Genomic DNA, 114,478 nt, shown 5'->3' with positions numbered 1-114,478 from the left:
CAGAAGGTTGATCAAGACCTGCTCCAGCCGGATGCGGTTGCCGAGTGCCTGGAGACCATCGGGCGGCAGATCGAGGCGGATTGCGTCCATCCGTCCTGCAAACCGGCTGCGGAGCAGCATGAGCGCACCCTCGACGACCTCCTTCATCGCGGTCGGCCCGGCGGCGAAATGGCCCTTGCGGGCGAAGCGGCGCAGTTCGTCGGTGATGGCGCCGACGCGCTCGGTAAGCTCGGCTATGCTTTCCATGTTTTCGGCGGCGGTGACGGTCTGGCCGCGGTGGAGAAAGGTGCGGGCATTATCCGCATAGGCGCGGATGGTGGCGACCGGCTGGTTGATCTCATGGGCAACCCCGGCGGCGACCTGGCCGAGGATCGCCAGCCGGTTCGCCTGGACGAGGTCCTGCTGCACGGCCTGGAGCTTCTCGGTGGTCTGCCGGTGGTCGGCGATCTCGGTTTCGAGACGGTCGCGCGCCATGCGCAGGTCGCGCGTCCGCTCCTCGACGCTCGCCTCAAGCGCATTGCGGGCCAGCCGCTCCTCGGCGCTGCGCATGGCTACTACCTGGCGACGGCGCAGGAGCAATGCGGCAAGCGCGAGAAGCGGTACGAGCGCGGCAAGGGTGAGGAGCTGCGCCTCCCGCGCACCCGCTGCGAGCGGCGCCTTCAGCGGCGACAACTGCTCGAGCCGCCAGTTCGTCGACGGCACCATGGTTTCCACGCGCAGGAAGGCTGCGGTGGAGTCGCCCGGCAGCAGGGCGTCGAGCGTGGAGGAGCCATCGGGCCGCGCTTCGATCTTCCGGAAGGGCAGCGGCAGCAGCGGCGCATCGCCGAACTGCAGGCTTTCGCGAATGGGCGCCAGCCGGTCTTCGGCGATCGGCTTCGTCGTCATGAAGCGCCAGGAGGGCAGGCTGGTGATGAGGACGATGCCGCGCCGGTCGGTGACATAGGCCGGCTTGCCCGAGGCCTGCCAATCCGCCTCGACCCCGTCGAATTCGAGCTTGGCGACGATCACCCCCAGCGGACCGCCGGGCCCGTCGACGCGCCGGGAAATATAAAGCCCGGGCCGATTGCTGACCGTGCCCATGGCGAAATGTTCGGCCATGCCGTCGCGGACGGCGAGCCGGAAATAATCGCGGAAGGCATAGTCGTTGCCGACAAAGCTCGTCGGCTCCTGCCAGTTGCTGGCCGCGACGGCGACGCCGCTCCGGTCGATCAGATAAATGACCGCGGCTTCGGCGCTTGTCGCCAGGGCCTCGAGCTTACGGTTGATGCGGTCGAGCGACGGCCTGTCCGGCGAAAGCAATGCGCCACGAATGGCTGCGTCGTCGGCGAGGACAAGCGGCAGGGCGCGCTGCCGTTCCACGACTGCTCGAAGAAGCGAGGCTTTCAGGCTGGCGTCGATCCGGCTCTGACCGGCAAGGCCGGCGAGCGCCTGCGACCGGCCGTAGTCTCGCGCAAGAAGAAGGCCGGCTGCCAGAAGGACCAGCGCGACTGCCGCGAAAACGAGCCAGGACCGTCGGGCCCGGCTGCGAAGCGCATGCGGATCGCTCGCTTCTGCAGGAAGTTTGACCATGCGAACATTGTGCATGTTTTCGCCCAGGACGCCAGCACTTCTGTGCGGAAATCCGCACATATCCACGAACGGCAAGCGAGCACCGCTCCCAAAAATGTCATGGATTCAATCGCATAGGCCTTCCGCGGCAAACTGGCACGCATGTTGCTGACAAGCTCCACAAGGCAGCCACTGCTGTCGATCTTCGGAAAGCGGCCCGGGAGGCCCGGCATGTTGCCGGACTGGGCCTGCCACGTGGAGGATATCATGATCATCGAACATTCCGCGGAGGTCCGCGGCAAGACACCCCTTTACCGCCATCTCTATGTTCAGGTGCTGGCGGCGATCGCCGCGGGCATCCTGCTCGGGCATTTCTATCCTGATATCGGCACGGAGCTCAAACCGCTTGGCGACGCCTTCATCAGGCTCGTGAAGATGATCATCGCGCCGGTGATCTTCCTGACGGTCGCGACCGGGATTGCCGGCATGACCGATCTCGCCAAGGTCGGCCGCGTCGCCGGCAAGGCGATGATCTACTTTCTCGCCTTCTCCACCCTCGCGCTTGTCGTCGGCCTCGTCGTCGCAAACGTGGTGCAGCCGGGCGCGGGCATGCATATCGATCCGGCCTCGCTGGACGCCAAGGCGGTCGCGACCTATGCCGAGAAAGCGCATGAGCAGTCGATCACCGGCTTCCTGATGAACATCATCCCGACGACGCTCGTCGGCGCCTTCGCCGAAGGCGACATCCTGCAGGTCCTGTTCATCTCGGTGCTCTTCGGTATCTCGCTGGCGATCGTCGGCAAGAAAGCCGAGCCCGTGGTCGATTTCCTGCAGGCGCTGACGCTGCCGATCTTCCGGCTCGTTGCGATCCTGATGAAGGCCGCCCCGATCGGCGCCTTCGGCGCCATGGCCTTCACCATCGGCAAGTACGGTATCGCCTCGATCGCCAATCTCGCCATGCTGATCGGCACCTTCTATCTGACGTCGTTTCTCTTCGTCTTCATCGTTCTCGGCGCGGTCGCACGCTATAACGGCTTCTCGATCCTCTCGCTCATCCGCTACATCAAGGAGGAGCTGCTGCTGGTGCTCGGGACGTCCTCTTCGGAGGCGGCTCTTCCGGGCCTCATGAACAAGATGGAGAAGGCCGGCTGCAAGCGCTCGGTCGTCGGTCTCGTCATTCCGACCGGTTATTCCTTCAACCTGGACGGCACCAATATCTACATGACGCTTGCGGCCCTGTTCATCGCCCAGGCGACCGATACGCCGCTCTCATACGGCGACCAGATTCTGCTGCTCCTCGTCGCAATGCTGAGCTCGAAGGGTGCGGCCGGCATTACCGGCGCCGGCTTCATCACGCTTGCCGCAACGCTCTCGGTCGTTCCCTCCGTGCCGGTCGCCGGCATGGCGCTGATCCTCGGCATCGACCGCTTCATGTCGGAATGCCGCGCCCTGACCAATTTCGTCGGCAACGCGGTTGCGACGATCGTGGTGGCGAAGTGGGAGGGCGAGCTCGATCAGGCGCAGCTTTCCGCAGCTCTCGGCGGCGAGGCGTCCGTCGAGGCCATCCCGGCGGTCGTCCAGCCCGCCGAATAAGCTTGCCTCCCAGGGCGAGACCGCACGCTGGTGCGGTTGGCGCGGTCCGGTTCTCCGGGCCGCGCTTTTTTATCGCCGGCCAGGCCTGAGGGGGTGGGCACTCGGCACAAGATCAGATGCCGTGCAGCACCTGCGTCGCCTTCACTGCCGCCGAGGCCCGGTTTTCGACGCCGAGCTTCACATAGATCTGTTCGAGATGCTTGGTGACGGTGCGCGCGCTCAAGCCCAGGATCTCGCCGATGTCGCGGTTGGATTTCCCTTTGGCGATCCACAGCAGCACCTCGGACTCCCGCTGGGTGAGCCGGAAGTGCTGGCGCAGCGTTTCGTCGTCGCTCATGCCGTTCTCGGCGGTCAGCCGGAATAGGTATTCATTGGCGCCGATCGCGCCGAGATAGGAGATCTGCAGGCCCGTCTGGCTGGCGCGCTGCAGGGTGAAAGTCCCTTGCCTTTCGCCGGGGCTGTTTTCCCGCTCCCGCATCCACTCGGCAATGCGCCCGGCGACGAAGGCAAGACCGTCGTCGCTGCCGGTGGCCGCGTTGACGAGGCGGGTCGCCTGCGGGGTCGACCAGCGGACCGTTCCATCGCCGCGCACCGCCAGCAGATGCCGCCCCGCCGCGTCCAGTGCGACGCGGGCGCTCTGGGCGGAGCGCGCATTGGAAAGATGGACGCGGATGCGGGCGCGCAACTCGTCGATATTGATCGGCTTGGTGAGATAATCGACGCCGCCGGCTTCGAGTGCCCGCACCACATGCTCCGTCTCGGTGAGGCCGGTCATGAAGACCACGGGCACCTGGGCGACGGAAGCATTCGCCTTCAGCCGGGTGCAGGTGTCGAAACCGTCCATGCCGGGCATGACAGCATCGAGCAGGATGATGTCCGGCGTGATGCGATCGGCTATGTTGAGCGCCGCGTTGCCGGAGGTCGCGATCAATACGGAAAAGCCGGACTGTTCCAGCGCTTCGGTCAGGAAGCCGAGCGCCTCCGGCGAATCGTCGACGAGGAGTACGATGTCGCGCACGTTCGCTGCCTCAGGCACGGGCATTCGCCTCCCCGGCGAGCAGGCGTTTTAGAAAGGCGTCATAGCCCGCGAGGTCGAATGCCCCGACATAGGCGCGCGCCGCCTCGGCGAAGGCTCGGTTGTCGGGGTTCAGGGCGATCTCCGTCAATTTTGCTTCGATGCCCCTCACGTAGCCGATTTCGCCGAGCTCGATCAATTCTTTCAAATGATGATGACCGGGGCTCGCCACCGCAGTGGTCTTGTCGGTGCCGGACGTTTCCTTCGGGCCGTCGTCGTAGATCCATTCGAGTTTCAGGTGGATCGCGAGCTTGTCGGTGAGCTGGCGCAGGCCGAAGGGCTTGGCAAGCGCATCGTTGTGGCCGATGGCGCCGGCGGCCGAGCCATCGCCGATATTGGCCGAAAGCATGATCGCCGGCGCGCTCTGGCCGGCTTCCCTCAGCCGCATCACCAGATCCCAGCCGCTCATGCCGGGCATGGAGATGTCGATCAGGAACAGGTCCGGTTCCGTATGTTCGGCGAGCGCCAGGCAGGCCGCCCCGCTCGCCGCCGCAAGAACGGTGAAATCGAGCGGCGTCAGCAGCTCGCGCATCAGGTCGCGGTGATCCGCATTGTCGTCGACCACGATGATCGTCCGGCGTGGCCCGTGATAGGACTTGATCTTGCGCACCGGGTCCTTGAGCGCGGCGGGCCGGTCGACCGCAGAGAGCATCAGCCGGACCTTGAAGGCCGTGCCCTTGTCCTTCTCGCTGGTGACGGAGATTTCGCCGCCGAGCGTCTGGGTGAGCAGGCGCGTGATGGTCAGGCCGAGACCGAGGCCCGGCATGCGATATTCCGCCTCGCCGCGCTGGAAGGGCTCGAAGATCCTGGGCAGGTCCTTCTCGCTGATGCCGCGGCCGCTGTCCTCGATGGTGAAACTTGCAACCTGGCTGCGATAGGCGACGTCGAAGCGGATATGTCCCCGTTCCGTGAACTTCAGGGCATTGGAGAGCAGGTTGACGAGGATCTGCCGCAGGCGCTTGTCGTCGGTCCGCACATATTGCGGCAGCGAGGTTGCGCGGTTGTGCTCGAAGGCGATGCCCTTTGCCTGCGCCTGCGGGCGGAACATGTCGACGATCTGATCCAAGAAGTCCTGAATGTTGATCTCGTTGGAATAGACCTGCAGCTTGCCGGCTTCGATCTTGGAGATGTCGAGGAGGCCGTCGATCAGTCCGGAGAGATGGTCGGCGCTGCGCCTGATCGCCTTGATCGCGCCCTGCCGCAGCGGCGGTATCGTCTCGTCGCGCTCGAGGATCTGGGCGTAGCCGAGCACCGCATTGAGCGGCGTGCGCAGTTCGTGGCTGAGCCCCACGACATAGCGGCTCTTCGCACGGTTGGCCGACTCCGCCCTTTCTTTCGCGTCCTGCAGCGCCGCGTCGGTCTTCTTGTGGGCGGCGATCTCCTTCAGGAGAGCCGTGTTCTGCCGGGAGGATTCCTCTTCCGCAACGACCCGGCTGTCATGGGCAAGCACGTAGAACCAGGACACGACGCCGGCAAGGATGGCAAAGACGAAGAAGACGATGGCGATGGTCCGCTCGACGACCTCGGCGGTCTCGGGAGAGGCGGCCGTCGTCTGGTGGGCGATCATCGCCAGGATGACGCCGATGCCGGTGATCGAGATCACCGCCGAAATCGCGTAACGGCCGAGCCTTGTCGCGAGCTTTGCGACGACCGTTTCGGGCAGCACCGCCTTGGCCACGGTCGCGACCTGCGTGTTCAGCCGCGCCTTCGGCTTGCACATGTCGTGGCAGCGGCTGTCGAGCGAACAGCAGAGCGAGCAGATCGGCGCCGCATAGGCCGGGCACCAGGCCATGTCCTCGGGCTCGAACGGATGCTCGCAGATCGAGCAGGTGATCTCGCTTTCGGCGAGCCAGCTCTTGCGCGGCTTGCGGGCGAGATAGAATTTCCCTTCCGTCCACCAGGCGATCAGCGGCGAGACGACGAAAGCCGTGACGAGCGCGATATAGGGGGCGAGCGAGGCGGCGATTTCGCCCGCTGCGCCGAAATGCGCGACGAGGGCGAAGAGCGTCGACACGCCCATGGTGCCGAGGCCGACGGGGTTGATGTCGTAGAGATGGGCGCGCTTGAACTCGATGCCGGGCGGGGCGAGCCCGAGCGGCTTGTTGACGAAGAGATCGGCGGAGATCGTCGAGAGCCAGGCCATGGCGACGATCGAAAAGATGCCGAGCGTCTCCTCCAGCAGACGATAGATGCCGAGCTCCATCAGCAGGAGCGCGATCGCCACGTTGAACACCAGCCAGATGACGCGGCCCGGATGGCTGTGGGTGAGCCGCGAGAAGAAGTTCGACCAGGCGAGCGAGCCCGCATAGGCGTTCATCACGTTGATCTTGAGCTGCGAGACGACGACGAAAGCGGCCATCAGCAGGAGCGCGGCCGTGTCCGACGGGAAGATGTAGCCGAAGGCGTTGTAATACATCTGCGCCGGGTCGGCGGCCCTGGTCGAGGGAACGCCGGTGCTGAGCGCCAGCACGACGAGAAAGGAGCCGGCCAAGAGCTTCGGCGCGCCGACGATCACCCAGCCGGAGCCGGCAAGAAAGACGGCGATGCGGTGCCGGAGCTTGCGCTCGCCGTCGGGCGGCAGGAAGCGCAGGAAGTCCACCTGCTCGCCGATCTGCGCCATCAGCGCGAAGATGACCGCCGAGGCAGCGCCGAATTCGACGAGATGGAACGACGCGAGCGTGCCGGGGGGACCCGATGTGTGATGGATGCCCGCATAAGCGAGCCACAGGCCGACCTTCTCCCAGTCGGCAAACGCGATGAAGGCGAAGGGAAGAACGTTCAGGACGATCCAGAAGGGCTGCGTGACGAGCTGGAACCGGCTGATCAGCTTCACGCCATGGGTGACCAGCGGGATCACCATGACGGCGCTGACGATGTAGCCGATCCAGAGCGGTATGCCGAGCGCGAGCTCCAGCGCCCCGGACATGATCGAGGCTTCGATCGCGAAGAGGATGAAGGTGAAGCTCGCATAGATGAGCGAGGTGATCGTCGAGCCGATATAGCCGAAGCTCGCGCCGCGCGTGAGAAGGTCGATGTCGACGCCGTGACGGATGGCATAGCGGCTGATCGGCAGGCCGACGATAAGGATCATCAGGCTCGCGACGAGGATCGCGACGATGGCGTTGGTCGTGCCGTAGGACATGGTAATCGCGCCGCCGATGGCTTCCAGCGCCAGGAAGGAGATGGCGCCGATCGCCGTCTGCGAAATGCGCGCGGAGGAAAAGCGCCGCGCGCTCTTGGCGGTGAAGCGCAGCGCATAGTCTTCGAGCGTCTGGTTGGCGACCCAGCGGTTATATTCTCGTCGAACGGGAATGATGCGCTGGCGTGCCGCCATGGTCCCTCGTCATCTCGCATTGCCGGCCGAATGCGCCAGCCGCTCCTGTCGTAACACGGACGAGCGGCCCGGGAAATTGCTGCATTGCGGAAAACGTCGACGCTCCGCGAGGGCCGCTTGATCAGTTTTGATCGTTTTGTATCGAATGTTCTCCCTCTTGAAGCGGATTTGCCCTGCGGTCCCTTGAGGCCGACCAAATGAATGGGCAATGGCGCGGCACCTGTCCATTACAGATCTCAGCTCTTGACAGAACGCCACGCTGCTGCAATAAACCATCAAGTTAATTAACCGATAGGTTAAGCATTGATGGATCAGCTCAGCAGCACCCTGTCGGCACTGGCCGACCCGACCCGCCGTGCCATCGTTGCGCGCCTTGCCGCCGGCGAGGCGACGGTGAACGAACTTGCAGCTCCATTCGAGATGAGCCTGCCGGCGGTCTCCAAACATCTGAAGGTATTGGAACGCGCGGGGCTGATATCCCGGGGCCGTAACGCCCAATGGCGGCCCTGCCGGCTGGAGGCGGCACCGTTGAAGGAAATCGCCGACTGGGTCGAACGCTACCGCCATTTCTGGGAGGGCAGTTTCGACCGGCTCGACAGCTATCTTCATGAACTGCAGCGCAACGAGAAATCGGATCAAGACTGAACCGGGTTCGCCCGACCGCAAGGGAGAAGATCATGAATGCCCCGTCTCTGAAGGAAGAGAACGCGCTTACCATCACGCGCGTCTTCGACGCGCCCGCCAACCTCGTCTTCAAGGTCTGGACGACACCCGAACACCTGGCACGCTGGTGGGGCCCGAAGGGCTTCACGGTGCCCGCGATCACCACCGATTTCCGTGAAGGCGGCGCCTGGCGCGGCTGCATCCGCTCGCCGGAGGGCCAGGACTACTGGGCGCACGGCATCTATCGCGAGATCGTGGCCCCAAGCCGGATCGTCCTCAGCTTCGCCTGGGAAGAGGAGGGCGCCATCGACACGCTGATCACGGTCACCCTCGAGGATGTGGCGGGAGGCACGCGTCTCACCTTCCACCAGGCGCCGTTCACGAGCGCCGAGAGCCGCGATTCGCATGCGGAAGGATGGAGCGAGTGCATGGACCGGCTGGTTTCCTATGTCGCTGCCCGGAAGGAGGAAGTGCAATGAAGAAGACCTATCACGGGAGCTGCCATTGCGGCGCGGTGCGTTTTTCCGCAAATCTCGATCTTGCGCCGGAGGGAAAGCGATCCGAAGCGCCGCGGCCGGGCGTGTGGTGGACGACGACCTTCCGCTGCAACTGTTCCTCCTGCCTGAAGACGCGATTCTGGAAGGTGTTCGTCACGCCCGAGGATTTCTCCCTGCTTTCCGGCGAGGAAGCCTTGGCGGAGTACCGCTTCGGCGAGCGCATGATCCGCCACGTGTTCTGCCGGCACTGCGGCGTCCACCCCCTTGGCAGCGCCGATTTCGAGATCATGGGCGGGCCGTTTCATGCGGTGAATATCGCCTGTCTCGACGACGCGACCGACGAGGAGCTGGCGAATGCCCCGATCGTCTATGAGGACGGGCGCCATGATGCATGGGATCGGTCACCCGCGGTGACGTCCTATTTGTGAGGAGCCGTACCGCTCCTTCGCGTCTGCCGCGGTAGCGACTTGGATCCGCGGCAGAAAACTCCGGGCAGAAGCCCAAGCTTCCTTCTTCCCCCCGCCGCCTACGTAGAATGACGTATGTGCAGTGCAGCGCGGCTGCCCGATTATCCCCCGAGCAACGGCCATGGAGAACGGCCACTTGCGTTGCGGCGATCAGAACAAGGGGGTTCAATCAGATGACTATCAGGGCACGCGTCACCGGCGCATTTCTCGCTGCCGTCCTTTCTACGACGGCGTTCAACGGCGCCTTTGCGGCCGGCGAAACGATCAAGGTCGGCATCCTGCATTCGCTTTCCGGCACCATGGCGATCTCCGAAACGACGCTCAAGGACGCCATGCTCATGCTGATCGAGGAGCAGAACAAGAAGGGCGGCCTGCTCGGCAAGAAGCTGGAAGCGGTTGTCGTCGACCCGGCCTCGGACTGGCCGCTCTTTGCCGAAAAGGCGCGCGAACTCGTCTCCGTCGACAAGGTTTCCGCCGTCTTCGGCTGCTGGACGTCGGTGTCGCGCAAATCCGTGCTGCCGGTCTTCGAGGAGCTGAATTCCATCCTCTTCTATCCGGTCCAGTACGAGGGCGAGGAAAGTCAGCGCAACGTCTTCTATACGGGCGCCGCTCCCAATCAGCAGGCCATCCCGGCCGTCGATTATCTGATGGAGAACGAGGAGGTCGAGCGCTGGGTGCTCGCCGGCACCGATTACGTCTATCCGCGCACGACCAACAAGATCCTCGAGGCCTACCTGATCTCCAAGGGTGTCGCGCCCGAGGACATCATGATCAATTACACGCCTTTCGGCCATTCCGACTGGCAGACGATCGTCTCGGACATCCAGAAGTTCGGCTCGGCCGGCAAGAAGACCGCGGTCGTCTCGACCATCAACGGCGACGCCAACGTGCCGTTCTACAAGGAACTTGCCAACCAGGGCATCAAGGCCGAGGACATCCCGGTCGTCGCCTTCTCGGTGGGCGAGGAGGAACTTGCCGGCCTCGATACCGGGCCGCTCGTCGGGCATCTCGCTGCCTGGAACTATTTCCAGTCGGTCGACAACCCGGCCAATGCGGAGTTCATCGAGACCTGGCAGGCCTATACCAAGAACGACAAGCGGGTCACCAACGACCCGATGGAAGCCCATTACATCGGCTTCAACATGTGGCTGAAGGCAGTCGAGAAGGCCGGCACCACCGATACCGATGCCGTGCTCGACGCCATGATCGGGGTCTCGGTACCGAACCTTTCGGGCGGCTATTCGACGATGATGCCGAACCACCACATCACCAAGCCCGTGCTGATCGGCGAGATCCAGTCCGACGGCCAGTTCGAAACGGTATGGGAAACGCCCGGCCTCGTCGTCGGCGACGAATGGTCGGACTACCTGCCGGACTCGAAGGACCTGATCTCCGATTGGCGCGCGCCCATGTCCTGCGGCAACTTCAATGTGGCCACGGGCAAGTGCGGCGGCAAGGGTTCCTGATTTCATGACGAAAGACTTGCTCAGGGAGCGGCCCGGGTCGGGCCACTCCCCCAAACGCCGCTTTTCATGACGAACCGCTAGCTCGAAATCCCCTCCGTCCGAATGCTTCCCGTCGGACGGAGGCCTGCAAGGCGAGAGACAAATGTACCGCATCATCCCAACCGTGCTGGCTGCCCTGTTCCTTTTCGTTGCGATGGCTCCGGGGCTTCGCGCGGAAGAGGGACTGCGCGATCTGGTGAACGCGCTCGGCGAGGCGAAGCTGTCCGAGATGGACGAGCATATCGCGGCACTGGCGAAGACCGGAAAGTCCGAAGTCGTCGCCATCCTCGAGGCGCTCGGCGAAGGCGAGCTCTATGCGCGCAAGGCGGACGGCCAGGTCTTCCTGACGAAGGAGAACGGTTCGAACCTGGCCCTTACGGATCCGATCTCCGGCGACAGCGCCGGCGAAGCGCCGAAGGCGGCACTTTCGAAGATCAGGGTGAACAACAGCGTGCGGCGCGCCGTGCGCACCGCCCTCGGCAGCCTGACGCTCCTCAGCCCCGATCGCAATCAGCGCCTCAGGGCCGCGCAGTCGGTGCTGCAATCGCCCGATGCCGACGCGCTCGGCGCTATCGAGAATGCGCTGGCTGCCGAGAAGGATGGAGCCGTTCGTGCGGTTCTCGAACAGGCGCGCGCCACGATGCTGCTTCTCTCCGACCGGCCGGTCGAGGAGAAGAAGGAGGCGGTGCGGCTGCTGGAGGAAAACGGCGGCCGCGAGGCGCTGCCGATCCTTTCTGCCGCGCTCGGCTCTGCCGACGAAAGCCTGAAGCCGGACATCGAGGCGGCGCTCGCCAGCATCGAACAGGCGCAAGCCTTCTGGAATGCGGGCCAGAACATATGGTACGGCCTGTCGCTCGGCTCGGTGCTGCTCTTGGCGGCGATCGGTCTCGCCATCACCTTCGGCGTCATGGGCATCATCAACATGGCGCATGGCGAGATGGTGATGCTCGGGGCCTATACGACCTTCCTCGTTCAAGATGTCGTGCGCACCTCCTTTCCTCATCTTTTCGAGTGGTCCTTGGCGATCGCGCTGCCGCTCGCCTTTCTTGTTACAGGCGCCGTGGGCCTCGCACTGGAACGCGGCGTCATCCGCTTTCTCTACGGGCGCCCGCTCGAAACGCTGCTTGCCACCTGGGGCATATCGCTCATCCTCCAGCAGACGGTGCGGACGATCTTCGGCCCCACCAACCGTGAGGTCGGCAATCCGTCCTGGATGTCCGGCGCCTTCGAGCTCGGCGGACTGGCGATCACCTGGAACCGTCTCTGGATCATCGTCTTTGCGCTTGCCGTGTTTGCGGCACTTCTCTTTCTGCTCAAGAAGACGCCGATGGGCCTGCAGATGCGCGCGGTAACGCAGAACCGGCGCATGGCCTCTTCCATGGGCATCCGCACGCCCTGGGTCGATGCGCTGACCTTCGCGCTCGGCTCCGGCATCGCCGGCATTGCGGGTGTGGCGCTTTCGCAGATCGACAACGTCTCGCCGAACCTCGGGCAGGGCTACATAATCGACAGCTTCATGGTCGTGGTCTTCGGCGGCGTCGGCAATCTCTGGGGCACGCTTGTCGGCGCCTTCTCGCTCGGCATCCTCAACAAGTTCCTGGAGCCCTATGCCGGCGCCGTGCTCGGCAAGATCCTCGTGCTCGTGCTGATCATCCTCTTCATCCAGAAGCGGCCGCGCGGGCTCTTCGCACTCAAGGGCCGGGCGGTGGAAGCATGATCACCTCGTTTCTCGTCAAATCGCTGGATCGGACGATCGTCGTCGCTGTCGCGATCCTGCTGGCGCTGGCCGTTATCGTTCCCGCGCTCAACCTCCTGACCGCGCCGGAACACCCGCTGCATGTGCCGACCTATCTGGTCTCGCTCTTCGGCAAGTACCTGACCTATGCGCTCTTGGCTCTGGCGCTCGATCTTGTCTGGGGTTTCTGCGGCATCCTCTCGCTGGGGCATGCGGCCTTCTTCGCGCTCGGCGGCTACGCCATGGGCATGTATCTGATGCGCCAGATCGGCGCACGCGGCTCCTACGGCAATCCGCTGCTGCCGGACTTCATGGTCTTTCTCAACTGGAAGGAGCTGCCCTGGTTCTGGTACGGCTTCGACATGTTCTGGTTCGCAGCGCTGATGGTGGTGCTGGTGCCGGGCCTGCTTGCCTTCGTCTTCGGCTGGTTCGCCTTCCGCTCGCGGGTCAACGGGGTCTATCTATCGATCATCACCCAGGCGATGACCTATGCGCTGCTGCTCGCCTTCTTCCGCAACGACATGGGCTTCGGCGGCAATAACGGGCTCACCGATTTCAAGGACATCCTCGGCTTCAACATCCAGGCCGATGGAACGCGTGCGGCACTCTTTGCAGCCTCCGCGCTGGCGCTTGCCGTTTCGCTCGTCGTCACCTCGGGCATCGTCCGCTCGAAATTCGGCAAGGTGCTGGTGGCGCTGCGCGACGCGGAAAGCCGCACACGCTTTCTCGGCTATCGCGTCGAGCACATGAAGCTCTTCGCCTTCACGGTCTCGGCAATGATGGCGGGCGTCGCCGGCGCGCTCTACGTGCCGCAGGTCGGCATCATCAATCCGGGCGAGTTCGCCCCCGCCAATTCGATCGAGGTGGTCATATGGACGGCCGTCGGCGGGCGCGGCACGCTGATCGGGCCGATCGTCGGCGCGATCCTCGTCAACGGCGGAAAAAGCATCTTCACCGCCGCCTTCCCCGAATTCTGGCTCTTTGCGCTCGGCGGGCTCTTCGTCCTCGTCACGCTTTTCCTGCCGAAGGGCGTGGTCGGCACGGCGCAGAACTATCTCGCAAGCCGGCGCGCATCACACGCGGCGGCCCGGAAGGAAAGCGAGAGCGAAAAAGCGGCGAGCCTTGCGGACGCCGAAACGGTGGCCGCGGAGTGATCGCCATGACCGGAAAGAAACCCAGGAACCTGCTCTATCTCGATGGGGTCTCCGTCTCCTTCGATGGCTTCAAGGCGCTGAACTCGCTCTCCTTCGTCGTAGAGCCGGGGGAACTGCGCGCGATCATCGGCCCCAATGGCGCCGGCAAGACGACGATGATGGACATCATCACCGGCAAGACGCGGCCGGACGAGGGCGAGGTCTTCTTCAAGGGCGACATCGACCTCACCAAGAAAGACGAAGCGGCAATCGCCGAGCTCGGCATCGGCCGCAAGTTCCAGAAGCCGACCGTCTTCGAGAACCATACGGTCTGGGACAATCTGGAGCTGGCGCTGAACCGCAGCCGCGGCGTCTTCGCGACCCTGTTCTATCGGCTGACGAGAGAGGACAAGAGCCGCATCGAGGAGATCCTTTCGACGGTGCGGCTCACGGCGCGCCGCGACGATCTCGCCGCCAATCTCTCGCATGGCCAGAAGCAATGGCTGGAGATCGGCATGCTGCTCGCCCAGGAGCCGGAACTCCTGCTCGTGGACGAGCCGGTGGCCGGCATGACCGATGCGGAGACGGCGGAAACGGCGATCCTCCTGAAGGAAATCGCCAGGACGCGCTCGGTGGTCGTCGTCGAGCACGACATGGGCTTCATCCGCGATCTCGGCGTCAAGGTCACCTGCCTTGCGGAAGGCTCGGTGCTGGCGGAAGGGTCGATCGATTTCGTCAGCAACGATCCGAAGGTGATCGAGAACTATCTCGGCCGATGAGCGGGAGGAATTGAACCGATGCTGAACGTCGAAAACGTCAGCCTGCATTACGGCGCCGCCCAGGCGCTCCGCGACGTCTCGTTCAAGGCGGAAATGGGCAAGATCACCTGCGTTCTCGGCCGCAACGGCGTCGGCAAGTCGAGCCTGCTCAGGGCCGTCACCGGCCAGCATCCGGTCACGAGCGGCACGATCTCTTTCAACGGCGCGCCGCTCGACGGCATGGCGCCCTTCCGGCGCGCCAAGCAGGGCGTCGGCTACGTGCCCCAGGGCCGCGAGATCTTTCCCCTGCTGACGGTGAAGGAAAATCTCGAAACCGGCTTCGCTCCGCTGAGGCGGGCTCAACGCTCGATCCCCGACGATATCTTCAGTCTGTTTCCGGTACTTCAGACGATGCTCGGCCGGAGGGGCGGCGACCTTTCGGGCGGCCAGCAGCAGCAGCTCGCGATCGCTCGCGCTCTCGTGACGCGCCCGAAAATACTGGTGCTGGACGAGCCGACCGAGGGCATCCAGCCGTCGATCATCAAGGACATCGGCCGCGCGATCAAATATTTGCGGGATTCGACCGGTATGGCGATCCTGCTCGTGGAGCAATATCTCGATTTCTGCCGCGAGCTTGCCGACCATGTCTATATCATGGACCGTGGAGCTTTCGTGCACGAGGGCCCGCCGGAGACGCTCGACACCCCGCAAGCGCGCCGGCATCTAACCGTTTGAAGCCCCATGGCGAGCCTGCGCGCGGTTTTCCACAGACCCGGAAACAGCGGGTAAAGTCAATGACTTGGGCCGGAAGCCCGATCTCAGGGGCGCCTCCGGGCGACAGAAAAATCCACTTCTTTTGTGGATTGCATTTGCCCGCTCAAGCGCTTTGACCCATACTGCACATGCATGTTCGATGATTGCTCCTGCATGATTCTTCGACCGGAACCGGTCGAAGGGTTAGCCCATGCAGCAGTCCAAAGTGTCACGGCGCGTTCCATGTCTCTGGACGAAGCATGGTGCCGTGGCGAGTTTCGCAATCACATCTCACTGACAGAATTGGCCATTTCGCGTTTCCGGCCTATCCAATCGGAGGAGACCCTAATGACGAATTTCCTGCCCGCCCTTCATGAAGGGCACGCCCCCATCACGCTCCAGACACTCTTCAAGGATGCCCTCGAAGCCTATGACGACTGGGAGGAGGGCATGCCCGAACCCATCGTTTCCTTCGAGGACAAGGTGCTTCCGGTCAGTGCCGTTTTCGAATGGATGAGACCCTGCACGGACCTCATGCCGGCCAATATGATCGGCATAGTCACCGACCGGTTGACGAAGCCCTGGAGCGGCGCCGGACCGCTGGACGCGATGACCTTCTCGACCGCCGCCCGGGTCATGTCCATTCTGGTGCGGCGGCGCTTGAGACGCTTCGGGCGCGGCTCCATCGAGGCCTTTGCCGAGCGCTTCAGCCATCCGATGCATTCCGTTCCCTCGCCGTCGCCGGATTCGGCGGGATCTCGACCAGCCGGCCTATGAAGACATCGCTCACGACCGTGGCGATGCCCATATGGGCATCGCCACGGTCGAGCTGTGTCGCTCTAAGGCTTCTGATTCTCCACGAAGGCTGCATGCCACTTGGCGAGCATCGACACGGCTTCCTGGACGACGGCCGGATGGGTGCCCGGGAGGAACTCGATCCTCGGCGCCTTCCCATCACGCTTCAGCCGAGCGAAGACCCGCCCTGCCGCGTCCTTCAGTTCCTCCGGCCTTTCCGGTTCCGGCTTGTCGCTTTGCGACAGGCGATTGAAGACGAGCTGAAAGCGTCGGTCTGAATCGACGGCGCGGAAGCGTGGCGAAGCGATCTCGTCTTGGGCTCGGGCGCGCGCCTCTTGCCTTTCAAGCAGCGTCCCGATCGCCATCCAGCGCTCGCGTCCGGCCTTCGGCGCCGGGCCGATGGCGCGGGCGACTTCGTGCGGCACACCGTCCGCCACCTGCAGGAGGCGCGAAAGTTCGCTCTTCTGCACCGCAAGCGCATCGCCGATCACCTTGCGGTCGAAGCCGCGCGCTACGAGCGCAGCGGCGAAAAGCGCACGCTCGATGAAGGAAAGGTTGCGCCGCTCGGCGTTTTCCTTGCCTTGCGCAAGCACGAGCTCGTCATCTGTCAGCGTTCGGACGATCGCCTTTACCTGGAGCTCGAGCCGGCGCACCGCCTTCAGGCGCCGGTGGCCGTAGGCGGTCTGGTAATGGCCCTGCTTTTCCGGGTGCGGGCGAACGAGGATCGGCGATTGCTGGCCGTTCTCGCGAATGCTCTCGACGAGCGCGAGGAAATCCGCATCGTCTATCTCGCCGTCGGTCAGCCGATCCTCGACGAAGGAGCTTTCGACCAGCGCCGGATCGAGCGAAACGACGCGTTCGCCCTGGGTCAACGCTTCCCTGAGCACCCGCGCTTCCTCGGCCTCGCGCGTGATGCTGCCGAGAGAGAGCCCCATGGCCTTCACTGCGCCGGAAGCCGCACGGGGCGCATCGAGCGGAGCGGCCGGCCTGGCGTTGACAGGTGTCAACTCGCCCGACGCCGTTTCGGCGGGGGTTTGCGGATCGGCGGCAGGCGCACCCGCGGAAAACAGTGCCCGCAATTCGTTTTTCCGGTTATTGCCAGCCATGACTCAGCGCCCCCATGCCGCGTGAATGAGAGCCTCGATCTCGCCGTTGACGGCATTCAGCGACTCGATCGCCCGGTCATAGGTCGCGCGGGTGAAATTCTCCCGGCCCACCTCGTAGAGCGTCTGCTTGGTGAGACCCGCATCCGAGATCGCGGTCGACTTTACCATGGCGGAGGTCAGCACCCGGTCGCCGAAGAGCGAGCGCATGAAGCCGACGATCTGCGCCTGCGGTCCGTCATTCGGCTCGAAGCGGGTGACGAGATAGCGCAGGAAATCAAAATTGAGCTCGCCGCCGGCGTCGCGCACGACGCTGAGCAGGTCCGAGGTCATGTAGAGGAACTGGTTCATCGATGCGACGTCGAGCATTTGCGGATGCACGGTGACGATGACCGACGTCGAAGCGCAGAGCGCCGAAAGCGTCAGGTAGCCGAGCTGCGGCGGGCAGTCGATGACGACGACGTCGTAGTCGTCGGCGACGCTTGCGAGCGCCGCCTGCACCCGGGCGAAGAAGAGCGGCCCGGCATCGGCACCGCTTTGCCGCGCACTGAGCGCCTGCGGCGTCGTGTGTTCGAACTCCTGCAGTTCGAGGTTGCCCGGCACCAGGTCGAGCCCGTCGAAATAGGTCTTGCGGATGATGTCCTTCAGCGGGCGCGCCTCGGCGTCGTAACGGATTGCGCCATAGAGCGTGTCGTTGCCGGTGAGGTCCAGTTCCGGCTGGTAGCCGAACAGCGCCGAAAGCGACGCCTGCGGGTCGAGGTCGACCGCAAGCACCCGGTGCCCGGTCAGAGCGAGATATTGTGCGAGATGGACCGATGAGGTCGTCTTGCCGGAGCCGCCCTTGAAGTTGGTGACCGAGATCACCTGCAGATGCTCGCTTCTCGCGGCATCGCGCCATTTGAGATAACCGCGCGCCTTGGCGCCATTGCCTTTGGCGATCGCCTGTTCGGCCAGATGCCGGCGCAGCGCGTTGATATCGGAGAGCGAATAGGAGCGTCGTCCGCCGGCGCCGGTGTCGGGCTGCGGCCCCTCGCCAGCCAGCGACAGCTGGCGCAAGTATCCGTCGGAAACGCCGATGAGCTTGGCGGCCTCGCCGGAGGTGAAGCTCCGGAGCGTCTTCATCGCCGTCGGCGCAAAGAGCCGGTCTCGCATCGCTTTCAGCTGTTCGGAAAGCGCCCGCGCGTCGGCGGCGATCGCCTCGTCTGCCGGTCTGCGCGATGCCCCGCCGGTCGCGCCTGTCGTCGTCGTCGCTGCCGTCATCATATCCATGGTCGAATCTCCTCGTGCCGCATGGCGCGCTGCCGCCGTGCAGATGCGCCTGCCGCATGTCCTGACAGAGCAATCGTTTAGCTACGCCGAAATGCGAAATATGCGGTCTATTCCGTTAGAGGAATGATTCATCCTCTGATTCGCGTCAACCCATTTCTCGGCCGGCGCGGGCGGCCCGACCATCCAGGCTGAAGGCACCCGCGCCGAAGGCGGCGATCTGAAGGAAGCCGCCGGTGATCGCCAGATTCTTCATGAAGTGGATCATCTGGTTCTGGTCGGCGAAGTCGGTGTGAAAGCCGATCGCCGAGGCCAGGGTGAAGGCTGCAAGGATCAGCGCCACCCACCGTGCCCGGTAGCCGAGGACGAGGAGGATGCCTGCGCCGATCTCCACGGCAAGAGCAACCGCATAGGCGACCGGAGGCAGGGGCAGCCCCGCCGACGCGATGTAGCCGATCGTGCCGGATGGATCGCCCAGTTTTCCGAAACCGGAAAGAATAAACATGGCGGCGAGAAGCAGGCGGCCGATGAGGGCCAAGGAGCTTTGAAGTGCGGGATTGTCGCTCATGTGACGTGCCTTTCTTCACTATGGCCTGATCGCGAACGCATACCCGCTCCGAGCCTTCGGAACGGCGGCAAGCGCTCGCTGCTCCATGATTGTAAATGCACAGCCCGTGGATCGGAAATTTTCCACAACTGAAACAGAAATTGAACGGAACGGAATTGAATCCCCAAAGCGCGGGAAAGCCTTGCGCCGCGAGCACCGGACGGTACTTGGGTGGGTTTTCGAGGCGGCCCGGCGCCCTTCCGGCGAGGCTCCCGGAAGTAAGTTGTTAACCTTCATTTCCTATTCCCTAGGGCAGCCCCTTCGATGATGAATTTCGAGTTTTCAGGCCATGCGCATTCCCCGGACAAATTTCTCGCCTGCAGCTTTGTACGACGCAAATCACGCGGATGATTACGAGGACCCGCATCCGGCTGCGCAAGGTGCCGCGCATGTTCCGGCGGCGCCTGAGGCGGCCGCTCACGACCATCTGTTCGAGGCACCGGAAGCGCCGCGGCGCGCGCCCGGCCATCGCGACGAGGAGACAGGCTATGCAGGCCGCGCCGCGCGCCTCTACGGTCACGGCTCCGCCTATGCTCCGGCCGAGGTAACCGTCTCTACGCGCGATCCGCTTCCCACGCTTGCCGAGATCACCGGCCTATCCGGCGAGCCGGGCTGGGAGAGCCACTTCTTCCTGTCGCCGAATGTGCGCTTCACGCGTACGCCCGAGCGCGAACTCATGAAGCGTCACCCGCCGGCGCCCGAAGAAAACCGGGCTGAGGCCGACGAAGCCGCGGCGGAAGCGTCCGATCCCGAAACGGTGATGGACGTGGTACCGGCCGGGCCCGCTCCGTCCGTGGTCGAAACGGAACTGCCGTCCTACAGTCCGTCCGAGCTCCTCCGTGTGCTGACGCAGCAACTGCCCTCCTGGAGCGCTGCACGCTCGCAGGCGCCGGAAGCGAGCGTCACCAAGCCGGCAATCACCGAAAGCGTGGCCGTGGCGGAGGAAGAGCCCGCCACTCCTGAAACGCCATCTGCCCTGCCGGTAACGGACGAAGTGCCTGTGGTTCCGCATGCACTGCCCGTCGCGAATCTTGCGCCCGAGAGTGCCGCAGTGGAGGAGGACGTGCCCCATCAAACAGACGCGCGCCTGGCCTATCTTTCCGATTTTGCGTTTTTCGAGTTCATGCCGCTCGAAGTCGCGGCTGTTCCGCCGACTGTCACGGAACCTGTGAAGGACGCCGCGCGCATTCCCGCGCCGATCGCAGCCGTGCCGAAGGTCTCGCCACCGAAGATCGTCGCTGCAATGCCTGTCGAGATCCGGCCGCAGCCGCCCACGGCGATAAGCTCGCTGTTCCGGGTGGTGGAATGCCGGCGGCCCGAGCCCGCCACTGCCGAACCGGTTACGGCCGCGCCGCAGGATATCGCCGCTGAGCCGGCCGCCGCGGAGGCTGCCGCCCTTCCGGCCCCCCAGTTCGTCGAAACACCAGCCCCGGCGCTCGCCGAGCCCGCCATCGTGCCCGCAAGCGAACCGGCTCCCGAAGCGCCGGTGACCAGGGCGGCGATCACCATGCCGGCCGTGATACAGCGTTCGTCGCCGTCTCTGCCGCCGATCGGCGCCCTCGAGCCGCTGCAGGGTGGCGACGCCTACGAATTTCCGTCGAAGGAGCTCCTGCAGGAACCGCCGCAAGGCCAGGGTTTCTTCATGACGCAGGAGCAGCTCGAGCAGAATGCCGGATTGCTCGAAAGCGTGCTCGAGGATTTCGGTGTCAAGGGCGAGATCATCCATGTCCGCCCCGGCCCTGTCGTCACGCTTTACGAATTCGAGCCCGCGCCGGGCGTCAAATCCTCCCGCGTCATCGGCTTGGCCGACGATATCGCCCGCTCGATGTCGGCGCTCTCTGCCCGAGTCGCTGTCGTGCCCGGCCGCAACGTCATCGGCATCGAGCTGCCGAACGCGACGCGCGAAACCGTCTATTTCCGCGAGCTGATCGAATCCGGCGATTTCCAGAAGACCGGCTGCAAGCTGGCGCTCTGCCTCGGCAAGACGATCGGCGGCGAGCCGGTGATCGCCGAACTCGCAAAGATGCCGCATCTGCTCGTCGCCGGCACAACCGGCTCAGGCAAGTCGGTGGCGATCAACACCATGATCCTGTCGTTGCTCTACCGGCTGAAGCCGGAAGAATGCCGGCTCATCATGGTCGATCCGAAGATGCTCGAACTCTCCGTCTATGACGGCATCCCGCATCTGCTGACGCCCGTCGTCACCGATCCGAAGAAAGCGGTGATGGCCCTCAAATGGGCGGTGCGCGAGATGGAGGACCGCTATCGCAAGATGTCGCGGCTCGGTGTGCGCAACATCGACGGCTACAACCAGCGTGCGGCGGCCGCGCGCGAGAAGGGCGCGCCGATCCTCGCGACGGTGCAGACCGGCTTCGAGAAGGGCACCGGCGAGCCGCTCTTCGAGCAGCAGGAAATGGACCTTTCGCCGATGCCCTATATCGTCGTCATCGTCGACGAGATGGCCGACCTGATGATGGTCGCCGGCAAGGAGATCGAAGGGGCGATCCAGCGGCTTGCGCAGATGGCGCGTGCGGCAGGCATCCACCTGATCATGGCGACCCAGCGTCCCTCGGTCGACGTCATCACCGGCACGATCAAGGCGAACTTCCCGACCCGCATCTCCTTCCAGGTGACCTCCAAGATCGACAGCCGCACCATCCTCGGCGAGCAGGGGGCCGAACAGCTCCTCGGCCAGGGCGACATGCTGCACATGGCCGGCGGCGGCCGCATCGCCCGCGTCCACGGTCCGTTTGTTTCCGATCAGGAAGTCGAACATGTGGTCGCGCATCTGAAGACGCAGGGGCGTCCGGAATATCTCGAGACGGTGACCGCGGACGAAGAGGAGGAAGAGGTCGAGGAGGATCAGGGCGCCGTGTTCGACAAGAGCGCGATCGCCGCCGAAGACGGCAACGAGCTCTACGATCAGGCGGTGAAAGTGGTGCTGCGGGACAAGAAGTGCTCGACCTCCTACATCCAGCGCCGCCTCGGCATCGGCTACAACCGCGCCGCCTCGCTGGTCGAACGGATGGAGAAGGACGGTCTCGTCGGTCCGGCGAACCATGTCGGCAAGCGCGAGATCATCTACGGCAACCGCGACAATCCGCCGAAGCCGGAAAGCGACGATCTGGACTGAGTTATCATCGCTTCTGCTCCCTCCGGCCTGCGGGCGAGAGGGAGCTGCGGATCACGGCCGCACGGTGATGTGGCCCTTCATGTTCGGGTGGTAGCGGCAGATATAATCGAAGCTGCCCGCTTCCTGAAGCACCAGCCGGCCGGATTTGTTCGCCGGCAGAAGCACGTCCGCGCCGCCTTCGACGGTCGCCGTGTGGACGAGCGCATCCCTGTTGATCCACTCGACCTCGTCGCCCACCTTCGCCTCGATCTCCGCGGGCAGGTAGACGAGGCGATCGATCGCCACCTGGATGGTTTCCGCCTGCGAAGGAGCGGCGGCGGCCGCCGCTCCCACCGACAATAAGACAATTGCCGCTCGCGTTATGAACATCGCCGCGCTCACTTCAATTCGGCCGCGACGTGCTCGGCATGCTGCTGATGTCCCTGGAACAGCTTCAGTCCGGTCTCGAGCAGCGATTTGAGTTCGGCATTCTGAGCCGACGGGATCAGCAGCGTTTCCAGCGCGCCGTTGACCTCCTTGTGGTAGGCGACCTCGTGTTCGATATAGGCCTTGTCGAATTCCCCGCCCTTGAGCTTCGCCAGCTCCTGGCGTTTCGCCTCGGCCGCTTGCGAGAGGGATTTGCTCGTGTCGTTGTCTTCGGGCGTGACGTTGAGCTTCTTGACGAGATCGAGGGCTTGCTTGTTCACCGACTCGTGGTCGCGCAGCATGCTTTCGGCGAATTCGACGACGGTCTTGTTCTTCGACGTCGCGATTGCCTGTTTGGCGGCTTCGACGTCGAGCACGCCGGCAGTGTAGGCGATGTGGGCGATTTGCGGGTCGGTCGGCTTGTCGTTGCCGAGTGCCCCGCCGGTGCCGAAGAGGAGGGCGATTGCGGCCGCTGCGGTCGTCAGTTTGATAGTCATGGGATGTTCCTTTCCTCGAAGATCAAAGCCTGGTTTGGACGACATGCTTTGGATGCTTCGCGGCTCGAGACGTTCCCGCTATTTTCCGTCCGGTTCCGGGGGCCGAGGCGAGATGCGGGCAGAACGGCCTCGGTCAGAAGCTCGCAGCGCTTTCCCGCGAAAGGAAAGGCATCGAGCAGAACCGGGCCGATCTGCCGCTCCAACTGCTCTTTCAGGATGCGGCGCGCCCGGTGCAGCCTTGTGCGTGCCGTTTCCGGTTTGAGGCCAAGCAGGGCGGCCGCCTCTTCGTTGTCGAGCCCTTCGATGACGCGCAGCACGAATACGGTGCGGTAGGTGTCCGGGAGATCGTCCGTCAGCCTTTCGACGAGATCGAGGATTTGTCGCTGTGCCATCGTCTTTTCCGGATCGCTGATGCCTGAATTGAGGGGAAAGGCGATGATCTCCGCCTCTTGCGACTGCCGCATGTCCTTGGCCAGTCTCATCTGTCGCCGTCTTTTCCGCAGGCGGCCGAGCGCCTCGTTGATGACGATGCGGGCGAGCCAGGTCGTGATCGCCGCATCGCCGCGAAAATCCTCAAAGCGTGTGAAGGCCCGGACATATGCCTCCTGCAGCACGTCTTCCGCATCGCTGTCGTTGCGCAGGATGCTCCGGGCGATCCGGTAGAGCTTGCGGTTGTGCGCCTGCATGATCGCGCGGAAACGGGCGAGGTCCTGCGCAAGTGGCGGCGCATTCAGGCAAAGGTCGGTTTCAGCGGTAGGCATGGTCGGGCTCCTTCTCGGATATTGGATGCCCTATCTCCGGAAATGTTCCCAGCTATGTGCCGGCCAAGTTTCGGATCTTACCGCGGTGTTGTCTTGTAAGGATAACGGAATTCGGGATCGCCGCCGGCTCAATGCCTCGGCTGAAAGAGAAAACCCGGCGCGGGAGGAGGTGCGCCGGGCTTTCGATCCTGACCGGCAACTGGGAGGAGGAGGGTTGCCGATCCCGCGATGGAACTGGGAGGAGGAGTGTTCCATCGACAGTTACATAATAATGCTGCAGTGCAGCATCTTCAAGACCGAAAATGAAATTTTTTCCGGCTGATAAAGAAGTGCCCGAGGTCGGGCATCGGCAGCGTCACGAAGACGCTTGCCTTAGCCGCCATATGCGCCAGATTCGAAAGGGAAAGGAGGGCAACGCCATGACGAAGGACCGCAGGGCCGCTCTGGTCAGGATTACCGGACGGGTACAGGGCGTGTGCTTTCGCGACTGGACACGCGAGGAGGCCGAAAGGCTCGGCCTCGACGGCTGGGTTCGCAACGAGAGCGACGGCTCGGTGACCGCCCTCATCGCCGGCCCGGACGGGGCCGTCAGCAGAATGCTTGACCATTTCTGGAAAGGACCGCCCGGCGCTTCCGTCGCCGATGTCGCGAGCGAGGAGGCTTCTTCCGTCGAAGCGCCGGCGGGATTTCGCATTACACGCGGATGATCTTGGGCACTGCAGAACCCCTCCCCAACCTCTCCCCACAGCCCCACAAGGGGGAGGGGCTCGGTGCCCGCGGCAATGGCCTGCCAGTTTCGACGTTTCTCCTCGGGAGACCTCGACGCAGAACGGTGCCGCACGTAAGCCCCTCTTGTGGGGAGGGGTTGGGGAGGGAAGGCATCGCCGCCTTACACCCGCTCCAGCGCCACCGCGATGCCCTGGCCGACGCCGATGCACATGGTGGAGAGCGAGGTGCGGCCACCCGTTTCGGCAAGCTCCAGCGCTGCCGTTCCGGTGATGCGCGCACCCGACATGCCGAGCGGATGGCCGAGCGCGATGGCGCCGCCGTTGCGGTTGACGCGGGGATCGTCGTCGGCGATTCCCAGCGCGCGCAGGACCGCAAGCCCCTGGCTGGCAAAAGCCTCGTTGAGCTCTATGACGTCGAACCGATCTTGCGTCGCGCCGAGCCGCGTCATGAGCCTCTGCGAGGCGGGCACCGGTCCCATGCCCATGATGCGCGGCGGCACGCCGGCGGAAGCGCCCCCGAGGATGCGGGCCATGGGTCGCAGCCCATGCTTTCTGGCAGCCTCCTCGGAGGCGATGATGAGCGCCGCAGCGCCGTCGTTGACGCCCGAAGCGTTGCCGGCGGTGACGGTGCCGCCCTCCCGGAAGGGTGTCTTGAGCCCGGCGAGCGCCTCGATCGTCGTGGCGCGCGGATGCTCGTCGCGGTCGATGACGACCGGGCCACCCTTCCTTTGGGGGATGGTGACGGCGACGATCTCGCTCGCAAGGCGGCCGTTCGCCTGGGCGGCCGCGGCCTTTGCCTGGCTGCGCAGGGCGAAGGCGTCCTGGTCCTCGCGCGAAACCTTATAGTCTTCGGCGACGTTCTCGCCGGTCTCCGGCATCGAGTCGACCCCATATTGTGCCTTCATCAGCGGATTGACGAAGCGCCAGCCGATCGTCGTGTCGTGAATTTCGGCGTTGCGCGAAAAGGCGCTCTCGGCCTTCGGCAGCACGAAAGGCGCCCGCGACATGGACTCGACGCCGCCGGCTATCATCAGCTCGGCCTCGCCGCATTTGATCGCCCGCGCGGCCGCAATCACCGCGTCCATGCCGGATCCGCAGAGCCGGTTGATCGTCGTGCCGGGAACGGCGACGGGCAGCCCCGCAAGCAGCAGCGACATGCGTGCGACGTTGCGGTTGTCCTCGCCCGCCTGGTTGGCGCAGCCGAAGATCACGTCATCGACCGCTTCCCAGTCGACCGACCTGTTGCGGTCCATCAGCGCCTTCAGCGGTATGGCGCCGAGGTCGTCGGCGCGCACCGAAGCGAGCGAGCCGCCGAAGCGGCCGATCGGGGTACGGATATAATCGCAGATATAGGCTTCGCGCATCACGCTGCCTCCTTTCCCGCGGCCTCATGGGCTTTTTTGGTGCGGGCGTTGATGTCGCGCAGAACGACCAGCTCGGTCTCGGTCGGTGCCGGTGTTTCGATGACGGTCTCCGCGAATTTGATCGGCCAGCCGCAATTTCCGGCGATCTGATCCCGAGCGACGCCGGGGTGCATGGAAACGACGGTCAGTTCCTTCGTCTCCGGATCCGGCTCCAGAATGCAGAGATCCGTGATGACCCGGGTCGGGCCGCTGGTCGTCAGTCCGAGCCGCTCCCGATGATTGCCGCCTTCGCCGTGTCCCATGGAGGTGACGAAGGGCAGCCTCTCCACGAAGCCGCGCTTCGTCAGCGCCATGGTGATGAAGATGCGGCCGCAATTGGAGGCGATTTCCGGCGCACCGCCGCCTCCCGGCAGGCGCACCTTGGGATGGTCATAGGGGCCTACGACGGTCGTATTGAGATTGGCGAAACGATCGATCTGCGCGCCGCCGAGGAAGCCCGTGGTTATCCGGCCTCCCTGGAGCCAGTAGCGGAACATTTCCGGCACCGAGACGGTGAAGAGCGCGGTATCGCAGAGCTCTCCGTCGCCGATCGAGAGCGGCAGCACGTCGGGCTTGGTGCCGACGGTGCCGCTCTCATAGATCAGCGTGATATCCGGCGCATGCGTCAGCCGCGCCACATTGCAGGCGGCTGACGGCGCGCCGATGCCGACGAAGCAGACGTCGTCGTTGGAAAGCGCGCGCGCCGCGGCGATCGTCATCATCTCGGTGGGGGTGAAATCAGTCATTCTTTCTTCCCCTCAAGCAACCTTGGCCGCGGTCTTCGCGGCGTGGCGGGCGAAGTCCTCGGGCTTTGCGGCAAGGACGTTCTCCCTGATCCATGCGGTGAAGGTCTCCCGGTCGCGGGCAATCTCGTCCCAACGGATGTAGAAGGCGTTGGAGCGGGGATAGTAGCCATGCGCATAGGACGGGAAGGCGCCGCCCGGCACATGCGCGACGGCAGTCACCGCCCAGCCCGGCAGCACCACCGAATTGGGCGAGGGCGGTGAGAGTTCGTCGACGATCTCCTCGACCGTCACGATCGAGCGCCTGGCGGCGAGCACCGCTTCCTTCTGCACTCCGACGATCCCCTCGATCAGGACGTTGCCGTTGCGGTCGGCACGCTGGGCATGGATGATCGTTACGTCCGGGCGGATTGCAGGCACCGCGGCGAGCACCTCGCCGGTGAAGGGGCAGGTCACGCTTCTGATATTGAGGTTCACCTTAGGCAGGTCGGCGCCGATATAGCCGCGGAAGGCCGCAAAAGGCAGGTTCGCGGCACCCGCCTCATAGGCATTGGCCATGGCCGCATGCGAATGCTCCTCGATCTCGAGCTGTCGCGGCCATTGGTTCTCGACCGCATCGCGAAAGCGGTGCAGCGAGCCGACGCCCGGATTGCCGCCCCAGGAGAACTTCATGCCCCGTGCCGCACCGACTCCGATCAGCTGGTCGTAGAGGATGTCGGGCGTCATGCGCACGAGGAACAGGTCCTTCCGGCCCTGGCGAATCACCTCGTGCCCCGCGGCGTAGGGGATCAGGTGCGTGAAGCCCTCCATCGCAACAGTATCGCCGTCTCTGACATTCTCCTCTACCGCCTCGGCGAGAGACATTATCCGCGCCATCGTTTTCCTCCGGTGATGTTCGAGCCGAATAAGCGCCTGTTCTTCGCAAGCGTCAATTTACTTCGTGCGGTATTTGACATTTGTTCGTATATCGCACAGAAAAGGAGGCCAGAGACCGGCAGGAGGCACAATGCGTGAAACGGATTTCGTCAGCGGCTTTGCACGCGGTTTGAAGGTGATCGAAGCCTTCGGCGAGGTGCAGCCGCGGCTTTCGATTGCCGATGCCGCGAAGATCACCGGGCTCGACCGGGCGACCGTCAGGCGATCTCTGCTGACGCTTTCGCAGCTTGGTTACGCCGGTTACGACGGCAAGTTCTTCACGCTCACACCGAAGATCCTGAGGCTCGGCCATGCCTATCTTTCGGCGACGCCGCTGCCGACCATCGTCCAGCCTTACCTGGACCAGCTCGCAGAAAAGGCCGGGCAGAGTGCCTCCGCCTCGGTGCTCGACGGCACCGAGATCGTCTATGTGGCACGCGCGTCGCAGCGCCGGGTGATGTCGATCAACCTGACGCCCGGCTCGCGTCTTCCCGCCTACTGCGCCTCGATGGGGCGGGTGTTGCTTGCCTCATTGCCCGAGGCCGAGGCACGCGACATTCTCGGACGTTCCGAATTGAAGGCGAACACACCGCTGACGCGAACCGATCCGGAAGAGCTTTTGGCGGAATTGCGGCGGGTTCGCGACGAGGGCTATGCGATCATCGACCAGGAACTGGAGCTCGGCCTCTGCTCGATCGCGGTACCGGTCGCCAATGATCGCGGGCAGGTGCTGGCGGCCCTAAATATCGGCGCATCTGCCGCCCACGTGCCGGCCCGCGAGATGGCCGAGCGCTTTCTGCCGCTGCTCAGGGAAACACAAGCCGCGTTGCGGCTTGTGTTTCGCTAGATCACGATGATTCTGGCTCGAGTCGGCCTAGAATCATGAACGTGATGGATTCAATAGGTTAGAACGGTATGCGGGCGGAAAACCGCACACACTTTTCCTCATCCCGCTCTAGCCATCGCCCCTCAATATCCCCGCGCAGCACCTGCGCCGATGCGGCTGTCGACGGCGCCGTTGTAGCGGGCGCCGCCGCCAGCCTCGATCTCGGCGACGTTCTCGCCGCCGACGAGGATGCCCGCTGCCTGGCCCCAGATCATCCAGTTCTCGTCGACCTGAACGTCATGGCCCATGGCGGAAAGCAGTTTGCGCGTATCGGGCGAAAGAGCATAGGGCTCCATGAAGACCTTGTCCGGAAGCCACTGATGGTGGACTCGCGGCGCGTCGACGGCCTCCTGAATGTTCATGCCGTGGTCGATCACGTTGATGATCGCTTCCAGCGTGATGGTGATGATGCGGGCGCCGCCGGGGCTGCCGATCACCATGAACGGCTTGCCGTCCCTGGAGATGATCGTCGGGCTCATCGATGAAAGCGGCGTCTTGCCGGCTTCGATCGCATTCGCCTCGCCCTGCACGAGTCCATAGAGATTGGGGGTGCCCGGCTTGGCGGTGAAATCGTCCATCTCGTTGTTGAGGAGAATACCCGTGCCGGGCGCGACGACGCCCGCGCCGAAGGAGCCGTTCAGCGTGTAGGTCACCGCGACCGCATTCCCCTCGTCGTCGATGATGGAATAATGGGTCGTCTCCTTGCTTTCGGTAAAGCCCGCCGGCATCAGCTCCTGGGAAACGCCGGCCTTGAAGGGGTCGATCTTGGCGCGGATTTCTTTCGCGTAGCTCTTGTCGACGAGCTTTGCGACCGGGTTCTCGACGAAGGCCGGATCGCCGAGCGCGGTGTTGCGATCCACATAGGCGTGGCGCATCGCCTCGATCATCGCATGCACCGTCTCGGCAGAGCCATAACCGAGATAGGAGAGCGGATAGCCTTCGAGGATGTTGAGGATCTCGCAGATGATCAATCCGCCTGACGATGGCGGCGGCGAGGAGACGATGTCATAGCCGCGGTAGTTGCACTTGACCGGCTCGAGCTCGCGGACCTGATAGCGTTCGAAATCCTCCTTGGCGAGAATGCCGCCCTTATCCGCGCTCGCCTTGACGATCGCGTCGGCGATCGCACCCTTGTAGAAGGCGTCCGTGCCTTTTTCGGCGATGCTCGAAAGCGAAGCGGCAAGATCGGTCTGGACCAGCCGGTCACCGGCTGCAAAAGGCTTGCCGTCCGGCTTCAGGAAGATCGCGGCGGCAGCCGGATCCCTGGCGAGCCGCTCGGTCTCGCCGTCGAAAGACTCGATATCGCCGTGTTGGAGCACGAAGCCTTCTCGCGCGAGCTCGATCGCCGGATCGATCAGTTCCTTCAGCGGCTTGGTGCCGTAACGGCTGAGCGCGAACTCGAAACCCATGACCGGTCCGGGCACGCCGACGGCGAGATAGCCTTCGGTGCTCAATCCCTCGACGAGATCGCCCTTGTCGTCGAGATACATGGTCTTGGTGGCGGCGAGAGGCGCGCGCTCGCGAAAATCGAGGAAGGTCGTCTTGCCGTCCTTGAAGCGGATGGTCATGAAGCCGCCGCCGCCGATGTTGCCGGCGGTAGGGTAGACGACGGCGAGGGCATAGCCGACCGCAACCGCCGCATCGATCGCATTGCCGCCCTTCTTGAGGACCTCGACGCCGATGTCGGATGCAAGATGCTGGGCGGTCACGACCATGCCGTGCTCTGCCTTGACCGGCTCCGGCGAGGCCGCCAGGCCCTGCCGCGGTGCGAACGTACTCAGCGCGACGATCAGGGTAATGGATAGGGATTTCAGGCAGGGACTGCGCATGCTTTCCTCCCGGACAGGAATGTTGGCTTCAAGTTCGGCGCGGGGCGTTACCGTCCCCTCAACCGGGGACTGTAGCATCAAAAATTACGAGTTACAGTCGAAGACGGAGCGTTAGAGCATTTCCGCTTTTCTCCGAATCGCGGAAACTCTCTTCTTTCCGAAATTCCGGGCGGAAAACCGCACACACTTTTCCTCATCCCGCTCCAGCGTCAATCGCCGGAATAGCGCTCCTCCAGCCACGGGTCGCCCCGCATGTGGTAGCCGTTCCGCTCCCAGAAGCCTGCCGAATCGGCCGCGCGGAAATCGATGCGCTGCAGCCATTTGGCGCTTTTCCAGAAATAGAGATGCGGGACCACCAGGCGCATCGGCCCACCATGGGCCCGCGTGATCGGCGCGCCTTCCCAGGCAGTCGCGAGGATCGCGTCCTCGGCGGCAAAATCGGCGAGCGGCAGGTTGGTGGTGTAGCCGTCAAAGCTCGTCAGCATGACATAGGCGGCCTCGGGCTTCGGCATGACGCGATCGAGGAGGTCGCGCGTGGATACACCGTGCCAATTGTTGTCGTAGCGCGACCAGGTCGTCACGCAGTGGATGTCCGACAGGCTGTCGCTCTGAGGCAGCGCCTGGAAGGCGTTCCAGTCGAGCGAGAGCGGGTTCTCGACGAGGCCGGTGACGTCGAGCCGCCACGTCTCGTGGGTCAGGTGCGGCTGCTGCCCGAGATCGAGAACCGGCCAGTCCCTGACGAGATGCTGACCGGGCGGCAGGCGGTCCGTCTCAGGACGGGCAATGCGGCCGGTGAGAAACTTGCCGTCGGCCGCCCAGCGGCGCTTCGTGGAAGTCAGCTTGGTTTCCGGCGCCTGTGTTTCGTCGGCCACGACTGCTCTCTCCTGCATGTTTTCTTTGATCGTATCGCGATTGACGGAAAAAAGCATGCAGCAGATCAAAGCGCTACAGCCGAGCCGCCGGCGATGTACGATATCTGTAAGAATTCGCGTGCCGATTCCGGCGGGACAGCTGCAATTTCCTGGGGGAAGTGGGAGGACAATCATGCGCACTCAGGTCGTCATCATCGGCTCCGGGCCTTCGGGGCTCCTGCTCGGGCAATTGCTGACCGAAGCGGGGATCGCCAATGTTATCCTCGATCGCGCGACCAAAGCTCACATTCTCGGCCGTGTGCGCGCCGGCGTTCTGGAGGAAGGCACGGTGCGGCTGATGGAGGAGGCGGGCTGCGGCGCCCGCATGCATGCCGAGGGCCTGCCGCATGACGGCTTCTCGCTCGCCTTCGACGGGCGCGACCATCGCATCGACCTCTTTGGCCTGACCGGCGGAAGGCGGGTGATGATCTACGGGCAGACGGAACTCACCCGCGACCTGATGGACCATCGCGAACGGGTCGGGGCGCTCTCGATTTACGAAGCGGCGAACGTGATGCCGCGGGATTTCGACGGGCGGACGCCGCATGTCGCCTATGAGAAGGACGGGATCGCGCAGCGCATCGACTGCGACTTCATTGCCGGCTGCGACGGCTTTCACGGTGTCAGCCGACGTTCCCTGCCGGAAAAGGCCATCCGCAATTTCGAGAAGATCTACCCCTTCGGCTGGCTCGGCATCCTTGCCGACGTGCCGCCGGTCGACCACGAACTGGTCTATGCCAACCACCCGCGCGGCTTCGCGCTCTGCTCGATGCGCTCGCACACGCGCAGCCGCTATTACATCCAGTGTCCGCTCGAGGAGAAGATCGAGGACTGGGACGATCAGCGCTTCTGGGACGAATTGCGCCGCCGCCTGCCCGCCCATCACGCCGAGCGCGTGGTCACGGGGCCCTCCTTCGAGAAGTCCATCGCGCCGCTCCGCTCCTTCGTCGCCGAGCCGATGCGGTTCAATCGGCTGTTCCTGGCGGGTGACGCCGCCCATATCGTTCCGCCGACCGGCGCCAAGGGCCTGAACCTCGCGGCGAGCGACGTGCACTATCTGTTCGAGGGATTGCTCGAACACTATCAGGACCGCTCGAATGCCGGCATCGACGCCTATTCGGCCCGCGCGCTCGCCCGTGTCTGGAAGGCGGTGCGCTTCTCCTGGTGGATGACGACAATGCTGCACCGCTTTCCGGAGACCAGCGACTTCGACCAGAGAATCCAGGAGGCGGAACTCGACTATCTCACCCATTCGCGCGCGGCGGCGACCGCGCTCGCGGAGAATTACGTGGGGTTGCCGTTTTGAGGCCGCGCGCAAACCTTCCTGGACGCTACTTGCGCGGGGATACCGGCTCTGCTCGACTGTCGCCGGTGAGGCAGCTGCCAGGGAGGGTGCGATGGGGCTTACGCTACGCCAGATCGAAGTGATCCGGGCGGTGATGATCGCCGGCACCATCGCCGGCGCGGCGCGTCTGATGAATGTCGCCCAGCCGGGCGTCAGCCGGACTATGAAGCATATCGAAAGCGCGCTGGGGATAAAGCTCTTCGTCAAGAAGGCCGGCCGTTACGTGCCGACCGACGAAGCGCGCGACATCTTCGCCCAGCTCCAGGAAGTTCATCGCAAGGTCGACGACCTGCAATTCTCCATCGGCCAACTGGAGCGCGGACGAGGTGTGGAACTCGCGCTCGGCTCGGTGCCGAGCATTGCGAATGCGATGATGCCGCAAGCCATCGCCGGGCTCATGCGGCGTTATCCGGACATCCGCATCAATTTCGATATTCTGAGGATAGAGGAGGCGATCGATTACCTGTTGCTCGGCAAGGGAGAGCTGGTCGCGATGAGCTATCATCTCACCCATCCTTCGATCACTTTCGAGCCCCTGTCCAAAGGGCACCTCGTCTGCATCGCCGCCAGGGAGCATCCGATTGCCGGGCGGTCCAGGATTTCCGCCCGCGAGATCGCCGAGCATCCGCTCATCGGTATCGACCCGCGCGATCCCTACGGGGCGATAATGGCGGGCATATTCGAGAGGGAGAAGCTCGAATATCGTACCCCGATCAGGGCGCGTTTCGGCACGACGGTTTGTGCGCTGGTCAAGCGGAATCTGGGCATCGCGGTCATCGACGCCTTCACCGTGGGCGGTATGGCCGACCAGGGACTGGCCGTCATTCCGATCAGCGAGGACACGGAGTTCCAGACCTATGTCGCCTATCGCGCCGACGCCGCGCTGTCCAGCTATGCCGAGCGGTTGGTGACGACGCTGCGCCGCGTCATGGACGACTCGACCGGCCGTTCGCGTGGCGGCCGAGATGCATAACAAAACGGTATGGAGGACGGAAAAAACGGTATTTGCGGTATAGGTAAGAAGTGACCATCATCGAGCCTTCGACGCTACGCCTTTTCCGGAAGCAAGCCGGCCCTGACACCCGGCAAAGGACGAGGCCAGCGAGAGGAGATCGGCATGAAGACCTCGATCGCGACCGTTTCGATCAGCGGCACTCTTTCGGAGAAGCTCGCCGCCGTCGCTGCGTCAGGCTTCGATGGCGTGGAGATATTCGAGAACGATTTCCTGACCTTCGACGGTTCGCCGGCGGAGGTCGGCCGCATGGTCCGCGATCACGGGCTGGAGGTGACGCTTTTTCAGCCGTTCCGCGATTTCGAAGGTCTGCCGGAACCGCACCGGTCGCGTGCTTTCGACCGGGCGGAGCGCAAGTTCGACGTGATGCAGGAGCTTGGAACGGAACTGATGCTCGTCTGTTCCAGCGTTTCCCCGCTCGCATTGGGCGGCATCGACCGCGCTGCCGACGATCTGCGGGAGCTGGGCGAGAGGGCGGCCAGGCGCGGCTTGCGCGTCGGCTACGAGGCGCTTGCCTGGGGCCGACATGTCAACGATCATCGGGATGCTTGGGAAATCGTGCGGCGGGCGGACCACCCGAATATCGGGCTGATCCTCGACAGTTTCCACACCCTGTCGCGCAATATCGACCTGCGGTCGATCCACTCCATTCCGGGGGACCGCATCTTCATCGTTCAGCTCGCGGACGCGCCGCGGATCGAGATGGATCTGCTTTATCTCAGCCGCCATTTCCGCAACATGCCCGGCGAAGGCGATCTTCCCGTCGTCGATTTCATGCAGGCTGTCGCCGCGACCGGCTATGACGGCGCCCTGTCGCTCGAAATCTTCAACGACCAGTTCCGGGGCGGATCACCCAGGGCGATCGCCGAGGACGGGCATCGTTCGCTGGTCTATCTGATGGATCGGGTCAGGCGGCGCGAGCCGGTGGCGAAGGGCGCGCTGGCGATGCCCGACCGGGTGGAGGTGCTGGGCGTCGAATTCGTGGAATTCACCGCCGATCGGGCGGAGGCGGAGACGCTCGGCTCGCTTCTGGGAACCATGGGTTTTCACGCCGTCGCCTCTCATCGCGAGAAATCGGTGACGCTATGGCGCCAGGGTCGCGATCATGGAGGCGTAAACATTGTCATCAACACCGAGCAGCAGGGCTTCGCTCATTCGAGCTACCTGGTGCACGGGGCATCGGCCTATGCGGTCGGCCTGAAAGTACCCGATGCCTCCGCCGCCATCGAACGCTCTCGCGCGCTCGGCGCCGAAATATTTCTGCCCGAGGCGAACGAAGGCGAGGGGGCGATGGCCGCAATCCGCGGCATTGGCGGCGGGTTGATCTATTTCCTGGACGAGGCCGACGACGTCTGGTCGCGCGAGTTCGTCTGGTCGGGGGCGACGCCCCAAGGCGCATCGCCGCTCCTCGCCATCGACCATGTGGCGCAATCCATGCAGGCGGAGGAGCTCCCGAGCTGGCTGCTCTTCTACACGTCTATCCTCGATGCCGACAAATTGGCAGAGGTCGATATCGTCGATCCCGCCGGTCTGATCCGCAGCCAGGTCGTTGAGAATGCGAGCGGGACGCTTCGGCTGACGTTGAACGGAGCGGACAACCACCGCACGCTGGCAGGCCACTTCATCGCAGAGAGCTTTGGCTCGGGTGTCCAGCATGTGGCCTTCCGCACCGACGATATCTTTGCAGCCGCCGACCATATGCTCCGCAGCGGCTTTCGCCCATTGGCAATCTCGCGCAACTATTACGACGACATCGAGGTGCGGTTCGGGCTCGAACCTGACTTCGTCGACCGGCTCAGGGATGAGAGCATCCTCTATGACCGCGATGAGGATGGCGAGTATTTCCAGATCTACGGCCCGACCTATGGAGAAGGCTTCTTCTTCGAAATTGTCGAGCGGCGCGCCGGTTATCGCGGCTACGGCGCAGCCAACGCGCCCTTCCGCATCGCCGCCCAGAAACGCTCGCTTAGGCCCGCCGGGATGCCGGCCCTTTAGGTTCTTCCCGCGAGTCGTCTCCCCTTGTGGGGGAGATGCCCGGCAGGCCAGAGGGGGTTCGATAACCCCAGTGCTAGGCCGTCCTCTTTGCTTCCGCAGCCATCGCCGTCCCCGCCGCTTCACGCAGCGTCTGCATCAGGATCGAGAGCGGCAGCGACGGGATCGCGTCGGTGCGCATGGTAAGCCCGACGGGTCCCCTCGTCTCGCTCGTGTCGACCGGCAGCGCCGCCAATACGCCATCCGCGATATCCGTGGCGACGACGCCCGCCGATATGATCCAGATGGCGTCGCTGGAGCGTACGAAGGCCCGGCCGAAGGAGTCGGAAACGGTCTCGATCTGGTTCGGCAGGCCGGCAATGCCGTTGGCGATCAGGAAATGCTCGACGAAGGGGCGGATGATCGAGGCGCGGGTAGGCATCAGCACCGGATAGTCGCTCAGATGCGCGAATAAAGACTGCCTGCCGGAGATGAGCGGATGCCCGGCCCGCACCGCGAAGACCACCTGTTCCGAGTAGAGATGCTCGAACGAAAATCCGGTCATCTTGTCCGGAGCGGCGAGCCTGCCGACGACGAGGTCGAGATCGCCGATGCGCAATTGTTCGAGAAGCACTGCGTTTTCACCGGTGACGATCTTGATGCGTGCGCCGGTCTTCTCTTTCAGGAAGAGCGCGATGGCGCGCGGCATGATGCGGGTCGAAACGGTCGGAAGCGCACCGACGCGGATCGGCGGGCCTTCGCCGGACCGCTCCTGCGAGACGGAATCGAGGCCTTGGCGCAGCGCCGTCAGCGCGGCGCCAGCATGGCGCAGAAAGACCTCGCCGTAGCGCGTGATCTTGATGCCACGCCCCTCGCGCTCGAAAACCGCGACGCCCAGAACCTCTTCGAGTTCCCGGATCGTCTTGGTGACCGCCGGTTGCGTGACATGCAGGAGTTCGGCCGCCTTCACCACGCTCTTCTGGCGCGCGACCTCGACAAATGTCTGCAGATGGCGAAACTTAACGCGAGCGTCGATCACGGATCGTATAACCCCCTGGTTAAGGGAAAGCCACGAAATATCATTTTACCTAACCGGATGAAACATCCAATTCTGACGACGGAGGAGAACTGCCGTGCAATTCACCCGCATCAACGACGTCACGATTCACTATCGCGTGGTTGGCGCGGTCACGGAAAAGCCCGCGCTCGTCTTCATCAACTCGCTCGGCACGGATTTCCGTATCTGGCGCGATGTCGTCCTCCGGCTGGCCGGCGATTTTGCCATCGTGCTCTATGACAAGCGTGGCCATGGGCTGTCCGATATCGGCCAGGTTCCCTATTCCATCGAGGACCATGCGACCGATCTCGCCGGACTCCTCGATCGCCTCGCCGTGAAACAGGCGATTGTTTGCGGACTTTCGGTGGGCGGTCTCATCGCGCAATCGCTCTACGGCCGCCGCCCCGACCTCGTGCGCGCGCTCGTGCTTTCCGGCACCGCCCACAAGATCGGCACCGTCGAGTTCTGGGACGCCCGCATCACGGCGATCGAGGCGCACGGCATCGAGGCGGTCGCCGATGGCGTGCTCGAACGCTGGTTCACCCCGGCCTTTCGGCGGCCCGAAAACCTCGCCTTCACCGGCTACCGCAACATGCTGGTCCGCCAGCCGGTGCCGGGCTACGTCGGCACCTGCGCCGCCATCCGCGACGCCGATTTCACGGAAGCCGCAGGCAGGATCGCGGTTCCGGTGCTCTGCGTCGTCGGCGACCAGGACGGTTCGACGCCGCCCGATCTGGTCCGCTCGACGGCCGATCTCATACCGGGCGCGCGCTTCGAAGTGATCCGCGGGGCGGGACATATACCCTGCGTCGAGCAGCCGGAAGCCTTGTCGTCGGTGCTGAGACGCTTCTTCCGATCCGTGTTGTCTGGAGGCAAACCATGAGCGACCTTGCGCCTTCCGGGCGCTACCGACAGGGAATGGCGACGCGCCGCGCCGTTCTAGGCGACAATCACGTCGACCGGGCGGCGTCGGCATCGACCGATTTCGACCGTCCTTTCCAGGAGCTGATCACCGAGGCGGCATGGGGGCATGTCTGGTCGCGTCCCGGCTGGACGAAGCGGGAGCGGTCGATCGTCACCATCGCCCTGCTTGCCGCTCTCGGACAGGACGAGGAGGTGGCCATGCATGTCCGCGCCACGGCCAATACCGGGGCGACGCGCGAGGATATTTGCGAGGCACTGCTGCATGTCGCCATCTATGCAGGCGTTCCGGCGGCCAATCACGCGATCAAGATCGTCAAGCAGGTGTTCGCGGAAATGGATGCCGGCACGGTTGCTCGATAGGCGAGGGAGAAGGACGATGCCCGACAATCAAAATGGCAGACGGAACGGCAAGCCCGAAACCGGCGCCTTTTTTGCCCGCGACCGCGCCTGGCACCCGCCGGCCTTCGCGCCCGGCTACAAGACCTCCGTGCTGCGTTCGCCGCAGAAGGCGCTGCTGTCGCTCGACGGCACGATATCGGAGATCACCGGACCGGTCTTCGGCCATTCGATGTTGGGCGAGCTCGACAACGACCTGATCCATAACTTCGCCAGTCCCGGTGAAAGTGCGATCGGCGAACGCATCATCGTCCATGGCCGCGTCCTCGACGAACGCGGCCATCCGGTTCATGGTGTGCTCGTCGAGTTCTGGCAGGCGAATGCCGGCGGACGCTACCGTCACAAGAAGGAAAGCTATCTCGCGCCGCTGGACCCGAATTTCGGCGGTTGCGGCAGAACGATCACCGACGAGGAAGGCCGTTACTGGTTCCGTACGGTCAGGCCCGGCGCCTATCCATGGCCGAACGGGGTCAACGACTGGCGGCCCGCCCATATCCATTTCTCGGTCTTCGGCCACGGTTTCGCCCAGCGCCTGATCACGCAGATGTATTTCGAAGGCGATCCGATGATCTGGAAATGTCCGATCGTCGGCACGGTCCCTGACCGCCGGGCGATCGAGCAGCTGATCGCGGCTCTCGACTGGGGCAACACCGTGCCGATGGATGCGCGCGCCTACAGGTTCGACATCGTGCTGCGTGGCCGCCGCTCGACCTTCTTCGAAAACCGGCCGGAAGGGAATTGAGGACGCACCGATGGTTCAGGATCTCAGCACCCTCAAGGAAACCGCGTCGCAGACGGCCGGACCCTATGTCCATATCGGCTTGACGCCGAATTTCTGCGGCATCGGCGGCGTATATGAGGGCGACCTCGGCGCTTCGATGGTCAACGACAAGACGCTCGGTCAGCGCATCACCGTGACCGGTCGCGTCATCGACGGCGCCGGAATGCCCCTCAGGGACGCACTTCTCGAAATCTGGCAGGCGGACGCAGCCGGGCTCTACAATTCCCCGTCGGAGCTGCGCGGTACGGCGGACCCGAACTTTACCGGCTGGGGACGCTCGCCGACGAGCGACGAGGGCGGCGTCTTCACTTTCGAGACGGTGAAGCCGGGCCGCGTTCCATTCCGCGACGGCCGGCTGATGGCCCCGCATATCAGCATCTGGATCGTCGCGCGCGGCATCAATATCGGCCTCCACACGCGCATGTATTTCCCAGACGAGGCGGCGGCGAACGCCGAAGATCCGCTGCTTGCCCGCATCGAGCACCGCCACCGGGCCGAGACGCTTGTCGCGGCGGGTCAGGCGCCTAATTATGTCTTCGACATTCATCTCCAGGGCGAGAAGGAAACGGTCTTCCTGGATATTTGATCGTTCGGCAGCCCGCCCCCGCGTTGCCGCATGCGTGTGAGGCTCCCTTCGAACCGAAGGGAGCGAGAGCTGGAGATGCGGCATGACCTATTCGGCCTTCGATCACCCCTATCTTTCCGGCCTTCTCGGAGACGAGGCGGTGGCGGCGGAATTCTCCGTCGTCGCCGATGTTCGCGCCATGTTGGCCTTCGAGGCGGCGCTTGCGCGTGCCGAGGCGCGCCACGGCGTCATCCCCGAAGCGGCCGCCAATCGCATTGCCGAGGCATGCCGTGGCTTCTCTCCGGACGTCGGCGCCATGCGCCGGGCAACTGCCATCGACGGTGTCGTCGTTCCCGAGCTCGTGCGACAATTGCGCCGGGCGGTCGGCGAAGAGGCGGCGGAACATGTCCATTTCGGAGCCACCAGCCAGGACGTGGTCGATACCAGCCTCATGCTGAGGCTGAAGGCGATCGCGGAACTTTTCTCCGGCCGGGTCGGCGACGTCGTGACGGCGCTCGAAGCTTGCGGGCGGCACTGGGGCGAGCGTGCGCTGACCGCCCATACGCGGATGCAGCCGGCGATCCCGATTACGGTGGCCGACCGACTGCGGAGCTGGATCGAGCCGCTGCTCGACCATCAGGACAGGCTGGATGCCACGGGCACGGACATTTTCGCGGTGCAGTTCGGAGGAGCCGCCGGCACGCTCGAAAAGCTCAAGGGCAAGGCCGACATCGTCCGCGCGACGCTGGCGGAGGAACTCGCGCTGGTCGACTGCCCGCAATGGCACAGCCAGCGCCTGCCGATCGCCGATTTCGCCCACCTCCTGTCGCTCGTCACCGGCAGCCTCGGCAAGTTCGGTCAGGACGTGGCGCTGATGGCGCAGGCGGGAGACGAGATCGTGCTTGCCGGCGGCGGCGGCTCCTCGGCCATGCCGCACAAGCAGAATCCGGTCGCCGCGGAGGTGCTGGTGACACTCGCCCGCTTCAACGCGACGCAGGTTTCCGCCATCCACCAGTCGCTGGTGCACGAGCAGGAGCGCTCGGGCTCCGCCTGGACGCTCGAATGGCTGATCCTGCCGCAGATGGTCGGCGCGACGGCGGCCGCATTGAGGCTCGCCGCCGAGCTCGCCGGCAATGTCCGGCGGCTGGGGCGGGTGTGAGGTTGATCCGTGCTCACGCCTCGACCAGCAAGGCGACGGGGAAGTCCCGTAGAACGTCCGCCACGGCAAGAAGAGGCCGAGGCTCGGTGACGCCGCCGGTCAGGAGATTGCACATGGGCTTGAATTGGCAGCCCTCGGGCCAGGCGAGGAAGGTGTTTCGCCACAGTTCCGGACGGATGGACAGGCGACCGTCTGGCGTCTGGCCGAAGACAAGCCGCGGGACGACTGTGAGCGCAAAGCCATCCCTGCTGCGACGCATGAAAGCGGCTGCGTGGCGGGCACCCGGACCTTCGACGCGCACTGCGCGGTATTCGCCTCCCGCAAGACAATCCGCGCCGCGCCCCCGGCGATAGTTCAGGCCTATTGAGATCAGCCTCTGCTTGCAGTCCTCGAAATCGCCGATCGTCGGCGCTTGGGGTAGCTGGGAAAGCGAGCCGCGCGGTGAAAAGCCGCGGCGGTTGTCGGGATCGACGAGGGAAAGGTCGATGCGTTCGCTGCCCTGATAGATATCGGGAATGCCGGGCGCGGTGAGCTTCACCAGCGCTTGCGAGAGGCTGTTGATCAGCCCGGCATGGATGAACGGTCCGGCCGTTTTCTCGAAATCGCCGAGGAAAGACCGGTTATGCCGATCCAGGAGATCGCCGAGAAAGGCCTTGATCGCTGCTTCATAGCGCTCGTTCGGATCGTCCCAGCTCGTCCTGAGCTTTGCCTCCCGCAGCGCCTTCACGGCGAAATCGACCATCCGCTCGTGCAGGGAAATCAGGTCGTCTTCGTCACCAAGGGGCGCGATCGGCCAGACGCCGAGCAGGCTCTGATAGAGGAATTGCTCGACCGGAGCGTCCGGTTTCTCGCCGGCCGGGAGTCGGCCCATGCTTTCCGCATTCATCCCGTGCCAGCGGTCCACCGCTGCAGCCCAGACGTCCGGTGCCTCGCTGACGACGTGGAGCCGGGCGCGCGCATCCTCCCCCCGCTTGGTGTCGTGCGTGGAGGTAGCCGAAAGGCCGTGCGGCATCTGGCTTGCGCGATCCTGCATCATCGCATGAAAGCGGCCGACGCCGCCGGGCGTCCAGAAGGGGGAGGCACCCACCTCGTTCGCCGCGAGATAATCGCCTCTCCGATAGAAGAAGGTGTCCTCGACCGCCTTGGCCATGACTGCGCCGCTCAACTGCTGAAACCGCGTGCGGAATTCGGACCGCAGCTTGCCGTCCGCCGAGTCGACCGGCGCCCTGAGTGCGGAAACGATCGCTGCGATCTCGGCGCCGGCGCCGGGCGCGCGCGCCGCTGCCTTCGCTGCTATCCCGTCGAGGATGCGGCTGTCGCGCGCTCCGGCCCCCTGGTCGCCGACATAGGTCCGATAGACGGGCAGTGCCGCCATCAGCTGGCGAATGGCCACACCGGTCCGCACGTTCTGATCCGGAGCCCCATCGCCTGTGAAGCGAGCGGCCAGTCCGGTCAGCCGCCGGACTTCCGTATTGAAATTGCGGCCGAGGACCTGAAGCTTGCATCCCGTGACCGCCTCTTCGGCCGCGGATCGCCTTTCCTCGCCTGAAAGCCACGAAGACGGAGTGTCGTCGGAAAGAAGATCCGCGAGGGCCGATATGAACTCGTAGCCCGTGGCCCCCTCGACTGCCCAGGCCTCCGGCAGCGTTTCGTTCTCCCCGAGTATTTTCTCGACGATGATATAGGTGCCGTCGCCGGCCTCCCGGCGGAGCCGATCGAGATAGCCCTTCGGATCGGCCAGGCCGTCGATGTGGTCGATCCTGAGCCCATCGATCAGGCCTTCCCGGACGAGGGCGAGCGCGAGCCGGTGGGTCTCCGTGAACACCGCTTCATCTTCGACGCGCATGCCGATGAGGCCGGCGACCTCGAAAAACCGTCGGTAGCTGAGCTTGTCCCGGGCCGTCTGCCAGCTCATCAGCCGCCAGGATTGCATTCGATGCAGCCGGTCGAACTGCAGTGTGTCCGCGGAAAACCGCGCGAGACATTGGTCGAGCTCGGCCGCGATCGACGGCGTCGCGACGACAGAGGCGATTTCCGCGTGGAACTGTGCGGCGGTTTTCCGTTCGGCCGTGCCGGCGACAGCCGCGATCCTTTCGAGCGCGGCATTGCCGTTGCCCGGGATCGCCGCATAGCTGGTGGGATTGAGCGGATAGAGAGCCTCGTAATATCGAAGCGCCAGGCAGCGGTGCTCGTGGTCGTATGCAAGGCGCAGATTGCCGGCTGCGACCTCTTCCTCAAACGACTTTCCGAGGAAGGGGAGCGTGAGCGGCTCCCGCCAGTCGATGTCGAAATAGTCGGCAAATCCGCTAAGGCGGCCCCATTCGATCACGCTGTGCCACCAGTCATTCTCGAGATGCGCGGCCATGTGGTTCGGGACGATGTCCAGAACGAGACCGAGTTCTTCGGCTTTCAGCGCATGAGCGAGCCGCACAAATCCATCGTAGCCGCCCAGGGCCGGGTCGATCTCGTTGTAGTCGACGATGTCGTAGCCGTGGGCCGACCCGCGGACCGCGGTGAAAAGGGGCGAGGCGTAGAGGTGAGAGATGCCGAGCCCGACGAAGTGCGGGATCAACTCCACGGCTTTTGCGAAGTCCATCCCGTTGCGGAACTGGAGACGGTAGGTTGCGTCGGGCAGATGCATGGCGGTCTTGCACTTGTCTGGCGGTAACACCGCGGCCGGTGCTTTGTTCCCCGAGGGACGCCCCCAAAGCAAAGTCTTCTTGTTCGCGTATCGGGAATAGAATGGCGTTCCTTTAGTCTACTAAGATTATAGATTTTGATGAATACCACCGAAGCATGGATCTCACGGGGAGCTAAAGCGATGCCGCAGACACGAGTGGTGGGTATTTCAGGCAATATCACGCGTCCGTCCAGGACACGCGCCTTCGTGGACCATATCGTCCACCGGCTGGCGGTCGATGCCGGCGCGTCGGCGCAGACCTTCGATATCGAGGATTTCGGGGCGTCCCTGCTCCCTGCGAGAAGGCTCGACGAACTCGCGCCGGAGGCGCGTTATGTCGTCGGCCAGATACTTGCAGCCGACATCCTGGTGGTCGCGTCGCCGACCTTCAAGGGAAGCTATACCGGCCTCTTCAAGCACGTCTTCGACCTGCTCGATCCCTCCTCGCTCCGCGGCAAGCCCGTCATCCTCGCCGCGACCGGGGGCGGGGAACGCCACTCGCTGATGGTGGAGCATCAGTTGCGGCCACTGTTCGGCTTCTTCGAGGCATTGGCGATGCCGACTGCGATCTACGCCTCCGACAAGGACTTTGCCGACGGCGCTCTCGCCTCGGAGGCGATCCATGCCCGCGTCGGCAGGGCGGTCGGCGAGGCAACGCAGGCGCTCGCGCGCGCCGCCAGGGCAAGCTTGGCGGCCTAGCCGCAAATTCAATCACACCAACCCGGTTTGCGTCGGCTATCGAAGCGAAGTGACGCCGGCCCGTGAAGCAAATCCAACGGAGGCAGCAATGACCAGACAGATCAAGCTTGGAGCCTTTCTCCCCGGCGGCGGCCAGCATATTGCCGCGTGGAGGCATCCGGACGCTCCGGCAGACGGTGCCACGAATTTCGAATTCCACAGAAGGCTCGCCGAGACCGCGGAGCGCGGTCTGTTCGACGCCTATTTTCTCGCCGACAACCTCTCCGTCGGGCTCGGCGGCCGCGAAGGCGGCAATGCGAAGATCGCCGGTTTCGAGCCTGTCACCCTCTTTGCAGCACTCGCGCCGCTGACGACCCATCTGGGCTTCATCGCCACGGCGTCGACGACCTATGAGGAGCCCTACACGCTCGCCCGCAAGTTCGCCTCGCTCGACCTTCTTTCCAACGGGCGGGCAGGCTGGAACGTGGTCACCTCCGCCGGCGACGAGACGGCACGCAACTTCAACAGAGAAACCCAGCCGAGCCACGCCGACCGATACGAGCGCGCGCACGAGCACGTCGAGACCGTCAAGGCTCTGTGGGACAGCTGGGAAGATGACGCCTTCATCCGTGACAAGGCGACCGGCCGCTTCTTCGACGCCGGCCGGGTTCACGACATCGACCACAAGGGCAAGCATTTCAGCGTCAAAGGACCGCTGAACGCGCCGCGTCCCGTACAGGGGCACCCGGTCGTGGTGCAGGCGGGGCAATCCGAGGACGGACGCAGGCTAGCGGCGGTCAGCGCCGAGGTGATCTTCACCGCCCATCAGAACCTCGCTTCGGCGCAGGAATTCTACCGTGACATCAAGGCACGGGTGAAGCGCGCCGGGCGCAACCCCGAACATGTTCTGATCATGCCGGGGGTGGCCCCCTTCGTCGGCCGGACCGAAGAGGAGGCGCGCTCCAAATATGAAGAGCTGAATGCGCTGATCGTGCCGGAGGACGGCGTGGCGCTGTTGAATGGCTTGACCGGCGGCACGCTCGACCTGACGGGATATCCGCTCGATGGGCCCTTACCCGTCAGCAATGAGACAGAGGGGATGAAAAGCCGGCAGGCGCTGATCCGGAAGATCGCGGATGAGCATGGCTTCACCATCCGCCAGCTCTATCAGTGGATCGCGACCGCACGCGGTCACTACACCGTCGTCGGCAGCGCCGAGCAGGTCGCCGATCAGCTCGAGGAGTGGTTCCTGAGCGAAGCCGCCGACGGGTTCAACATCCTGCCGCCATGGCTTCCGGGCGCTCTCGACGATTTCGTCGATCTGGTCATCCCAATACTGCAGAGACGCGGCCTGTTCCGCACCGCCTATGAGGGGCGGACGCTGCGGGAAAATCTCGGTCTTCCCCGTCCGGCGAACCCGTGGACTTTGGCGCGCGCCACCGTTCAGGCGGCCGAGTAAGAGGGGAGACACGAAAATGAGCTTGCAGGAACTCGACAGGTCGATCATCCACGAAGGCGGCAGCGTCAGCGCAAAAACGGACGAGTATCTCCGCCGGTCAGGCGCCGCCGCCGGCAGCTGGCTGTCGCGCTACGGACTGCTGATCGCCTTTCTTGCGCTCTGGCAGGCGGCCAGCACCGCCGGCTGGATCAACCCGGCCGTGTTTCCGTCCGTCGCTGCCATCCTTTCCGCCCTGTGGACGGGAATTTCCGGTGGAGCATTGCTCGACGATATCGCGATCAGTCTTCAGCGCTCCGGCACCGCCTTCGTAGGCGCGGTAGTTCTGGCTATACCGCTCGGCCTCTTGATGGGGCAGGTGCGTGCGATCGAGAACGCACTCGATCCCGTCCTCCAGCTTTTCCGCCAGACGTCCGCGCTCGCTCTCTATCCGGTTTTCATCCTGCTTCTCGGACTCGGCGAGGCCTCGAAAGTCTTCGTCATCTTCTGGGCGACGCTCTTTCCGCTGCTCCTGAGCACCATCAGCGGGGTCAAGGAAGTGGATTCGAAGCTGATCGAGATGGCGCGGGTCTATGGCGCGTCGCGTCTCACTGTGTTCCGTCGCGTGGTTCTCCCGGGCGCCGTTCCTTCGATTTTCGTCGGCCTGCGCTTGAGTGCAACGACTGCCCTGCTGCTGCTCATCGCATCCGAGATGATCGGGGCCAACAAGGGCATCGGCTTCCAGGTCATGAACGCCCAGTACAATTTCCAGATTCCCCTGATGTTCGCGGCGATCTTCATTCTGGCCGGGCTCGGGCTCGTCTCCAACTACGCGCTGGTCTTTGCGCAGCGCCGCCTCTGCCGCTGGAGCGACGCCTCGAACTAGAGCAATTCCAGGAAAAGTGTGCAGCGGCTTTCCATCCGGAGTTGCGGCAAAACGGCCTCGACATTCGAAACTTCCAGATCACGGAAAAGGTGACACATGACGATTTCCATTCGCGCCCTCGCATTCGGCAGCCTGTTCTCGATCGGTCTTTCCAGCCTTGCGGCAGCAGAAGCTCCGGAACCGGTGACGCTCCGGTTCCTTGCGAGCCAGGGCAGCCTATCGCCGCACGAACTCGCCTATGAGCTCGGCTATTTCGACGACCTCGGCATCAAGCTCGAGAATGTCGGTTATGCGGGAGGCGGGCCCGCATCGCTGTTTGCGCTTGCCTCCGGCAGCGTCGACATCGGCTCGGCGGCGACCGCAGCCGTCATCAACTCGATCGCCGGCGGAAACGATTTCGTCGCGGCCTTTCCGACCAACGGAATCAACGAGCAGGTCAAGAGCATCTTCTACGTGCTCGACGACAGCCCGATCAGGACCATCGAGGATATCGCAGGTAAGACGATCGCGGTGAATACGCTCGGGGCGCATCTCGACTATGCGGTACGCGAGGCGCTGCACGGCAAGGGCTTGCCCGAAAACGCAGCGAACCTCGTCGTCGTACCCGGGCCGCAGCTCGAACAGACGCTCCGGTCGAACCAGGTCGACATCGCCGCCGTGGGATACTGGCAGGCGACCTTCAATGGCCAGATCGTCGATCACGGCGGGGTGCGCGCGGTCTTCGACGATACGGATGTGCTCGGTGAAATTGCAGGCGGTTTTGCGGTTCTCAGGCGGGATTTCGTGGAGAAGAATCCGGTCGCCGCCAGAAACTTCGTAGAACAGTCCGCGCGCGCCGCCGACTGGTCACGCGAGCATCCGGAAGAAGCGCGGGCCGTGCTGGACCGTATTCTGACCGAGCGCGGCGAAAACGGCGATCTCGCCAGGCATTGGACGGGATTCGGTCTGCGGAAGGGCGCGCAAGCGACCGAGCGGGATCTGGATTTCTGGATCGGCGTTCTCGAGCGCGAGGGCAGCCTGCCGCAGGGCAAATACAAGGCTTCCGATCTTCTGTTCCGGCCGGATGCGACGTCCGCCGCGGCGAATTGAGGTGGTGAAAATGGCTGAAGTCAGAAGCCTGCGCAGAGGGGAGGTGGCGCTGCGCGATCTCTCGAAATCCTTCCAGATCAACGGACGGCCGCTCAGCGTCCTAAGGAACCTCAATCTGGACATCCGGTCCGGGGAATGCCTTGCAATCGTGGGCGCAAGCGGATCGGGCAAGACGACATTGCTGCGGGTTCTTGCGGGTCTCGAGACGGCCGATGCGGGCCGGGTATTGATCGACGGCCGGCCGGTTTCCGGTGTGGGCAGGGAGCGGGCGGTCATCTTCCAGGAGCCGCGGCTGCTTCCATGGCTGACGGTCCTCGGCAATGTGGCGTTCGGCCTGAAGGTCCGAGGCGAGGATTCCGGACGCGCCGAGCAGCGTGCACGTCACTACATCTCGCTTGTCGGCCTTGCCGATTTCCAGGATGCCTATCCGAAACAGCTATCGGGTGGAATGGCGCAGCGCGTCGGGCTTGCGCGAGCGCTGACGGTAAAGCCCGAGATCCTGCTGCTCGACGAGCCGCTGGGCGCCCTCGATGCGATGACGAAACTGACGATGCAGCAGGAGCTCGAGCGCATCTGGCGGGAGGAGAACGTGACGATGGTTCTGGTCACGCACGATCTCGAGGAGGCCATCTATCTGGCGGATCGTGTCCTGATACTGCCGAAGCAAAAGGACGGAGCGCCGAGAGCGATCGACATCGACTTGCCCCGGCCGCGCGATCGCAGCGGCGCACGCTTCGTGCGCTACAGGCAGGAGCTGCTTCGGGAATTCGGACTGCACTAAGGCCCGCGCGCTTCCTCCATAATCCCCGCACAAAACAATAACCGGGGGATTATGGATTTCCGCCCATATTTCATTTTTGCATCACCGTTTGACATGGCAGACTGCCCGCTGTCGATCGCGATTGATGTAAAAGGAAGCGATGCCGGCCGGGAGTAGCGGACGTCGCGGGGGAGGAAATATGAGAAGGATCATTCTGGCCGCGCTCGCGGCTCTGGCAACGAGCGTCGCGGCGCAGGCGGATACGATCAAGGTCGGAGTCGTCGGGCCGTTTTCCGGTCCCTTTGCGCTGCAGGGCAAGAACTTCAAGGCGGGCATCGACGCCTATATGGCGGTGAACGGCGCCAAGGTCGGCGACGACGACATCGAGATCATCTACCGCGACGTGCCGCAGGCGGACCCGGCTCAGTCCAAGGCGCTGGCGCAGGAGCTGGTGGTAAAGGAAGGCGTGCAATATCTCGCCGGCTTCTATTTCACGCCCGACGCGATGGCCGTCACGCCGCTGCTCGAGCAGGCGAACGTGCCGCTGGTGATCATGAATGCCGCCACGTCGGCGATCGTCACCAAGAGCCCGCTCGTGGTGCGCACCTCCTTCACGCTTTGGCAGACATCCACGCCGATCGCCAAGGTGGCGAAGGATGCCGGCGTCTCGAAGATCATCTCGGTGGTCAGCGATTACGGCCCGGGTGTCGATGCGGAGAACGCATTCAAGGCCGGCTTCGAGGCGGTGGGCGGCGAGATCGTCGAGGCGATCCGCATGCCGCTCTCGACCAACGATTTCTCGCCGATCATGCAGCGCATCAAGGATTCCGGTGCCGAAGGCGTCTTCGCCTTCCTGCCGTCCGGCCCGACGACGCTCGGCTTCGTCAAGTCGTTCAACGAAAACGGCCTGAAGGATGGCGGCATCAAGTTCTTCGCGCCGGGCGACCTCACCCAGGAATCCGACCTGCCGGCGCTGGGCGACGCCGCGCTCGGCCTGCAGACGTCCTTTCACTATGCCGTTTCGCATGACTCACCGGAAAACAAGGCTTTCGTCGAGGCGGCCGGCAAGGCGATCGGCAATCCGGCCGAGCTCTCCTTCCCGGCGGTCGGGGCCTATGACGGCATGCATGTCATCTACAAGATGATCGAGGCGACAGGCGGCGAGCAGGATGCCCAGAAGGCGGTCGACGCCGTGAAGGGGCTCTCCTGGACAAGCCCCCGCGGGCCGGTCTCGATCGACCCCGAATCGCGCCATATCACCCAGAACATTTATCTGCGCGAAGTCGCCAAGGCCGATGACGGCACCTATTACAACAAGGAGATCCAGACCTTCGAGAAACAGGGCGATCCGGGTCTAGCCGCGGTGAAATGATCGGCGGCCCGCTGTATGCGACCGCTGCATCGTTGGTTTGGCGGAAGCCTTCCGGAATGAGGATCGAGGGTGAAGCCTTGCCACAGCGTTAGGATGCGCTCATGCAAACCATCTTCAGCATAGCCGTCGATGCGCTCGCCTATGGCATGGTGCTGTTCGTGATCTCGATCGGCCTTTCGGTCACGCTCGGCCTCATGCGCGTCGTCAATCTTGCCCACGGCGCCTTTGCGATGATCGGCGGCTATATCGCATCCTATGCGGCGCGTGATCTCGGGCTCGGCTACGGCGCCGCGGTGCTGATCGCGGTCTTCGGCACGATCGTCATCGCCATCCCGATCGAGCGCCTGCTCTACCGCCGCATCTACGGTCAGCCGGAGCTGACTCAGGTGCTGATGACGATCGGCATCACCTTCTGCATCATCGGCATTGCCAACTACGTCTTCGGGCCGACTCTCAAGACGATCCCGCTGCCGCCGAGCCTTGAGGGCTCCGCCGATCTCGGCTTCCGTTCGATCGCCGTGCACCGGATATTCGCGATCGTCTGCGGCCTCGCCGTTGCCGGAGCCCTCTGGTTTGCCATCGAGAAGACGGCCTTCGGGGTGAAACTCAGGGCCGCCGTCGACAATGCGGCGATGGCGGCAGCACTCGGAGTGCGCACGGAGGTCGTCTATGCCGTGAGTTTCGCCGTCGCCGTGGGCCTTGCCGCGTTCGGCGGCGTCGTCGGCGCGGAACTGCTGCCGGTCGAGCCCTATTATGCGCTCAGATACATGGTCACCTTCCTGGTGGTCGTTTCCGTCGGCGGTGCGGGGTCGATCCCGGGTGCGCTTGCCGCCTGCCTGCTGCTTGGCGGCATCGATACGACGGGGCGCTATCTCATGCCGGAATTCGGGGAATTCTTCTTCTATCTCGCCGTCATCGCCATCGTCTGCGTATTTCCGCGCGGCCTTGCCGGGAGGATGAAGTAGGTGACCATGGCAACGATGAACGAAGCAGCCACGGCACTTTCTGCGGGCAGGCGGGGGCTCGGCCGCGATCTTGCGGGCCTCGCGGTGATCCTCGTGCTGGCCGGGATCGGCTATCTCCTCTTTCCGAACAATCTGGCGCTGCTCACCCGCATCACAGCGATCGCGCTGCTGGTACTCTCGCTCGATCTCGTCACCGGCTATTGCGGCGTCGCGACGCTCGGCCATGCCGCGCTGTTCGGCAGCGGCGCCTATGCCGCCGGTATCGCGGCCGTGCATTTCGGCATCACCGATCCGCTCCTCATGCTCGCCGCCGGCATTCTCGGCGGTGCGCTGGCGGGGCTCGCCTGCGGGGTGGTGATCCTTCGGGCGCACGGTCTCCCGCAACTGGTGCTCTCGATCGCCCTCATCCATCTGTTCCATGAATTCGCCAACAAGGCCTCGCCCTGGACGGGGGGAAGCGACGGACTGGCCGGCATCTCCCCCGATCCGCTCATCGGCCTTTTCGCCTTCGACCTCTGGGGCCGCACGGCCTATGTCTTCGGCGTCGTGCTGCTCGCAATCGTCTTCGTGCTCCTGCGCCTCGTCGTGCGCTCGCCCTTCGGCATGCTCTGCCGCGGCATCAGGGAGGACCCCATCCGCATCCGGGCGATGGGCGCGTCGCCGACGATCGCCCTCCTCAAGATGTATGTGATTTCCGGCGCGGTCGCCGGCGTCGGCGGGGCGCTCAACGCCGTCTCTACGCAGGTCGTCGGTCTCGACAGCCTCTCCTTCACGCTCTCGGCCGAAAGCCTGGTCATGCTCGTCCTCGGCGGTACCGGCTCGCTCTTCGGGGCGCTTACCGGCACGATCGTCTTCATGTTCTTCGAAGACCTCGTCTCGGCCGCCAACCCGTTCCATTGGCTGACCATGGTCGGAGCCCTGTTGATCGCGGTCGTGCTCTTTGCGCCGAAAGGGCTTTACGGCACGGTCGCAGAAATCCTCGCGCGGCGACGTGGGGCGGGCCGATGAGCGCCATATTCGAAGTCAGAAATCTCAAGCGTTCCTTCGGCGGTCTCGCCGTCACCAACGATGTCAGCCTTTCCATGGCACCGGGCGACCGCGTCGCGTTGATCGGCCCGAACGGTGCCGGCAAGACGACCTTCGTCAATCTCGTCACCGGCAATCTGAAGCCGGACGCCGGAGAGGTACGGATCGGCGGCGAAACCGTCACCAACATCGACGCGATCGGCCGCGTCCGCCGCGGACTCGTGCGTTCGTTCCAGGTGACGCGCCTTTTCCAGGACATGACGCCCGCCGAGCACGTGGCGCTCGCGGTCCTGCAGCGCGACGGCCGGGCGGGGCGCATGTTCGGCAACTTCCTGGCGATGCCCGGGGTGATGGCGGAGGCCGGTAGCCTGCTCGGCAAGCTTGGTCTGCGCGATCTCGCGCACCGGCCGGTGCGCGAGATCGCCTACGGCCAGCAGCGGCTGCTGGAGATCGCGGTGGCCCTGGCGCTCAAACCGAGGGTGCTGCTGCTCGACGAGCCGGCAGCCGGCGTGCCGCAGAGCGACACGGGCCGCATCGAGCAGGCGCTCGCCGATCTTCCCGATGACCTCGCCGTGCTGATGATCGAGCACGACATGGATCTCGTCTTCCGCTTCGCCAAGCGCGTGATCGTGCTTGCTGCCGGCACGGTCATCTTCGACGGCTCTCCAGCCGTCGTCACCAAAGATCCGCGTGTGCGCGAAGCCTATCTCGGGAGCTATGCCGATGCCGGCAGCGCCGCTTGAGGTCGACAATCTCTCCGCCGGCTATGGGCCGACGCGGGTGCTGGAAGGGATTTCCTTTTCGGTGCCTGCCGGCGCGCGGCTTGCGGTTCTCGGGCGTAACGGCATGGGCAAGACGACGCTGCTCGCTACGCTCGCCGGCCAGACGCGGCGCTATGACGGGCGCATCCGCATCGGCGATGCCGACGTGACCGCGCTGCCGAGCGCATCACGCGCGCTGAAAGGCCTCGGTTTCGTGCCGCAGGCGCGCTGCGTCTTCCCGTCGCTGACGGTCGAGGAAAATCTCTTCGTCGGCCTCAAGGGCCGGCCGAAGACGGCGCTGAGCGAGGCCTATGAGATGTTTCCGCGCCTCTACGAGCGGCGCCGAAACCTCGGCTCGCAGCTTTCCGGCGGCGAGCAGCAGATGTTGTCTACCGCCCGCTCGATCCTCGGCCGGCCCTCGGTCCTGCTTCTCGACGAGCCGCTCGAAGGTCTGGCGCCGGTCATCTGCGAAGAGCTGATGAAGGCTTTCGCCGAGCTCGCGAAGACCGGCGACATGACCATCCTGCTCGTTGAACAGCGCATCCAGAGCGCACTCGATTTCGCCGACCGCGTGATCATCCTCGAGCGCGGCAGGCTCGCCTGGAGCGGAACGCCGGAGGCGCTGGCGAAGGAGCACGCCACGGTCGAGCGGCTGCTGGGGGTTGGCGGGCTGCATTGAGCGCCGAGCCCGTGATTTGCCCCTCATCCGCCTGCCGGCACCTTCTCCCCGTCTGACGGGGAGAAGGAACAAGCGGCTAGCTCCTGCCCCGATCTAAGGAAGAGGCGTTACGGCATATTCCCTTCTCCCCGCTTGCGGGCAGAAGGTGCCGGCAGGCGGATGAGGGGCGATTTGCTTATTCATCCCGACAGCCGTTCCCGCTCACGCTCGTAATAGCGCGCGAGCGGCGGCAGCGCCGCCTTGAGTTCATCGAACAAGCCGTCATCGGCAGCGATCTCGCCGCTGTATTTCCGGGCGAGGTAGGCGCGGTGGCGTTCGAGCGCCGGTTCCGAAGCGCCGTCGGCCAGGGTGAAGACGGGGGAGACCGCGCTACGTCCCTTGACGGTGATGCGGTCGAGCTCGGCAACCGCAAATTTCCGGGCGGCAAGTGTTGCCGTACGCTCGCCGAGGAGCAGCGGCACGCCGTAGTCCTTGGAAGCACCTTCGAGGCGGGAGGCGAGATTGACCGCATCGCCCAGCGCCGAATAATCGAAGCGGCGGGCCGAGCCCATATTGCCGACGACGCATTCGCCCGTGTTGATGCCGATGCCGATCCTCAGCGTCTTCGGCGGACGTCCCGCCGCTTTCGCCTCGGCTTCCAGCTCCGCGTTGAGATCGCCGAGGGCGGTGAGCATGTCGCGCGCCGCCTGAACGGCATGGACGGCATGGTCCGGATCGTCGAGCGGCGCGTTCCAGAAGGCCATCAGGCAGTCGCCGATATATTTGTCGATCGTGCCGCGTCGGTTGAGCACCGCCTCCGAAAGAGGGGTCAGGAGCCGGTTGATGAGCGTCGTCAGTCCCTCCGGATCGTCCTTCATGTCCTCCGATATGGTGGTAAAGCCGCGAACGTCGCAGAAGAGTACCGTGAGCGTCCGTCTTTCGCCGCCGAGCTTCAATTGCGAGGGGTCTCTCGCCAGCCGCTCGACGAGAGCGGGCGAGAGATATTGCGAGAAGGCACGGGTGATCGCGCGGCGGCGGCGCCTTTCTTCCGCATAGTCGAGGCCGGCCTGCCCGATTGCCACGCCGAGAAAAGCAAGTGCCGGTGCGAGCGGCGAGACGAACACATGGCCGAGGCGCATCAGGCCGTAGCTTGCAAGAAAGATCAGAATAAGGGCGAGGGCGCCGTAACCGAGCGTCTTCCAGCTTGTCGACCCGAGGACGGCAAGGGCTGCCGCAAGGCTGGCGAGGACGATCGCGGCGATGGCGACCGCCGCTCCCGTCCGCTTGACGAACAGCCGGTGCACGAGATTGTCGTAGATGGTCGCGTGGATCTCGGCGCCGGCGACGAGACCGCGGGAAAAGACTGTGTCGGAGGTGGCGAAGGCATCGATGCCGCCGCCCGCGATGGTAGGGGCGTTCTGCAGGCTCAGGCCCACGATGACGACCCGGTCGCGGAACGTTTCTTCCGGCAGGAAACTTTCCGGGTCGAGCGCCTGATAATAGGAAACGGTCGGGTAGGTGCGCGCCGGGCCGAAGGTCTGCATCAGGGCTCGTCTCGGCGGATAGTGAGGCTCCGCACCGGCAACGGTTGCGAGCGTCATGGCCAAGCCGTCCGGATAGGAGGGAATCTGCCTGAGCGTGCCGTCGCCGCTGAGGTCGACCGAGGCGATGCCCACCTTGGCGCCCCGCTCCAGAAAGGCGGGATGAGGCTCGGTCCGGACGAACTGCTCTGCCTGCGGTGTCCGGATCAGCGTCTCGTCGCCGGCAAGCACCACATCGGGCCCGAGGACTTCGGCAAGCGCCTGATCGTTCTCCGGGGCGGCGGCCGGTTCGGCGAAGATCACGTCGAGTGCGATCGCCCTGGCGCCGGCGGCTCTCAGCGCCTGGATCAGCCGGGCGTGCAGGGCGCGCGGCCAGGGCCACTGGCTGCCGATCTCGGCCATAGACGGTTCGTCGATCGCGACGATAACGGGGCCGTCTTCCGGAAGGCTTGGCCGGCCGAGGATCGAGAGATAGTCGTAGGCGCGCAGGTCGACCAGCGACCAGGAACCGGTTAGCGAGACAAGCGAGACGAGGGCGGCCATCAAGGCCGCCAGGACGGCAAGCTTTGCCCGCCGGGAGGAAAGGCGAAGCTGGCGAGAGGCCTTCATCAGAACCGCACTTTGACGGTGCCCTTGACCGTGGGACCCCAGCCGGGCAGCCCGTCACGCAGCTCGAATTCCTCGTCGAGCAGATTGAAGCCGGCGAGTTCTACCTCGAACCGCTTGTCGAAGGGCTCCCATTGCAGGGCGGCGTCGAGCGTCCAGAAGTCGTCGTGGGTTATCGGACCTTCGGCCCGCTCGCCTATATAGTTCGCGGCAACGGTCGTTTTGATATTGGCTGTGTTGACGAAGGTGAGTGCCACCTGGCCTGAATATTCGGGCAGAAAGGGCAAATCGCCGCCGGCGCCTGCCGAGAGGTCCTCGCTTTCGATCCGGGCCACCGTCGCCGACAGGCCGAATCCATGACCGAGCGCCATGTTAGCGGTCACTGCCACGCGGTCGAGACGGCCCTTGTCGAAGTGGAAATCCGTCAGTGGGAGGAAGGGGCTGGTAATTGGGGTGGCAATCGAACCGTCGCGGATTTCTTGGTGCTGGTAGTCGACAGCGGTGAAGAGCCAGTCGCTCCATTCGGCATCCCAGCGCAAGGCCAGCGTGTCGGCATAGCCTTCCGTGCCGACCAGGAACTGGTTGGGCTGCAGCCCGACGATGCCGACCGGCGCCAGTGTAGCCGCGCCGAAATTGTAGCCTTCGCGCTGAATGGCGGCGCGCAACCAATGGCCCTCTGACGGTGCCCAGGCGACCCCGAGCTTCGGTTCGAGCCGGATGTCGTTGTCGTTAACGTCCTCTATGTAACGGGCGAACAGCGCGCCTTCTATCTTGAGGTCGGGGGTGATTTCGTACAGGCCGTCGATATACGCCTTAGCCACGGCGTGCGTGTCAGAATCATATTCATAGTCGTCCACCGATCCTGAGGGGGGCGGTAGGACCAAACTGAAATGCGTACGGGTGTCTGCTCGAATCTTTCCGCCCTCGACGCCATAGCGCCAAGTCAGGTCGCCATCTCCATACAGATGGTTCAGGGCCGCGATGTAAGTCCGCTCCCTTGCGTCCAAATCGAGATTGGTTTCAGTGCCCGCCGCATCCAGGATGCGCAGGCTGTCCCCAGTGCGAAGTTCTTTGAAGAAGAGCGCGGCGTTTCCGACGTTGCGGTATCCGAATGTATGGCTCCATGCGAGCCCGGAAATGATGCCGGAAGACTCGTCCCCTATCTCTAGGTCAGGCGGAACAGGCAGAAATTGCTGGGTCTCCTCGACATCGGAATAGTTCGCAAAGGCTACAATGCGGTCATCGGGCGTCGGACTGGCCGTAACGTAGCCGTTGCCTCCGATTATCCGCAGGTCACGTTCGAGGCGCGCGCCTCCGGATTCAACCGCATCCCGCGGCTCCTCCCACTGAAATGTCCCGTAGACGCTGATCGGGAACGGCGAGACGGTAAATCCGCGAACCGCAGCTTCCCCGACCCATCCGGTATGATCCTCATTGGCGATGAACCCGCCGCCGAGTTCCGTCTCGAAGAAAGGCGAACGCAGCAGGTTGACCGTTCGCTCGCGGCTGGCGAGCATGTGCGGCTCGATCAGAAGCCCTTGGATGAGAGCGGAAAAGCTTGCGGTATTGACGGTGTTCGTGACGGCGTTGGCGGCGAAATCGTAGGCGTTGAAGAAGGGATTGACGCTGCCGCGGACCGCCTGGTCGACATAGCTGGCACCGGTGAAGGGATCGAAGACGGCGTCGCCGTAATATTGGCCCCAGGCATCCAACCCCTGCAGGCGGAAGGCGTCGTTGAGCGTCGAGCCTTGCTCCTGGTTGGCGCCGAGTGCCGCCGTGTCGCCGCCCTTGGCGCGGGTGCGGCGCAGGGCTTCCTGAGCGTTGCGAATGGCCGCGTCGGCGTCATAGGCATCGATTGCGATCGCGGTTCTGACCGTCGCCACCACGGGATCGTTCGGGTCGAGCCGGTCGGCATTGTCGAGCGCCTGAGCTGCCGGAATGCGGTCGCCCTTCTCGTAATGCGCGGCCGCGAGCAGGAGCTGTGCGTTCGAGTAGGCCGGATTGGCCGTCGAGCCGGCGAGCAGGTCTTCGACCGCCTTGTCGGCCTCGCCGTTCTGCATGTGATAGCGGCCGCGTGCCACCAGCGCCACGTCGAAGGAGGGATCGACGGAAAGCGCGGTGTCGATCTCGCGCTTCGCCTCGGCCATCCGCATCTCGTCCATGTATTGTATTGCGAGGTTTGCGTGGGAGACGGGATCGAGCGGATCGAGCGCAATCGCCTGCTTGAAGGCAGCCTCGGCGGCACGGTTGTCGCCGCGCGCGCCCTGGACCAGTCCGAGGGAATTCCAGATGGAGGAGGAGCCCGGAGCGGTTTTCAGCGCCCTTTCGAGATCAGCAAGGGCGCCCTCGATATCGTTGTCGATGTGATAGCGGTAGTGGGCGCGCGCCTCGAGCGCAGTCGGGTCGTCCGGATCGATCGATAGCGCCCGCTCGACGCCATCGCGAAGCTCGTCGCGGTCATCCAGCAGGAGGGCGAGCTGCGCGCGTGCCGCGGGCAGGGTCGGGTCGTCGGGATATTGCTGCTCGGCCTTCTTGATCACCGCGATCGCCGCGGGGATGTCTTCCCGGAAGCCGGCAGTCCAGGCCCGGGCCATGCCCGCATAGCGGCCGCTTGCGTTGCGCGGCGGCTCCTCCACGCGGGCAGGATCGGCGAGCCCGCGCGCAAAATAGCCGCCATAGGCCGCGATCGTGCGGCGGCTCGGGTCGAGGCCGCGTTCGGCCCTGGCGAACAGACGCGCCGCCTCTTCGTAGCGGTTCGAAGAACCGGCGATCAATGCCTTGACGAGGTCGGCACGTGCCGCCTGGGAGCGGGTCAGGCCCCGGCTCGCGGCTTCCGCGAGCGCGGCCTGAGCCTTGTCGCGACCATTCAGGGAAAGATAAATCTCGGCAAGCGTCAGCCATTCCTCGGCCGGGCGGGATGCTGCCGGCGAGGCCTCGATGCGTGCACGCTCGCGGCGCATCTCGGGAACGCTGAAGGGCGTGGCCGGCATCCAGACGAAGGCATTGCGGAGCGACAGATGAAAGAGCATCTGCTCGCGGTCCTTCGGCGTAACGATCACGATCTTCGCCGGCGCGCTGCCGATCGCGGCAACGGCGCCTTCGCCCTGCTTCACCGTCACGCTGCCATAGGCATTGCTGAGTTCGACGACCCCTTCGAGGACGACGAGCGAGGTCTTTCCGTCGGTGCCTACCGTCAGCGTCCAATCGGTGCCGCGGATGGCGGCGGCTGCAGCCGGCGTATCGATGACCAGGCCCTCGCCGCCACGCTCGGCGCGGGCCCAGATCGTACCCGATTCCAGTCCGAGATTCGTGTCGCCCGCCCCGATCTGCTTGACGCGCAGCGCGGTATTGCGCCCCAGCCTTATCTGCGTGTGATCTCTGAAAAGGACGGCCAGCGCGCCCGTTGCGTTGGTGCGCAGCACGTCGCCGGGAAGCAGGTCCTGGGCGAGGTCGACGACCCGCCAGTTGGAAACGTCGACGAAGCGCACCTCCTCGCCGGATTTGCGGGCAATGACGGAGCCGGCCGCGGGTGACGGGCGCGGAACCGGCTCGGCAAGCGCCCACAAGGGCGCAAAAAGCGTCACCGCGGCAAGCAATGCCCCCGTTCTTCTTCCCCGCATTCCCGAAATACCCCTCGCTATAGTGAATCCAGTGGATTTATAGGGAGGAAAAGTCAAGAGCCCAGTTTTGGGCGTATCTCTTTACTGGTGGAGTGTAATAAAGAGGAGACGAAATAGAGGGGAGTAGCGGATGGAATCAGGGGGAAATCTGTACAGGCTCGATCCTCCAAGTGAAGGAGCCGGGCCGGAGGCGGCGCTGGGGGCCTATTACGACCACATCAGGAAGATCAACGACGTCTTTGCCGATCAGATAAAGACGTCCGATCAGAAGGCGGCCTATATCTTCACTTTCATGTTCGCCTTTCTGGTCACCTCGCAAGAAGGGCGGAGCGTCTTTGCCTGGCAGCGCTATACGGAGGGAAGCACCGTCACGATGGTATTCTCGGCTATGCTGGCGCTTGCATCGATCTTCTCGATCGTTTCGGCGATCCTCGTGGTCCTGCCCAGGAAGAGCGCAACCTCGACGACGCTGTTCTGGGGCGCCTGGTCCCGTCATCGGGAAGGTTTCATGCGGGCAGCGGGGGCCGGCGATCAGGACTTTCTCTTCCGTCAATATGCCGAGAACGCGGACGCGCTCGCGGCGATCGCCTGCGGAAAATACCGCTGCGTCAGCTTCGCCTTCCACGGGCTGCTCGTAACGGTGCTTTCCTATATCTGTCTGCTGGCGGTGAAGTGACCGGCGCGGAGCGGTGATACCCCCCTCTGGCCTGCCGGCCATCTCCCCCACAAGGGGGGTGAGGACGCGCGGCTGTCACTCGCGCTGCAAAGCGCGCCGCTGCAAGCGGGATTCTTAATAGGGGGCAGAGGTTCGCCGCATCTGTTCTCCCCCCTTGTGGGGGAGATGGCCGGCAGGCCAGAGGGGGTATTTTGCCTCGCGTCGACGCCCTAAACCGCGTCGCGCACCCGCTCCCAGGCCCTCGTCAGATGAAGCCCCAGCACTTCCGATAGCCTGGCTTTGTCGCGCGCTTCCAGAGCGGCGATCATTTCCTGATGTTCGGCGACCGCTGCGGCCCATTTCTCCGGGCCTTCATGGCCGATGAAGCGGATGCGCTTCAGCCGCGTCTGCAGCATGGCATGCATGTCGGCCAGGGCAGCATTGCCCGAAAGCCGGGCGATGGCGGAGTGGATGTCCTGGTTGAGCTTGTAATATTGCATCCGGTCGCCCGCCTCGTAGCGGCGCACCATTTCGTCGTGGAGCGCCCGCACTTCGGCGATCTCCGCATCCGTCGCGGCCTCGCAGGCAAGCCTGCCTGCGAGCTCCTCCAGGGTCTGCAGCACGGTGAGCATGTCCCGGACGTCCTTGGCGCTGAAGCGCTTGACGACGGCGCCGCGGCTCGGGACGAGCTCCACCAGGCCTTCGCTCGCAAGATACTTGATCGCCTCGCGCAGCGGCGTGCGCGATACGCCGAGCTGCTCGCCCAGTTGCCCTTCGTGCAGACGGGTTCCTGGCGGAAGGTCGCCCTCGATGATCATGTCGCGCAGATGGCTGACCAGCGTGTCGTGCAGTGCGGTGCGCCGGATGGGTCCCGGGCCGCCTATGGGCCGCTGCTCCAGTGATTTGATTTCGTTCATTTTTCTCGTCTGAGCTTCGGACCGCCGCGCGGCCCTTCCCCTTGAGTATGCGCGATTGAATCAGCGCCGTTCATTCAAGCATGGAGACTGCCCCTGACGTCGTCAACAGAAAATGCTGCATACAGAATACAAAAGACTTGATGCAGAATTTTGAATGACGTATGAGACATCGAAGCATGAAGCGGAGGACATCTCGAATGACGACATCAGGAGCGGACGGAACGAAGGAGCGGCGCCCTGTGATTGCGCTGGCCATGGGCGACCCCGCGGGAATCAGCCCGGAACTGACGGCGCGGCTGCTGGCCCTTTCCGACATCCGCGACGCGGCGCACATCATCGCCATCGGCGATCGCCGCATCCTCGACGAGGGCGCCCGGGTGGCCGGTGTCACGCTGGATCTGGAAGCCGCTTCGCTCGATGCGCTCGACAACGCCGGCACCGCCCGCCACGTCTTCGTGGATCTCGCCCATCTCGATCCGGCCGATGTGGTGCGCGGCGAGGCGACGCTGGCCGGCGGCACCTTCGCCACACGCAATTTCCGCACCGCGCTCGAACTCGCCCATGCGGGCAAGGCCGATGCCGTCTGCTTCACGCCCTTCAACAAGAAGGCGATGCGCTTTGCCTATCCCGGTTATGACGACGAGATCCGCTTCGTCGCCGACGTGCTTTCCTTCACCGGAAAGGTTCGTGAATTCAATGTTCTCGAAAAGGTGTGGAACGCGCGGGTGACGTCGCATATCCCGCTCAAGGACGTGGCATCCCACCTGTCGGTGGAGGCGATCCTTGCCGAACTCAAACTGACGCAGGCCTGCCTCAAGGATGCCGGCTACGAGGAGGCGAAGATCGCGGTTGCGGGACTCAATCCGCATGCCGGCGACGGCGGCAGCTTCGGCATGGAAGAGATCGACATCATCGAGCCGGCGGTCGAGAAGGCCAGGGCGCTCGGCTTTAATGTCGAGGGGCCGTTCCCGGCCGATACGGTCTTCCTCCGGGCGCTGAAGGAAGGCTTCAACGCGGTGATGACCATGTATCACGATCAGGGTCAGATCGCCATGAAGATCATCGGCTTCGACAAGGGTGTGACGATGATGGGCGGACTGCCGTTCCCGCTCTGCACGCCCGCCCACGGCACCGCCTACGACATCGCCGGCAAGGGTATCGCCGATATAGGCGCAACACGCGAGGCGATCCTGCTTGCAGCCCGCATGGCGAAGAAAAAGAGGGCGCTTTCGGCTGCTGCCTGAATTCGCACGCTTTCGATGAATACCGGCGTGAGGGGAGGTCTCGCGCCGCAATCCAACTCAACGGGAGGACCACGCATGAAAAAATCCGTCTCCATCGCAGTAATCGCGGCCGCCGCTTTCGGCCTTGCCGCGCCGGCATCGGCCTTCGAGCCGAACCGCCCGGTCGAATTCGTCGTCACCGCCGGCCCCGGCGGCGGTACCGATATCTTCGCGCGCACCATCCAGGCGATCATCGGCAAGTACGAGCTGATGAAGGCACCGGTCGTCGTCACCAACAAGGGCAGCGCCGGCGGCGCGGAAGGCTTCGTCTACACGGCTGGCTACAAGGGCGATCCCTACAAGCTCGCCTTCGGCACCAACAATGCCTACCTGCTGCCGGTCCGCGCCAAGGTGCCCTATACGTCCGAGGACCTGACGCCGGTCGCCTCGCTCGCGTCCGACGAGTTCGTGCTTTGGGTCAATGGCAAGGCGGACTACGCGACGGCTGCCGATTTCGTCGCCAAGGCGAAGGAAGGCGGCCTGAAGATCGGCGGCAGCCAGTCCAAGGATGCCGACCAGATCCTGACCTCGATGATCAACGACGCAACCGGCGCCAAGATCAACTACATCCCCTTCAAGAGCGGCGGCGAGGCGGCCGTTCAGCTTGCCGGCGAGCACCTCGACGCCAATGTCAACAATCCGAGCGAGAACCTCGGTCAATGGCAGGCCGGCATGATCAAGCCACTCTGCGTCTTCAAGAGCGCGAAGTTCACGAGCGACGCTAAGGTCGCCGGCGACAAGGCCTGGAGCGATATCCCCACCTGCAAGGAAGCCGGCATTCCGATCGAAAACTACTCGATGCCGCGTACCGTCTGGCTCCCTGCCGGCGTCGAGCCTGAGGTCGTCCAGTTCTATGCGGATGTCCTGCGCAAGGTCTCCGAGACGCCGGAATGGGCGAAATATCTCGCCGACAGCTCGCAGTCTCCTGGCTATATGACCGGCGACGAACTCAAGGCCGTCATCGAAAAGGATGGCGCGACGGTCGGCGAAGTGCTGAAGCGCGAAGGCTGGCTCGCCAACTAAGTACCGGTCGATGGGCGCTTGGGACCCCGGGAAGAGGATGCGGGCAGAACCGCATCCATCCTCGGCCTCTCGAACGCCCATTCTCTGCTCGGAAAGGTCACGATCATGAGTGAGAAAAGTGCGAATGGGGTCAGCCGCTTTGCGGTGGAACTCGGCGTCGCCGCGCTGACCGGTGCCTTCGGCATCGCTGTCTGCTACGGCTCCCTCGACATCGGTGCGGGCTGGACAGATATGGGTCCGGATGCAGGCTATTTCCCCTTCTATATCGGCCTGCTCATCGTTCTCGGCAGCCTCGCCAATATCGGGCACGCATTTTTCAAGCATCGCGGTACGGGCGAGGTCTTCCTCGACGGCGCCCGCGCCAGAGTGGTCGCCTCTTTCCTGCTACCGGTTGCGGCCTTCGCCGCCGTTTCCGCCTGGCTGGGGCTCTATGTCGGAACGGCGCTCTACATCGCCGCGACGATGCTCTTCCAGGGGCGCTACAAATGGTGGATCGCGATCCCCGCAGGACTCGGGGTCTCGATCTTCTTTTTCATCGTTTTCGAAATCGGCTTCCAGGTTCCGCTGCTGAAGGGACCGGTCGAGGCCTGGTTCGGAATCTACTGACCCGCAAGGGTGCAGTGCTTGCGGGAGGAATGACATGGAAAATATCGGTCTTCTGATCGATGGCTTCGGCCACATCCTCAGCTGGAACCACATCCTGCTGATGATCGTCGGCGTGACGCTCGGCATCCTCGTCGGCGTGCTGCCGGGCCTCGGTGCGCCGAACGGTGTGTCGCTGCTCCTGCCGCTGACCTTCTCCATGGACCCGATCTCGGCGATCATCCTCCTGTCCTGCATGTATTGGGGCGCGCTTTTCGGCGGCTCGACCACGTCGATCCTCTTCAACATTCCGGGCGAGCCCTCCTCGGTCGCCACGACATTCGACGGCTATCCCATGGCGAGAGCCGGCCATGCGAGCCGGGCGCTCACGCTCGCCTTCGTTTCGGCCGGCCTCGGCGCGCTTGCCGGCGTCGTCATGATCACGCTGCTTTCGGGCTGGGTGGCGAACTTTGCACTCAAATTCTCCTCGCCCGAATATTTCGCCGTCTACTTCCTCGCCTTTGCGAGCTTCATCTCGATGGGCGCGCAGTCGCCCTTCAAGACGCTCGTCTCGATGATGCTCGGCTTTGCGCTCGCCTCGATCGGCATGGATACGATATCCGGCAATCTGAGGCTCACCTTCGACATTCCCGAACTGATCAAGGGCGTGAGCTTCCTGATTGCCGTCATGGGACTCTTCGGCATCGGCGAACTCCTGCTGACGACGGAAGAGGGGCTGCGCTTCGAAGGCATCAAGGCTCGGGTGCGTCTCTCCGAGATCGGCAGGACGCTGATCGAGATCCCGCGCTACTGGCTGACGATCGCCCGCTCGACGATCATCGGCATCTGGATGGGGATCACGCCGGCCGGCCCGACCGCCGCCTCCTTCATGAGCTATGGCGTCGCCCGGCGCTCGGCGCGCGACAAGTCGATGTTCGGCAAGGGCGATCCGCGCGGCATCGTCGCGCCGGAGACGGCCGACCATTCCGCCGGCACATCGGCCCTGCTGCCGATGCTGGCGCTCGGCGTCCCGGGTTCCGCCACCGCCGCGGTGATGATGGGCGGGTTGATGATCTGGGGCCTGACGCCCGGCCCGATGCTCTTCACCGATCGCCCGGACTTCGTCTGGGGTCTGATCGCCTCCATGTATCTCGGCAATGTCGTCGCCGTCTTCCTCGTGATCGCGACGGTGCCGCTTTACGCCTCGATCCTGCGCGTGCCGTTCTCGATCATCGGACCGATCATCGTCGCGGTGATCTTCTCGGGGGCCTACCAGGTCGCGAACTCCGTCTCGGACATCTTCATGGTGATCGGCTTCGGTCTCCTCGGCTATGTGTTCAAGAAGCTCGACTACCCGCTGGCGCCGCTGGTTCTCGCCATGGTGCTCGGCGACAAGGCGGAAGACGCCTTCCGCCAGTCGATGCTGATGTCGGGCGGCAGCCTCGACATCTTCTGGTCGAACGGCCTTGTCTCCGCCCTGATGGCCGTCGCCCTTGCGCTGCTTCTGTCGCCGCTCTTCTTCTGGCTGATCGGCACATTGCGCAAGCGCAAGAACGAGGTTGCCGCTTCGAGCGGCGACGGCAACGCGGCGGCCTGACCGGCTGCCTCGTCCGGTACCCCTAGTTCCAATTCAATCCCGAGGAGTCCGCCATGGCGCCGCGCAAATGGAACCGTGACAACTGGCCGATTGCGGCCGCGATGATCCAGTACCCCAACCTTCTGCCGGACGGCCGATCGGTGCAGGACCAGCCGGTCGAGGAGTGGGCGGCGACGCTCGCCGACGTGGTCGATGCCGGCTTCACGGAACTGGACCCGACTGACAGCTGGATACGGCTGGCGGATCTTTCGGCGGAAAGGCTCGATGAATTCGTGGGTCTGACCCGGTCTCTCGGCCTCACGATACCGGCGATCTCCACCTCGCGGCGCAGCCTCATAGACCCGGAACATGGCGAGGAATACCTCGCCTATGGACACCGGGTCATCGAGGCGGCCGCCGCCGTAGGCGCCGGTTCCGTGTCCTTCGGCTTCTTCGGCCCGCTGACGGAGGCGCAGAAGAAAGTGCTCTGGTTCTGGACGGTCGACGGCGTGAAGAACCCCGACGACGCGGGAACCTGGCAGTTGGCGGTTTCGCGTGTTCGCGAACTCGGCCGCCATGCCGAAGAACTCGGCATCGAAGTTTCGCTGGAGATGTACGAGGACACCTATCTGGGCACGGCTGACAGTTCCGTGCGCTTCGTTAAGGAGGTCGGCCTCGCCAATGTCGGCATCAATGCCGATCTCGGCAATCTCATCCGCCTGCACCGGCCCGTGGAACATTGGCAGGAAATGATGGCGAAGGTTGCGCCTTTTGCCAAATACTGGCACGTCAAGAACTACAACCGCACGGAAGATCCGGCATCGGGCGTCATCGTCACCCATCCGGCCCCGCTCGAATTCGGCCTGATCAACTATCGGGCGGCAATTCGCATGGCGCTGGCGCATGGCTTCGACAGTCCCTTCCTCTGCGAGCATTACGGCGGTGACGGCCTTTCCGTCAGCGCCGCCAATCGCGACTATCTGAGGCGTATCCTGCCTCGACAAGAAGGACATTGAAGGGGACATTGAAGCGATGACCACGATCTTTGACGCTCCGGAAGATTTCGCCACGACCGCACTCGCCGGTTTCGCAGCGATCTATCAGCGCAACGTCCGCCTGGTGAAGGGCGGCGTCGTGCGCTCGACCAAGGTGCCGAAGGGCAAGGTCGCCGTCGTGGTCGGCGGCGGCTCGGGACATTACCCGGCCTTTGCCGGTTATGTCGGGCCGGGGCTCGCCGACGCGGCGGTCGCCGGCGATGTCTTTGCCTCGCCCTCGACTGCCGCGGTAGCCCGCGTCTGCCGCCATGCCGACCAGGGCGGCGGAGTGCTTCTCGGCTTCGGCAATTACGCCGGCGACGTCCTGAATTTCGGGGTTGCTGCCGAACGGCTTCGCTCCGAAGGCATCGACGTGCGCATCCTGCCGGTGACCGACGACGTGGCGAGTGCGCCCGCGGAAACGTCTGCCAAGCGCCGCGGGATTGCCGGCGACCTCGTCGTCTTCAAGATTGCCGGCGCGGCAGCCGAAGCCGGCAAGTCGCTCGACGAGGTCGAACGGCTCGCGCGTCATGCCAATGATCGGACGGTATCCTTCGGCGTCGCCTTCGGCGGCTGCACGCTTCCGGGTGCTGCCGGCCCGCTCTTCACCGTGCCGAAGGGCCAGATGGCGCTCGGGCTCGGCATTCACGGCGAACCGGGCGTCAGCGAGGAGACGATCGCGACGGCGAGCGATCTCGCAAAGCTCCTTACCGGCAAGCTTCTTGCCGAGCGCCCCGAGGGCTCCAGGAAGGTGGCCGCCGTGCTGAACGGCCTCGGCTCGACCAAATATGAAGAACTCTTCGTGCTCTGGACGGCGGTCGCCAGACAGCTCAATGACGCGGGTCTTGAAATCGTCGACCCCGAATGCGGCGAATTCGTCACCAGCCTCGACATGCAGGGCTGCTCGCTCACCCTTCTCTGGCTGGACGAAGAGCTGGAGGCGCTCTGGCGCGCGCCCACGGATGCGCCGGTGCTGCGCAAGGGCGTGATCATTGCCGCCGAACCGGCGACCGACGAGATCGTAGACGCCGACGGACCGCAGTCTTTCGGCCCTGCATCGGACGCCTCGAAGGAAAGCGGCAAATGCATCGCCCGGCTGATCGGCAATATTGCCGAGGCGCTCAAGGAGGCGGAAGAGGAGCTCGGCCGCATCGACGCCTTTGCCGGCGACGGCGATCACGGCCAGGGCATGCGCCGCGGTTCTGCCGCCGCATTCGACGCAGCACAGACCGCGGTCGTGGCGGGGGCAGGGGCTGCGAGCGTACTTGCTGCCGCGGGCGACGCCTGGGCGGACCGCGCCGGCGGCACCTCGGGCGCCATCTGGGGCCTGGCTCTGCGCTCCTGGAGCAATGCCCTCAGCGATGAGGATAAGGTGAGCGACGCGGCGATCGTGAAGGGCTCCCGCCTCGCACTCGACGGCGTCACGCGCCTCGGCCGCGCGCGCGTGGGCGACAAGACGCTGGTCGACGCGCTGGTGCCTTTCGTGGAGACGCTGGAAAGGGAATCCGCCGCCGGCAGGCCGCTTGTCGAAGCCTGGGATGCGGCGGCCAAGGCCGCACAAGAGGCCGCCGATGCGACCTCCGCGCTGACCCCGAAACTCGGCCGGGCGCGGCCGCTGGCCGAAAAGAGCATCGGCCACCCGGATGCGGGTGCGGTCTCGCTGGCGCTGGTGGCACGGGTCGCGGGTGCGTTTTTGAGGGAAGCTGCGGCGGGTTGATACGCTTGCGGCGGCGGATTTGCCCCTCACCCTAGCCCTCTCCCCGCCTGCGGGGAGAGGGGACTTAAGGGTCTGCGGCTTGTCCCTTCTCCCCGTCGAAACGGGGAGAAGGTCGCGGCAGCGGGATGAGGGGTATCATATGCGCGGCGCCTAACTATACCGCACAAGAAACTCCTCCGCCGTCAGTTCCCGGAAATCGTCCAGCGCGTGGCGCAGCTTGGCGTGATCCCAATCCCACCAGGCGAGCCGGTCCATGGCTTCGCCGATCCTGGCCGTGAAGCGGTCGCGGATGAGTTTCGCAGGGACCCCGCCGACGATCGTGTAGGGCGCGACGTCCTTGGAGACGACGGCGCCGGCGCCGATCACGGCTCCGTTGCCGACGCTCACGCCGGGCAGGACCGTAGCGCCGTGGCCGATCCAGACGTCGTGGCCGATCGTCACCCGGTTCTGCCGCCGCCAGGCGAAGAGATCGTGGTCGGGCTCCGCATCGTCCCAGTACATAGGTGCGCGATAGGTGAAATGATGCAGCGTCGCCCGCCAAGTCGGGTGGTTGGTGGCATTGATGCGCACGGCCGCGGCGATGTTGACGAATTTGCCGACCGTCGCGCACCAGATCGAACCGTCCTGCATGATGTAGGAATAGTCGCCGAACTCGACCTCGTCGAGGCGCGAGCGTTCCTGGACTTCGGTGTAGCGGCCGAGGGTCGAGTTCACGACGCTCGCAGTCGGATGGATGGTGGGTTCGGGGCCGAGTTTCTGGCTCATGCGGCGTATTTCCTCGGCGAGAATTCCGAGACGTCGATGATGCGATCGGCGACCGCCTCGCGCACCTCCTCGTCATGGAAAATGCCGATCAGCGCCGTGCCGGCCGCCTTCTTCCCGGCGATCATTTCCACCACCACGGCGCGGTTCTTCGCGTCGAGCGACGCCGTCGGTTCGTCGAGGAGCAGGATCTTGTGGTCGGTGATGAAACCGCGGGCGATGTTGACCCGCTGCTGCTCGCCGCCGGAGAAGGTGGCCGGCGGCAGAGCCCAGAGTTCCCTCGGCAGGTTGAGCCTCGAAAGCAGCTCGGCCGCGCGCTCCCGCGCTTCCGTCGCCGCCACACCGCGTGCCTGCAAGGGCTCGGCGACGATGTCGAGGGCGGAGACGCGCGGCACGACACGCAGAAACTGGCTGACATAGCCGAGCGTCGTGCGGCGCACCTCGAGCACGGTGCGCGGCTCGGCCGTCGCGAGGTTCACCAGGCGGCCGTCATGTTCCACCAGGATCTGGCCTTCGTCGACGCCGTAATTTCCGTAGAGCATCTTGAGGATCGAGCTCTTGCCGACGCCGGAGGGGCCGCCGAGCACGACGCATTCGCCGGCCTTCACCGAGAAGGAGACATTCGCGACCACCGGCAGGCGCACGCCGTCGCGAAGGTGCATGGTGAAGCTTTTCGCGACTTCCGAGACAACGAGGGGAGTTGGCATGGTCTTTACTTTCCGTTGCGCATTGTCAATGCGTCACACCTGAAGAATCGAGGAAACGAGGAGCTGCGTGTAGGGCTCGCGCGGATCGTCGAGCACCCGGTCGGTCAGACCCTGCTCGATGACGGCGCCGTCCTTCATCACCATCATCCGATGCGAAAGGAGGCGTGCCACGGCGAGGTCGTGGGTGACGATGACCGCCGCAAGGCCGAGGTCGTGGACGAGCCCGCGAACGAGATCGAGCAGGCGTGCCTGCACCGAGACGTCGAGGCCGCCGGCCGGCTCGTCCATGAAGACGAGGCGGGGCGAGGTGACCAGATTGCGGGCGATCTGCAGGCGCTGGCGCATGCCGCCGGAGAAGGCGCGCGGCTGATCGTCGATCCGGTCCTCTTCGATTTCCACGCGCCTCAGCCAGTCGCCTGCCGCCGCGCGTATATTGCCGTAGTGCCGGTCCCCGACCGCCATCAAACGCTCGCCGACATTGGCGCCGGCCGAAACCGTCATCCTCAGCCCGTCCGCCGGGTTCTGGTGAACGAAGCCCCAATCGGTGCGCATCAGAAAGCGCCGCTCCGCCTCGCTCATGCGCGCGAGGTCCCGGTATTGGCCGTCGCGCATGTGATATTCGACGATGCCGGATGTCGGCATCAGCCGGGTCGAGAGGCAGGAGAGCAGCGTGGTCTTGCCCGATCCGGATTCCCCGACGATGGCGAGCACCTCGCCCGGATAGAGCTCGAAGGAGACGTTGCGGCAGCCGATGCGGCTTCCATAGAATTTCGAAACGTCACTGACTTTCAGAAGCGGCACGGCGCTCATTCTGCAGCCTCCTGGCTTTCTTTCGCGGCGGAGGCGAGCATGGCGCCGGCATGGCCGTGCGCCCGGCGATCCTCGCAATGATCGGTGTCGGAGCAGACGAACATGCGCCCGCCCTTGTCGTCGAGCACCACCTCGTCGAGATAGACGTTCTCGGCGCCGCAAAGGGCGCAGGGCTTGTCGAATTTCTGGACCTCGAAGGGGTGATCCTCGAAATCGAGGCTGACGACCTCGGTATAGGGCGGCACCGCATAGATGCGCTTCTCCCGGCCGGCGCCGAAGAGCTGGAGGGCCTCCGACATATGCATCTTCGGATTGTCGAATTTCGGCGTCGGCGAGGGGTCCATCACGTAACGGCCCTCGACCTTTACCGGATAGGCGTAGGTCGTGGCGATATGGCCGTTGCGGGCGATGTCCTCGTAGAGCTTCACATGCATGAGCCCGTATTCTTCCAGCGCATGCATCTTGCGCGTCTCGGTTTCGCGCGGCTCGAGGAAGCGCAGGGGTTCCGGAATGGGCACCTGGTAGACGAGCGTCTGCCCCTCTCGCAGTTGCTCCTCGGGAATGCGGTGGCGCGTCTGGATGATCGTCGCCTCCGTCGTCCTCGTGGTGACGGCGACGTCGGCGACCTTCTGGAAGAAGGCGCGGATCGAAACGGCGTTCGTCGTGTCGTCGGCGCCCTGGTCGATCACCTTGAGCACGTCGTCGGGCCCGAGGATGGAGGCGGTCACCTGCACGCCGCCGGTACCCCAGCCATAGGGCATGGGCATTTCGCGTGAGGCGAAGGGCACCTGATAGCCGGGAATGGCGATCGCCTTCAGGATCGCGCGGCGAATCATCCGCTTCGTCTGCTCGTCCAGATAGGCGAAGTTGTAAGTTGCGAGGTCGTTCATTCGGCGGCCTCCTTCATGCCGTCCTTGCCGCCGGCCTGGGCGGCGTCGTGTTCCCGGCGCATGCGCCTGACCAGGTCGAGCTCGGCCTGGAAGTCGACGTAATGCGGCAGCTTCAGGTGCTCGACGAAGCCGGTCGCCTGGACGTTGTCGGCGTGCGAGATGACGAACTCCTGATCCTGGGCGGGAGCGCCGATGTCCTCGTCGAATTCGTCGGTCCGGAGCGCCCGGTCGACCAGCGACATCGACATCGCCTTGCGCTCGCTCTGGCCGAAGACGAGCCCGTAGCCGCGGGTGAATTGCGGCGGCTGCCTGGACGAGCCCTTGAACTGGTTGACCATCTGGCATTCGGTAACGCGGATGACCCCGAGCGAAACGGCAAAGCCCAGCTCCGGCAGCTCCAGTTCGACCTCGACCTCGCCGATCCTGACCTCGCCGACGAAGGGATGCGTGCGGCCATAGCCGCGCTGCGTGGAGTAGGCGAGCGCCAGCAGGAATCCTTCGTCGCCACGGGCAAGCGCCTGCAGGCGGAGATCGCGCGCCATCGGAAATTCCATCGGCTCGCGCGTGAGGTCGCCCGCCACGTGGCCTTCCGGCATCTGGCCGTCGCCCTCGATCAGGCCTTCGCCGTCGAGAATGTCGGAGACGCGCATGACATGTTCGCCCGGCTCCTTGAGCGCCGGCTCATCGACCGGTTCCTCGCCGATCAGCGACGGGTCGAGAAGGCGGTGCGTATAGTCGAAGGTGGGGCCGAGAAGCTGGCCGCCGGGCAGATCCTTGTAGGTCGCCGAGACGCGCCGCTCGACCTTCATTTTCGCGGTGTCGACCGGTTCGCAATAGCCGAAGCGCGGCAGGGTGGTGCGGTAGGCGCGCAGGATGAAGATCGCCTCGATCATGTCTCCGCGCGCCTGGCGCACGGCAAGCGCCGCAAGCGCACGGTCGTAAAGCGAGGCCTCGGCCATCACGCGGTCGACCGCGAGCCCGAGCTGCTCGACGACCTGATCTATGGTGATCGCGGGCAGCGCCCGGTCGCCGCGCCGGCGGTCGGCCAGCAGCCGGTGAGCATTGGCAATGGCGGCTTCTCCGCCCTTGACGGCTACATACATGCGCTTACTCCCGCTCGAGTTTGGTGGTGCGCGGCAGGCAGAGCACTGCCTCGCGCGCCGTCAGGACGAGATCGATGCCGCGCGGAAAGATCGCCCGGTTGGCGGCCCAGAGGTCGAGGAACACGTCGGGCAGACCCTTCGGTGCGATGACGATCCCGTTCTTGATTCCCGGTCCCCGACCGATGAGCGGCTGCCCGCCTTCGAGCGCTTCCACCTCGACGACGAGCGTGGTGGAACGGTCGGGATATTCCTGGGTGCCGAGGGCGAACTGGTCGAAGCCCGGCACGGCCGCGCCCTTCTCGAAGAAGGCAAAGCGGGCCTCGTCCTTCGTCTCGGTGACGCCGGCGCCGGTGTGAAACGCGATCCACTTCGGCGCTGAGGATTTGGAGAGCGCCGGCGATAGCCAGACCGGCGTGTCATGGTCGCAGAGCGTGAGCGCGACAGCTCCGCTTGCCTGTCCGAGTGGCGCCGGCGGGGCTGCAGCAGTGGACAGCCGGCCGATGGTGCCCGGGCGGGCGAAACAGTCCATAAGGCTGCGGAACACGGACTGCGCCTCGAAGACGGGATCGGCGAAGGCGCTGCTATAGATTTGCGATTGGGCGGTCATCAATCCTCTCCGCGGACCATGGTGAAGAAGTCGACGCGGGTCGCGGCCGTTTCCTCGGCCTTGCGACGGTCTTCCGCATCGAGGCGAGCGGCCACCTGCTCGTGCAGCGCCTCGACGCTTGCGCGATGCGCTGCGCTCTGAAAAAGCGCGTCGAAGATCGCGGCAAAGCGGGCGCGTGCCTTGTCGGTGCCGAGCAGCTGCCCATGGCCGACCTCGCCGGTCGAAAGCCGCACGGTGGCGCGTGAAACGGTGGCCTCGCCGAGATTGAAAGGATCGCCGCCGCCGCCGATCTTGCCGCGCACCATGACGAGCCCGGTTTCCGGACCGCGCACCGGCGCGACCTTCGGCTTGTCGTCGATCGCGTCCCAGGCCATGGAAAGTTCGCCGAGCGTCGCGCGCGCCAGAAGCCGCATGCCTTCCCGGCGCTGAGCGACGCCTGCATCGTCACTTGTCTTCGCTGCGTCCATCATCTCACTCCAAAATGTCTATTGATCTAGACAACTATACATCTTATACCTTTCCATAACCTTCGCAAATGACAGGCTTGTGACATTTGCTAAGAAACCGGCGGCGAAGAAGCGGGGCGAAGAAGATGGTGGCGAAGGTCGTCGAACGGCAGATGGGCGTGGCGCTATGGCGGCAGATTGCCGACAGGATACGGCTCGCGATCAGCAATGGCGACTATGACGCCACCGGCATGGTGCCGCCGGAGACGGCCCTTGCGGCGGAATTCGGCGTCAATCGCCACACCGTCCGCAGCGCGCTGGCCGCACTCGCGGAAGAAGGTCTGGTGCGCGCGGTGCAGGGGCGCGGCACGATGATCGAGCGCAAGGATCGCGTGAGCTATCCGATCTCGCGGCGCACTCGCTTCTCGCAGGGTCTCGGCCGCCAGGTGAGAGAAATCGGAACCGAGCTCCTGGGGCACGCCCAAGTGCCGGCAAGCGGCGAAATCGCCACTGCGCTTGGCGTTCCCCCAGGCACCCCTCTCATCGAGCTCAGCACCGTCAGCAGCGGCGACGGGCGGCCGCTTTCGACGGCGGTCAGCTACTACCCCGCCGAGCGCTTTGCGAGGATGGCGGAGGAATATGCGCAGCTCGGCTCGGTCACCAAGGCCTTTGCCGCGCATGGGCTCGACGACTACGTCCGGGTCTCGACGGAGATCGTCGCGCGCCACGCGGAGGCAGAGGAACTCTCGCTTCTGAAACTATCGCCGGGGGCGATCGTCATGGAGACGCAATCGGTCAACGCCGATCTAGAAGGCCGCCCGGTCGAATATTCGCGAACGCGCTTTGCAGCCGACCGGATGAAGCTCCGGATCGAGACTTGAACTCGGCCGGTTTACACGTTTCGCCGCTTGCCTTCGATCAGGTCCAGCACGGCGCGCGCCGCGTCGAGCACCTGGGTGCCGGGTCCGAAGACGGCGGCGACGCCGTTCTCCATCAGATAATCATAGTCCTGCCGGGGGATGACACCGCCGCAGACGACGATGATGTCCTCGCCGCCGCGCTTCTTCAGTGCCTCGGCAAGTTGCGGCATCAGCGTCCTGTGCCCGGCGGCAAGCGATGAAACGCCGATAACGGTGACCTCTTCGGCGAGCGCCAGATCGGCAGCTTCCTCCGGCGTCTGGAACAAGGGGCCCGCGACGACATCGAAGCCGATATCGCCGAAGGCGGATGCGATCACCTTGGCGCCGCGGTCGTGCCCGTCCTGGCCGAGCTTGGCTACCATGATCTTCGGCTTGTGGCCGAGGCGCTTCGTCGCTTCGCCGAGCCGCCCGGCGAGAACGCCGAGTTCCGGATCTCCTTCATAGGCCTTGCCGTAGATATCGGTGACGACTTCCGGAATGGCGGTGTAATCGCCGAAAGCCTCGCGCATGGCGTCGGTGATTTCACCGACAGTGGCGCGCGCCCGGGCAGCCTCGACCGCGGCGGCGAGCAGATTGCCCTTGCCGCTGCGCGCCACATCGGCCAGCGCGTCCAGCGCTTGCTTCATCTTCTGCGAGTCCCGGCGCCGCCTGGTCTCCTCGATGCGCTTGACCTGTGCCGTCCGAACCGCGGCGTTGTCGATCTGGAGAATGTCGATCGGTTGCTCGTTCTCGAGCCGGTATTTGTTGACCCCTACGATGACCTCCTCGGCGCGGTCGACGGCCGCCTGGCGCCGGGTCGCGGCCTCCTCGATCAGCCGCTTCGGCAGGCCGGCATTGACTGCCTTCGTCATGCCGCCCAGCGCCTCCACTTCCTCGATCAGGGCCCAGGCCTTTTCGGCAAGCTCGTTCGTCAGGCTTTCGACGTAATAGGAGCCGGCAAGCGGATCGACGACCTTCGTCACGCCGGTCTCGTGCTGCAGGATCAATTGCGTGTTGCGGGCGATGCGGGCGGAGAAATCCGTCGGAAGCGCCATCGCCTCGTCGAAGGAATTGGTGTGCAGCGATTGCGTGCCGCCGAGGACGGCCGACATCGCCTCGAAGGCGGTGCGGACGATGTTGTTGTAGGGGTCCTGTTCCTGGAGCGAGACGCCCGACGTCTGGCAATGGGTCCGCAGCATCAGCGAGGACGCCTTCTCGGGCTTGAACTCCTGCATGATCCGCGTCCAGAGGAGCCGCGCGGCGCGCAGCTTCGCCGCCTCCATGAAGAAGTTCATGCCGATCGCGAAGAAGAAGGAGAGCCGGCCGGCGAAATCGTCGACGTTGAGCCCCTTGGCGAGTGCTGCGCGCACATATTCGCGCCCGTCGGCGAGGGTGAAGGCGAGTTCCTGCACGAGCGTCGCGCCGGCCTCCTGCATGTGGTAGCCGGAGATCGAGATCGAATTGAACTTCGGCATCTCCTTCGCCGTATATTCGATGATGTCGGCGACGATCCGCATCGAGGGTTCCGGCGGATAGATGTAGGTGTTGCGGACCATGAACTCCTTGAGGATGTCGTTCTGAATGGTCCCGGAGAGTTTGTCGCGGCTGACGCCCTGTTCCTCGCCGGCAACGATGAAGGAGGCGAGGATCGGGATCACCGCACCGTTCATGGTCATCGAGACGGAAATCCTGTCGAGCGGGATGCCGTCGAAGAGGATCTTCATGTCCTCCACCGAGTCGATCGCGACCCCGGCCTTGCCGACATCCCCTTGGACGCGCGGGTGGTCGCTGTCATAGCCGCGGTGCGTGGCGAGATCGAAGGCTACCGAAACGCCCTGCTGGCCGGCGGCGAGGTTCCTGCGATAGAAGGCGTTGGACGCCTCGGCCGTCGAGAAGCCGGCATATTGCCTGACAGTCCAGGGCCGCCCGGCATACATGGTCGCGCGCGGGCCGCGCACGAACGGTTCGAAGCCGGGGAGCGAGTTCAGATGGCCGATGCCGGACATGTCGTCGCTCGTATAGAGCGGCTTGACGTCGATGCCCTCGGGCGTGTGCCAGACGAGGCTTTCGGGGGAGCCCCTGAGTTCCTTCTCGGCGAGGGCTTCCCAGTCCTTGATGGTCTTTGCGGTCATTGGTTCCACTCCAAGCTTCCGTGCGATGGTGGGCCGCTCATCCGGCTGCCGGTTCCGGGCGCCAGCCCCTAATCCCCCTGCCGGGACCTTCTCCCCGCAAGCGGGGAGAAGGGGTCTGCCGCGCTGACGAAGTCCCCTCTCCCCGCATGCGGGGAGAGGGTTAGTCCTCGGGTTAAACCCGAGGAGAGGGGCAAATCGGAAAGGCGACGCGCCCAGTTCCTCCCATCACTCGAACTCCATGATCAACTCGTCCACCGCCAGGCTCGCGCCGGCTTCGATCGCCACGCGCTTCACGATCGCACGCTTTTCCGCCCGCAGAATATTCTCCATCTTCATCGCCTCGACGACGGCGATCGCCTGTCCGGCCTCGACCGTTTCGCCGGCCTTGACCGTGATCGATGTCACCACCCCGGGCATCGGGCAGAGCAGCATCTTCGAGGTGTCCGGCGGCAGCTTCTTCGGCATCAGCCGGGCGAGTTCGGCAATGCGCGGGCTTCTGACCCCTGCAACGACGTCGATCCCGCGCCAGCGTAGCCTTATGCCCGGGCCGGCGAGCTCGACCTTCACACGCATGGGCTGATTGTCGATGTTGAAAGCGGCGCGGGTGCGGCCGGGCGCCCAGTCGGTTGCGACGGAAACGGATGTCCCGTCGGCAAAGCGGACATAGGTGCCGTCGGCGGAAACCTCGCATGTGACCTGAATTTCGTGACCATCGAGACTCGTCACCCATTCATGGCCGACGACCCGGCGGTGGTTGCCGATGGTGCCCGAAATGCGGCTGGCGCGCTCCTGGAGCGTCTGGTTGACCGTCGCCGCGACGGCGGCGAGCTTGCGTGCGGATGCATCGTCCAGCGCCACCCCGTGGAAACCGCCGGCAAATTCCTCGGCGATATAGGCGGTGGTCAGCCGCCCCTCATGGAAACGCTCCTGCTGCATCACGGCTGCGAGGAAGGGCAGGTTGTGACCGATGCCCTCGACCTCGAATGCGTCGAGCGCGTCCGCCATCGCCCGGACCGCCGTCAGCCGGTCCGGTCCCCAGGTGCAGAGCTTGGCGATCATCGGATCGTAATACATCGAGATCTCGCTGCCTTCGAAGACGCCTGTGTCGTTGCGGATGACGGTGCCGTCCGCCTGCGCGCCTTCCTCGGGCGGGCGATAGCGCGTCAGCCGGCCGATCGACGGGAGGAAATTGCGGTAGGGGTCTTCCGCATAGAGCCTGCTTTCGATCGCCCAGCCGTCGAGCTTCACGTCTTTCTGGGTGAAAGCCAATTTCGCGCCGGCCGCGACGCGGATCATCTGCTCGACCAGATCGAGGCCGGTGACGAGTTCCGTCACGGGATGCTCGACCTGAAGCCGGGTGTTCATCTCGAGAAAGTAGAAGTTGCGGCCGGCGTCCACGATGAATTCGACGGTGCCGGCCGAGTGATAGCCGACGGCCTTTGCCAGGGCGACCGCCTGCTCGCCCATGGCGCGGCGCGTCTTCTCGTCGAGAAAGGGCGAGGGCGCCTCCTCGATGACCTTCTGGTTCCGCCGCTGGATCGAGCATTCGCGCTCGCCGAGATAGAGGATATTGCCATGCTTGTCGCCGAGCACCTGAATCTCGATGTGGCGGGGCTCGGTCACGAATTTCTCGATGAAGATGCGATCGTCGCCGAAGGAGCTCTTCGCCTCGTTCCTGGACGACTGGAAACCCTCGCGTGCCTCCCGCTCGTTCCAGGCGATCCGCATGCCCTTGCCGCCGCCGCCGGCGGAAGCCTTGATCATCACCGGAAAGCCGATCTCAGCGGCGATGCGCGCGGCCTCGTCCGCATCCTCGATCAGCCCCATATGGCCGGGAACGGTGAAAACGCCCGCTTCGGCGGCGAGCTTCTTGGAGGTGATCTTGTCCCCCATCGCCTCGATCGCCCGGACCGGCGGGCCGATGAAGGTCACGCCATCCTTCTCGAGAGCCTCGGCGAAAGCGGCGTTTTCGGAGAGGAAGCCGTAGCCGGGGTGAACGGCATCCGCCCCGGTCCTGCGGATCGCCGCGAGGATATTCTCGATGACGATGTAGGATTGGCTGGATGGGGATGGGCCGATATGGACGGCCTCGTCCGCCATGCGCACATGCATGGCGTCGCGGTCGGCATCCGAATAGACGGCGACGGTCGGAATGCCGAGCGCCTTCGCGGTGCGGATGACGCGGCAGGCGATTTCACCACGATTGGCGATGAGGATCTTTTTGAACATGTGTCCCATCGGGTTCTCCCGTCAAAGCGGGATGGTGTCGTGCTTGCGCCAGCGGGTCTCGACCTGCTTGTTGCGCAAGGAGGCGAAGGCGCGGGCGATGCGGCGGCGGGAGGAGTGCGGCATGATCACCTCGTCTATGAAGCCTCGCTCGGCGGCGACGAAGGGATTGGCGAAGCGCTCTTCGTATTCTTTCGTCCGGGCCGCGATCTTCTCGGGATCGCCGAGTTCGGAACGGTAGAGAATCTCGGTCGCGCCCTTGGCGCCCATCACGGCGATCTCGGCCGTCGGCCAGGCGTAGTTCACGTCGGCTCCGATGTGTTTGGACGCCATGACGTCATAGGCGCCGCCATAGGCCTTGCGCGTGATCAGCGTCACCATGGGGACCGTCGCCTGGCTATAGGCGAAGAGCAGCTTGGCGCCGTGCTTGATGACGCCGCCATATTCCTGGGCGGTGCCGGGCAGGAAGCCGGGCACGTCGACCAGCGTCAGGATCGGGATAGAAAAGGCGTCGCAGAAGCGGACGAAACGCGCGGCCTTGCGCGAGGAGTCGATGTCGAGGCAGCCGGCGAGAACCATCGGCTGGTTGGCGACGACGCCGACCGTCTGGCCCTCGATGCGGATGAAGCCGGTGATGATGTTGCGGGCGAAGCTTGCCTGCAGTTCGAAGAAATCGGCCTCGTCGGCAATGGCGAGGATCAATTCCTTCATGTCGTATGGCTTGGCGGCACTGTCCGGGATCAGGCTGTCGAGGCGCATCTCCAGGCGTCCCGGATCGTCATGGAAGGGCCGGACCGGCGGCTTCTCGCGGTTGTTGAGCGGCAGGAAATCGAAGAGCAGGCGCACATGCTCGAGGGCCTCGATGTCGTTTTCGTAGGCGCCGTCGGCGACGGACGATTTCGTCGTGTGCGTGCGGGCGCCGCCGAGCTCTTCCGCGGTGACGATCTCATTGGTGACCGTCTTCACGACGTCCGGGCCGGTCACGAACATGTAGGAACTGTCGCGCACCATGAAGATAAAGTCGGTCATCGCCGGCGAATAGACGGCGCCGCCGGCGCAGGGGCCCATGATCACCGAGATCTGCGGAATGACGCCCGAAACCTCGGCATTGCGGCGGAAGACCTCGGCATAGCCGGCGAGCGAGGCGACACCCTCCTGGATGCGGGCGCCGCCGGAATCGTTGAGGCCGATCACCGGCGCACCGTTGCGCGCGGCCATGTCCATGATCTTGCAGATCTTCTGGGCATGCGTCTCGGAGAGCGAGCCGCCGAGGACCGTGAAGTCCTGGCTGAAGACGTAGACCTGGCGGCCGTTGATCGTGCCCCAGCCGGTGACGACGCCGTCGCCGGGGATCTTCTGGCCAGCCATGCCGAAATCGACGCTGCGATGCGTCACATACATGTCGTATTCTTCGAAGGAGCCCTCGTCCAGAAGCACGTCGATGCGCTCGCGCGCCGTCAGCTTGCCCTTGCCGTGCTGCGCAGCGATGCGGCGTTCGCCGCCCCCCGCCCGCGCCTCGGCCCGTCGGGCTTCCACCTGTTCAAGTACCGCGCGCATCGCTCTCCTCCCGTTTTTTGCTGATTGTGCAGAGGCTTGCCGACCTTCGCAATAGCGCCGAAGGCCGGATGGAAAAACGGCCGATCATGTGCAAAGGTGAAACATACAATATTGCGAAGCGCAAATTGCAAAATTGCGAAACGGGCTGCGAGCATGGCGATCGGCAAGCTTTATATCGGCCGCAAGGTCAGGGATCTGAGGGATGGCAACCGACTGACCCAGGGGCAGTTCGCCGAGCGCATCGGCATCTCCACGAGCTATCTCAACCAGATCGAGAACAATCAGCGTCCCGTATCGGCGGCGGTACTGCTGGCACTCGCGGAGAAGTTCCAGATCGACATCGCCGAGCTTTCTTCCGGCGAAAGCGACCGGCTTCTCTCGGCGTTGTCGGAGGCGCTGAGCGATCCCTTGTTCGAGACCTATTCGCCGAGCCTGCAGGAGCTGAAGCTCGTCGCCCAGAATGCGCCGGGGCTCGCCCATGCGCTGATCTCCTGCCACCAGGCCTATCGGCGCAACAGCGAGCAGCTCGCCAGCATCGACGACACGATCGGCCGCGGCGCTTCCTTCGTCGAGACGACGCCCTATGAAGAGGTGCGCGACTTCTTCCACTTCGTCGACAACTACATCCACGAGATCGACATGCTTGCCGAGACGCTCGCGGGTGAGCTCGGTCTCGGCGATGGCGACAACCACGCGGCCCTCGCCGCCTATCTGGAAGCGTGCCACGGGATACGTGTCGTGCGCGGGGCAGCGGGCGACGAGGCGATCCGCCGTTTCGATCCGCGCGCCCGCCTACTCACGCTCAATCCTTACGCGCCGGCGGCGACGCGCGACTTCCAGCTCGCATTGCAGATCGCCCAGATGCACGCCCGCGAGGAGATCGACCGTGTCGCGGGAAGCGCCGGCTTCCGCACCGAGGAAGCCTATGAGATCTGTCGAATCGGCCTGCAGAACTATTTCGCCGGCGCGCTGATCCTGCCCTACCAGCCGTTCCTGAAAGCCGCGCGCGATCTGCGCCACGACGTGGAGCTTCTTGCTGCCCGTTTCGCTGCCTCGCTGGAGCAGGTCTGTCATCGGCTTTCGACGTTGCAGCGGCCCGGTCAGAAAGGCATTCCGATCTTCTTCGCGCGGATCGACCGGGCCGGCAACATCACCAAGCGCCACAGCGCCGCCAAGCTGCAATTCGCCCGTTTCGGCGCGGCCTGCCCGCTCTGGAACGTGCACCAGGCCTTCGAGACGCCCGGCCGGATCATCCGCCAGCTTGCCGAGACGCCGGATGGCGTGCGCTATCTCTGCCTTGCGACCCAGATCACCAAAGGCGGCGGCGGCTACCGTGCCGCCCATCCCCGTTATGCCTTGGCGCTCGGCTGTGAGATCTCCTACGCCGATGCCTTCGTCTATGCGGACGACATGGACCTCGGCAACCGCGCCGCCTACGATCCGATCGGAATTTCCTGCCGCATCTGCGAGCGCACCAGATGCGCGAGCCGTGCGGTGCCCCCGCTCAAGCGCAAGCTGATCGTCGATCATGACATGCGCGGCGCTCTGCCGTATCGTCTGAGTGAGAGCTGAACTCCCGCTCTGTTCGTTTTTGAACAGATACTGTGAGAATTTACGCCTGTGCCTGTACGGCATTTATTGTAACTAGGCCATACACCATCACTATGCGGGTCAGGGAGGACATGCATATGGATTTTCGCCTGTCGGAGGAGCAGGAGGCCATCCGCACGATGGCGCTCGATTTTGCGCGGGACGAGATCGCGCCCCACGCCGTCGACTGGGACCAGCAGAAGCACTTTCCCGTGGAGACTTTGCGCGCGGCGGCTGCGCTCGGAATGGCCGGCATCTATGTCCGCGACGACGTCGGCGGAACGGGACTTACCCGCATCGACGCGGCGATGATCATCGAGGCGCTCGCGACCGGCTGCCCCGCGATCGCCTCCTTCGTTTCGATCCACAATATGTGCGCCGGCATGATCGACCGCTACGGCACGGACGAGCAGCGCCGGCTTCTGCTTCCACCGCTTCTCACGATGGACGTACTGGCGAGCTATTGCCTGACGGAGCCCGGCTCCGGCTCGGACGCGGCCGCGCTCAAGACAAGGGCGGTGCGCGAGGGTGACGCCTATCTGCTTACCGGCCAGAAACAGTTCATTTCCGGTGCCGGCGAGTCCGGTCTTTATATCGTCATGGCGCGCACGGGCGAGGAGGGGCCGAAGGGGATCTCCGCCTTTGTCGTCGAAAAGGACGCTCCGGGGCTCACCTTCGGCGCCAATGAGAAGAAGATGGGCTGGCATGCCCAGCCCACGCGGGCGGTGATGCTCGACAATGTTCGCATTCCCGTCGAGAACCGCCTGGGGGCCGAGGGCGAGGGCTTCAGGATCGCCATGGCCGGCCTCGATGGCGGAAGGCTCAACATCGCCGCCGCCTCGCTCGGCGGCGCGCAATCCGCTTTCGACAAAGCGCTCGCCTACGTCCAGGAGCGCCGGGCCTTCGGGAAGGCGATCGGCGAATTCCAGGCGCTGCAGTTCCGCCTCGCCGACATGGCGACGGATCTGGAAATCGCCCGGACCTTCCTCTGGCGGGCGGCCTGCGCCCTCGATGCGGCGGACCCGGAGGCGACGAAGCTCTGCGCCATGGCCAAACGTTTTGTCACAGATCGCTGCTTTGCTGTCGCCAATGACGCACTGCAATTGCATGGCGGCTACGGCTATCTCGCCGACTACGGCGTCGAGAAGATTGTCCGGGACCTCAGGGTGCACCAGATACTCGAAGGTACCAACGAGATCATGCGGCTGATCGTGTCGCGTGCGATCATGGGACGGAAATAGGAAGGATTTTCGATGGAGATGCAGACCACGCTTCCGGAGGTCATTGTCGAGCGCCAGGGCGCGATCGGCAGGCTGCGGCTCAACCGTCCGCGCGCACTGAACAGCCTCAATCGCACGATGATCCGCGCGATCGCTGCGGCGCTGACCGAATTCGAGCGCGACCCGGAGATTGCCGCAGTGCTTGTCACGGGCGAGGGCGAACGGGGCCTCTGCGCCGGCGGCGACATCCGGATGATCTACGAAAGCGGCCGCGAACGGCCTGGCGAAGGTGCGCAGTTCTGGCGCGAGGAGTTCATCGTCAACAGCCGAATTTCAGCCTATTCCAAGCCCTATATCGCGATCATGGACGGGATCGTGATGGGCGGCGGCGTCGGGGTTTCCTCCCATGGCAGCCATCGGATCGTGACCGAGAGGACACGCTTTGCCATGCCGGAAACGGGGATCGGCTATTTCACCGATGTCGGCGCGACCTGGCTCCTGCCGCGCGCGCCCGGCGAGTTCGGTACCTATCTCGGGCTGACGGGCCGCGACATCGGTGCGGCGGCGGTCATCCATGCGCGGCTCGCCGACAGTTTCGTTCCCTCCGAGAGGATCGGCGAGCTCCTCGGCGCGCTCTCCTCGCTCTCCGCCTCGGCCACGGCCGATGACGTTTCGGCGGCGATCCGCGCCGTTTCGAGCGAGCCCCCGGCATCGGCCCTGCTGGACCACCTGTCCGTCATCGACCGTTGCTTCGCCTTCAATGCCGTGGAGGAGATCTTCGCGGCGCTGGAGAAGGACGAGTCGGATTTCGCGCGCGAGACGCTCGAACTCCTGAAGACCCGATCGGCGATCAGCCTCAAGCTGACGCTGTCGCTCTTAAGGGTAGGGCGCTCCAGCGCAACGCTCAACGAATGCCTCGAGCGGGAATATGCCGCGACCCTCGGCATGCTTTCCAATCCGGATTTCTACGAGGGCGTCAGGGCCGCGGTGATCGACAAGGACCGGAATCCGAAATGGTCGGTCGGGCTTTCGGAAGCTACCCCCGATCTGCTCGCCCGTTTCGGGAGGAATGACGGCGCGGCGCTCTTCGCCGGGAAGGCATAAGGCCCGCGCGGGCGGTTCGTGACAGGTTTCAGTTGAGGAGGAGAGGCAAGATGACGAAGATCGCCTTTATCGGGCTTGGCAACATGGGCGGACCGATGGCCGCCAATCTGGTGAAGGCAGGCCACGCGGTGACCGGCTTCGACCTGTCGGAAGCCTCGCGCAATGCCGCCGCCAAGACGGGCGTCTCGGTCGCCGGCTCGATCGCCCAGGCCGTGCGTGAGATGGAATGCGTCATCACCATGCTGCCGGCGAGCGCGCATGTCCTTTACGTATGGGACGAACTGCTCGGCTTCGTCGATCCCGGCACGCTTCTTATCGACAGTTCTACGATCGATGTCGAAAGCGCGCGCAAGGTGCACGGCTTTGCCGAAAAGGCCGGCTGCCCTTCGCTCGACGCGCCGGTTTCCGGCGGCACGGCGGGCGCGGCGGCCGCTACGCTGACCTTCATGGTCGGAGGAAGCGAGGGCGCCTTCTCGCGCGGAAAGCACCTGCTCGAAGCCATGGGCAAGAAGATCGTCCATTGCGGCGACGCCGGCGCCGGCCAGGCGGCGAAGATCTGCAACAACATGATCCTCGGCGTTTCCATGGCGGCGGTCTGCGAGGCCTTCGTGCTCGCCGAACGGCTCGGCCTCTCGCATCAGGCGCTCTTCGACGTGGCCTCTACCTCGTCGGGCCAGTGCTGGTCGCTGACGACCTATTGCCCGGTGCCCGGCCCGGTTCCGGCCTCGCCTGCCAATGGCGGCTACAAACCGGGTTTCGCCGCGAGCCTCATGCTGAAAGACCTGAAACTCTCGCAGCAGGCCGCCAGCGCCAGCGGCGCGGCGACGCCGATGGGTGCACAGGCGACGCAGCTTTACAGCCTCTTCGAGAAGCTCGGCCACGGGGCAGAGGACTTCTCGGCGCTGATCCACCTGCTCAGGGGGAACGAGGAGGCGAAAGAGGGGTAGGGCTCCCCCGGTTGCCGGCACGCACCGTCCTCACATCTGCACGGTCATCCCGCCGTCGACGGTGAGCGTGATTCCGTTGACGAAGCTCGCGGCCGGCGAGGCTAGGAAGACGGCGGCGGGGGCGATCTCTTCCGGCCGCCCCCAGCGCTTCAGCGGAATGCGGATGTCGACGAAGGCCTTGAGCGCCGGATCGGCTGCGAGATGCGCATTGGTCTCGGTTGCAAACCAGCCGGGCGCGATCGCGTTGACGGTGAGATTGTCGGCGCCGAGTTCGACGGCGAGCGAGCGCGTCAGTGCGGCGAGCCCGCCCTTCGCCGCCGTATAGGCGGGATCGCCGGCCCGCGCCGCAAAGGCGGCGATAGAGGTCACGAAGATCAGCCGCCCGGCCGCGGAACGCCTGAGATAGGGAAGGGCGGTCTTTGCCACGGTGTAGGCCGCGGTCAGGTCGATGTTCAACAGAGCCGCAAATTCGTGCGGTTCCATCGCTTCCGTCCCGCGGCGGTCGCGTTCGCCGACCGCGTGGATGAGAATGTCGAGGCCGCCCGTCTTTTCGACCGCAGCGGCGATAATCGCCGGGGCGTCGCGGGTTATGTCGCCGGCCGCAATCCCGATCTCGATGGCGTCGCCGTGGAGCCGCTTGCGCGCCTCTTCAAGGCCTTGGCCGGTGCGGCCGTTGATCACCGTCCAGGCGCCGGCCCCGGCAAGCGCCTTCGCCATCTCCAGTCCGAGGCCGCGTCCGCCGCCGGTAACCAGTGCCGTTTTGCCGCTGAGATCGAACATGGCCATCCTTCGCTTGCCCTTACCGCCGAAAACTTCGAAGCGTTGCCGCCGACCCGTTCCGGAGGAGTCCATCCAGCGCCTTGATCAGGGCGGCGCGAAATGGGGCGCTCGCCGGAAGGTCCGTGCCGAAGACGTCCGTCATCGTCAGGAAGGCATCGATGATGCGATCCGGCTCGTCAATTCCCTGCGCAAGCGCGGCGATCCGGGCAGCATGCGGATCGCGCACGTCGATGGGACGGCCCGCCTCGTCCAGGCCGCGCGCATAGCGCATCCAGGCGGCAACCCCGAGCGCCAGCCGGTCATAGCCGGCCCCTGCCCGCAAGCGGTCGCGGATCGAGCCGAGGAGGCGCTGCGGCAGCTTCTGCGAGCCGTCCATGGCGATCTGCCAGGTGCGGTGGCGAAGCGCCGGATTGCAAAAGCGCTGAAGGAGTTCGGCCCGATAGGCCGGAAGGTCGAAGCCGGGCAGTTGCGGAAGGGTGGGGCTCACCTCGTGGCGCATCAACCCTTCGACCAACGCTTCCATGCCTGGAAGGGCCATGGCGTCCGCCACGGTCTCGGCACCGGCGAGATAGCCGAGATAGGCGAGCGTGGAATGGCTCCCGTTCAGAAGCCGGAGCTTCATGAACTCGAAGGCGGAGACGTCTTGGACGAAGAGCGCTCCCGCCTTTTCCCAGGCCGGGCGGCCGAGCGGGAAATCCTCCTCGATCACCCATTGCCGGAAGGGTTCGGTCATGATCGGCCAGGCATCTTCGAGCCCCATTGCTGAGGCGACCGCTCTCCGGTCGCTGTCGGTGGTGGCCGGAACGATGCGATCCACCATGGTCGAAGGCGACGCGACGTTGCGGACGACGGCGGCGAGGGCGGGATCGCGCGCTTCCGCGAACTGCGTGACGATACGCTTCAGGACATGGCCATTCCCCGGAAGATTATCGCAGGAGAGCAGCGTGAAGGGCGCGATACCGGCGCTGACGCGGCGCGAAATCGCCTCGACGATGAAGCCGATCGCAGATCGCGGCCGCGCGGGGTTTGCGAGATCGTGGACGATGTCCGGGTGGCCTTCGTCGAGCGTGCCGGTTGCCGGGTTATGGCAATAGCCCTTCTCGGTGATCGTCAGCGACACGATCCGTGTGCCGGGATCCGCCATGCGGCGAAGGACGGCTTCCGGGTCCTCCGGCGCGCAAAGGAGCTCGACGACACTGCCGACCACGCTGAGATCGGAGCCTTCGCCGTCCTGGACGGCGAGGGTGTAGAGCCCGTCCTGCGGTTGAAGCGCGTCGCGGGTCTCCGGGCTGCGCAGCGAGACGCCGCAGATGCCCCAGGACGGATCCTCGGAGAGCAGCGCATCGGTGTAGACGGCCTGGTGCGCGCGATGAAAGGCACCGATGCCGAGGTGGACGATGCCGACGGTGACTGTCCCGAGGTCGTAATGGGGCCTTTTGACGGTGCGCGGCAGGCTGCCGATCGTCTTTTTCGAAAGCTGCATCAGAAGGCCCATCCTTTTCCGGGACCTGCTTGTCCTGTGCCTGCTTGTCCTTTGCCTGCGACCGGCATCGCGTTCGCGGGCTGCAATGTTGCGCCTCGCGCCGTGAATCGCGTGGCAATCACCGTCACGTATTTGGGGTGTCTGGCATCCACGCGGCTTCCTCCCTGCGTCATTTTGGCTGTAAAACTGGTATATCAGCCGCCGGAGGCGCGTCAACCGAGGTCACTTTGCTGCCTATCCGGGCATAGGCTCGATCATCGGCACGGTAAGGCTGCAGAACGGCGTGCCGCCGCTGCGGCGGTCACTCAAATGCCACAAAACTGGGGAGGCTCACGCAGGATCGAGCACGATCGTCGCCGCCCGCCCCGGCGCAACTGCGCCGTTGTCTTCACCGCAGCCCGAGAGGCTGTGCTTTCGGGACGGGCATCACCCTCAAGGACCTGCATGAGAAGGTTCGCCGCGACCAAAGCCGAAACGCGAGGTTCACTGCGATGCATTCCATCCGAGACCATCTTCCTGTCTCCATCATCATAGCGAATTACAATTATGCGCGGTTCCTGAACCGCGCGATCGACAGTGCCCTCGACCAGGACTACGCGACGGTCGAAGTCATCGTCGTAGACGATGCGTCGACCGACGGGTCGGCGGAGGTGATCGCGTCCTACGGCGGACGGATCAAGGCCTGCCTGCGGGAGGAAAATGGCGGTCACGCAGCCGCTTTCAACACCGGCTTTGCGGCAAGTCGTGGGGCGATCGTTCTCTTCCTCGACGCCGACGACTATCTTTACCCGGCCGCCGTTTCCGAATTGCTTGCCCAATGGAGCGACGACACGGCCCAGATGCAGTTCCGGCTGCACCTCGTAGACGAGGACCTGCGCGTCAAGGACATCTTCCCGCCTCTGGAGGTCCCGTTCGACTCCGGTGACGTAACGCCGCAACTGGCGCGCCGCGCACGATACCAGACGACGGTCACCAGCGGACTGGCCTTTGCACGCTCGGCTCTCGATGTCATCATGCCGGTTCCGGAAACCGAGTTCCGGCAGGGTGCCGACGGCTACCTTGTCACGCTCGCCCCGCTCTACGGAAAGGTGACGTCGCTCGAAGCCTGCCTCGGCGCCTACCGGATGCACGGCAGCAATCATTCGGTCTTCGCCGAAAAACTCGGGCAGAGGGCGCGCTGGAGGGTTGAGCACGATTTTCACCGGCTGCATGCCCTCAACGAACAGGCGGCCGATGTCGGTCTATCGGTTTCGCCCAAAGCGAACCTGCGCGATCCGGTGCATCTGGAGGAGCGTCTTGCATCGCTCTGCGTGGACGGCGGGCGCCATCCGGTGGCTGCGGATTCGAGGCTCGGCCTCGCCGCTCACGGTGCCGTCGCCAGCATGCAGATGAACGTCTCGCTGCGCCGTCGTGCCATGCTGGCAGCCTGGTTCGTCTCCGTCGGGCTGCTACCACGGCGCATGGCGCAGGCGGTCCTTTCATGGAAGCTCGTCGCTTCCTCGCGGCCGGCTTTCCTCACCCGGATTTCGAGAACCATCCGCCATGCGATGGGATAGTTGCACTTGCACGCAGACGCGATCAAGGTTCACAAAGGAAAAGTAGACAGGCTGTCTGTTCGGCTGCGAAACCTGACCCATATTTCCGCAGGTGACGGCGCCATGGCCCGCGTCCGATCGGACGCGCGAAGGCCGTTACCGGGAGAAAGAGCATGCGCATCGAACCCGTCTTCCTGTTCGATCTGGACGGCACACTCGTCGACAGCGTCTACCAGCACGTGCTTGCCTGGAAGGAAGCCCTCGACGCAGAAGGGATCGACCTTTCGGTCTGGCGCATCCATCGCAAGATCGGCATGAGCGGCGGCCTCTTCACCGACCAGCTCCTGCGCGAAACGAATATGGAAATCAGCGGTGACAGGGTTGCGCGATTGCGTCAGCGCCACGCCGAGGCCTACAGGCGGCAGGCGGACAGTATAAGACCGTTGCCCGGCGCGCGCGAGCTTCTAACGTGGCTCACCGATGCGAAGATCTCCTATGCGATCGCCACGAGCGGGCGGATGGAGACCGCCGCCGTCAATCTCGCCGCTCTCGGCGTCGATCCGGCCGTCGTGCCGGTCGTGACACGAGACGTCGTCAAATATGCCAAGCCCGATCCGGATCTCTTTCTCGCCGCCGCCGAACAGCTCGGCGCTCCGATCGAGACGGCAGTGGTGGTTGGCGACAGTATCTGGGACATGCTGGCGGCGGTGCGCTGCCGTGCCTTGGCCATCGGCTTGCTGAGCGGAGGCTACGGACATGAGGAACTGCGGCAAGCCGGTGCCTACCGCATTTTCGACGACCCGGCCGACATGCTGCACCACATCGACGAGGTCGGCGGGCGACGGTGAGCGGGAATAACCGCCCCGCTCAGTGCTTTGTTTCGTCGCTCAGGGCTTCTTCGTGATACCAGCAGCCATCGACGGCGGCGCACACGTCCGACGGTGCGAGATTCAGTTCGCGCTGGGCTTCGGAACGCCGCTCCTCGGCCTTCCGCGACACAGCGGCCGGAAACTTCAGGATCGTCGCAGACTTGCCGTAAAGACTTGTGGCCATGCTCTGGTCTCCCGTGAGTTCTGGGAGAAACATAGTGCAACCAGGCGGGATTTGCACATGATTTACGCGAATTGCCGAAATTTCGTTCAATTCCGTGCCGGAATTGCGAGCATTCTCCGACGCATTTACTGATGCAACGGCCGCGAGTGCGATTTTTTAGGCAGCGGCGCCTGCTCAATAATTTTTGGGCAGGAATTTTCAGGCCGCGGACGCCGAAAAGGATGCGCAGGAGAGGCGCCTCCAGCCACCTTTCCGGAAGCGAGGAGACCGCGGTATCGATTTGAATTGCTGCATGTTTTTCTACCCAGGCCGGCCCCGAACCGCGGAGAAATGCCGGGCTTTGCGCAGCAATGCCGACGATTCTTTCCGGCTGCGTCCGCGGGGCGCGTCCCCGCCGATTCGCGTCGCCGCGGTGCCTTAAGCCGAAAAAAGAGTCTCTCCAGCCGCCCAACTGGCACGCTTGATGCTTCAGGGTAATCGATCCCTGGCGGTTGGGCGTGTGTAGCGCTGTACCCGGCAGGATTTGCTCAAACCATGCAGCACCACGTTAGAGAGATTCGCTAATGACCAAGTATAAGCTCGAGTACATCTGGCTCGATGGCTACACGCCCGTCCCAAATCTCCGCGGGAAGACGCAGATCAAGGAATTCGACGCGTTTCCGACGCTCGAGCAGCTTCCGCTCTGGGGCTTCGACGGCAGCTCGACGCAGCAGGCCGAAGGGCGCAGCTCCGATTGCGTCCTGAAGCCGGTTGCCGTCTATCCCGATCCGGTCCGCACGAATGGCGCATTGGTCATGTGCGAGGTCATGATGCCGGACGGCAAGACGCCGCATCCGTCGAATACCCGTGCAACGGTTCTCGACGATGAAAGCGCCTGGTTCGGCTTCGAGCAGGAATATTTCTTCTACAAGAACGGCCGCCCGCTGGGCTTCCCGGAGCAGGGCTATCCGGCGCCGCAGGGCCCGTACTACACCGGCGTGGGCTACAAGAATGTCGGCGACATCGCGCGCCAGATCGTCGAAGAGCATCTCGACATCTGCCTGGCCGCGGGCATCAACCACGAAGGCATCAACGCCGAAGTGGCCAAGGGCCAATGGGAATTCCAGGTCTTCGGCAAGGGCTCCAAGAAGGCTGCCGATGAAGTCTGGCTGGCGCGCTACCTTCTGCTGCGCCTAACAGAGAAATACGGCATCGACGTCGAGTTCCACTGCAAGCCGCTCGGCGACACGGACTGGAACGGCTCCGGCATGCACGCCAACTTCTCGACTGCCTATCTGCGCGAAGTCGGCGGCAAGGACTATTTCGAAGCGCTGATGGCAGCCTTCGAGAAGAACCTGCACGACCACATCAACGTCTATGGCCCGGACAACCATTTGCGCCTGACCGGCAAGCACGAGACGGCGCCGTGGGACAAGTTCAGCTACGGCGTGGCCGACCGCGGCGCCTCCATTCGCGTTCCGCACAGCTTCGTCAACAACGGCTATCGCGGCTATCTCGAAGATCGCCGCCCGAACTCCCAGGGCGACCCCTACCAGATCGCTTCGGTCATCCTGAAGACGATCTCGAGCGTGCCGACGGCGGTTGCCAAGGTCGCTTGATTTCTTGCCGGACGTCCGCGTGACCTTAAAGCGCGCGGGACCGTAAAATCTTCGTGGCGCCGGCCAGTTTGCCGGCGCCATTTTTATTTGCGAATTCCCATTCCTTCTCGGGAGAGCTATGGGGACTTCAAGCCGGTCAGGACCTGATCGGCGCCCTGCACGACGACGGAAGCCAGGATCGTGTTGGGCTGTTCGATGCCTATACCGGCACTTCGGGCTCGAACGGAGGCAATACTCTCGGGAGACTGCAGTTCGAGGTGGGCTCGATCGACCTCCATGCGAGTTCGATCGGCGCCTATTGGACCCATATCGGCGAGGACGGCTGGTATGTGGACAGTATAGGAATGTACTCATGGCTCGATGGGGGCTTGAGCTCCTACCGGGGCATCGGGGCCGACACATCCGGGAACTCTGTCCCCTTTTCCGTCGAGGCGGGTTACCCGTTCAGGTTCGACAATGGATGGGTGCTCGGACCGGGGCCTATGTGATCGACGGACATGAGATGACCATCCGCCCCGCTCCCCTGGAGCGGGAGTGGATGAACGGGACAAACCAGCGCTTTGCCTATCGCTGCCTGCCCTTGAATATCGCGAATGCGCATGGGTGGGAAATTCTGAATGCGGCCGGTTTTCCGCGGTGTGGGACGGAGGCGAACGGGAGAATGCCGTTCGCAACCGACCGGATCCGGGCACGCATGCGCCGGCCGTCAGCCACTTCGGAAGCGGTACGCTGACCTTTCATATGCCCTGCCTGTTCAAGACGGACAGCGGAACCGACCTATTCGTGACGGGACCGTTGAACAGGCCGAAGGACGGCATCGCAGCGCTGACGGTAGAGACGGATTGGTCGCCCTACACATTCGCCATGAACTGGCGGTTCACCCGGGCAGGGCACTAGGCGCCCGTTTCGAAGCGGGCGAGCCGATCTGTCACATCTTTCCTGTTTCGCGCGGCGGGCTCGAGGCCGTCACGCCGGAAATGCGCAAACTGTCGGAAGATCCGGAGCTCGAAGGCGAGTATAAAGCGTGGTCGGACAGCCGGAACAGCTTCAATAAGGGGCTGAACGATCCGAACTCCGATGCGGTACGGGAGAAGTGGCAGAAGTTGTATTTCCGCGGAGTGTGCCGGTCCGGGCGTAACGGGCCGGAGGATCATCGCAGCCGGTTGAAGCTGAAGCCGTTCGGCTGACGGTCGCAGTGGGAAGACAGTTCCCAAGCGGAGGGGGCGTCGCCTTATGGCGACGCGATCCTGTTCCGGCTTGGGGCTTGGACGCCCGGTAGGTCAGCCCCGGCGGTTATCCGGGAAGGCTGCCGGATCGATGCCGAGGGTGCGGAGATCCTGTGCTTTGGGACGGCGATGCCCTTCAACGGCGGCGGCAGCAGCGGTTGCGGCGCCGAGCACGGCGAAGGCGCGGCCGATGAAGCCCATGCGGTTCTTGCTGGTCATCTCTTGCTCGCTTTCGTTTTCTATTCGATGAGCAAAAGATGGGCCCGGCAGGGTTGTTTTGCAATGCACAAAACCTCAGCCCAGCCATGCAGCGAAAGCAGGCCCGAACGGCGGTAACCGACCTGCCAAATCGTGAGAAGCCGCTCAGTCTTCGCTGGCGGCGAGTTGTGCGAGCACTTCGCCGCGGCCGCGGGCCCTCAGGATCAGCGGCACGACCAGCGCGAGCGCGGCGATCACCAGGAGCACGGCCGCGATCGGCGACGTGAAGAGCACGGTGATGTCGCCCTGGCTGATCGAGAGTGCCCTGCGGAGCTGCTGCTCGGCGAGCGGCCCGAGGATCAACCCGACGACCACCGGCGCGATCGGATAGCCGAAGACGCGCATGACGTAGCCCAGAAGGCCGAAGGCCAGCAGCATGCCGAGCTCGAAGACCGACGGATTGGCGCCGATGGTGCCGAGCGTCGCGAAGAGCAGGATGCCCGCGTAGAGCCAAGGCTTCGGGATCGTCAATAGCTTCACCCAGAGCCCAATCAGGGGCAGGTTGAGGACGAGCAGCATGAAATTGGCGATGAGGAGGCTGGCGATCAGACCCCAGACCAGCTGGGGATTGGTGGCGAAAAGCAGCGGTCCCGGCTGCAGCCCGTATTGCTGGAAACCGGCGAGCATGATCGCAGCCGTCGCCGTGGTCGGCAGGCCGAGCGTCAGGAGCGGCACCAACGTGCCCGCAGCGGATGCGTTGTTGGCGGCTTCCGGGCCAGCCACGCCTTCGATGGCGCCGTTGCCGAATTCCTCCGGATGTTTGGTCAGTCGCTTCTCCGCTGCATAGGAGAGGAAAGTGCCGATCTCGGCGCCCCCGGCCGGCATGGCGCCGATGGGAAAGCCGATGAAGGTGCCGCGCAGCCACGGCTTCCAGGAGCGCGCCCAATCCGTGGCGCTCATCCAGACCGAGCCCCTGACCGCTTCCACCTTGTCCGGGCCGCGGTCGCCTTGCGCGGCGATGAACAGCGTCTCGCCGATCGCGAACATGGCCACGGCGAGAGTCGTCACCTCGATGCCGTCGAGGAGGTCGGGCACGCCGAAGGAGAGGCGCGCCTGGCCGGTCAGCTGGTCGATGCCGATACAGGCAAGGGTCAGGCCGATGAAGAGCGAGGTGAGCCCCCGAAGCGTCGAGTCGCCGAAAGCGGAGGAGACGGTGACGAAGGCGAGCACCATCAGCGCGAAATATTCGCGCGGGCCGAAGACGAGCGCCAGCTTGACGATGTAGGGCGCAATAAAGGCCAATCCGAGCGTGGCGATGAGGCCGGCGACGAAGGAGCCGATGGCTGCCGTGGCAAGCGCCGGACCGCCGCGGCCGGCGCGCGCCATCTTGTTGCCCTCGAGCGCGGTGACGATCGAGGCGCTTTCGCCGGGGGTGTTGAGCAGGATCGACGTGGTCGAACCCCCATACATGCCGCCATAATAGATGCCGGCGAACATGATGAGCGACCCGGCCGGATCGAGCTGATAGGTGACCGGCAGGAGCAGTGCGACGGTCAATGCGGGGCCGATGCCGGGCAGCACGCCCACGGCGGTGCCGAGCGTTACGCCGATGAGTGCGTAGAGAAGGTTCATCGGCTGGGCAGCGACCAGCAGCCCCTGCAACAGGAAATCGAAAGTACCCATGTCGTCGGCCTCTTTAGATCACGGCGCTAGGATCGACCTAAAATCATGAACGTGATCGATCTGATAGGTTAAGAGCGGGACGCGGGCGGCAGACCGCACGCACTTTTTCTCATTCCGCTCTAGAAGAACAGGCGTTCAAGCGGCCCTGCGGGCAGCGACAATTGCAGGAGCTTGGCGAAGATAGCCCAGACGATGAAACTGAACACGATGCCGATCGGCACGGTCAGCCATAATTTGCGTTTGCCGAAGCCGCGGGCCGTGAGGGCGAAGAGAATACCGGTCGCGATCGAGAAGCCGAGCGTGTTCAAGAGCAGCATCTGCGCCGCAAGCCCGGCGACGATCCAGACAACCGGACCCGCCCGCTGGTGCTCACGTTCGGGAAAGTCGCCCCGCCAGGCTTCGACCGCCGTCCAGACCGCAAGCGCGATGAGACAGCAGGCGATCGCATAGGGCACTGTCATTGGCCCGACTTGCGAGTAGCCGGCAAGGCCGCTCAGGCGCGACACGTCCCAGAAGATCACACCGGCGATTGCTGCCAGAACGGCGGCGATGACCAGCGCCGCCCGGTCGGGGCGGCGCGTGTCGGCGGAAGGGTTGTTGCCCTTGTTCATTTGACCAGTCCGATGTCCTTCAGGACGGTTTCCGTGGCGGAAATGTCGTTGGCGAGCTGCTCGTCGAAGGCGGCGCCGGCGAGATAGGTGTCCTGCCAGCCTTTGGTCTTCAGCACTTCCTGCCAGCCTGCGGATTTGGCAAGCTTCTCGATGTCGGCGGAGACTGCGGCCTTCTGTTCTTCCGTGAGTCCAGGGGCAGCGGCGACCATGCGCCAGTTTTCGACGACAACGTCGACGCCGGATTCCTTCAGCGTCGGCGCGTCGATACCCTCGAGGCGCTCGGCGCTGGAGACGGCGAGCAGGCGGAGCGTTCCGGCCTTCACCTGAGACTCGAATTCACCGTAACCGGAAATGCCGGCGGTTACCTGGTTGCCGAGGATCGCGGCAAGCGCCTCGCCGCCGCCGGAATAGGCGATGTAGTTGATCTTGGTCGGATCGACACCGGCGGCCTTGGCGATCAGGCCGACCGCGATGTGGTCGGTGCCGCCGGCCGAGCCGCCTGCCCAGGAAACCGCGCCCGGATCCTTCTTCAGCGCCTCGACGAGGTCTTTCATCGTCTGGATCTCGGAGGCGGCGGGAACGACGATCGCCTCGTATTCGCCCGTAAGCCGCGCGATCGGCGTCACGTCCTTGAGGGTAACCGGCGAGTTGTTGGTGAGTATGGCGCCGACCATCACGTAACCGCCGACGAGGAGCGCGTTCGGGTTGCCCTTCTGCTGGCTGGCGAACTGGGCAAGGCCGATCGTGCCGCCGGCGCCCGGAACGTTCTGGACCTGCACGTTGCCGGAAATGCCCTCCTGCTGCATGACGGTCTGCAGGGAGCGGGCGGTCTGGTCCCAGCCGCCGCCGGGATTGGCCGGCGCGATGATCGTGTAGTCGGCGGCATAGGCCGGCAGAGCAATTGCGCCGGCGAGAATGGATGCGAGGAAGAAGTGTTTCAAGGTCGGTCCTCCGTGAGGCGCGCTTCGTCACGCGCACGTTGATTATCGTTCGCGAAGGGGAGAAGCGGCTGGTCGACATCGACGGCGACCTTAGACCGGACTGGTGAATCCTCCCGATACGCTGCCGGCGGTCCGCCTCCACGGTTCGCCGGCGACCTTAAGCAACATAGAAAGCTGACATTAACCTGACATCAAGTCCGCTTCGCGTAAATGACTTGTTTGCCTGCCTATTGTTCACTGCAGGCGCAGCATCTCGTTCCAGCGGGCAATCAGCCTCGCCCGCTTGACCTGGTCAAGATAGACCATCAGTCCGGGACTGACCGGTACGGGTTTCAACTGACCTCCGAGCATTTCCCTCATGGTGTTCGCGGTGTTCTCGCCGGCGACTTCGGGACTGACCGCCGGGATCTGCAACTCGCGTGCCATGATCGTCTGGCCCTCCTTCGACATGAAGAATTCGAGATAGCGGCGGCCGAGTTCCGGGGCGGCTGCCGCCTGCGGCACCAGCCCGATGCGCGACATGACCACCGTATAGTCCTTCGGGAGTATGATGCCGACATCCGGATGCCGCGATGCCCAGTCGGCCGCATAGGAACCGAGGATGTTGTACCCGAGCACGAAGCGCCCGTCCGAAATCCTCTCCAGGATTGCCTGACTGGTCGAATAAAGCTTCACTCCGGCCGCCCCCATCGTGCGGATCACCGTCCAGATGTCGCCGAATTGCTCCTGGTCGCGCGACATGAAGAGGAAGCCGACGCCGGAGCGTTCGATATCGTAGGTGCCGATGCGGCCGAAGACGGCGTTTCCCTTCCGTTTGAGATAGTCGACGAATTCGGCCCGCGTGGCCGGCGGCCGCTCGTTCCTGAAGCTCGGCTTGTGGTAGACGAAGACGGCCGGCTCGAAGGTGAGCGCGTAAGCCGTGTTGCGCCAGTTCGCCCAGGCCGGCCAGAGTCCGCTCATCGGCAGGTCGCTGCGTTGCGCATAACCGTCATTGCTGAGCTTGACCTGCAGGTCCATGGCGGAGGAAAAGGCGAAATCGGCGGTCTTCTCGCCGGCATCGGTCTCCTTGACGATCCTGTCGTAGATCTCGCCGGTCAGCATGTCCTCGTAGCGGACCGCGACATCCGGATTGGCCTTCTGGAAGCCGTCGATCATCGGTCTCGCCAAGGGTTCGTCGAGCGAGGAATAGACGGTCACGACCGGTGCGGCGCCGTCACCGGAGAGCGCCGGGAAGAACGTGGGCGCGGCCTCGGCGAGCGCGCCCGACAGGAACAAAAAACCGAAAGAAATCAAGAACCGCATGAATTCACAATGCCTGAGAGCGCTGCCGTTCACAAGCAAGCTCGCGACCGATAGAGTGATCCCGGGGAGAGGCGATATTGCGTATCTTGCTGGTTGAGGACAATCGGGCCCTGGCGGAGGGTCTTTCGACGCTTCTGCGGGGCAGCGGCTATGCCGTCGACGTCGTGAGCGACGGGGCGTCTGCGCATGCGGTTGCCGCGGCCGAAAGCTTCGATCTGGTGATCCTCGATTTGAACCTGCCGGAGATGGATGGACTGGACGTGCTGCGTGCCATGCGGGCACGCCAAAACCGCGCGGCGGTTCTCATCCTGACGGCGCGCGGCACGCCCGAGGAGAGGGTCAAGGGACTCGACCTCGGCGCCGACGATTATTTGATCAAGCCTTTCGATATCGGCGAGTTCGAGGCGCGGGTGCGGGTGCTGTTGCGCCGGCAGGCGGGGTTGCGAGCCTCCGTCGTCAGCTATGGCAATGTCTCGCTCGACCTCACCTCGCGGAGTTTCTCCTCGGCAGGCATGCCGATCGAAATTCCGGCGCGCGAACTCGGTCTTCTCGAGCTTTTGTTCATGCGCGCCGGAAAGGTCGTCGCCAAGGACGCGATCGTGCAATCGCTGACGGGCCTGGACGACGATCTGAGTCCCAATGCGATCGAGCAATATGTGAGCCGGCTGCGCAAGCGGCTGGCGCCCTTCGGGTTGACCGTCCGCACCGCCCGCGGCATCGGGTATTATCTCGACAAGACGGCCGGTCCCGAATGAAGGCCGTCCCCGGAATGAGAAAGGTCGTCTATTCGCTGCGGCGCAGGCTGCTCGGCTGGCTCCTGATCTCGACAGCGGTGATCGGCGTCGTCGCACTGGCGGATACCTACCGGGAAGCCATCAAGACGGCGAATGCCGTCTCGGACCGCGTGCTTGCCGGATCGGCGTTGGCGATCGCCGAGCGCGTGGTCGTGGCCGAAGACGGCTCGTTGCAGGTCGATATCCCCTATGTCGCGCTCGAGATGCTGACATCCGCGGCGCAGGACCGGGTGTTTTATCGGGTGGACGGCCCGCCCGGCGAGTTCATCACCGGTTATCAGACCCTGCCTTCGCTCTCCGAAAGCACCGGTCAATCGACGAGCTTCGCAGATGCCGTCTTTCGCGGCGAACCTATCCGCGTCGCAGCACTCAGACGCTCCGCCTCGACCGGGGTCAATTCCGTTCCCTTCGTCGTCACCGTCGCCGAGACGACGATCGCCCGGCGCCAGCTCGCGCAGACCATCATCATCCGCTCGGCCCTGCGCCTTGGGCTGATGATCGCCGGCGCGGCGATGATCGTCTGGGTCGCCGTCACCTTTTCCTTGAGGCCGCTCTATCGGCTTGGCGATGCGATCGCGGAGCGCAGTCCGGACGATCTGCATCCGATCCGCGAGCAGGTGCCGAACGAAGTCCAGGGGCTCGTCGATACCGTGAACTCTTTCATGGTCCGCCTGCAATCGGCCCTCGATGCGCTGCGGCACTTCACCGGCAATGCCAGCCATCAGCTCAGGACTCCGCTCGCGATCATCCGCACGCAGGTTGCGCTTGCGCAGCGGGCGACGACGATTGAAGAAACCCGGGCGGCGGCGATGAAGGCGGACGAAGCCGTCGCCAATGCCGAGCGCATTCTCGCTCAACTGCTGCTGATGGCGAAGATCGATGCCGCGGGCAGAGACGAGGCACGGGGATTGGAGCGGGTCGAGCTCGGCGGGCTTGCCCGCGCCGTGACGGCGGACCACGTGCCGGCGGCGGGCGAAGCCGGCATCGACCTCGGCTTTGCCGGCGAGGGCGAGCACTGGATCCGCGCCGAGCCTCTGCTTGTCGGCGAACTCCTGAAGAACCTCATCGGCAATGCGTTGCTTTATGCCGGCCGCGGGGCGGAGGTGACCGTGCGCGTCGAGAGCCGAGACCACTCGGTCCTGCTGGAAGTGGAGGATAACGGCCCGGGCATTCCGCCGGAGCTGCGCGAGGCGGCGCTCAAGCGTTTCCGGCGCGGCGGCGAGGAAGCCCCCGGTACCGGACTCGGCCTGCCGATCGTCGAGGAAATCGCCGCGCTTTACGGCGGGACCATGCGGCTGGAGGAGGGTGACGGCGGTCGCGGGTTAAAGGTGGTGGCGTCGTTTCCGGCGGGGTGAGCGGTGGCGCGGCATATCGGGTCGGCGGCGGGAGTGCCCACGGTCACTCCCTCTGCCCTGCCGGGCATCTCCCCGCAAGGGGGGAGATCGGCCAGAAGCAAAGCGGTGCCTCGAGTTAAGCCAGCACGCGCCGAAACGAAGGCACATCGAGGGAGCGGGAGTTCGCCCCTTGTCAATCTCCCCCCTTGCGGGGCCCTTGCGGGGGAGATGCCCGGCAGGGCAGAGGGGGTAGCCCGTTGTATAAAGGCCATTAAACGGCCCGCCCGAGGAAAGCCTCAGGCAGGCCGTATCTTCACTAGCTCCGGCGTCCGATCAGAACGGCGAGTCGGGGAAATAGAAGTCCTTGGCGTTTTCCTTGGTCACCAGCGTCGCATCGATCGTGTAGGTGCCGCGAACCGGGACCTGGCCGTAGAAGTTGGCAACGGTCATTTCAAGTGCGGTGCCGACCATTGCCGGCGGATAGAGCACGTCGACCGGGATCATCTTGTCGCCGTCCATGACCTTCTTGATCATGTCCTTCGAACCGGCTCCGGCGACCACATACTGGATGTCGGTGCGCTTGGCCTGGTCGATCGCCTGCAGCACGCCGACGGCCATGTCGTCATCCTGGCACCAAACGACGTCGATCTGCGGATACTTGGTCAGGTAGTCTTGCATAACCTTAAAGGCGTCATCGCGATTCCAGTTGCCGTATTGGCGGTCCAGGATTTCGACCTTGGAGCCGGCGATGCCCTTGTCGAAGCCGTCCTGACGCTGCTGGTCGATCGGGATCGGCAGGCCGCGAATGACGACCACCTTGGCTTCCGGAGTTGTGGCCTTGATGTATTCGCCGGCGACCTGGCCGAGTGCCGGGTTGTTACCGGCGACATAGAGGTCACGCACGCTGTTGTCGTTGGTCGAGGGCGCGCGGTCCACCAAGGCGACGAAGGTGCCCTTGCCCTTGACTTCCTTGATGGCGTTGACCAGCGGATCGGGGTCGGTCGGCAGGATCACGAGGGCGTCGATCCCCTGCGTTTCGAGGTCCTGCACGGCGTTGGCCTGGCTCGCCGGGTCCGGCGAGGTCTTGACGATGACGTTGAGGCCCGGATGCTGTTCCATGAGCAGCTTGGCAACGCGCTCGGCATGGAACACGACACCGGCGGTCCAGCCATGGTCGGCCGCCGGGATCGACACGCCGATCGTGACGTTCTTGTCTTGTGCATGGGCTGCACTCGTCAGTGCCATCATCGCGACGGCGGCAAAGCCCATTAATCCCTTTCGCATGCGTCTTCCTCCCAATAATTCTAGGTCGTGGTTGATGTGGCCGGATCGCCCTAGATCCGGCCTGGTCACGATTTGCGTACCAGCGAGCGCTGGACAAGCATCGCGATGATGATGATCGCACCTTGCATCGCGCCGATCAGGTATTCGCTGATGAAGTTCGACAAGAGCATGATGTTTCCGACCAATTCGAGAATGAAGGCACCGCAGATCGTGCCCCAGACGCGGCCCGCGCCGCCCTTGAGCGCCGTTCCGCCGACGACTACGGCGGTGATGGCCTGCAGTTCCCAGAGGATGCCGGTCGTGGCCGAGGTGGAGCCGAGGCGCGGCACGTAGAGCAGCACGGCGACGGCGACGCAGAGTCCCTGGATGACGAAGGCGATGGTGCGCACGCGGTTGACGGCGATGCCGGAATAACGGGCCACGTCGCTGTTGGAGCCGACCGCGACCACGTGCCGGCCGTAACGCGTGCGATAAAGGATGAAGGCGGCGACGGCGGTGACCGCGAGGATGATCGCGATCGGCACCGGCATGCCGAGAATGCTGCCGAAATAGGCCGGGCGATAGAGCTCCTGTAATTCCGGCTCGCGCAGGGTGATGGCGCCGCCTTGCGACAGCCAGGTGGTAAGGCCGCGATAGATGCCCATCGTGCCGAGCGTCGCGATGAAGGGCTCGATTCTGCCGACCGTGGTGATCAGCCCGTTGGCGAGCCCGCAGACGCTACCGGCGACGACCGCAAAAAGGACCGCGGCCGTGAGCATCAGTGCCGGATCGGCGATCACGCCGGAATTCATGAACAGGATCATCAGGCTTGCGACGAAGGCGACCATCGAGCCGACGGAAAGGTCGAGGTCGCCTGCGGAAATGACGAAGGTGGCGCCCACCGCGATGATGGCGATGAAGGCGCTGCGGGTGGCGACGTTGGCGAGGTTGTTGAGACTGATGAAGTTGGGGTTGACCATGGCACCGACGATCAACAGCAGTGCAAGCGCGGCAAACGGCGCCACCGCCCTGAGATCGACGTCCCGCCAGGTCCGGCGGTGTGTTGTGCTTTGGATGCTTTCCTCGTTCACGCTCATGTCCAGATCAACCTCCCGCCCCGGAGCCCGGGGGAATTCCTTTTCCTGTGCCTGCCTTCGCCGCGCGTCCAAGCCGGTCAGGCCGCAGCCATTTTCTTCAGCCCGGCTGCGTAGCGCATGATCTCCTGCTCGGAGATCTCGTCTCCTTCGAGCATGCCGACGATGCGTCCGTCGCGCATCACCGCGACCCTGGTGCAAAGCCCGATGACCTCAGGCATTTCGGAAGAGACGACGATGATCGAGCGGCCGTCGCGCGCGAGCGCCGAGATGAAATGATAGATCTGCTGCTTGGTGCCGACGTCGATGCCGCGTGTTGGCTCGTCGATGATGATGATGTCCGGTTCCGTTTCCATCACCTTGGCGAGCAGCAGCTTCTGCTGGTTGCCGCCGGACATGCGCCTGGCGACGACGTTGCCGTCGCGCACGCGGATGTCGAAGCGGCGGCGGGCTTTTTTGAGCGCAGCCGCCTCGCTCGCCGGGCTGAGATAGCCGATGCGGGCATGCCGGCCGAGCGACTGCAAGGTTAGGTTCGCCGTCATGCCGGAATTGAGCAGCAGGCCCTTCGCCTTGCGGTCCTTGGTCATGTAGGCAAGACCGCGCCGGTTGGCCGCGTGCACGTCGCCGGAGGGCACGGTCTCTCCACGGATCGTCACCTCGCCCGACAGGCGGGGCCTGAGGCCGGCGACCGCCTCCATGAGTTCGGTGCGGCCGGAGCCGATCATACCCGAAAAGCCGAGGATTTCGCCTTTGCGCACCTCGAAGCGGGCTTCCTGGACATAGTCGGTCGAGACGGCGTCGACACGCAGCACGACCTCTTCGTCGACGTTCGGCTCTTTCTTGGCGGGAAAGAGGCTCGACAATTCGCGGCCGACCATGAGCTGCGCGATCGACTCGCCGTCGAGCATCGAAGTCGCGGCAGTCTTCACCCACTGCCCGTCGCGCAGCACCGTCACGCGGTCGGTCAGTTCGATGACTTCGTCGAGCTTGTGCGACACGAAGACGAAGCTCGTGCCCCGGTCGCGCAGCTTGCGGACCTGCCGGAAAAGGAAGTTGGTCTCCTCGCGGGATAGAACGGCCGTGGGCTCGTCCATGAAGACGATCCGCGCGTCGCGGCTGATGGCCTTGGCGATCTCAACCATCTGCTTTTCGGCAATGGAAAGACTGCCGATCAGCGCGTTCGCGTCCACATGACAGCCAAGCAGATCGAGAACCCGGCGCGTCTCCGCGCGCATATACTTGCGGTCGAGCACGCCGAAACGCGTCACCTCGCGACCGAGAAACAGGCTTTCGGTAACAGTCAGGTGTTCGGCAAGATTGAATTCCTGGTGGATGATGACGATGCCCAGCGCTTCGGCCGCACCGTTAGCAGGAAGCGTTACCGGCTGGCCGTCGAGCAGGACCTCGCCCGAGGACGGCTGCTCGAAACCTGAGAGAATCTTGACGAGCGTCGACTTGCCGGCGCCGTTCTCGCCCATCAGGGCGTGGATTTCGCCGGCGCGAAGCTCGAAATTGACACTGAAGAGCACCTGCACGCCGCTGAACGACTTGCTGATCCGCCGTGCCTCCAGCACGACGCGCGCGGCGTCGACCGTCTCCGGATTCATCGATTTCCCCCTTGCGGCTCCCGACCGCGAATGGACGTCATGTAAACCTTTACACTCGCAATGTAAAGGTTTACATGACGACATGCACAGGAATTTGCCCCGTCGCCTTTGACGTTGCCCGCGGTGTGTGTAGTGTCCCGCCTTGTACAGCGCCGCGCGTTCTTATCGGACACGCAAAGGCCGCAGCAGATTGAATTGGCTGCTTGTTTTATCCTTGAATCGGGATCTAGGGAAACATGCAGTAGGGAGACGCAAGGCAGAGCGCAGTGTCGGATTCCACGCCCGCAACCATCGAAGACGTCGCTAGGATCGCTGAAGTTTCGATCGCGACGGTATCGCGGGCAATCCACAACCCGGAGAAGGTTGCGAAATCCACGCGGCTGAAGGTCAACCAGGCGATCGCGATCACCGGTTACACCACCAATGCCATGGCACGCAGCCTGCGCCTCGGCCGCTCGAACATGATCCTGGTCGTCGCTCCGGATATCGGCGATCCGAACTTTTCGAGTATTCTGGTCGGCCTCGAAAACGAGGCACGGTCGCACGGCTACGGCGTGCTGATCGGCCATACCCAGAACGACGCCCAGCGCGCGGTCGAATATCTGAAGTTTCTCAACTCCAACCAGGCGGCGGGTCTGATCCTCTTTACCGGCATCCTGCCCTTCGGCCACGACACGATAGCGGCGCGGCTGCCGCCGAGCGTCGGCATCTTCGAGCCCGTCTTCAACGGCGGCATACCCTATGTGGGTGTCGACGATGTGGAGGGCGCCCGCAAGGTGGTCGATCTCCTCATCGCCGAAGGCCATCGCAAGATCGCTTTCATCGGCGATTCGCGAACCCGCCTTGCCTATAAGCGGCGCCGCGCCGGCTATGATGCGGGCCTCGATGCGGCGGGGGTGCCGGCGGAACTTCGGCTGGTCCAGGACGGCGATGGCACGCTCGAGAGCGGCAGGGCTGCCGTCGAGCGGCTCTTCGTTCGCGACACGCTGCCGACGGCATTCATGTGCGTCAACGATCAGACGGCACTCGGGGTGATGATCGGGCTGAAGGCGCGCGGCTATGACATACCGCGCGATTTCTCGGTGACAGGTTTCGACGACGTGCCTCAGGCGACATTCATGACGCCGGCCCTGACCACGATCCGTCAGCCGCGCACGCTGATCGGCAAACACGCCATGGCGCTTCTGCTGGAGCTTCTCTCCGACCGGCGCCCCGCCGAAACGGAAATCTTCCTGAGGCCCGATCTGGTGGTGCGCAATTCCGTTTCGGCGCCGTCTCCTCGGTGGGCTTAGAGGCCTGCACTGTTCACTGAAACAATGAACCGTTCCCGAAGGTCTATCTTACCTTCTGGAAGTGCAGGCTCAGGATCTCCGCACAATCTCAGCTGCGCGACGTCATCCAGACGCCCACCAGCGTCACCGTCAGGCCTATGAAGGTGGCCGCAGTTAATGGCTCGGAAAACAGCGCCCAAGCCCACAGCATGGTGACAGGCGGACTGAGGTAGATCGCAGCGCTGACCTGAGCCACCGGGAAGAGGCGCAGGCTCGTGTAATAGATCGAATAGGCGGCAAAGGTTGCGATCAGCACCAGCCACACCATTCCCACGGCGAAAGCGGCCGTGAGGGGTGGAGCGAGATCGCCTTGCATCATGGCGCACAGCCCGAACAGCACCGAACCGGTCAGGGTGTGGATGCAAAGGCTCTGGTGCACGGGCATGTGCTGGGTTCGCCGCCGCTTGTGTAGAACCGAGGCAAGGGCAAAAACCAGCATCGAACCGACTGTCAACCCATATGCCCACAAGGGGGCCGCACCGAAACTGAGGCTGTCGAACGAGACGATCAGCACGCCGAAAACCGCAATCGCCGTCCCAAACCATTGTCGCGCGCTCAGGCGTTCACCCAAAACGGGTTGCGACAGGGCGGCAATCGCCAACGGTAAGAGGTCGGAGATGAGGGCGACCAGCCCCGTCGGCACCCGCTGCTCGATGGCAAGTGCAAAGCCACCAAGGTACAAAAATACGGACATCACACCGAACAGCATCTGCTCCGCAATCCCGCGCATCCGCAACCGCGGACCGATGGTCAGTGCGAAAGGCAGCAGGATCACTCCCGATAGAAGAGTGCGCCAGAACAGAACCAGCATGACACCTGCCCCTTCGCTGGCATAGCGAATGCCGACGAAACCGGAGCTCCAGCCGACGACCAGGAGCGTTGCCATCATCGGCCAAAGGAGACGGTGATGTCTTGGAGCGGACAGCGAGATGGGCTGGTGGGTCATCGCGTTCTCAGGTCATGTGGTTTGCCGCTCAGCCATAGGCAACGGAGGTTCCGTTTGCACATGACAAATTTCGATCACTGCATGACAGTTCGACCGAAACGCTAATGCATTCTTGCCAAATGACAGCTTAAGCCGCATCGTCTTCGCAATTTTCATGACTGGGACCGCAATGAAAGAGTTCAACGGCCGACGTTTGGAAATCGATGCGCTGCGCGCCTTGTGGGCGATCCGGCGTCACGGCGGGATAACCCGCGCGGCCGAGGCCCTGGGCCTGTCGCAGTCTGCCGTCAGCCACAAGATCAAACGGCTCGAGACGAGCCTCGATTGTGACCTGCTCGGCCGGAGCCCGGGCGGAGCGATGTTTACCGCAGCCGGAGATGATTTGCTGGATTATGCCGGGAAAATCCTCGGCTTGCATGACGAAGCGCTTCTGAGCTTATCGAAAGCGTCACTTGAAGGACGCATCGCGCTCGGCTTGACCGAAGACACGGCGTGCAGCGACCTCGCGCGGATATTGGGGAGATTTCGCCGCCTGCATCCGAATGTCGCCGTCCGCACCAAAGTCCGCATGAGTCTAGTCCTGCGAGCGATGCTGGAGCGGGGGGAGCTAGACGCCGCGATCCTGCAGGTTTTCGCTCATGAAGTCCGGCCGACCGACGTCGTTCTGTTCCGGGAGGAGCTCCATTGGGTCAAGCACCCGCAGCTGTCACTGGCGCAGCAGGGCCCGATTCCCTTCCTGTCCTTCGACGACGAATGTAGATGGGCGCTCGACATCGGACAGGACGGCGGAGTGGTTCTTGAAACCGTATTCGAATGTGCAAGCGCTGCTGGTATCGTTGCCGCGGTCACTTCGGCCATGGGTGTAGCACTTCTGAGCGGGCGTCATCTGCGCCCCGAAATGCAGATCGTCACCGAACGCTTGCCCACGCCGCCTGCCTTGGCATATGTCGCCCGCCGCGCCAGAAAGGTGAGAAATTCCGCGCTAGATACGCTGGTCGCTGAAATCGAAAACGAAATCAGTCGCTACGGAGGGCTGGTTCTCGCGAGCTAGTCTCACTTTGAAAATAAGCGCTCCGGACGGAAAACAGTCAGGCACCTTACCGTAAGTGGTTTATCGCACGCGGTACCGGAAGAGGGAGGCCGCTTCGCGGGTATGGACGCTTAGCATCGCGCTCCAGAGCTGGAACATGAACCGGGGCCGGCTGTGCTTCGCAAGCTGGCGCTGCGACGACATGGTAATTCTCCGATAGTTTTGCATGCTGCCATATAGTCTATCGGCGACCTACGAGCCAGCCCAGAGTCGAAGGGGCTGCGTTGCAAGACGAGCATATGTCATTCACGAGAATATCACGGCTCAAAGCGTTGGCGAGGAAAGAAAAAAGCCGGGATGAATTCCTTCATCCCGGCCGATAATTTTGCTTGGAGGAGCAGTATGTTTATGTCTTTTTCCGGCCTTTCTGGCGATAGACGTCGACAACGACAGCAGCGACGATGATGATGCCCTTGACGATCTCCTGGTAGTAGGCGTCGACCCGGAGGAAGGTGAAGCCTGACGTCATCACGCCAAGGATCACCGTGCCGATCACCGTACCGGTGACACGGCCGACGCCGCCTGTGAGCGACGTGCCGCCGATGACGGTCGCGGCGATCGCGTCGAGTTCGTACATGACGCCCATGCCGGCCTGCGCCGTCTGGGCGCGGGCGGCGGTGACCACGCCTGCGAGGCCCGCAAGCATGCCGGCGATCGCATAGACCTTCACCAGATGGGCTTCGACATTGATGCCGGAGACGCGCGCGGCCTGGACATTGGCGCCGATCGCGTAGGTGAATTTGCCGTAGCGGGTGTAGCGCAGCGCGATGTGGAATATCAGCGCCACGACGAGGAAGACGATCACCGGCCAGATGCCCGTGCCGATGAAGTTGAATTGCTCGGTGAGACCCGAGACCGGCTGACCCTTCGTGTACCACTTGGAGACACCGCGGGCCGACACCATCATGCCGAGCGTGGCGATGAAGGGCGGAATCTTGGTCCTGGCGATGAGCTGGCCGTTGATGAAGCCGGCGAGCAGACCGATCCCGACACCAAGGCCGATCGGTACGATGGCCGGAAGGTCGGTCAGTGACGGATAGAGCGCCCGCGGCCAGGTGGAGGCCTGCGCGACGCTCGCCGAGATCATCGCGGTCATGCCGACGACCGAGCCTGACGAGAGGTCGATGCCGCCCGTGATGATGACCTGCGTGACGCCGACGGCGATGATGCCGATCACCGACACCTGCAGGATCATGATCGTCAGGCGCTGCGAATTCATCAGAAAGCTCTGGCCGACGAAGAGCCAGCCGAGAACCTCGTAGACGAGCGCGATACCGATCAGCACCAGAAAGATGTTGAGCTCGGGCGGCATGCGCCGTCTCGAGCGGGCGAGGGACGAGCCCGTGCCCTGTGCTGCGACATTGGTATTCATCTTCTTTCCTCCCTGCGGTCGGCAGTTCGCCTTGATCGGTTCCAAAGGTCAGAGCGGAATGCGGGCGAAAACCTTACACTTTTCCTCATCCCGCCCTATCGCGCCGCAAGCTCCATGACCTTGATTTGGGTGGCTTCCGCCCTGTCGAGAATGCCGGTGACCCGGCCCTCGTGCATCACCATGATCCGGTCGCTCATCCCGAGCACTTCCGGCATTTCCGACGAGATCATGATGACCGCGACACCGTTGCGGGCAAGTTCGGTCACCAGGCGGTGGATTTCGGCCTTGGCGCCAACATCGATGCCGCGCGTCGGCTCGTCGAGGATCAGGATGCGCGGATTGGTGAGCAGCCAGCGGCCGATCAGCACCTTCTGCTGGTTGCCGCCCGAGAGATTCTCGACGCGCTCCTGCAGGTTCGGCGTCTTGACCCGAAGCTTGCGGCTCATCTCCTCGCAGGCGGCAGTGACTTCCCTCTCGCTGACGAAGCCGCGCTTGACGAATTTGTCCTGCAGCACGGCGATCTGCATGTTTTCGAGAATGTCGAGGATGAGCAGACAGCCGGTGTCCTTGCGATCCTCGGTGAGAAACGCCATCCGGTGACGGATCGCCTTGTTGGCGCTGTCGATCACGACCTCTTTCCCGTCGATCGCGATCGTGCCCGAGCTCGCCGGCGTGACCCCGAAGAGCGTCTCGGCGACGTTGGAGCGGCCGGATCCGACGAGGCCGGCAACGCCGAGGATCTCGCCGGCGCGCACATCGAAGGAGACGTCGCGGAAGACGCCGTTGAGCGTCAGGTTCTTCACCGACAGCACCACGTCGCCGATCGGCACCTCCTCCTTCGGGAACATCTGGGTGATTTCACGTCCGACCATCATGCGGATGATGTCGTCGCGGGTGACCTCGTTCGAGAGGTGGGTGCCGATATATTTGCCGTCGCGGAACACCGAGAACTCGTCGGCGATCTCGAACAGCTCGTTCATCTTGTGGGTGATGTAGACGATGCCGATACCCTGCGAGCGCAGGTCACGGATGATCTCGAATAAATGCGCGACCTCGCGCTCGGTGAGCGCCGAGGTGGGCTCGTCCATGATCAGCACGTCGGACTCGTAGGAGACCGCCTTGGCGATCTCGACCATCTGGCGGTTGGCGACCGAGAGGTGACGGACCTCGATCTCCGGATCGAGATCGATCTTGAGCCGCTCGAAGAGCTTTGCCGTCATGCGGCGCATTTCGCCATGATCGACGAAACCGAAACGGTTCTTGGGTTCCCGGCGGATCCAGATGTTCTCGGCGACGGTCATGAAAGGCATCAGGTTCAGTTCCTGATGGATCATGGCGATGCCGTTCTCGAGTGCGTCGAGTGGCGACTTCAGCCGGATGCCGGCGCCCCTGAGTTTCACCTCGCCCTGGTCGGGATAATAGATCCCGGCGAGGATCTTCATCAAGGTCGACTTGCCGGCTCCGTTCTCGCCCATGAGCGCATGCACGGTGCCGCGCTTCAGCTTGAACTCCACGTCGTCGAGCGCAACGACACCCGGAAACTCCTTGCGAACGCCCTCGGCAGTCAGAAGGTATTCGGATTTCGGAACGGCGCCGCTGGCGCGCACGGCTGCCATTGTCGTGGGACTGAGTGTCATTCTGGTAGCCTCCCATGTTCCGGTTCAACCGGAATGTCCACGCGGCGTGCGGAACATGCCTCCCCTTTCGGCCTTGCAGGCTCGGCCGATAAGATGCGCGGCCCTCAAAGGGAGCGCGGGATGACCGCGCCCCATGACTCTTTGTAAGCGGGGGTGCGGCTTTGCCGCGCCCCATGCAGCGAACGATCAGTTCTTCGTCTGATATTGCGCCAGGTTATCCTTCGTGACGAGCTCGAAGGGAATGTAGACCTTCTTTTCAACCGGCTCGCCCTTGGCGAGCTTAAGGGCGGCATCGACTGAGCCCTTGCCCTGGCCGGCGGCATTCTGGAACACCGTCACATCGAGATCGCCGGCCGCCATGGCGGCGAGCGCATCCTGTGTCGCGTCGATGCCGCCGATGACGACGGAGTCCATCGAGCGCCCGGCCGCTTTCAGCGCCTGGATTGCGCCGATCGCCATTTCGTCGTTGTTGGAGATGACGGCGTCGAATTCGAGGCCGGCGGAAAGCCAGTTCGTCATGAGATCCGAGCCCTGGGTGCGCGACCAGTTCGCGGTCTGCTCCTCGACGATCTCGATGCCCTTGCATTCGTCGGTCGCGATCACGTCGTGGATGTCCTTGGTGCGCATGCGGGCAGCCTGGTTGGAGAGCTCGCCCATCATGACCACGGCCTTGCCCTTGCCGCCCAGCATCTTACAGATTTCCTTGGTCTGCAGCGTGCCGGATTCCTGTTCGTTCGACGCCACGAAGGCCTGCTTGTCCGGAAGCGTATCGACGTTCACCGGCTCGCGGTTGACATAGACCAGCGGAATGCCGGCATCCGCAGCGATCTTCGACATGGCGGCAGTCGCATCGGTGTCGACCGGGTTGACGATGATGGCATCGACCCCCGCGGCGATGAAGTTCTGGATCTGACTCTGCTGTTTCGCGACGTCGTTCTGCGCGTCTTCGACCTGCAGCTCGACGCCGTCGAGCGTCTTTGCATATTCCTGCATCCCGCTGCGCAGCACCGTCAGGAAGTTGTCGTCAAAGAGCGCCATCGACACGCCGATAGTCTCCGCATGCGCGGCCGTCGACATCAGGACGGCCATCGCAGTGCCCAGGAAAAATTTCTTCATTGTTCTTCTCCTCCACTTGGTGCCGGCCACACCTTCTTCAGCCGGGAACGCGATCTTCTTCCCGAAATCGCGTCCAGTCTTCGACCGGAAGCGGCACTCCCGCTGCACCTCCAATCAAAACGGAACAAACAAACCAGAGTTTTGATATTACGGAATATGTATTCCATTTTATCCGGGCGCCGTCAAGAGCGCGTGGGCGCGCCGGTTTGGATTCCCGCTCTTTCCACTGCTGGTGGCGGTCAGCTCCGTAACCGGAGGTAGTCCATGCTCTCGCGCAGGGCGTCCGCCGGGTCGGCAAGTTCGTGCACGGAAGGGGCAAAGGGCTCGAATGAGAAGGGCCCAGCATAGCCTTGATCCTGCAGCCGGCGAGTCTGGCCTTGATTGTCCAGCCTGTCGGCGGCGTCGACGAGAACGCGATGCGGATCGCGCATGTCCGAGACGGCCAGGTTTGCGTCGATGACGCCGGAGATGTGCACGAGGCCGGTGAGATCCGGAAAAAACTGGTCTTCGCCAGCAAGGTGATGGTGGAACGTGTCGTGCACCAGGCGGAAGCTCCGTTCACCGGAAACTGCCCGGATCGCTTCGGCGGCCTCCGCCTTCGAGCGCAGCGAGCAGGCTTCGAAGCCGAGCGGCTCGACGAGGCCGGTGATGCCGGCCGCGTCGAGCATCGGCTTCAGCGCGCCGAGCGCCTGCCGAAGATTGCTTTGTCGGACGCCGTCCTCTTTGCCGCTGCCGTCATTGACGGGCACCAGCACCAGCGCCTTCGCGCCGCAATCGCGTGCATAGGAGATGAGCTCGCGCGCTTCGTCTGCCCGTTGCTCGTTCCATTCGTTGAAGCGCTGCAAGGCGTTGATCGAGACGATCGTCAGCCCGTGCTTCTCCGCAAGGGCTTTCACCTCCTCCGGAGGCGTCCCGTCGGCAATGGCGTTGCCGGCGAGGTCGTTGCGGATTTCGACCATGGAGATGCCGAGCGAGTTCGCAAGCGAGAAGAACGCGTCGACCGGGAGGGCGGGCGCGGCCATATGGTTGAGGGCGAAGGGGAGGGCGGTCATGTCGGATGTCTCCTCGGGGAATGGTGCTGAGATGCGGCGACGCCGGAACGTTTGTTCCATTTTCAGCCGCAGTCACATTCACCATTCCGCGGGACTCAGTCAAAGCCGCAGACCAGTGGCAATGTTGCATCCCTGCAAGATTGCATTTCACCGCTGATGGAATTCTGTCAGACCGCCCGGCAAAAGGCGCTCGCCGTTGCGTTCACTCGAGACCGTTCGCCTCGGCGATGAAATCCGACAGCATAGGCACGTAATCCTCGCCGCGGCCCGCGCCGACCGCCTGTGCAAATGAGTTCCGGACGGCTGCCCCGACGGGATTGGCGACGCCGGCGGCAATGGCGTAGCCGGCAAGATAGCTCATGTCCTTGAAGCCGTTGCGGATCGCGAATTTGTGGGCATTCGGGTCGCGTTCCAAGACCCAGCGGAAGAAGGTCTGATAGAAAGGGCAATCCATCCGGCCGCCGCGAATGACGCTGTCGAAGACCTCGGGCGTCAGCCCGGCCTTGCGTCCGAGCATCAGCGCTTCGGAATAGAGCGCCGCGTAGCCCATCGATAGGAAGTTGTTGAGCAGTTTCATCGTGTGACCGGAGCCGGTCGGCCCCGTGTGGATGATCCGACCGGCGAAACATTCGAGTACCGGCCACACGCGCTGCACGTCTGACTCCGAGCCGCCGACCATGACATCGAGCGTGCCCGCGGCGGCATCGGCCGGCGTACGGCTGAGCGGCGCATCGATGAGCGTAAGGCCGCTTCCCGCGAGATCGGCTGCAAGCTTCGTCGTGACGGAGGGATCGGATGTCGAACAGTCGACGATGGTGACCGGCCTGCCCGCACTCGCGATGCCATCCGGGCCGCCGATGACCGAAAGGACTTCCGGCGAGCCGGTAACGCAGAGGACGATGACGTCGCATTGCTCCGCCATCTCACGCGGCGTCTTGGCTTCGCGTGCGCCCTCGGCCACGAGCATCTCCACCGGCGCCCGGTTGCGATGCGCCATCACCTGGAGCGGCCAACCCTTTTTCAGGATATTTGCCGCCATGCCCTGGCCCATCAATCCGAGCCCGATGAAGCCTATGTTCGATTTCGTCATCTAATTGCCTCCTCTGATGCATGTTATGGTCATTGAACGACTGGTATCCACGATCCTAGAGAATTCGAGCGGGATGCGGGCGAAAACCTGCGAGCGCTTTTTCGAGGATTCGTCTATGTCGACTGCGTCCGCTCCTATCCGGTTCGGAAGGTCTCTCGGAATGGGCCAAGGAAAATTGCGATGAGTGCAGTTATAATCGCAAGAATGGAGAAAAGCGTGGCTGGAAACCAGATTCGCCGCATGACCTGCGAAAACAACCAGGCCCATCGTGATGTCATCAAACTCATCCACTTACGATCAGCTCTGATCGAAGCATCGATGCATTTGTCCTTTAATTCTACCCGATCGAAGGACAACGACATGCAGAAGATCAAAGTGCTACAGCGATATTTGCGCGTCCGATCAGACGCGTGGGATGTAGCTTAAGGACAGAAGCGGGTCTCCGTGTCAACTTGAACGGAACCGAAGAGCGGCTTCACCCGACCGGCGAAGCTGCATCAGAACTTGCGGCTCACAAAGGATGAGCCGGCCAGCCCGAACCGCCAGGGCTGTTCTACCGCCTTGGTTATGCCGACGCGGATGCCGGCGGCGAGCGGCGGTTTCGTGGAGGGCAGGGTGAGGCGGAACGGATCCTCTCCGAGAGGCAATCCGTCCAGCTCCCGGCTGATCGCCAGCGCCTGTCCGACACGTCCCGGTCCGGAACACAATAGCCTCTCTTCACGGACGCCACGTCTCGCCCGCATCGTGTCTATGCCCCATCGCGGTTCGATCGCGCGGATCAGTACGGCGCTGCCTGGCAGGCAGACGAAATTCAGGCACCAGTGCAGGCCGTAGGAGAGATAGATGTAGGCATGCGCCGGCGGACCGAACATGGCGCGATTGCGCGCCGTGGTGCCGGCGAAACTATGCGACGCCGCGTCATCAGGCAGGTAGGCCTCCGTCTCGACTATCGTGCCGCCGACACCGGAAACGGTGAAATCGGCGCCGATCAGATCAGCCGCCACCTGGACGGCGCTACGCGCGAAGAAATCGACATCTGAGGTCAAGCGATGCACCGGTCAGTTCGAGTTATCCGCATCCTCGCAAGAGATCCGGCGAGCGCCAAGGCATGAATGACGAAAATCAGATCGTCTTTTTTAGGTCTCCCCTAGGGAAAACGGGTTGAATTGAAGGCCCGGGCGCACGATTCTCCATGAAGGAATTCGAAGCGCTACAGCAACTCGGCGTGCCTCAGTCGGGCATGCGGTGCTGGAGGAGAGCGAACTCATGAACCATTACCATATTTTCGAAACCGCACGCGGTTTCTGCGGCATCGCCTGGAGCGATGCCGGCATCACGCGCTTCCAGCTGCCGACGCGAAGCGCCGAATCCACCGAGCGACTGCTTCTGCGGCGTTTGCCCGACGGAGCGCCGCACGAGCCGCCGCCGCGGGTTGCCGAAGCGGTCGCGGCGGTGAAGGACTATTTCGAGGGAAGGGAGACGGATTTTTCCCGCTTCGATCTCGATCTGCAGGGACAGGGCGCCTTTTTCGAGAAGATCTATCAGGCCGCGCGAAAGATCCCGTGGGGCAGCACGACGACCTACGGCGCCCTTGCGAAGGATCTCGGCGCAGGCCCGGAGGCGGCCCGGGATGTCGGCCAAGCGATGGCGAAGAATCCCGTGGCACTGATCATCCCGTGCCATCGGGTTCTCGCAGCCGGCGGCAAGATCGGCGGTTTCTCGGCGCCGGGCGGTTCTTCCACGAAGCTCGGAATGCTCGAAATGGAAGGCGTCAAGGTCGCTCCGCCGGAGCCCGCGCAGCAATCCCTGGGGTTTTGAAATGGCCACCACGAACCCGAGCGAGGCGAACGTCGCAGTTCAGTCTCCGACACAGCCACAGCCGCCTTTGCCCGGCGAAAGCGAGGGGACATGGCCGGCGCGGCGGCGCCGGATCATCGACTGGCTCGTCATCGAGACGCGCGGCGAACGCTTTATCGACAACATCTTCGTGGAGATGTGCGACAAGCTGGTGGAGGCCGGCGTGCCCGTCGCCCGCGCCACCCTGCATTTCAGAATTCACCACCCGCAGTGGATCGGTGCACGGATTCTATGGCGAAAGGGTCTGGCGGAGGCGGAGCTTGATACCTATGCCTACGGCGTCGAGGACACCACGCAATATCTGAGCAGCCCCTTGCGCGATTTCAACGAGGGGGCGGAAGAAGTGCGCAGACGCCTTGACGACCCGA

Annotated in this window: 99 protein-coding genes and 2 pseudogenes (2 of these 101 cut by a window edge); 54 read left to right on the top strand and 47 right to left on the bottom strand. The window is 64.0% G+C overall.

Annotated elements, in window-relative coordinates:
- A protein-coding gene (locus tag PZL22_RS03625; RefSeq protein ID WP_003529423.1) for a sensor histidine kinase crosses the window boundary here: on the bottom strand, positions 1-1,584 show its 5' portion. Its footprint begins 282 nt before the window's first position; 1,584 of the gene's 1,866 nt are visible here — the first part of the coding sequence; the start codon lies at positions 1,582-1,584; its stop codon lies beyond the left edge, outside the window.
- Positions 1,585-1,815: 231 nt separating this feature from the next.
- On the opposite strand from PZL22_RS03625, the gene PZL22_RS03620 reads away from it, so the two are divergent.
- Positions 1,816-3,141 (top strand): dicarboxylate/amino acid:cation symporter, encoded by a 1,326-nt coding sequence (locus PZL22_RS03620; RefSeq protein ID WP_010976308.1) that lies wholly within the window; start codon positions 1,816-1,818, stop codon positions 3,139-3,141.
- A 112-nt stretch (positions 3,142-3,253) separates the two neighbouring features.
- On the opposite strand, the gene PZL22_RS03615 is transcribed toward PZL22_RS03620, so the two are convergent.
- Both PZL22_RS03615 and PZL22_RS03610 read right to left on the bottom strand, forming a co-directional pair.
- Positions 3,254-4,183, bottom strand: a complete 930-nt coding sequence (locus PZL22_RS03615; protein WP_003529428.1) for a response regulator transcription factor — start codon at positions 4,181-4,183, stop codon at positions 3,254-3,256.
- Positions 4,170-7,550: a hybrid sensor histidine kinase/response regulator gene (locus PZL22_RS03610; RefSeq protein ID WP_003529429.1), complete on the bottom strand. Its 3,381-nt coding sequence runs from the start codon at positions 7,548-7,550 to the stop codon at positions 4,170-4,172. The genes PZL22_RS03615 and PZL22_RS03610 overlap by 14 nt, the downstream gene beginning before the upstream one ends.
- 306 nt (positions 7,551-7,856) lie before the next feature.
- On the opposite strand from PZL22_RS03610, the gene PZL22_RS03605 reads away from it, so the two are divergent.
- From PZL22_RS03605 to PZL22_RS03565, 9 genes are all read left to right on the top strand, one after another.
- Positions 7,857-8,195, top strand: coding sequence for an ArsR/SmtB family transcription factor (locus PZL22_RS03605; protein ID WP_003529430.1), 339 nt, complete (start codon positions 7,857-7,859; stop codon positions 8,193-8,195).
- A gap of 32 nt (positions 8,196-8,227) precedes the next feature.
- Entirely contained in the window at positions 8,228-8,692 is a 465-nt protein-coding gene (locus PZL22_RS03600; protein WP_003529431.1) for an SRPBCC family protein, read from the top strand.
- Entirely contained in the window at positions 8,689-9,138 is a 450-nt protein-coding gene (locus PZL22_RS03595) for a GFA family protein (protein WP_003529433.1), read from the top strand. The genes PZL22_RS03600 and PZL22_RS03595 overlap by 4 nt, the downstream gene beginning before the upstream one ends.
- Positions 9,139-9,350: 212 nt before the next feature.
- Positions 9,351-10,643, top strand: coding sequence for an urea ABC transporter substrate-binding protein (gene urtA / locus PZL22_RS03590; RefSeq protein WP_284718150.1), 1,293 nt, complete (start codon positions 9,351-9,353; stop codon positions 10,641-10,643).
- Positions 10,644-10,785: 142 nt separating this feature from the next.
- Positions 10,786-12,399, top strand: coding sequence for an urea ABC transporter permease subunit UrtB (gene urtB / locus PZL22_RS03585; protein WP_284718149.1), 1,614 nt, complete (start codon positions 10,786-10,788; stop codon positions 12,397-12,399).
- Positions 12,396-13,571: an urea ABC transporter permease subunit UrtC gene (gene urtC / locus PZL22_RS03580; RefSeq protein WP_003529439.1), complete on the top strand. Its 1,176-nt coding sequence runs from the start codon at positions 12,396-12,398 to the stop codon at positions 13,569-13,571. Before urtB ends, urtC begins: the two co-directional genes overlap by 4 nt.
- Positions 13,572-13,576: 5 nt before the next feature.
- Positions 13,577-14,329, top strand: a complete 753-nt coding sequence (gene urtD, locus PZL22_RS03575) for an urea ABC transporter ATP-binding protein UrtD (protein WP_010976302.1) — start codon at positions 13,577-13,579, stop codon at positions 14,327-14,329.
- 18 nt (positions 14,330-14,347) lie between these two features.
- Complete coding sequence (urtE, locus tag PZL22_RS03570; protein ID WP_003529442.1) at positions 14,348-15,043, top strand: urea ABC transporter ATP-binding subunit UrtE; 696 nt, start codon at positions 14,348-14,350, stop codon at positions 15,041-15,043.
- A 366-nt stretch (positions 15,044-15,409) separates the two neighbouring features.
- On the top strand, positions 15,410-15,838 hold the full coding sequence (locus PZL22_RS03565) for a BRA0787 family protein (protein ID WP_003529443.1): 429 nt from the start codon (positions 15,410-15,412) through the stop codon (positions 15,836-15,838).
- Between the two features lie 62 nt (positions 15,839-15,900).
- Here the strand turns inward: PZL22_RS03565 and repB are convergent, their stop codons facing one another.
- The 3 genes from repB to PZL22_RS03550 all read right to left on the bottom strand — a co-directional run bounded on the left by repB (position 15,901) and on the right by PZL22_RS03550 (position 18,793).
- A complete protein-coding gene (gene repB, locus PZL22_RS03560; RefSeq protein ID WP_033048649.1) occupies positions 15,901-16,962 on the bottom strand; it encodes a plasmid partitioning protein RepB in 1,062 nt (353 codons plus the stop codon).
- A gap of 3 nt (positions 16,963-16,965) precedes the next feature.
- A complete protein-coding gene (gene repA, locus PZL22_RS03555) occupies positions 16,966-18,228 on the bottom strand; it encodes a plasmid partitioning protein RepA (protein ID WP_003529445.1) in 1,263 nt (420 codons plus the stop codon).
- Between the two features lie 145 nt (positions 18,229-18,373).
- Entirely contained in the window at positions 18,374-18,793 is a 420-nt protein-coding gene (locus PZL22_RS03550) for a DoxX family protein (RefSeq protein WP_003529446.1), read from the bottom strand.
- Positions 18,794-19,121: 328 nt separating this feature from the next.
- Here PZL22_RS03550 and PZL22_RS03545 point away from each other — a divergent pair, with 328 nt between their 5' ends.
- A complete protein-coding gene (locus PZL22_RS03545; protein ID WP_033048650.1) occupies positions 19,122-21,965 on the top strand; it encodes a DNA translocase FtsK in 2,844 nt (947 codons plus the stop codon).
- 51 nt (positions 21,966-22,016) lie between these two features.
- Here the strand turns inward: PZL22_RS03545 and PZL22_RS03540 are convergent, their stop codons facing one another.
- From PZL22_RS03540 to PZL22_RS03530, 3 genes and pseudogenes are all read right to left on the bottom strand, one after another.
- Positions 22,017-22,334, bottom strand: a complete 318-nt coding sequence (locus tag PZL22_RS03540) for a cupredoxin domain-containing protein (RefSeq protein WP_003529449.1) — start codon at positions 22,332-22,334, stop codon at positions 22,017-22,019.
- Between the two features lie 8 nt (positions 22,335-22,342).
- Positions 22,343-22,867, bottom strand: coding sequence for a DUF4142 domain-containing protein (locus tag PZL22_RS03535; RefSeq protein ID WP_003529452.1), 525 nt, complete (start codon positions 22,865-22,867; stop codon positions 22,343-22,345).
- Between the two features lie 78 nt (positions 22,868-22,945).
- A pseudogene (locus PZL22_RS03530) lies at positions 22,946-23,628 on the bottom strand (RNA polymerase sigma factor).
- A 419-nt stretch (positions 23,629-24,047) separates the two neighbouring features.
- Here PZL22_RS03530 and PZL22_RS03525 point away from each other — a divergent pair.
- A complete protein-coding gene (locus PZL22_RS03525; protein ID WP_324280274.1) occupies positions 24,048-24,335 on the top strand; it encodes an acylphosphatase in 288 nt (95 codons plus the stop codon).
- 182 nt (positions 24,336-24,517) lie between these two features.
- Here PZL22_RS03525 and pcaF read toward each other — a convergent pair whose 3' ends face one another.
- From pcaF to PZL22_RS03510, 3 genes are read right to left on the bottom strand one after another with little or no spacing between them, the layout of a single operon-like run.
- The gene (gene pcaF, locus PZL22_RS03520) at positions 24,518-25,720 is read right to left on the bottom strand and encodes a 3-oxoadipyl-CoA thiolase (protein WP_003529462.1); all 1,203 of its coding nucleotides are present in this window, start codon (positions 25,718-25,720) and stop codon (positions 24,518-24,520) included.
- Complete coding sequence (locus PZL22_RS03515; protein ID WP_003529464.1) at positions 25,720-26,505, bottom strand: CoA-transferase subunit beta; 786 nt, start codon at positions 26,503-26,505, stop codon at positions 25,720-25,722. Before PZL22_RS03515 ends, pcaF begins: the two co-directional genes overlap by 1 nt.
- Before the next feature lie 12 nt (positions 26,506-26,517).
- Positions 26,518-27,378, bottom strand: a complete 861-nt coding sequence (locus PZL22_RS03510) for a CoA transferase subunit A (protein ID WP_003529466.1) — start codon at positions 27,376-27,378, stop codon at positions 26,518-26,520.
- A 130-nt stretch (positions 27,379-27,508) separates the two neighbouring features.
- Between PZL22_RS03510 and PZL22_RS03505 the strand changes: the two genes are divergently transcribed.
- Positions 27,509-28,264, top strand: a complete 756-nt coding sequence (locus tag PZL22_RS03505) for an IclR family transcriptional regulator (protein WP_003529468.1) — start codon at positions 27,509-27,511, stop codon at positions 28,262-28,264.
- A 122-nt stretch (positions 28,265-28,386) separates the two neighbouring features.
- Here the strand turns inward: PZL22_RS03505 and ggt are convergent, their stop codons facing one another.
- On the bottom strand, positions 28,387-30,132 hold the full coding sequence (gene ggt / locus PZL22_RS03500) for a gamma-glutamyltransferase (RefSeq protein ID WP_284718487.1): 1,746 nt from the start codon (positions 30,130-30,132) through the stop codon (positions 28,387-28,389).
- Between the two features lie 209 nt (positions 30,133-30,341).
- Entirely contained in the window at positions 30,342-31,022 is a 681-nt protein-coding gene (locus tag PZL22_RS03495) for a sulfite oxidase-like oxidoreductase (RefSeq protein WP_153405068.1), read from the bottom strand.
- 154 nt (positions 31,023-31,176) lie between these two features.
- Here PZL22_RS03495 and pobA point away from each other — a divergent pair, with 154 nt between their 5' ends.
- From pobA to PZL22_RS03480, 3 genes are all read left to right on the top strand, one after another.
- The gene (gene pobA / locus PZL22_RS03490; RefSeq protein ID WP_003529476.1) at positions 31,177-32,349 is read left to right on the top strand and encodes a 4-hydroxybenzoate 3-monooxygenase; all 1,173 of its coding nucleotides are present in this window, start codon (positions 31,177-31,179) and stop codon (positions 32,347-32,349) included.
- 91 nt (positions 32,350-32,440) lie between these two features.
- Positions 32,441-33,361: a LysR family transcriptional regulator gene (locus tag PZL22_RS03485; RefSeq protein ID WP_003529478.1), complete on the top strand. Its 921-nt coding sequence runs from the start codon at positions 32,441-32,443 to the stop codon at positions 33,359-33,361.
- Between the two features lie 144 nt (positions 33,362-33,505).
- A complete protein-coding gene (locus PZL22_RS03480) occupies positions 33,506-35,395 on the top strand; it encodes a bifunctional sugar phosphate isomerase/epimerase/4-hydroxyphenylpyruvate dioxygenase family protein (RefSeq protein ID WP_003529480.1) in 1,890 nt (629 codons plus the stop codon).
- A 73-nt stretch (positions 35,396-35,468) separates the two neighbouring features.
- Here the strand turns inward: PZL22_RS03480 and pcaQ are convergent, their stop codons facing one another.
- Positions 35,469-36,410, bottom strand: coding sequence for a pca operon transcription factor PcaQ (gene pcaQ / locus PZL22_RS03475; protein ID WP_003529482.1), 942 nt, complete (start codon positions 36,408-36,410; stop codon positions 35,469-35,471).
- A 94-nt stretch (positions 36,411-36,504) separates the two neighbouring features.
- On the opposite strand from pcaQ, the gene pcaD reads away from it, so the two are divergent.
- The 5 genes from pcaD to PZL22_RS03450 all read left to right on the top strand — a co-directional run bounded on the left by pcaD (position 36,505) and on the right by PZL22_RS03450 (position 40,253).
- On the top strand, positions 36,505-37,311 hold the full coding sequence (gene pcaD, locus PZL22_RS03470) for a 3-oxoadipate enol-lactonase (protein ID WP_003529484.1): 807 nt from the start codon (positions 36,505-36,507) through the stop codon (positions 37,309-37,311).
- Positions 37,308-37,712 (top strand): 4-carboxymuconolactone decarboxylase, encoded by a 405-nt coding sequence (gene pcaC / locus PZL22_RS03465; protein WP_003529485.1) that lies wholly within the window; start codon positions 37,308-37,310, stop codon positions 37,710-37,712. Before pcaD ends, pcaC begins: the two co-directional genes overlap by 4 nt.
- Before the next feature lie 16 nt (positions 37,713-37,728).
- Positions 37,729-38,490 carry a protocatechuate 3,4-dioxygenase subunit beta gene (gene pcaH, locus PZL22_RS03460; protein WP_003529486.1) on the top strand — a complete coding sequence of 254 codons (762 nt, stop codon included), beginning with the start codon at positions 37,729-37,731 and terminating at the stop codon, positions 38,488-38,490.
- A gap of 10 nt (positions 38,491-38,500) precedes the next feature.
- A complete protein-coding gene (gene pcaG, locus PZL22_RS03455; RefSeq protein ID WP_003529487.1) occupies positions 38,501-39,115 on the top strand; it encodes a protocatechuate 3,4-dioxygenase subunit alpha in 615 nt (204 codons plus the stop codon).
- A gap of 82 nt (positions 39,116-39,197) precedes the next feature.
- Positions 39,198-40,253, top strand: a complete 1,056-nt coding sequence (locus PZL22_RS03450) for a 3-carboxy-cis,cis-muconate cycloisomerase (RefSeq protein WP_003529488.1) — start codon at positions 39,198-39,200, stop codon at positions 40,251-40,253.
- Between the two features lie 13 nt (positions 40,254-40,266).
- Here PZL22_RS03450 and PZL22_RS03445 read toward each other — a convergent pair whose 3' ends face one another.
- Entirely contained in the window at positions 40,267-42,894 is a 2,628-nt protein-coding gene (locus tag PZL22_RS03445; RefSeq protein ID WP_284718486.1) for a malto-oligosyltrehalose synthase, read from the bottom strand.
- Between the two features lie 180 nt (positions 42,895-43,074).
- Here PZL22_RS03445 and msuE point away from each other — a divergent pair, with 180 nt between their 5' ends.
- The 10 genes from msuE to PZL22_RS03395 all read left to right on the top strand — a co-directional run bounded on the left by msuE (position 43,075) and on the right by PZL22_RS03395 (position 52,584).
- On the top strand, positions 43,075-43,632 hold the full coding sequence (msuE, locus tag PZL22_RS03440; protein WP_003529492.1) for an FMN reductase: 558 nt from the start codon (positions 43,075-43,077) through the stop codon (positions 43,630-43,632).
- An 88-nt stretch (positions 43,633-43,720) separates the two neighbouring features.
- Positions 43,721-45,070 carry an LLM class flavin-dependent oxidoreductase gene (locus PZL22_RS03435; protein ID WP_003529494.1) on the top strand — a complete coding sequence of 450 codons (1,350 nt, stop codon included), beginning with the start codon at positions 43,721-43,723 and terminating at the stop codon, positions 45,068-45,070.
- A 16-nt stretch (positions 45,071-45,086) separates the two neighbouring features.
- Entirely contained in the window at positions 45,087-45,932 is an 846-nt protein-coding gene (locus tag PZL22_RS03430) for an ABC transporter permease (protein ID WP_127515780.1), read from the top strand.
- 96 nt (positions 45,933-46,028) lie between these two features.
- Positions 46,029-47,021: an ABC transporter substrate-binding protein gene (locus PZL22_RS03425; RefSeq protein WP_003537464.1), complete on the top strand. Its 993-nt coding sequence runs from the start codon at positions 46,029-46,031 to the stop codon at positions 47,019-47,021.
- Between the two features lie 10 nt (positions 47,022-47,031).
- The gene (locus PZL22_RS03420; protein WP_003537466.1) at positions 47,032-47,802 is read left to right on the top strand and encodes an ABC transporter ATP-binding protein; all 771 of its coding nucleotides are present in this window, start codon (positions 47,032-47,034) and stop codon (positions 47,800-47,802) included.
- Positions 47,803-47,980: 178 nt separating this feature from the next.
- Positions 47,981-49,153, top strand: a complete 1,173-nt coding sequence (locus tag PZL22_RS03415; protein WP_284718485.1) for an ABC transporter substrate-binding protein — start codon at positions 47,981-47,983, stop codon at positions 49,151-49,153.
- A 101-nt stretch (positions 49,154-49,254) separates the two neighbouring features.
- Positions 49,255-50,118, top strand: coding sequence for a branched-chain amino acid ABC transporter permease (locus tag PZL22_RS03410; RefSeq protein ID WP_013850315.1), 864 nt, complete (start codon positions 49,255-49,257; stop codon positions 50,116-50,118).
- A gap of 6 nt (positions 50,119-50,124) precedes the next feature.
- Positions 50,125-51,126: a branched-chain amino acid ABC transporter permease gene (locus tag PZL22_RS03405; RefSeq protein ID WP_284718489.1), complete on the top strand. Its 1,002-nt coding sequence runs from the start codon at positions 50,125-50,127 to the stop codon at positions 51,124-51,126.
- Complete coding sequence (locus PZL22_RS03400; protein WP_284718484.1) at positions 51,123-51,887, top strand: ABC transporter ATP-binding protein; 765 nt, start codon at positions 51,123-51,125, stop codon at positions 51,885-51,887. The genes PZL22_RS03405 and PZL22_RS03400 overlap by 4 nt, the downstream gene beginning before the upstream one ends.
- A complete protein-coding gene (locus PZL22_RS03395; RefSeq protein ID WP_013850318.1) occupies positions 51,868-52,584 on the top strand; it encodes an ABC transporter ATP-binding protein in 717 nt (238 codons plus the stop codon). The genes PZL22_RS03400 and PZL22_RS03395 overlap by 20 nt, the downstream gene beginning before the upstream one ends.
- A 179-nt stretch (positions 52,585-52,763) precedes the next feature.
- Here PZL22_RS03395 and cyaK read toward each other — a convergent pair whose 3' ends face one another.
- Both cyaK and PZL22_RS03385 read right to left on the bottom strand, forming a co-directional pair.
- On the bottom strand, positions 52,764-54,713 hold the full coding sequence (gene cyaK / locus PZL22_RS03390) for an adenylate cyclase CyaK (RefSeq protein ID WP_284718483.1): 1,950 nt from the start codon (positions 54,711-54,713) through the stop codon (positions 52,764-52,766).
- Positions 54,713-58,330 carry a FecR domain-containing protein gene (locus PZL22_RS03385; RefSeq protein WP_284718482.1) on the bottom strand — a complete coding sequence of 1,206 codons (3,618 nt, stop codon included), beginning with the start codon at positions 58,328-58,330 and terminating at the stop codon, positions 54,713-54,715. The genes cyaK and PZL22_RS03385 overlap by 1 nt, the downstream gene beginning before the upstream one ends.
- 130 nt (positions 58,331-58,460) lie before the next feature.
- Here PZL22_RS03385 and PZL22_RS03380 point away from each other — a divergent pair, with 130 nt between their 5' ends.
- Positions 58,461-59,006: a Pycsar system effector family protein gene (locus PZL22_RS03380; protein ID WP_284718481.1), complete on the top strand. Its 546-nt coding sequence runs from the start codon at positions 58,461-58,463 to the stop codon at positions 59,004-59,006.
- 209 nt (positions 59,007-59,215) lie between these two features.
- Here PZL22_RS03380 and PZL22_RS03375 read toward each other — a convergent pair whose 3' ends face one another.
- Complete coding sequence (locus PZL22_RS03375) at positions 59,216-59,902, bottom strand: GntR family transcriptional regulator (RefSeq protein WP_013850321.1); 687 nt, start codon at positions 59,900-59,902, stop codon at positions 59,216-59,218.
- A gap of 197 nt (positions 59,903-60,099) precedes the next feature.
- Between PZL22_RS03375 and PZL22_RS03370 the strand changes: the two genes are divergently transcribed.
- The 6 genes from PZL22_RS03370 to PZL22_RS03345 all read left to right on the top strand — a co-directional run bounded on the left by PZL22_RS03370 (position 60,100) and on the right by PZL22_RS03345 (position 67,117).
- Positions 60,100-61,146: a 4-hydroxythreonine-4-phosphate dehydrogenase PdxA gene (locus PZL22_RS03370; protein ID WP_010976261.1), complete on the top strand. Its 1,047-nt coding sequence runs from the start codon at positions 60,100-60,102 to the stop codon at positions 61,144-61,146.
- A 75-nt stretch (positions 61,147-61,221) separates the two neighbouring features.
- A complete protein-coding gene (locus tag PZL22_RS03365) occupies positions 61,222-62,208 on the top strand; it encodes a tripartite tricarboxylate transporter substrate binding protein (protein ID WP_013850323.1) in 987 nt (328 codons plus the stop codon).
- An 18-nt stretch (positions 62,209-62,226) separates the two neighbouring features.
- A complete protein-coding gene (locus PZL22_RS03360; protein ID WP_003536885.1) occupies positions 62,227-62,814 on the top strand; it encodes a tripartite tricarboxylate transporter TctB family protein in 588 nt (195 codons plus the stop codon).
- 34 nt (positions 62,815-62,848) lie between these two features.
- Positions 62,849-64,387 carry a tripartite tricarboxylate transporter permease gene (locus tag PZL22_RS03355; protein ID WP_003536884.1) on the top strand — a complete coding sequence of 513 codons (1,539 nt, stop codon included), beginning with the start codon at positions 62,849-62,851 and terminating at the stop codon, positions 64,385-64,387.
- A 53-nt stretch (positions 64,388-64,440) separates the two neighbouring features.
- Positions 64,441-65,382, top strand: a complete 942-nt coding sequence (locus tag PZL22_RS03350) for a sugar phosphate isomerase/epimerase family protein (RefSeq protein ID WP_003536883.1) — start codon at positions 64,441-64,443, stop codon at positions 65,380-65,382.
- 16 nt (positions 65,383-65,398) lie between these two features.
- Entirely contained in the window at positions 65,399-67,117 is a 1,719-nt protein-coding gene (locus PZL22_RS03345; RefSeq protein WP_003536882.1) for a dihydroxyacetone kinase family protein, read from the top strand.
- A 150-nt stretch (positions 67,118-67,267) separates the two neighbouring features.
- Here the strand turns inward: PZL22_RS03345 and PZL22_RS03340 are convergent, their stop codons facing one another.
- The 7 genes from PZL22_RS03340 to phnG are packed head-to-tail and all read right to left on the bottom strand — an operon-like array spanning position 67,268 to position 72,463.
- Positions 67,268-67,882, bottom strand: a complete 615-nt coding sequence (locus tag PZL22_RS03340) for a DapH/DapD/GlmU-related protein (protein ID WP_003530637.1) — start codon at positions 67,880-67,882, stop codon at positions 67,268-67,270.
- A complete protein-coding gene (gene phnL, locus PZL22_RS03335) occupies positions 67,879-68,586 on the bottom strand; it encodes a phosphonate C-P lyase system protein PhnL (protein WP_003530635.1) in 708 nt (235 codons plus the stop codon). Before phnL ends, PZL22_RS03340 begins: the two co-directional genes overlap by 4 nt.
- Positions 68,587-68,619: 33 nt before the next feature.
- Positions 68,620-69,396 (bottom strand): phosphonate C-P lyase system protein PhnK, encoded by a 777-nt coding sequence (gene phnK, locus PZL22_RS03330; protein WP_284718480.1) that lies wholly within the window; start codon positions 69,394-69,396, stop codon positions 68,620-68,622.
- Entirely contained in the window at positions 69,393-70,286 is an 894-nt protein-coding gene (locus tag PZL22_RS03325) for an alpha-D-ribose 1-methylphosphonate 5-phosphate C-P-lyase PhnJ (protein ID WP_284718479.1), read from the bottom strand. Before PZL22_RS03325 ends, phnK begins: the two co-directional genes overlap by 4 nt.
- Complete coding sequence (locus PZL22_RS03320; RefSeq protein WP_284718478.1) at positions 70,283-71,389, bottom strand: carbon-phosphorus lyase complex subunit; 1,107 nt, start codon at positions 71,387-71,389, stop codon at positions 70,283-70,285. The genes PZL22_RS03325 and PZL22_RS03320 overlap by 4 nt, the downstream gene beginning before the upstream one ends.
- Before the next feature lie 4 nt (positions 71,390-71,393).
- Positions 71,394-71,996 (bottom strand): phosphonate C-P lyase system protein PhnH, encoded by a 603-nt coding sequence (gene phnH / locus PZL22_RS03315; RefSeq protein WP_284718477.1) that lies wholly within the window; start codon positions 71,994-71,996, stop codon positions 71,394-71,396.
- Positions 71,996-72,463, bottom strand: coding sequence for a phosphonate C-P lyase system protein PhnG (gene phnG / locus PZL22_RS03310; RefSeq protein ID WP_017264122.1), 468 nt, complete (start codon positions 72,461-72,463; stop codon positions 71,996-71,998). The genes phnH and phnG overlap by 1 nt, the downstream gene beginning before the upstream one ends.
- Before the next feature lie 125 nt (positions 72,464-72,588).
- On the opposite strand from phnG, the gene phnF reads away from it, so the two are divergent.
- Complete coding sequence (gene phnF, locus PZL22_RS03305) at positions 72,589-73,323, top strand: phosphonate metabolism transcriptional regulator PhnF (RefSeq protein ID WP_003530623.1); 735 nt, start codon at positions 72,589-72,591, stop codon at positions 73,321-73,323.
- An 11-nt stretch (positions 73,324-73,334) separates the two neighbouring features.
- Here phnF and scpA read toward each other — a convergent pair whose 3' ends face one another.
- The 3 genes from scpA to PZL22_RS03290 form a co-directional block, all read right to left on the bottom strand.
- Positions 73,335-75,473 carry a methylmalonyl-CoA mutase gene (gene scpA / locus PZL22_RS03300; RefSeq protein WP_284718476.1) on the bottom strand — a complete coding sequence of 713 codons (2,139 nt, stop codon included), beginning with the start codon at positions 75,471-75,473 and terminating at the stop codon, positions 73,335-73,337.
- Positions 75,474-75,698: 225 nt separating this feature from the next.
- Positions 75,699-77,711: an acetyl-CoA carboxylase biotin carboxylase subunit gene (locus tag PZL22_RS03295; protein WP_284718475.1), complete on the bottom strand. Its 2,013-nt coding sequence runs from the start codon at positions 77,709-77,711 to the stop codon at positions 75,699-75,701.
- 12 nt (positions 77,712-77,723) lie between these two features.
- Positions 77,724-79,256 (bottom strand): acyl-CoA carboxylase subunit beta, encoded by a 1,533-nt coding sequence (locus PZL22_RS03290; RefSeq protein ID WP_003530600.1) that lies wholly within the window; start codon positions 79,254-79,256, stop codon positions 77,724-77,726.
- Positions 79,257-79,409: 153 nt separating this feature from the next.
- Between PZL22_RS03290 and PZL22_RS03285 the strand changes: the two genes are divergently transcribed.
- The 4 genes from PZL22_RS03285 to mmsB all read left to right on the top strand — a co-directional run bounded on the left by PZL22_RS03285 (position 79,410) and on the right by mmsB (position 84,117).
- Complete coding sequence (locus PZL22_RS03285; protein WP_003530598.1) at positions 79,410-80,828, top strand: helix-turn-helix domain-containing protein; 1,419 nt, start codon at positions 79,410-79,412, stop codon at positions 80,826-80,828.
- Positions 80,829-80,944: 116 nt separating this feature from the next.
- Positions 80,945-82,087 (top strand): isobutyryl-CoA dehydrogenase, encoded by a 1,143-nt coding sequence (locus tag PZL22_RS03280; RefSeq protein ID WP_164819063.1) that lies wholly within the window; start codon positions 80,945-80,947, stop codon positions 82,085-82,087.
- Positions 82,088-82,099: 12 nt separating this feature from the next.
- Entirely contained in the window at positions 82,100-83,170 is a 1,071-nt protein-coding gene (locus PZL22_RS03275; RefSeq protein WP_003530594.1) for an enoyl-CoA hydratase/isomerase family protein, read from the top strand.
- A 50-nt stretch (positions 83,171-83,220) separates the two neighbouring features.
- Positions 83,221-84,117, top strand: coding sequence for a 3-hydroxyisobutyrate dehydrogenase (gene mmsB / locus PZL22_RS03270; protein ID WP_003530592.1), 897 nt, complete (start codon positions 83,221-83,223; stop codon positions 84,115-84,117).
- Positions 84,118-84,147: 30 nt separating this feature from the next.
- Here mmsB and PZL22_RS03265 read toward each other — a convergent pair whose 3' ends face one another.
- A complete protein-coding gene (locus PZL22_RS03265; RefSeq protein WP_127594972.1) occupies positions 84,148-84,897 on the bottom strand; it encodes an SDR family oxidoreductase in 750 nt (249 codons plus the stop codon).
- Positions 84,898-84,916: 19 nt separating this feature from the next.
- The gene (locus tag PZL22_RS03260) at positions 84,917-86,392 is read right to left on the bottom strand and encodes a mannitol dehydrogenase family protein (protein WP_248447441.1); all 1,476 of its coding nucleotides are present in this window, start codon (positions 86,390-86,392) and stop codon (positions 84,917-84,919) included.
- 479 nt (positions 86,393-86,871) lie between these two features.
- Here PZL22_RS03260 and PZL22_RS03255 point away from each other — a divergent pair, with 479 nt between their 5' ends.
- Positions 86,872-87,936: a glycosyltransferase family 2 protein gene (locus PZL22_RS03255; protein ID WP_003530587.1), complete on the top strand. Its 1,065-nt coding sequence runs from the start codon at positions 86,872-86,874 to the stop codon at positions 87,934-87,936.
- Positions 87,937-88,088: 152 nt separating this feature from the next.
- Positions 88,089-88,763, top strand: a complete 675-nt coding sequence (locus PZL22_RS03250; protein WP_010976241.1) for an HAD family hydrolase — start codon at positions 88,089-88,091, stop codon at positions 88,761-88,763.
- 19 nt (positions 88,764-88,782) lie between these two features.
- Here the strand turns inward: PZL22_RS03250 and PZL22_RS03245 are convergent, their stop codons facing one another.
- A complete protein-coding gene (locus tag PZL22_RS03245; protein ID WP_003530583.1) occupies positions 88,783-88,968 on the bottom strand; it encodes a DUF2735 domain-containing protein in 186 nt (61 codons plus the stop codon).
- 563 nt (positions 88,969-89,531) lie between these two features.
- Between PZL22_RS03245 and PZL22_RS03240 the strand changes: the two genes are divergently transcribed.
- From PZL22_RS03240 to PZL22_RS03230, 3 genes and pseudogenes are all read left to right on the top strand, one after another.
- Positions 89,532-90,566, top strand: a complete 1,035-nt coding sequence (locus PZL22_RS03240) for a glutamine synthetase beta-grasp domain-containing protein (RefSeq protein WP_003530581.1) — start codon at positions 89,532-89,534, stop codon at positions 90,564-90,566.
- A gap of 68 nt (positions 90,567-90,634) precedes the next feature.
- Positions 90,635-91,054 (top strand): autotransporter domain-containing protein, encoded by a 420-nt coding sequence (locus PZL22_RS03235; RefSeq protein WP_282576444.1) that lies wholly within the window; start codon positions 90,635-90,637, stop codon positions 91,052-91,054.
- Positions 91,027-91,753, top strand: a pseudogene (locus PZL22_RS03230) (DUF6065 family protein). The gene PZL22_RS03235 and the pseudogene PZL22_RS03230 overlap by 28 nt, the downstream one beginning before the upstream one ends.
- Positions 91,754-91,846: 93 nt before the next feature.
- Here the strand turns inward: PZL22_RS03230 and PZL22_RS03225 are convergent.
- The 5 genes from PZL22_RS03225 to PZL22_RS03205 form a co-directional block, all read right to left on the bottom strand.
- On the bottom strand, positions 91,847-92,011 hold the full coding sequence (locus PZL22_RS03225) for a hypothetical protein (protein ID WP_003530575.1): 165 nt from the start codon (positions 92,009-92,011) through the stop codon (positions 91,847-91,849).
- A 144-nt stretch (positions 92,012-92,155) separates the two neighbouring features.
- Positions 92,156-93,673 carry a tripartite tricarboxylate transporter permease gene (locus tag PZL22_RS03220; RefSeq protein WP_003530573.1) on the bottom strand — a complete coding sequence of 506 codons (1,518 nt, stop codon included), beginning with the start codon at positions 93,671-93,673 and terminating at the stop codon, positions 92,156-92,158.
- A gap of 119 nt (positions 93,674-93,792) precedes the next feature.
- Positions 93,793-94,284 carry a tripartite tricarboxylate transporter TctB family protein gene (locus tag PZL22_RS03215; RefSeq protein WP_003530571.1) on the bottom strand — a complete coding sequence of 164 codons (492 nt, stop codon included), beginning with the start codon at positions 94,282-94,284 and terminating at the stop codon, positions 93,793-93,795.
- Entirely contained in the window at positions 94,281-95,225 is a 945-nt protein-coding gene (locus PZL22_RS03210; RefSeq protein ID WP_284718474.1) for a Bug family tripartite tricarboxylate transporter substrate binding protein, read from the bottom strand. The genes PZL22_RS03215 and PZL22_RS03210 overlap by 4 nt, the downstream gene beginning before the upstream one ends.
- A 234-nt stretch (positions 95,226-95,459) precedes the next feature.
- Positions 95,460-96,527, bottom strand: a complete 1,068-nt coding sequence (locus PZL22_RS03205) for an ABC transporter substrate-binding protein (RefSeq protein ID WP_284718473.1) — start codon at positions 96,525-96,527, stop codon at positions 95,460-95,462.
- Positions 96,528-96,604: 77 nt separating this feature from the next.
- On the opposite strand from PZL22_RS03205, the gene PZL22_RS03200 reads away from it, so the two are divergent.
- Together PZL22_RS03200 and PZL22_RS03195 are read left to right on the top strand one after the other, a co-directional pair.
- Entirely contained in the window at positions 96,605-97,282 is a 678-nt protein-coding gene (locus tag PZL22_RS03200) for a response regulator (RefSeq protein ID WP_003530564.1), read from the top strand.
- Complete coding sequence (locus PZL22_RS03195) at positions 97,279-98,676, top strand: sensor histidine kinase (RefSeq protein ID WP_284718472.1); 1,398 nt, start codon at positions 97,279-97,281, stop codon at positions 98,674-98,676. The genes PZL22_RS03200 and PZL22_RS03195 overlap by 4 nt, the downstream gene beginning before the upstream one ends.
- Before the next feature lie 312 nt (positions 98,677-98,988).
- Here PZL22_RS03195 and PZL22_RS03190 read toward each other — a convergent pair whose 3' ends face one another.
- The 3 genes from PZL22_RS03190 to PZL22_RS03180 all read right to left on the bottom strand — a co-directional run bounded on the left by PZL22_RS03190 (position 98,989) and on the right by PZL22_RS03180 (position 102,619).
- The gene (locus PZL22_RS03190) at positions 98,989-99,939 is read right to left on the bottom strand and encodes a substrate-binding domain-containing protein (RefSeq protein WP_010976234.1); all 951 of its coding nucleotides are present in this window, start codon (positions 99,937-99,939) and stop codon (positions 98,989-98,991) included.
- Between the two features lie 65 nt (positions 99,940-100,004).
- On the bottom strand, positions 100,005-101,015 hold the full coding sequence (locus PZL22_RS03185; protein ID WP_003530558.1) for an ABC transporter permease: 1,011 nt from the start codon (positions 101,013-101,015) through the stop codon (positions 100,005-100,007).
- Positions 101,016-101,092: 77 nt separating this feature from the next.
- Positions 101,093-102,619 (bottom strand): sugar ABC transporter ATP-binding protein, encoded by a 1,527-nt coding sequence (locus PZL22_RS03180; protein ID WP_284718471.1) that lies wholly within the window; start codon positions 102,617-102,619, stop codon positions 101,093-101,095.
- Between the two features lie 266 nt (positions 102,620-102,885).
- Between PZL22_RS03180 and PZL22_RS03175 the strand changes: the two genes are divergently transcribed.
- A complete protein-coding gene (locus PZL22_RS03175) occupies positions 102,886-103,911 on the top strand; it encodes a LacI family DNA-binding transcriptional regulator (protein WP_284718470.1) in 1,026 nt (341 codons plus the stop codon).
- Positions 103,912-103,999: 88 nt separating this feature from the next.
- Here PZL22_RS03175 and PZL22_RS03170 read toward each other — a convergent pair whose 3' ends face one another.
- Positions 104,000-104,896 carry a DMT family transporter gene (locus PZL22_RS03170; RefSeq protein ID WP_284718469.1) on the bottom strand — a complete coding sequence of 299 codons (897 nt, stop codon included), beginning with the start codon at positions 104,894-104,896 and terminating at the stop codon, positions 104,000-104,002.
- A 169-nt stretch (positions 104,897-105,065) separates the two neighbouring features.
- Here PZL22_RS03170 and PZL22_RS03165 point away from each other — a divergent pair, with 169 nt between their 5' ends.
- The gene (locus PZL22_RS03165) at positions 105,066-105,947 is read left to right on the top strand and encodes a LysR family transcriptional regulator (RefSeq protein ID WP_284718468.1); all 882 of its coding nucleotides are present in this window, start codon (positions 105,066-105,068) and stop codon (positions 105,945-105,947) included.
- A 385-nt stretch (positions 105,948-106,332) separates the two neighbouring features.
- Here the strand turns inward: PZL22_RS03165 and PZL22_RS03160 are convergent, their stop codons facing one another.
- From PZL22_RS03160 to PZL22_RS03135, 6 genes are all read right to left on the bottom strand, one after another.
- Complete coding sequence (locus PZL22_RS03160) at positions 106,333-107,358, bottom strand: ABC transporter permease (RefSeq protein WP_003530546.1); 1,026 nt, start codon at positions 107,356-107,358, stop codon at positions 106,333-106,335.
- A 95-nt stretch (positions 107,359-107,453) separates the two neighbouring features.
- Positions 107,454-108,995: a sugar ABC transporter ATP-binding protein gene (locus PZL22_RS03155; RefSeq protein WP_003530544.1), complete on the bottom strand. Its 1,542-nt coding sequence runs from the start codon at positions 108,993-108,995 to the stop codon at positions 107,454-107,456.
- Between the two features lie 186 nt (positions 108,996-109,181).
- A complete protein-coding gene (locus tag PZL22_RS03150; protein WP_003530542.1) occupies positions 109,182-110,111 on the bottom strand; it encodes a sugar ABC transporter substrate-binding protein in 930 nt (309 codons plus the stop codon).
- A gap of 239 nt (positions 110,112-110,350) precedes the next feature.
- Positions 110,351-111,163, bottom strand: a complete 813-nt coding sequence (locus tag PZL22_RS03145) for a TIM barrel protein (protein WP_003530540.1) — start codon at positions 111,161-111,163, stop codon at positions 110,351-110,353.
- A 202-nt stretch (positions 111,164-111,365) separates the two neighbouring features.
- On the bottom strand, positions 111,366-112,253 hold the full coding sequence (locus PZL22_RS03140; RefSeq protein ID WP_003530537.1) for an NAD(P)-dependent oxidoreductase: 888 nt from the start codon (positions 112,251-112,253) through the stop codon (positions 111,366-111,368).
- Positions 112,254-112,750: 497 nt separating this feature from the next.
- Complete coding sequence (locus tag PZL22_RS03135) at positions 112,751-113,308, bottom strand: DNA-3-methyladenine glycosylase (protein ID WP_003530532.1); 558 nt, start codon at positions 113,306-113,308, stop codon at positions 112,751-112,753.
- Positions 113,309-113,519: 211 nt separating this feature from the next.
- Here PZL22_RS03135 and PZL22_RS03130 point away from each other — a divergent pair, with 211 nt between their 5' ends.
- Both PZL22_RS03130 and PZL22_RS03125 read left to right on the top strand, forming a co-directional pair.
- The gene (locus tag PZL22_RS03130; protein WP_284718467.1) at positions 113,520-114,071 is read left to right on the top strand and encodes a methylated-DNA--[protein]-cysteine S-methyltransferase; all 552 of its coding nucleotides are present in this window, start codon (positions 113,520-113,522) and stop codon (positions 114,069-114,071) included.
- A 1-nt stretch (position 114,072) separates the two neighbouring features.
- Positions 114,073-114,478: the start of an adenylate/guanylate cyclase domain-containing protein gene (locus PZL22_RS03125; RefSeq protein ID WP_003530528.1), read on the top strand. The gene runs 860 nt beyond the window's last position; only the first 406 of its 1,266 coding nucleotides appear in the window; the start codon lies at positions 114,073-114,075; its stop codon lies beyond the right edge, outside the window.

The organism is Ensifer meliloti (assembly GCF_030064585.1).
GTDB lineage: Bacteria > Pseudomonadota > Alphaproteobacteria > Rhizobiales > Rhizobiaceae > Sinorhizobium > Sinorhizobium meliloti.
Note: the sequence above shows the minus strand (reverse complement) of the source record. Positions and strands in the feature narration are given on the sequence as shown.

Excerpts from the sequence above, each read along its gene's own strand:
- PZL22_RS03620 (WP_010976308.1), top strand. The coding sequence starts at position 1,816 with ATGATCATCGAACATTCCGCGGAGGTCCGCGGCAAGACACCCCTTTAC.
- PZL22_RS03615 (WP_003529428.1), bottom strand. The coding sequence starts at position 4,183 with ATGCCCGTGCCTGAGGCAGCGAACGTGCGCGACATCGTACTCCTCGTC.
- PZL22_RS03610 (WP_003529429.1), bottom strand. The coding sequence starts at position 7,550 with ATGGCGGCACGCCAGCGCATCATTCCCGTTCGACGAGAATATAACCGC.
- PZL22_RS03605 (WP_003529430.1), top strand. The coding sequence starts at position 7,857 with ATGGATCAGCTCAGCAGCACCCTGTCGGCACTGGCCGACCCGACCCGC.
- PZL22_RS03600 (WP_003529431.1), top strand. The coding sequence starts at position 8,228 with ATGAATGCCCCGTCTCTGAAGGAAGAGAACGCGCTTACCATCACGCGC.
- PZL22_RS03595 (WP_003529433.1), top strand. The coding sequence starts at position 8,689 with ATGAAGAAGACCTATCACGGGAGCTGCCATTGCGGCGCGGTGCGTTTT.
- urtA (WP_284718150.1), top strand. The coding sequence starts at position 9,351 with ATGACTATCAGGGCACGCGTCACCGGCGCATTTCTCGCTGCCGTCCTT.
- urtB (WP_284718149.1), top strand. The coding sequence starts at position 10,786 with ATGTACCGCATCATCCCAACCGTGCTGGCTGCCCTGTTCCTTTTCGTT.
- urtC (WP_003529439.1), top strand. The coding sequence starts at position 12,396 with ATGATCACCTCGTTTCTCGTCAAATCGCTGGATCGGACGATCGTCGTC.
- urtD (WP_010976302.1), top strand. The coding sequence starts at position 13,577 with ATGACCGGAAAGAAACCCAGGAACCTGCTCTATCTCGATGGGGTCTCC.
- urtE (WP_003529442.1), top strand. The coding sequence starts at position 14,348 with ATGCTGAACGTCGAAAACGTCAGCCTGCATTACGGCGCCGCCCAGGCG.
- PZL22_RS03565 (WP_003529443.1), top strand. The coding sequence starts at position 15,410 with ATGACGAATTTCCTGCCCGCCCTTCATGAAGGGCACGCCCCCATCACG.
- repB (WP_033048649.1), bottom strand. The coding sequence starts at position 16,962 with ATGGCTGGCAATAACCGGAAAAACGAATTGCGGGCACTGTTTTCCGCG.
- repA (WP_003529445.1), bottom strand. The coding sequence starts at position 18,228 with ATGGATATGATGACGGCAGCGACGACGACGACAGGCGCGACCGGCGGG.
- PZL22_RS03550 (WP_003529446.1), bottom strand. The coding sequence starts at position 18,793 with ATGAGCGACAATCCCGCACTTCAAAGCTCCTTGGCCCTCATCGGCCGC.
- PZL22_RS03545 (WP_033048650.1), top strand. The coding sequence starts at position 19,122 with ATGCGCATTCCCCGGACAAATTTCTCGCCTGCAGCTTTGTACGACGCA.
- PZL22_RS03540 (WP_003529449.1), bottom strand. The coding sequence starts at position 22,334 with ATGTTCATAACGCGAGCGGCAATTGTCTTATTGTCGGTGGGAGCGGCG.
- PZL22_RS03535 (WP_003529452.1), bottom strand. The coding sequence starts at position 22,867 with ATGACTATCAAACTGACGACCGCAGCGGCCGCAATCGCCCTCCTCTTC.
- PZL22_RS03525 (WP_324280274.1), top strand. The coding sequence starts at position 24,048 with ATGACGAAGGACCGCAGGGCCGCTCTGGTCAGGATTACCGGACGGGTA.
- pcaF (WP_003529462.1), bottom strand. The coding sequence starts at position 25,720 with ATGCGCGAAGCCTATATCTGCGATTATATCCGTACCCCGATCGGCCGC.
- PZL22_RS03515 (WP_003529464.1), bottom strand. The coding sequence starts at position 26,505 with ATGACTGATTTCACCCCCACCGAGATGATGACGATCGCCGCGGCGCGC.
- PZL22_RS03510 (WP_003529466.1), bottom strand. The coding sequence starts at position 27,378 with ATGGCGCGGATAATGTCTCTCGCCGAGGCGGTAGAGGAGAATGTCAGA.
- PZL22_RS03505 (WP_003529468.1), top strand. The coding sequence starts at position 27,509 with ATGCGTGAAACGGATTTCGTCAGCGGCTTTGCACGCGGTTTGAAGGTG.
- ggt (WP_284718487.1), bottom strand. The coding sequence starts at position 30,132 with ATGCGCAGTCCCTGCCTGAAATCCCTATCCATTACCCTGATCGTCGCG.
- PZL22_RS03495 (WP_153405068.1), bottom strand. The coding sequence starts at position 31,022 with ATGCAGGAGAGAGCAGTCGTGGCCGACGAAACACAGGCGCCGGAAACC.
- pobA (WP_003529476.1), top strand. The coding sequence starts at position 31,177 with ATGCGCACTCAGGTCGTCATCATCGGCTCCGGGCCTTCGGGGCTCCTG.
- PZL22_RS03485 (WP_003529478.1), top strand. The coding sequence starts at position 32,441 with ATGGGGCTTACGCTACGCCAGATCGAAGTGATCCGGGCGGTGATGATC.
- PZL22_RS03480 (WP_003529480.1), top strand. The coding sequence starts at position 33,506 with ATGAAGACCTCGATCGCGACCGTTTCGATCAGCGGCACTCTTTCGGAG.
- pcaC (WP_003529485.1), top strand. The coding sequence starts at position 37,308 with ATGAGCGACCTTGCGCCTTCCGGGCGCTACCGACAGGGAATGGCGACG.
- pcaH (WP_003529486.1), top strand. The coding sequence starts at position 37,729 with ATGCCCGACAATCAAAATGGCAGACGGAACGGCAAGCCCGAAACCGGC.
- pcaG (WP_003529487.1), top strand. The coding sequence starts at position 38,501 with ATGGTTCAGGATCTCAGCACCCTCAAGGAAACCGCGTCGCAGACGGCC.
- PZL22_RS03450 (WP_003529488.1), top strand. The coding sequence starts at position 39,198 with ATGACCTATTCGGCCTTCGATCACCCCTATCTTTCCGGCCTTCTCGGA.
- PZL22_RS03445 (WP_284718486.1), bottom strand. The coding sequence starts at position 42,894 with ATGCATCTGCCCGACGCAACCTACCGTCTCCAGTTCCGCAACGGGATG.
- msuE (WP_003529492.1), top strand. The coding sequence starts at position 43,075 with ATGCCGCAGACACGAGTGGTGGGTATTTCAGGCAATATCACGCGTCCG.
- PZL22_RS03435 (WP_003529494.1), top strand. The coding sequence starts at position 43,721 with ATGACCAGACAGATCAAGCTTGGAGCCTTTCTCCCCGGCGGCGGCCAG.
- PZL22_RS03430 (WP_127515780.1), top strand. The coding sequence starts at position 45,087 with ATGAGCTTGCAGGAACTCGACAGGTCGATCATCCACGAAGGCGGCAGC.
- PZL22_RS03425 (WP_003537464.1), top strand. The coding sequence starts at position 46,029 with ATGACGATTTCCATTCGCGCCCTCGCATTCGGCAGCCTGTTCTCGATC.
- PZL22_RS03420 (WP_003537466.1), top strand. The coding sequence starts at position 47,032 with ATGGCTGAAGTCAGAAGCCTGCGCAGAGGGGAGGTGGCGCTGCGCGAT.
- PZL22_RS03415 (WP_284718485.1), top strand. The coding sequence starts at position 47,981 with ATGAGAAGGATCATTCTGGCCGCGCTCGCGGCTCTGGCAACGAGCGTC.
- PZL22_RS03410 (WP_013850315.1), top strand. The coding sequence starts at position 49,255 with ATGCAAACCATCTTCAGCATAGCCGTCGATGCGCTCGCCTATGGCATG.
- PZL22_RS03405 (WP_284718489.1), top strand. The coding sequence starts at position 50,125 with ATGGCAACGATGAACGAAGCAGCCACGGCACTTTCTGCGGGCAGGCGG.
- PZL22_RS03400 (WP_284718484.1), top strand. The coding sequence starts at position 51,123 with ATGAGCGCCATATTCGAAGTCAGAAATCTCAAGCGTTCCTTCGGCGGT.
- PZL22_RS03395 (WP_013850318.1), top strand. The coding sequence starts at position 51,868 with ATGCCGGCAGCGCCGCTTGAGGTCGACAATCTCTCCGCCGGCTATGGG.
- cyaK (WP_284718483.1), bottom strand. The coding sequence starts at position 54,713 with ATGAAGGCCTCTCGCCAGCTTCGCCTTTCCTCCCGGCGGGCAAAGCTT.
- PZL22_RS03385 (WP_284718482.1), bottom strand. The coding sequence starts at position 58,330 with ATGCGGGGAAGAAGAACGGGGGCATTGCTTGCCGCGGTGACGCTTTTT.
- PZL22_RS03380 (WP_284718481.1), top strand. The coding sequence starts at position 58,461 with ATGGAATCAGGGGGAAATCTGTACAGGCTCGATCCTCCAAGTGAAGGA.
- PZL22_RS03375 (WP_013850321.1), bottom strand. The coding sequence starts at position 59,902 with ATGAACGAAATCAAATCACTGGAGCAGCGGCCCATAGGCGGCCCGGGA.
- PZL22_RS03370 (WP_010976261.1), top strand. The coding sequence starts at position 60,100 with ATGACGACATCAGGAGCGGACGGAACGAAGGAGCGGCGCCCTGTGATT.
- PZL22_RS03365 (WP_013850323.1), top strand. The coding sequence starts at position 61,222 with ATGAAAAAATCCGTCTCCATCGCAGTAATCGCGGCCGCCGCTTTCGGC.
- PZL22_RS03355 (WP_003536884.1), top strand. The coding sequence starts at position 62,849 with ATGGAAAATATCGGTCTTCTGATCGATGGCTTCGGCCACATCCTCAGC.
- PZL22_RS03350 (WP_003536883.1), top strand. The coding sequence starts at position 64,441 with ATGGCGCCGCGCAAATGGAACCGTGACAACTGGCCGATTGCGGCCGCG.
- PZL22_RS03345 (WP_003536882.1), top strand. The coding sequence starts at position 65,399 with ATGACCACGATCTTTGACGCTCCGGAAGATTTCGCCACGACCGCACTC.
- PZL22_RS03340 (WP_003530637.1), bottom strand. The coding sequence starts at position 67,882 with ATGAGCCAGAAACTCGGCCCCGAACCCACCATCCATCCGACTGCGAGC.
- phnL (WP_003530635.1), bottom strand. The coding sequence starts at position 68,586 with ATGCCAACTCCCCTCGTTGTCTCGGAAGTCGCGAAAAGCTTCACCATG.
- phnK (WP_284718480.1), bottom strand. The coding sequence starts at position 69,396 with ATGAGCGCCGTGCCGCTTCTGAAAGTCAGTGACGTTTCGAAATTCTAT.
- PZL22_RS03325 (WP_284718479.1), bottom strand. The coding sequence starts at position 70,286 with ATGAACGACCTCGCAACTTACAACTTCGCCTATCTGGACGAGCAGACG.
- PZL22_RS03320 (WP_284718478.1), bottom strand. The coding sequence starts at position 71,389 with ATGTATGTAGCCGTCAAGGGCGGAGAAGCCGCCATTGCCAATGCTCAC.
- phnH (WP_284718477.1), bottom strand. The coding sequence starts at position 71,996 with ATGACCGCCCAATCGCAAATCTATAGCAGCGCCTTCGCCGATCCCGTC.
- phnG (WP_017264122.1), bottom strand. The coding sequence starts at position 72,463 with ATGGACGCAGCGAAGACAAGTGACGATGCAGGCGTCGCTCAGCGCCGG.
- phnF (WP_003530623.1), top strand. The coding sequence starts at position 72,589 with ATGGTGGCGAAGGTCGTCGAACGGCAGATGGGCGTGGCGCTATGGCGG.
- scpA (WP_284718476.1), bottom strand. The coding sequence starts at position 75,473 with ATGACCGCAAAGACCATCAAGGACTGGGAAGCCCTCGCCGAGAAGGAA.
- PZL22_RS03295 (WP_284718475.1), bottom strand. The coding sequence starts at position 77,711 with ATGGGACACATGTTCAAAAAGATCCTCATCGCCAATCGTGGTGAAATC.
- PZL22_RS03290 (WP_003530600.1), bottom strand. The coding sequence starts at position 79,256 with ATGCGCGCGGTACTTGAACAGGTGGAAGCCCGACGGGCCGAGGCGCGG.
- PZL22_RS03285 (WP_003530598.1), top strand. The coding sequence starts at position 79,410 with ATGGCGATCGGCAAGCTTTATATCGGCCGCAAGGTCAGGGATCTGAGG.
- PZL22_RS03280 (WP_164819063.1), top strand. The coding sequence starts at position 80,945 with ATGGATTTTCGCCTGTCGGAGGAGCAGGAGGCCATCCGCACGATGGCG.
- PZL22_RS03275 (WP_003530594.1), top strand. The coding sequence starts at position 82,100 with ATGGAGATGCAGACCACGCTTCCGGAGGTCATTGTCGAGCGCCAGGGC.
- mmsB (WP_003530592.1), top strand. The coding sequence starts at position 83,221 with ATGACGAAGATCGCCTTTATCGGGCTTGGCAACATGGGCGGACCGATG.
- PZL22_RS03265 (WP_127594972.1), bottom strand. The coding sequence starts at position 84,897 with ATGTTCGATCTCAGCGGCAAAACGGCACTGGTTACCGGCGGCGGACGC.
- PZL22_RS03260 (WP_248447441.1), bottom strand. The coding sequence starts at position 86,392 with ATGGGCCTTCTGATGCAGCTTTCGAAAAAGACGATCGGCAGCCTGCCG.
- PZL22_RS03255 (WP_003530587.1), top strand. The coding sequence starts at position 86,872 with ATGCATTCCATCCGAGACCATCTTCCTGTCTCCATCATCATAGCGAAT.
- PZL22_RS03250 (WP_010976241.1), top strand. The coding sequence starts at position 88,089 with ATGCGCATCGAACCCGTCTTCCTGTTCGATCTGGACGGCACACTCGTC.
- PZL22_RS03245 (WP_003530583.1), bottom strand. The coding sequence starts at position 88,968 with ATGGCCACAAGTCTTTACGGCAAGTCTGCGACGATCCTGAAGTTTCCG.
- PZL22_RS03240 (WP_003530581.1), top strand. The coding sequence starts at position 89,532 with ATGACCAAGTATAAGCTCGAGTACATCTGGCTCGATGGCTACACGCCC.
- PZL22_RS03225 (WP_003530575.1), bottom strand. The coding sequence starts at position 92,011 with ATGACCAGCAAGAACCGCATGGGCTTCATCGGCCGCGCCTTCGCCGTG.
- PZL22_RS03220 (WP_003530573.1), bottom strand. The coding sequence starts at position 93,673 with ATGGGTACTTTCGATTTCCTGTTGCAGGGGCTGCTGGTCGCTGCCCAG.
- PZL22_RS03215 (WP_003530571.1), bottom strand. The coding sequence starts at position 94,284 with ATGAACAAGGGCAACAACCCTTCCGCCGACACGCGCCGCCCCGACCGG.
- PZL22_RS03205 (WP_284718473.1), bottom strand. The coding sequence starts at position 96,527 with ATGCGGTTCTTGATTTCTTTCGGTTTTTTGTTCCTGTCGGGCGCGCTC.
- PZL22_RS03195 (WP_284718472.1), top strand. The coding sequence starts at position 97,279 with ATGAAGGCCGTCCCCGGAATGAGAAAGGTCGTCTATTCGCTGCGGCGC.
- PZL22_RS03190 (WP_010976234.1), bottom strand. The coding sequence starts at position 99,939 with ATGCGAAAGGGATTAATGGGCTTTGCCGCCGTCGCGATGATGGCACTG.
- PZL22_RS03185 (WP_003530558.1), bottom strand. The coding sequence starts at position 101,015 with ATGAGCGTGAACGAGGAAAGCATCCAAAGCACAACACACCGCCGGACC.
- PZL22_RS03180 (WP_284718471.1), bottom strand. The coding sequence starts at position 102,619 with ATGAATCCGGAGACGGTCGACGCCGCGCGCGTCGTGCTGGAGGCACGG.
- PZL22_RS03170 (WP_284718469.1), bottom strand. The coding sequence starts at position 104,896 with ATGACCCACCAGCCCATCTCGCTGTCCGCTCCAAGACATCACCGTCTC.
- PZL22_RS03165 (WP_284718468.1), top strand. The coding sequence starts at position 105,066 with ATGAAAGAGTTCAACGGCCGACGTTTGGAAATCGATGCGCTGCGCGCC.
- PZL22_RS03160 (WP_003530546.1), bottom strand. The coding sequence starts at position 107,358 with ATGAATACCAATGTCGCAGCACAGGGCACGGGCTCGTCCCTCGCCCGC.
- PZL22_RS03155 (WP_003530544.1), bottom strand. The coding sequence starts at position 108,995 with ATGACACTCAGTCCCACGACAATGGCAGCCGTGCGCGCCAGCGGCGCC.
- PZL22_RS03150 (WP_003530542.1), bottom strand. The coding sequence starts at position 110,111 with ATGAAGAAATTTTTCCTGGGCACTGCGATGGCCGTCCTGATGTCGACG.
- PZL22_RS03145 (WP_003530540.1), bottom strand. The coding sequence starts at position 111,163 with ATGACCGCCCTCCCCTTCGCCCTCAACCATATGGCCGCGCCCGCCCTC.
- PZL22_RS03140 (WP_003530537.1), bottom strand. The coding sequence starts at position 112,253 with ATGACGAAATCGAACATAGGCTTCATCGGGCTCGGATTGATGGGCCAG.
- PZL22_RS03130 (WP_284718467.1), top strand. The coding sequence starts at position 113,520 with ATGAACCATTACCATATTTTCGAAACCGCACGCGGTTTCTGCGGCATC.